The organism is Bradyrhizobium archetypum, assembly GCF_013114835.1.
GTDB lineage: Bacteria > Pseudomonadota > Alphaproteobacteria > Rhizobiales > Xanthobacteraceae > Bradyrhizobium > Bradyrhizobium archetypum.
On record NZ_JAAVLW010000003.1, the window covers coordinates 451,753 to 566,423 of the forward strand.

105 protein-coding genes and 1 pseudogene (1 of these 106 running past the window's edge) are annotated in these 114,671 nt (G+C 63.0%); 62 read left to right on the forward strand and 44 right to left on the reverse strand.

The features are described from left to right. Positions 1–74: 74 nt before the first annotated feature. The 8 genes from HCN50_RS10750 to HCN50_RS10785 all read left to right on the forward strand — a co-directional run bounded on the left by HCN50_RS10750 (position 75) and on the right by HCN50_RS10785 (position 8,031). Positions 75–584 (forward strand): TRAP transporter small permease, encoded by a 510-nt coding sequence (locus HCN50_RS10750; protein WP_171581029.1) that lies wholly within the window; start codon positions 75–77, stop codon positions 582–584. Positions 585–589: 5 nt separating this feature from the next. Further along, positions 590–1,906, forward strand: a complete 1,317-nt coding sequence (locus HCN50_RS10755) for a TRAP transporter large permease (RefSeq protein ID WP_171709614.1) — start codon at positions 590–592, stop codon at positions 1,904–1,906. A gap of 10 nt (positions 1,907–1,916) precedes the next feature. Then, a complete protein-coding gene (locus tag HCN50_RS10760) occupies positions 1,917–2,378 on the forward strand; it encodes a DUF3237 domain-containing protein (protein ID WP_171709615.1) in 462 nt (153 codons plus the stop codon). A 493-nt stretch (positions 2,379–2,871) separates the two neighbouring features. Next, positions 2,872–3,672: a crotonase/enoyl-CoA hydratase family protein gene (locus tag HCN50_RS10765; RefSeq protein ID WP_171709616.1), complete on the forward strand. Its 801-nt coding sequence runs from the start codon at positions 2,872–2,874 to the stop codon at positions 3,670–3,672. 1 nt (position 3,673) lies between these two features. Then, positions 3,674–5,560 (forward strand): feruloyl-CoA synthase, encoded by a 1,887-nt coding sequence (locus tag HCN50_RS10770; RefSeq protein WP_171709617.1) that lies wholly within the window; start codon positions 3,674–3,676, stop codon positions 5,558–5,560. A gap of 36 nt (positions 5,561–5,596) precedes the next feature. After that, complete coding sequence (locus tag HCN50_RS10775) at positions 5,597–6,358, forward strand: SDR family NAD(P)-dependent oxidoreductase (protein ID WP_171709618.1); 762 nt, start codon at positions 5,597–5,599, stop codon at positions 6,356–6,358. 13 nt (positions 6,359–6,371) lie between these two features. Further along, positions 6,372–6,791, forward strand: a complete 420-nt coding sequence (locus HCN50_RS10780; RefSeq protein WP_171709619.1) for an acyl-CoA thioesterase — start codon at positions 6,372–6,374, stop codon at positions 6,789–6,791. A gap of 88 nt (positions 6,792–6,879) precedes the next feature. Beyond that, positions 6,880–8,031, forward strand: a complete 1,152-nt coding sequence (locus HCN50_RS10785; protein ID WP_171709620.1) for an ABC transporter substrate-binding protein — start codon at positions 6,880–6,882, stop codon at positions 8,029–8,031. A gap of 107 nt (positions 8,032–8,138) precedes the next feature. Here the strand turns inward: HCN50_RS10785 and HCN50_RS10790 are convergent, their stop codons facing one another. From HCN50_RS10790 to HCN50_RS10800, 3 genes are read right to left on the reverse strand one after another with little or no spacing between them, the layout of a single operon-like run. Then, positions 8,139–8,870: an ABC transporter ATP-binding protein gene (locus HCN50_RS10790; protein ID WP_171709621.1), complete on the reverse strand. Its 732-nt coding sequence runs from the start codon at positions 8,868–8,870 to the stop codon at positions 8,139–8,141. Next, complete coding sequence (locus HCN50_RS10795; RefSeq protein WP_171709622.1) at positions 8,867–10,636, reverse strand: branched-chain amino acid ABC transporter ATP-binding protein/permease; 1,770 nt, start codon at positions 10,634–10,636, stop codon at positions 8,867–8,869. Before HCN50_RS10795 ends, HCN50_RS10790 begins: the two co-directional genes overlap by 4 nt. Before the next feature lie 4 nt (positions 10,637–10,640). Continuing rightward, entirely contained in the window at positions 10,641–11,681 is a 1,041-nt protein-coding gene (locus tag HCN50_RS10800; protein ID WP_171709623.1) for a branched-chain amino acid ABC transporter permease, read from the reverse strand. Between the two features lie 173 nt (positions 11,682–11,854). On the opposite strand from HCN50_RS10800, the gene HCN50_RS10805 reads away from it, so the two are divergent. Further along, positions 11,855–12,373, forward strand: a complete 519-nt coding sequence (locus tag HCN50_RS10805) for a MarR family winged helix-turn-helix transcriptional regulator (protein ID WP_171709624.1) — start codon at positions 11,855–11,857, stop codon at positions 12,371–12,373. Between the two features lie 121 nt (positions 12,374–12,494). On the opposite strand, the gene HCN50_RS10810 is transcribed toward HCN50_RS10805, so the two are convergent. The 9 genes from HCN50_RS10810 to HCN50_RS10850 form a co-directional block, all read right to left on the reverse strand. Then, on the reverse strand, positions 12,495–14,642 hold the full coding sequence (locus HCN50_RS10810) for a sensor domain-containing protein (protein WP_171709625.1): 2,148 nt from the start codon (positions 14,640–14,642) through the stop codon (positions 12,495–12,497). Positions 14,643–14,823: 181 nt separating this feature from the next. Next, positions 14,824–16,113, reverse strand: coding sequence for a glycerate kinase type-2 family protein (locus HCN50_RS10815; protein ID WP_171709626.1), 1,290 nt, complete (start codon positions 16,111–16,113; stop codon positions 14,824–14,826). A gap of 131 nt (positions 16,114–16,244) precedes the next feature. Continuing rightward, entirely contained in the window at positions 16,245–17,471 is a 1,227-nt protein-coding gene (locus HCN50_RS10820) for an ABC transporter substrate-binding protein (RefSeq protein WP_171709627.1), read from the reverse strand. 158 nt (positions 17,472–17,629) lie between these two features. Next, positions 17,630–18,859: an ABC transporter substrate-binding protein gene (locus tag HCN50_RS10825; RefSeq protein WP_171709628.1), complete on the reverse strand. Its 1,230-nt coding sequence runs from the start codon at positions 18,857–18,859 to the stop codon at positions 17,630–17,632. Between the two features lie 226 nt (positions 18,860–19,085). Next, positions 19,086–20,102, reverse strand: a complete 1,017-nt coding sequence (locus HCN50_RS10830; protein ID WP_171709629.1) for a branched-chain amino acid ABC transporter permease — start codon at positions 20,100–20,102, stop codon at positions 19,086–19,088. A 2-nt stretch (positions 20,103–20,104) separates the two neighbouring features. Continuing rightward, entirely contained in the window at positions 20,105–20,983 is an 879-nt protein-coding gene (locus HCN50_RS10835; RefSeq protein ID WP_171709630.1) for a branched-chain amino acid ABC transporter permease, read from the reverse strand. 11 nt (positions 20,984–20,994) lie between these two features. Further along, a complete protein-coding gene (locus HCN50_RS10840) occupies positions 20,995–21,708 on the reverse strand; it encodes an ABC transporter ATP-binding protein (RefSeq protein ID WP_171709631.1) in 714 nt (237 codons plus the stop codon). Next, positions 21,705–22,502, reverse strand: coding sequence for an ABC transporter ATP-binding protein (locus HCN50_RS10845; RefSeq protein ID WP_171709632.1), 798 nt, complete (start codon positions 22,500–22,502; stop codon positions 21,705–21,707). The genes HCN50_RS10840 and HCN50_RS10845 overlap by 4 nt, the downstream gene beginning before the upstream one ends. A gap of 69 nt (positions 22,503–22,571) precedes the next feature. Further along, a complete protein-coding gene (locus HCN50_RS10850) occupies positions 22,572–23,435 on the reverse strand; it encodes an IclR family transcriptional regulator (RefSeq protein ID WP_171709633.1) in 864 nt (287 codons plus the stop codon). 159 nt (positions 23,436–23,594) lie between these two features. Here HCN50_RS10850 and HCN50_RS10855 point away from each other — a divergent pair, with 159 nt between their 5' ends. The 8 genes from HCN50_RS10855 to HCN50_RS10890 all read left to right on the forward strand — a co-directional run bounded on the left by HCN50_RS10855 (position 23,595) and on the right by HCN50_RS10890 (position 34,213). After that, a complete protein-coding gene (locus HCN50_RS10855; RefSeq protein WP_171709634.1) occupies positions 23,595–25,691 on the forward strand; it encodes a 3-hydroxyacyl-CoA dehydrogenase NAD-binding domain-containing protein in 2,097 nt (698 codons plus the stop codon). 128 nt (positions 25,692–25,819) lie between these two features. Further along, on the forward strand, positions 25,820–27,493 hold the full coding sequence (gene pimA / locus HCN50_RS10860; RefSeq protein ID WP_171709635.1) for a dicarboxylate--CoA ligase PimA: 1,674 nt from the start codon (positions 25,820–25,822) through the stop codon (positions 27,491–27,493). A gap of 31 nt (positions 27,494–27,524) precedes the next feature. Further along, positions 27,525–28,715 carry a pimeloyl-CoA dehydrogenase large subunit gene (gene pimC / locus HCN50_RS10865; protein WP_171709636.1) on the forward strand — a complete coding sequence of 397 codons (1,191 nt, stop codon included), beginning with the start codon at positions 27,525–27,527 and terminating at the stop codon, positions 28,713–28,715. Between the two features lie 146 nt (positions 28,716–28,861). After that, entirely contained in the window at positions 28,862–30,001 is a 1,140-nt protein-coding gene (gene pimD / locus HCN50_RS10870; protein ID WP_171709637.1) for a pimeloyl-CoA dehydrogenase small subunit, read from the forward strand. Between the two features lie 147 nt (positions 30,002–30,148). Continuing rightward, positions 30,149–30,922 carry an SDR family NAD(P)-dependent oxidoreductase gene (locus tag HCN50_RS10875; RefSeq protein ID WP_171709638.1) on the forward strand — a complete coding sequence of 258 codons (774 nt, stop codon included), beginning with the start codon at positions 30,149–30,151 and terminating at the stop codon, positions 30,920–30,922. A gap of 261 nt (positions 30,923–31,183) precedes the next feature. Next, the gene (glpK, locus tag HCN50_RS10880) at positions 31,184–32,686 is read left to right on the forward strand and encodes a glycerol kinase GlpK (protein WP_171709639.1); all 1,503 of its coding nucleotides are present in this window, start codon (positions 31,184–31,186) and stop codon (positions 32,684–32,686) included. A gap of 6 nt (positions 32,687–32,692) precedes the next feature. Beyond that, entirely contained in the window at positions 32,693–33,289 is a 597-nt protein-coding gene (locus HCN50_RS10885; protein ID WP_171709640.1) for a GNAT family N-acetyltransferase, read from the forward strand. Positions 33,290–33,580: 291 nt separating this feature from the next. After that, a complete protein-coding gene (locus HCN50_RS10890; RefSeq protein ID WP_171709641.1) occupies positions 33,581–34,213 on the forward strand; it encodes a glutathione S-transferase family protein in 633 nt (210 codons plus the stop codon). Positions 34,214–34,397: 184 nt separating this feature from the next. Here HCN50_RS10890 and maiA read toward each other — a convergent pair whose 3' ends face one another. The 3 genes from maiA to metF all read right to left on the reverse strand — a co-directional run bounded on the left by maiA (position 34,398) and on the right by metF (position 39,979). Further along, positions 34,398–35,060: a maleylacetoacetate isomerase gene (maiA, locus tag HCN50_RS10895; protein ID WP_171709642.1), complete on the reverse strand. Its 663-nt coding sequence runs from the start codon at positions 35,058–35,060 to the stop codon at positions 34,398–34,400. Between the two features lie 145 nt (positions 35,061–35,205). After that, positions 35,206–39,060 carry a methionine synthase gene (gene metH / locus HCN50_RS10900; RefSeq protein ID WP_171709643.1) on the reverse strand — a complete coding sequence of 1,285 codons (3,855 nt, stop codon included), beginning with the start codon at positions 39,058–39,060 and terminating at the stop codon, positions 35,206–35,208. Between the two features lie 4 nt (positions 39,061–39,064). Further along, positions 39,065–39,979, reverse strand: coding sequence for a methylenetetrahydrofolate reductase [NAD(P)H] (gene metF, locus HCN50_RS10905; protein ID WP_171709644.1), 915 nt, complete (start codon positions 39,977–39,979; stop codon positions 39,065–39,067). 381 nt (positions 39,980–40,360) lie between these two features. On the opposite strand from metF, the gene HCN50_RS10910 reads away from it, so the two are divergent. Beyond that, positions 40,361–41,380, forward strand: coding sequence for an LLM class flavin-dependent oxidoreductase (locus HCN50_RS10910; protein ID WP_171709645.1), 1,020 nt, complete (start codon positions 40,361–40,363; stop codon positions 41,378–41,380). A gap of 104 nt (positions 41,381–41,484) precedes the next feature. On the opposite strand, the gene HCN50_RS10915 is transcribed toward HCN50_RS10910, so the two are convergent. Beyond that, positions 41,485–42,345 carry a prephenate dehydratase gene (locus tag HCN50_RS10915; RefSeq protein WP_171709646.1) on the reverse strand — a complete coding sequence of 287 codons (861 nt, stop codon included), beginning with the start codon at positions 42,343–42,345 and terminating at the stop codon, positions 41,485–41,487. 21 nt (positions 42,346–42,366) lie between these two features. After that, the gene (locus HCN50_RS10920; RefSeq protein WP_171709647.1) at positions 42,367–43,107 is read right to left on the reverse strand and encodes a 3-deoxy-manno-octulosonate cytidylyltransferase; all 741 of its coding nucleotides are present in this window, start codon (positions 43,105–43,107) and stop codon (positions 42,367–42,369) included. Between the two features lie 199 nt (positions 43,108–43,306). Here HCN50_RS10920 and HCN50_RS10925 point away from each other — a divergent pair, with 199 nt between their 5' ends. From HCN50_RS10925 to HCN50_RS10950, 6 genes are all read left to right on the forward strand, one after another. Beyond that, positions 43,307–43,855: a c-type cytochrome gene (locus HCN50_RS10925; protein ID WP_171709648.1), complete on the forward strand. Its 549-nt coding sequence runs from the start codon at positions 43,307–43,309 to the stop codon at positions 43,853–43,855. 328 nt (positions 43,856–44,183) lie between these two features. Then, positions 44,184–46,034, forward strand: coding sequence for an extracellular solute-binding protein (locus tag HCN50_RS10930; protein WP_171709649.1), 1,851 nt, complete (start codon positions 44,184–44,186; stop codon positions 46,032–46,034). Between the two features lie 14 nt (positions 46,035–46,048). Continuing rightward, the gene (locus tag HCN50_RS10935) at positions 46,049–47,932 is read left to right on the forward strand and encodes an extracellular solute-binding protein (RefSeq protein ID WP_171709650.1); all 1,884 of its coding nucleotides are present in this window, start codon (positions 46,049–46,051) and stop codon (positions 47,930–47,932) included. Then, positions 47,932–49,041: a microcin C ABC transporter permease YejB gene (locus HCN50_RS10940; RefSeq protein WP_171709651.1), complete on the forward strand. Its 1,110-nt coding sequence runs from the start codon at positions 47,932–47,934 to the stop codon at positions 49,039–49,041. Before HCN50_RS10935 ends, HCN50_RS10940 begins: the two co-directional genes overlap by 1 nt. Further along, positions 49,041–50,219 (forward strand): ABC transporter permease, encoded by a 1,179-nt coding sequence (locus HCN50_RS10945; protein WP_171709652.1) that lies wholly within the window; start codon positions 49,041–49,043, stop codon positions 50,217–50,219. Before HCN50_RS10940 ends, HCN50_RS10945 begins: the two co-directional genes overlap by 1 nt. 13 nt (positions 50,220–50,232) lie before the next feature. After that, positions 50,233–51,858 (forward strand): ABC transporter ATP-binding protein, encoded by a 1,626-nt coding sequence (locus HCN50_RS10950; RefSeq protein ID WP_171709653.1) that lies wholly within the window; start codon positions 50,233–50,235, stop codon positions 51,856–51,858. Positions 51,859–51,964: 106 nt separating this feature from the next. Here the strand turns inward: HCN50_RS10950 and HCN50_RS10955 are convergent, their stop codons facing one another. Both HCN50_RS10955 and HCN50_RS10960 read right to left on the reverse strand, forming a co-directional pair. Beyond that, positions 51,965–52,807, reverse strand: a complete 843-nt coding sequence (locus HCN50_RS10955; protein WP_171709654.1) for a C40 family peptidase — start codon at positions 52,805–52,807, stop codon at positions 51,965–51,967. Further along, positions 52,800–54,182, reverse strand: a complete 1,383-nt coding sequence (locus HCN50_RS10960; protein ID WP_171709655.1) for a leucyl aminopeptidase family protein — start codon at positions 54,180–54,182, stop codon at positions 52,800–52,802. Before HCN50_RS10960 ends, HCN50_RS10955 begins: the two co-directional genes overlap by 8 nt. Positions 54,183–54,321: 139 nt before the next feature. Between HCN50_RS10960 and HCN50_RS10965 the strand changes: the two genes are divergently transcribed. Next, on the forward strand, positions 54,322–55,164 hold the full coding sequence (locus tag HCN50_RS10965) for a tetratricopeptide repeat protein (protein ID WP_171709656.1): 843 nt from the start codon (positions 54,322–54,324) through the stop codon (positions 55,162–55,164). Between the two features lie 145 nt (positions 55,165–55,309). Here the strand turns inward: HCN50_RS10965 and HCN50_RS10970 are convergent, their stop codons facing one another. The 10 genes from HCN50_RS10970 to HCN50_RS11015 all read right to left on the reverse strand — a co-directional run bounded on the left by HCN50_RS10970 (position 55,310) and on the right by HCN50_RS11015 (position 65,982). Continuing rightward, a complete protein-coding gene (locus HCN50_RS10970) occupies positions 55,310–56,284 on the reverse strand; it encodes a type II secretion system F family protein (RefSeq protein WP_171709657.1) in 975 nt (324 codons plus the stop codon). Positions 56,285–56,294: 10 nt separating this feature from the next. Continuing rightward, positions 56,295–57,266, reverse strand: coding sequence for a type II secretion system F family protein (locus tag HCN50_RS10975; RefSeq protein ID WP_171709658.1), 972 nt, complete (start codon positions 57,264–57,266; stop codon positions 56,295–56,297). 14 nt (positions 57,267–57,280) lie between these two features. After that, positions 57,281–58,750, reverse strand: a complete 1,470-nt coding sequence (locus HCN50_RS10980; RefSeq protein ID WP_171709659.1) for a TadA family conjugal transfer-associated ATPase — start codon at positions 58,748–58,750, stop codon at positions 57,281–57,283. A 22-nt stretch (positions 58,751–58,772) separates the two neighbouring features. Beyond that, entirely contained in the window at positions 58,773–60,044 is a 1,272-nt protein-coding gene (locus tag HCN50_RS10985; protein ID WP_171709660.1) for a CpaE/TadZ family protein, read from the reverse strand. Continuing rightward, positions 60,041–60,793, reverse strand: coding sequence for a CpaD family pilus assembly protein (locus HCN50_RS10990; RefSeq protein WP_171709661.1), 753 nt, complete (start codon positions 60,791–60,793; stop codon positions 60,041–60,043). The genes HCN50_RS10985 and HCN50_RS10990 overlap by 4 nt, the downstream gene beginning before the upstream one ends. Before the next feature lie 9 nt (positions 60,794–60,802). Continuing rightward, entirely contained in the window at positions 60,803–62,278 is a 1,476-nt protein-coding gene (locus HCN50_RS10995; protein ID WP_171709662.1) for a type II and III secretion system protein family protein, read from the reverse strand. A gap of 17 nt (positions 62,279–62,295) precedes the next feature. After that, entirely contained in the window at positions 62,296–63,087 is a 792-nt protein-coding gene (gene cpaB / locus HCN50_RS11000; protein ID WP_171709663.1) for a Flp pilus assembly protein CpaB, read from the reverse strand. Positions 63,088–63,213: 126 nt separating this feature from the next. Next, positions 63,214–63,738, reverse strand: a complete 525-nt coding sequence (locus HCN50_RS11005; protein ID WP_171709982.1) for an A24 family peptidase — start codon at positions 63,736–63,738, stop codon at positions 63,214–63,216. A 93-nt stretch (positions 63,739–63,831) separates the two neighbouring features. Then, positions 63,832–65,595 (reverse strand): GtrA family protein, encoded by a 1,764-nt coding sequence (locus HCN50_RS11010; RefSeq protein WP_235976887.1) that lies wholly within the window; start codon positions 65,593–65,595, stop codon positions 63,832–63,834. Positions 65,596–65,817: 222 nt separating this feature from the next. After that, positions 65,818–65,982 carry a Flp family type IVb pilin gene (locus tag HCN50_RS11015; RefSeq protein WP_171709665.1) on the reverse strand — a complete coding sequence of 55 codons (165 nt, stop codon included), beginning with the start codon at positions 65,980–65,982 and terminating at the stop codon, positions 65,818–65,820. A gap of 304 nt (positions 65,983–66,286) precedes the next feature. Here HCN50_RS11015 and HCN50_RS11020 point away from each other — a divergent pair, with 304 nt between their 5' ends. From HCN50_RS11020 to HCN50_RS11045, 6 genes are all read left to right on the forward strand, one after another. Beyond that, entirely contained in the window at positions 66,287–67,114 is an 828-nt protein-coding gene (locus HCN50_RS11020; protein WP_171709666.1) for a sterol desaturase family protein, read from the forward strand. A gap of 17 nt (positions 67,115–67,131) precedes the next feature. After that, positions 67,132–68,583 carry a hypothetical protein gene (locus HCN50_RS11025; protein ID WP_171709667.1) on the forward strand — a complete coding sequence of 484 codons (1,452 nt, stop codon included), beginning with the start codon at positions 67,132–67,134 and terminating at the stop codon, positions 68,581–68,583. A gap of 61 nt (positions 68,584–68,644) precedes the next feature. Further along, positions 68,645–69,472 carry a sterol desaturase family protein gene (locus HCN50_RS11030; protein WP_171709668.1) on the forward strand — a complete coding sequence of 276 codons (828 nt, stop codon included), beginning with the start codon at positions 68,645–68,647 and terminating at the stop codon, positions 69,470–69,472. Between the two features lie 136 nt (positions 69,473–69,608). Further along, positions 69,609–70,091 (forward strand): pilus assembly protein N-terminal domain-containing protein, encoded by a 483-nt coding sequence (locus HCN50_RS11035; RefSeq protein WP_171709669.1) that lies wholly within the window; start codon positions 69,609–69,611, stop codon positions 70,089–70,091. Between the two features lie 152 nt (positions 70,092–70,243). Then, entirely contained in the window at positions 70,244–70,780 is a 537-nt protein-coding gene (locus tag HCN50_RS11040) for a TadE/TadG family type IV pilus assembly protein (protein ID WP_171709670.1), read from the forward strand. Between the two features lie 24 nt (positions 70,781–70,804). Continuing rightward, positions 70,805–71,398: a TadE/TadG family type IV pilus assembly protein gene (locus HCN50_RS11045; RefSeq protein WP_235976888.1), complete on the forward strand. Its 594-nt coding sequence runs from the start codon at positions 70,805–70,807 to the stop codon at positions 71,396–71,398. Between the two features lie 189 nt (positions 71,399–71,587). On the opposite strand, the gene HCN50_RS11050 is transcribed toward HCN50_RS11045, so the two are convergent. The 3 genes from HCN50_RS11050 to HCN50_RS11060 all read right to left on the reverse strand — a co-directional run bounded on the left by HCN50_RS11050 (position 71,588) and on the right by HCN50_RS11060 (position 73,839). Further along, positions 71,588–71,800, reverse strand: a complete 213-nt coding sequence (locus tag HCN50_RS11050; protein WP_002714433.1) for a cold-shock protein — start codon at positions 71,798–71,800, stop codon at positions 71,588–71,590. Between the two features lie 270 nt (positions 71,801–72,070). Further along, on the reverse strand, positions 72,071–72,358 hold the full coding sequence (infA, locus tag HCN50_RS11055) for a translation initiation factor IF-1 (protein ID WP_171709672.1): 288 nt from the start codon (positions 72,356–72,358) through the stop codon (positions 72,071–72,073). Positions 72,359–72,381: 23 nt separating this feature from the next. Beyond that, a complete protein-coding gene (locus HCN50_RS11060; RefSeq protein ID WP_171709673.1) occupies positions 72,382–73,839 on the reverse strand; it encodes a DEAD/DEAH box helicase in 1,458 nt (485 codons plus the stop codon). 555 nt (positions 73,840–74,394) lie between these two features. Between HCN50_RS11060 and urtA the strand changes: the two genes are divergently transcribed. The 14 genes from urtA to HCN50_RS11130 all read left to right on the forward strand — a co-directional run bounded on the left by urtA (position 74,395) and on the right by HCN50_RS11130 (position 88,328). After that, entirely contained in the window at positions 74,395–75,714 is a 1,320-nt protein-coding gene (gene urtA, locus HCN50_RS11065; RefSeq protein ID WP_171709674.1) for an urea ABC transporter substrate-binding protein, read from the forward strand. Positions 75,715–75,826: 112 nt separating this feature from the next. Further along, the gene (gene urtB / locus HCN50_RS11070; protein WP_171709675.1) at positions 75,827–77,440 is read left to right on the forward strand and encodes an urea ABC transporter permease subunit UrtB; all 1,614 of its coding nucleotides are present in this window, start codon (positions 75,827–75,829) and stop codon (positions 77,438–77,440) included. A 175-nt stretch (positions 77,441–77,615) separates the two neighbouring features. Continuing rightward, positions 77,616–78,782 carry an urea ABC transporter permease subunit UrtC gene (gene urtC / locus HCN50_RS11075; protein ID WP_171709676.1) on the forward strand — a complete coding sequence of 389 codons (1,167 nt, stop codon included), beginning with the start codon at positions 77,616–77,618 and terminating at the stop codon, positions 78,780–78,782. A gap of 4 nt (positions 78,783–78,786) precedes the next feature. After that, entirely contained in the window at positions 78,787–79,548 is a 762-nt protein-coding gene (urtD, locus tag HCN50_RS11080) for an urea ABC transporter ATP-binding protein UrtD (protein ID WP_171709677.1), read from the forward strand. 63 nt (positions 79,549–79,611) lie between these two features. Beyond that, positions 79,612–80,307, forward strand: a complete 696-nt coding sequence (gene urtE / locus HCN50_RS11085) for an urea ABC transporter ATP-binding subunit UrtE (protein WP_171709678.1) — start codon at positions 79,612–79,614, stop codon at positions 80,305–80,307. Between the two features lie 30 nt (positions 80,308–80,337). Continuing rightward, a complete protein-coding gene (locus HCN50_RS11090; protein ID WP_171709679.1) occupies positions 80,338–81,174 on the forward strand; it encodes an urease accessory protein UreD in 837 nt (278 codons plus the stop codon). 22 nt (positions 81,175–81,196) lie between these two features. Then, the gene (locus HCN50_RS11095; protein WP_171709680.1) at positions 81,197–81,499 is read left to right on the forward strand and encodes an urease subunit gamma; all 303 of its coding nucleotides are present in this window, start codon (positions 81,197–81,199) and stop codon (positions 81,497–81,499) included. A gap of 137 nt (positions 81,500–81,636) precedes the next feature. Next, positions 81,637–81,942, forward strand: coding sequence for an urease subunit beta (locus HCN50_RS11100; protein WP_171709681.1), 306 nt, complete (start codon positions 81,637–81,639; stop codon positions 81,940–81,942). 171 nt (positions 81,943–82,113) lie between these two features. Continuing rightward, on the forward strand, positions 82,114–83,829 hold the full coding sequence (gene ureC / locus HCN50_RS11105; protein ID WP_171709682.1) for an urease subunit alpha: 1,716 nt from the start codon (positions 82,114–82,116) through the stop codon (positions 83,827–83,829). A gap of 102 nt (positions 83,830–83,931) precedes the next feature. Beyond that, on the forward strand, positions 83,932–84,231 hold the full coding sequence (locus tag HCN50_RS11110) for a putative quinol monooxygenase (protein WP_171709683.1): 300 nt from the start codon (positions 83,932–83,934) through the stop codon (positions 84,229–84,231). 17 nt (positions 84,232–84,248) lie between these two features. Continuing rightward, positions 84,249–84,809: an urease accessory protein UreE gene (locus HCN50_RS11115; protein ID WP_171709684.1), complete on the forward strand. Its 561-nt coding sequence runs from the start codon at positions 84,249–84,251 to the stop codon at positions 84,807–84,809. Further along, entirely contained in the window at positions 84,790–85,527 is a 738-nt protein-coding gene (locus HCN50_RS11120; RefSeq protein ID WP_171709983.1) for an urease accessory protein UreF, read from the forward strand. The genes HCN50_RS11115 and HCN50_RS11120 overlap by 20 nt, the downstream gene beginning before the upstream one ends. A 153-nt stretch (positions 85,528–85,680) precedes the next feature. Next, a complete protein-coding gene (ureG, locus tag HCN50_RS11125; protein WP_171709685.1) occupies positions 85,681–86,313 on the forward strand; it encodes an urease accessory protein UreG in 633 nt (210 codons plus the stop codon). 359 nt (positions 86,314–86,672) lie between these two features. Then, a complete protein-coding gene (locus tag HCN50_RS11130) occupies positions 86,673–88,328 on the forward strand; it encodes a CHASE domain-containing protein (RefSeq protein ID WP_171709686.1) in 1,656 nt (551 codons plus the stop codon). Between the two features lie 169 nt (positions 88,329–88,497). Here HCN50_RS11130 and HCN50_RS11135 read toward each other — a convergent pair whose 3' ends face one another. Beyond that, entirely contained in the window at positions 88,498–89,046 is a 549-nt protein-coding gene (locus HCN50_RS11135; RefSeq protein ID WP_171709687.1) for a sigma-70 family RNA polymerase sigma factor, read from the reverse strand. After that, positions 89,046–89,234 carry a NepR family anti-sigma factor gene (locus tag HCN50_RS11140; RefSeq protein ID WP_171709688.1) on the reverse strand — a complete coding sequence of 63 codons (189 nt, stop codon included), beginning with the start codon at positions 89,232–89,234 and terminating at the stop codon, positions 89,046–89,048. The genes HCN50_RS11135 and HCN50_RS11140 overlap by 1 nt, the downstream gene beginning before the upstream one ends. 301 nt (positions 89,235–89,535) lie before the next feature. On the opposite strand from HCN50_RS11140, the gene HCN50_RS11145 reads away from it, so the two are divergent. Together HCN50_RS11145 and HCN50_RS11150 are read left to right on the forward strand one after the other, a co-directional pair. Next, complete coding sequence (locus HCN50_RS11145; RefSeq protein WP_171709689.1) at positions 89,536–90,342, forward strand: response regulator; 807 nt, start codon at positions 89,536–89,538, stop codon at positions 90,340–90,342. A gap of 427 nt (positions 90,343–90,769) precedes the next feature. Beyond that, complete coding sequence (locus HCN50_RS11150; RefSeq protein ID WP_171709690.1) at positions 90,770–91,378, forward strand: LabA-like NYN domain-containing protein; 609 nt, start codon at positions 90,770–90,772, stop codon at positions 91,376–91,378. A gap of 217 nt (positions 91,379–91,595) precedes the next feature. On the opposite strand, the gene HCN50_RS11155 is transcribed toward HCN50_RS11150, so the two are convergent. Next, positions 91,596–91,886 carry a hypothetical protein gene (locus HCN50_RS11155; protein WP_171709691.1) on the reverse strand — a complete coding sequence of 97 codons (291 nt, stop codon included), beginning with the start codon at positions 91,884–91,886 and terminating at the stop codon, positions 91,596–91,598. A gap of 283 nt (positions 91,887–92,169) precedes the next feature. On the opposite strand from HCN50_RS11155, the gene HCN50_RS11160 reads away from it, so the two are divergent. Beyond that, positions 92,170–92,571 carry a hypothetical protein gene (locus HCN50_RS11160; RefSeq protein WP_171709692.1) on the forward strand — a complete coding sequence of 134 codons (402 nt, stop codon included), beginning with the start codon at positions 92,170–92,172 and terminating at the stop codon, positions 92,569–92,571. Positions 92,572–93,383: 812 nt separating this feature from the next. On the opposite strand, the gene HCN50_RS11165 is transcribed toward HCN50_RS11160, so the two are convergent. The 3 genes from HCN50_RS11165 to HCN50_RS11175 all read right to left on the reverse strand — a co-directional run bounded on the left by HCN50_RS11165 (position 93,384) and on the right by HCN50_RS11175 (position 95,511). After that, complete coding sequence (locus HCN50_RS11165) at positions 93,384–93,830, reverse strand: hypothetical protein (protein ID WP_171709693.1); 447 nt, start codon at positions 93,828–93,830, stop codon at positions 93,384–93,386. Positions 93,831–93,981: 151 nt separating this feature from the next. Beyond that, positions 93,982–94,341, reverse strand: coding sequence for an ElaB/YgaM/YqjD family protein (locus HCN50_RS11170; protein ID WP_171709694.1), 360 nt, complete (start codon positions 94,339–94,341; stop codon positions 93,982–93,984). 66 nt (positions 94,342–94,407) lie between these two features. Further along, a complete protein-coding gene (locus HCN50_RS11175; protein WP_235976932.1) occupies positions 94,408–95,511 on the reverse strand; it encodes an AI-2E family transporter in 1,104 nt (367 codons plus the stop codon). A gap of 272 nt (positions 95,512–95,783) precedes the next feature. Here HCN50_RS11175 and HCN50_RS11180 point away from each other — a divergent pair, with 272 nt between their 5' ends. Next, complete coding sequence (locus tag HCN50_RS11180; protein WP_171709696.1) at positions 95,784–96,545, forward strand: L,D-transpeptidase; 762 nt, start codon at positions 95,784–95,786, stop codon at positions 96,543–96,545. 30 nt (positions 96,546–96,575) lie between these two features. Next, a complete protein-coding gene (locus HCN50_RS11185; protein WP_171709697.1) occupies positions 96,576–97,223 on the forward strand; it encodes a DUF2865 domain-containing protein in 648 nt (215 codons plus the stop codon). Between the two features lie 33 nt (positions 97,224–97,256). Here the strand turns inward: HCN50_RS11185 and HCN50_RS34755 are convergent. After that, positions 97,257–97,869 (reverse strand): annotated as a pseudogene (locus HCN50_RS34755) (HAMP domain-containing protein); the annotation flags it as partial. Positions 97,870–98,003: 134 nt separating this feature from the next. Further along, a complete protein-coding gene (locus HCN50_RS34760) occupies positions 98,004–98,147 on the reverse strand; it encodes a hypothetical protein (protein WP_376700276.1) in 144 nt (47 codons plus the stop codon). Between the two features lie 275 nt (positions 98,148–98,422). On the opposite strand from HCN50_RS34760, the gene HCN50_RS11195 reads away from it, so the two are divergent. Beyond that, positions 98,423–98,578, forward strand: a complete 156-nt coding sequence (locus HCN50_RS11195) for a Thivi_2564 family membrane protein (protein ID WP_171709698.1) — start codon at positions 98,423–98,425, stop codon at positions 98,576–98,578. A 66-nt stretch (positions 98,579–98,644) separates the two neighbouring features. Here the strand turns inward: HCN50_RS11195 and HCN50_RS11200 are convergent, their stop codons facing one another. From HCN50_RS11200 to cysD, 4 genes are all read right to left on the reverse strand, one after another. Beyond that, positions 98,645–98,845: a CsbD family protein gene (locus HCN50_RS11200; RefSeq protein ID WP_171709699.1), complete on the reverse strand. Its 201-nt coding sequence runs from the start codon at positions 98,843–98,845 to the stop codon at positions 98,645–98,647. 85 nt (positions 98,846–98,930) lie between these two features. Continuing rightward, a complete protein-coding gene (locus tag HCN50_RS11205) occupies positions 98,931–101,093 on the reverse strand; it encodes a malate synthase G (protein WP_171709700.1) in 2,163 nt (720 codons plus the stop codon). 132 nt (positions 101,094–101,225) lie between these two features. Then, positions 101,226–103,142 (reverse strand): adenylyl-sulfate kinase, encoded by a 1,917-nt coding sequence (cysC, locus tag HCN50_RS11210; protein ID WP_171709701.1) that lies wholly within the window; start codon positions 103,140–103,142, stop codon positions 101,226–101,228. A gap of 24 nt (positions 103,143–103,166) precedes the next feature. Beyond that, positions 103,167–103,961, reverse strand: a complete 795-nt coding sequence (cysD, locus tag HCN50_RS11215) for a sulfate adenylyltransferase subunit CysD (RefSeq protein ID WP_171709984.1) — start codon at positions 103,959–103,961, stop codon at positions 103,167–103,169. Positions 103,962–104,216: 255 nt separating this feature from the next. Here cysD and cysG point away from each other — a divergent pair, with 255 nt between their 5' ends. The 11 genes from cysG to HCN50_RS11270 form a co-directional block, all read left to right on the forward strand. Next, positions 104,217–105,653: a siroheme synthase CysG gene (cysG, locus tag HCN50_RS11220; RefSeq protein WP_171709702.1), complete on the forward strand. Its 1,437-nt coding sequence runs from the start codon at positions 104,217–104,219 to the stop codon at positions 105,651–105,653. Next, complete coding sequence (locus HCN50_RS11225) at positions 105,650–105,961, forward strand: DUF2849 domain-containing protein (RefSeq protein ID WP_171709703.1); 312 nt, start codon at positions 105,650–105,652, stop codon at positions 105,959–105,961. Before cysG ends, HCN50_RS11225 begins: the two co-directional genes overlap by 4 nt. Positions 105,962–105,974: 13 nt before the next feature. After that, entirely contained in the window at positions 105,975–107,630 is a 1,656-nt protein-coding gene (locus HCN50_RS11230; RefSeq protein WP_171709704.1) for a nitrite/sulfite reductase, read from the forward strand. Further along, positions 107,617–108,132, forward strand: coding sequence for a DUF934 domain-containing protein (locus tag HCN50_RS11235; RefSeq protein ID WP_171709705.1), 516 nt, complete (start codon positions 107,617–107,619; stop codon positions 108,130–108,132). Before HCN50_RS11230 ends, HCN50_RS11235 begins: the two co-directional genes overlap by 14 nt. 5 nt (positions 108,133–108,137) lie before the next feature. After that, complete coding sequence (locus HCN50_RS11240; RefSeq protein ID WP_311968038.1) at positions 108,138–108,860, forward strand: phosphoadenylyl-sulfate reductase; 723 nt, start codon at positions 108,138–108,140, stop codon at positions 108,858–108,860. Positions 108,861–108,998: 138 nt separating this feature from the next. After that, positions 108,999–109,988 (forward strand): sulfate ABC transporter substrate-binding protein, encoded by a 990-nt coding sequence (locus HCN50_RS11245; protein WP_171709707.1) that lies wholly within the window; start codon positions 108,999–109,001, stop codon positions 109,986–109,988. Positions 109,989–110,054: 66 nt separating this feature from the next. Continuing rightward, complete coding sequence (gene cysT, locus HCN50_RS11250) at positions 110,055–110,861, forward strand: sulfate ABC transporter permease subunit CysT (RefSeq protein ID WP_171709985.1); 807 nt, start codon at positions 110,055–110,057, stop codon at positions 110,859–110,861. 11 nt (positions 110,862–110,872) lie between these two features. Continuing rightward, the gene (gene cysW / locus HCN50_RS11255) at positions 110,873–111,841 is read left to right on the forward strand and encodes a sulfate ABC transporter permease subunit CysW (RefSeq protein ID WP_171709708.1); all 969 of its coding nucleotides are present in this window, start codon (positions 110,873–110,875) and stop codon (positions 111,839–111,841) included. Further along, entirely contained in the window at positions 111,838–112,887 is a 1,050-nt protein-coding gene (locus HCN50_RS11260) for a sulfate/molybdate ABC transporter ATP-binding protein (RefSeq protein ID WP_171709709.1), read from the forward strand. Before cysW ends, HCN50_RS11260 begins: the two co-directional genes overlap by 4 nt. Positions 112,888–112,995: 108 nt before the next feature. Then, positions 112,996–113,532 (forward strand): CAP domain-containing protein, encoded by a 537-nt coding sequence (locus tag HCN50_RS11265; protein WP_171709986.1) that lies wholly within the window; start codon positions 112,996–112,998, stop codon positions 113,530–113,532. Between the two features lie 138 nt (positions 113,533–113,670). Next, positions 113,671–114,671, forward strand: partial view of a DUF3734 domain-containing protein gene (locus tag HCN50_RS11270; protein WP_171709710.1) — the 5' portion only. The gene runs 175 nt beyond the window's last position; only the first 1,001 of its 1,176 coding nucleotides appear in the window; the start codon lies at positions 113,671–113,673; its stop codon lies off the right edge, out of view.

A 114,671-nucleotide genomic window follows, 5' to 3' on the forward strand; every position in this document is an offset into this window, starting at 1 on the left:
AGCGGGAGAGGTTAAGTGAGTTCGCGACCGGACCTATTCAGTCAACTGGCATCAGTCGGCGAGGAGTTCCCCACATGAATCGCGCGTGGATGGATCGTTTCATCGACACCATCGAATGGATCGCCGCCGGCTTCGTCGGCATCGTGGCGCTCAACATCTTCATCGGCGTTCTGTTACGCAATACGCTCAACTATGCGATCCCCGACTCCTTTGACATCGGGCGCATGCTGCTCGGCATCCTGATCTTCTGGGGCATCGCCGCCACCAGCTATCGCGGCGGCCACATCACCGTCGATCTGGTCTGGGCCAATGTCGGCCCGAAATACCAGCGCATGATCGACGTGTTCGCGACGCTGGTGCTGCTGTTCGTCGTGACGGTGCAGACCTATACCTTGTTCGACAAGGTGCGCGGCACCTATAACGACAACGTGCTCACCTTCGACATGCACATGCCGACCTGGCCGTTCTTCGCCATCGCCTGGGCCGGCGACGGCGCCGCCGTGCTCCTGATCGCAATCCGCACCTACCGGCTGATTTTCCATCCCGAGGACATCCATGACGCCAAGGTCAAGACGGTAGAGTAGGTCGCATGAGTACAGATGCCGTCGCCGTCATCGGATTCGTTGCGCTGTTTGCGCTGATGCTGTTGCGTGTGCCGGTCGGCATGGCGATGGGCCTCGTCGGCGTCTGCGGCTTTGGTCATCTGGTCGGCTTCACGCCGGCGCTGAAGCTGGTCGGCCAGACCTCGATGCGCACGGTGACCGACTACACCTTCGGCGTGATCCCGATGTTCCTGTTGATGGGAACGTTCGTCAGCAATTCCGGCATGAGCCGCGAACTGTTCCGCGCCGCCAACGGTTTTGTCGGCCATCTCCGCGGCGGGCTCGGCATCGCAACGGTAGCGGCCTGCGGCGGCTTTGCCGCGATCTGCGGCTCGTCGGTGGCAACCGCTGCGACCTTCTCGGCGGTCGCCTATCCGGAAATGCGCCGCTTCGGCTATCCGCAATCCTTTGCTACCGGCGTGATCGCGGCGGGCGGTACGCTCGGCGCCATGCTGCCCCCGTCCACCGTGCTGGCGGTCTATGGCATCATCACCGAGCAGGACATCGGCAAGCTCTTTATTGCCGGCATCATTCCCGGCCTGCTGGCGATGACCATGTACATGCTTACCATCGCGCTGATCGGCTGGTTCCGTCCGGACTTCCTGCCGAAGGGTAAGCCGACCACATGGCGTGAGCGCTTTGCCGGCTTGAAGAGCATCTGGGCGCCGGTGCTGCTGTTCATTTTCGTGATCGGCGGGCTCTACGGTTTGCCGTTCCTGCCGCGCTTCACGCCGACCGAGGCGGGCGGCGTCGGCGCCACCGGCGCCTTCCTGATCGGCGTGCTCACCGGGCGGCTCGACAAGGAGAAAATCCTGAACTCACTGCTGCAGGCGACCCGCACCGCCGCCGCGGTGTTCACGGTGCTGATCGGCGCGCTGATCTTCGGCTATTTCCTCACCGTGACGCAGACCCCGCAGAAGGTGACGGAGCTGCTCACTGGCCTCGGTCTCGGCCCCTATGGCATCCTCGCGCTGATCATGATCATGTATCTGGTGCTGGGCTGCCTGATGGATGCGATGGCCATGATCATCCTCACGGTGCCGATCATCTTCCCGGTCATCATGCATCTCGGCTTCGATCCGATCTGGTTCGGCGTGATCATCGTCATGACCGTCGAACTTGGCCTGATTCATCCGCCGGTCGGCATGAACGTGTTCGTCATCAAGAGCGTGGTGAAGGACGTCTCCTTCTCGACGATTTTTCGTGGCGTGCTGCCGTTCGTGGCGACCGATTTGATCCGGCTGGTGATCCTGATCGCGTTTCCGATCCTGGCGTTGTGGCTGCCGCAACGGATGGCCGGATAGGGTTACGACGATGACCCCGCAGCTTTCCACCAAATATGTCTTCACCATCACCGCGCGGATCGGCGCAGTGACGTCAGCGGGTGAAATCGGTACCGGCGTGCGGCGGATCATTCCGATCATCGGCGGCGAGGTGAAGGGCGAAGAGGTCAACGGCAAGGTTCTTCCCTGCGGCGCCGACTTCCAGATCATCCGCCCGAACGAATTGATCGAACTGGAAGCCAAATACGCCTTCGAAACCGACGATGGCGCGATCGTCTATATCGAGAACAAGGGCCTGCGTTTTGGTCCCGTCGACCTGCTGCAGAAGCTCAAGCGCGGCGAGCCGGTCGACCCCAGGCTGATCTATTTCCGCACCGTGCCGAAATTCGAGACCGGTGCGCCAAAATATCGCTGGCTGATGGAAAACTTCTTCATCGGCTCCGCGGCCCGCCACGCCAATCACGTCGTCATCGACGTGCATCAGGTGTTGTAGCTGCGGTCCCGGAATCGTGCTTTTCGCGGATACCTGCACACGAGATTGCGGGTGCGGCGCGCACCCGGTCTTCCCTGCGCCTCCACTTGGTGAGGGCGAGAAAGCTTCAGGCAAACCTCGGCCAGATGTGTCCCGAGATCGCGAAGTCATATTCCGCTGTCGTCACCCGCCAACGGGTCGCGCGAATGCGCGCCCGATGACAGGCTCCGGTGGGTGACCCAGTATTCCAGAGAAAGCAGTGACTAAGCCGATAAGCCGCGGCGTACTGGATCCCCGCCTTCGCGCGGATGACAGTTGAGTGTGTGTGGCGCTGTCTTCGCGTGTGTGTGGCGGAGGGCCGCGGCGTTGCAGATGCTTGCCAGAGTCCGGATAATTGGTTGCGCCGTACCCCTTATCCGCAATGCCGGCCGGAGACCCCATAACCCACCTTGACTCCCCCGTCCCAAAATCGTTATAAAACATAACTATTTTGGACAGGAAGCAATATAAGCCCATGGGAAACGCCTCCACCGTCTCAGCGGGTCAGTCCGACCTGCTCAAGATCGAGCAGAAGGGCGCGGTGCTGACCGTGGGCCTCAACCGTCCGGTCAAGCGCAACGCGCTGAATGACGGCATCATCCTTGCGATCCAGGATTGCTTCACGAGCCTGCCGGAAGGGATCGGCGCCGTGGTCATCCACGGCGTTGGCGATCATTTCTCCTCCGGCCTCGATCTATCCGAACTCACCGAGCACGACGCCACCGAGGGCCTGCGCCACTCTCAGATGTGGCACCGGGTGTTCGACCGTATCCAATATAGCCGCGTGCCCGTGATCGCGGCGCTGAAGGGAGCGGTGATCGGCGGCGGCCTGGAGCTGGCCTGTGCGGCGCATATCCGCGTCGCCGAGCCGTCAGCCTATTTCGCGCTGCCCGAAGGCCAGCGCGGCATCTTCGTCGGCGGCGGCGGATCGGTGCGGCTGCCGCGCCTGATCGGCGTGGCGCGGATGATCGACATGATGCTCACCGGGCGGGTCTATTCGGCCACCGAGGGTTCATCCTATGGCTTCTCGCAATACCTCACCGAAGCCGGCGGCGCGCTGCCTAAAGCGCTGGAGCTCGCCGAGCGCGTCGCCGCCAACGCGCCGCTGACCAATTTTGCCGTACTGCAGGCACTCCCGATGATCGCCGAGGCCAACCCACAGACGGGACTTTTGATGGAATCCCTGATGGCGACCGTGGCGCAGAGCGACAAGGAAGCAAAACGCCGCATTCGCGCATTTCTCGAGCACAAAACCGCAAAGGTGAAGCCGACCTGACATGAGCGCCACGCCCGGCATGTCCGCCTCGACCGATTCAGCCGCGCGCGCGGATCATCCGCTGCGTCCGATCTCGTTCGGCACGCCCGCGGTGCATGTTGAGCACCGCGACGACGGCACCATCTATTTGCGCCCGAAAGCGCAACTCCGCGACTATCCCGCCCGCATCACCGACCGTCTGCACCACTGGGCCGCAGCGGCGCCCGACCGGGTGTTCATGGCGGAGCGCAACGCCGCGCGGGGCTGGCGGCAGATCAGCTATGCCGAGCTGCTTGCCTCCTCGCGGCATATCGCGTCCGCGCTGCTGGCACGCGGCCTTTCGGCGGACAAGCCGGTCGTCATCCTGTCCGGCAACTCGATCGATCATGCGCTGATCGCGTTCGGCGCCTTCTATGCCGGCATTCCCTTCTGTCCGGTGTCGCCGGCCTATTCGCTGGTGTCGCGGGACTACGGCAAGCTCGGCTATTTGATTAAGCTGTTGACGCCGGGCCTTGTCTTCGTCGACGACGCGACGAAATTCGCCGATGCGCTGGCCGCCAATGTGCCGCCCGGAACCGAGATCGCCGCTTCCCGAGGCGTGCTGCCCGGCCGCGACATCACGACGCTTGCGGATCTGCTGGCGACCCCACTGCATCCGCGCCTTGATGCGGTGCACGAGGCGATCGGGCCGGATACGATTGCAAAATTCCTGCTCACATCGGGCTCGACCGGCAACCCCAAGGCCGTCATCAACACCCAGCGCATGATCTGCGCCAACCAGGTGATGCTGCGCGAGACGCTCGCCTTCCTGAAGGACGAGCCGCCGGTCATCGTCGACTGGCTGCCGTGGAATCACACCTTCGGCGGCAACCACAATATCGGGCTGACGCTCTACAATGGCGGCTCGATGTATCTCGACGAGGGCAAGCCGATGCCCGGCGGCATTGAGGAGACCGTGCGCAATCTGCAGGAGATTTCGCCGACGGTCTATTTCAACGTGCCCAAGGGCTATGAATCGCTATTGCCCTATCTGCGCAACGATGCCGCGCTGCGCAAAAAGTTCTTTGCCCGCTTGCACGCGATGTTCTTCTCGGGTGCGGCGCTGTCGGCCTTCGTCTGGAACAGCCTCGACGAGCTTTCGGTTCGCGAAACCGGCTATCGCGTGCCGATGCTGACCGGCCTTGGCGCCACCGAAACCGCGCCGTTCTTCATGTCGGTCAATCCGCACACCAGCCGTTCCGGCCATGTCGGGCTGCCGGTGCTGGGCAATGACGCCAAGCTCGTGCCCAACAATGGCAAGCTGGAGGTTCGCGCCAAGGGGCCGAACGTGATGCCGGGCTATTGGCGTCAGCCTGATATCACGGCGAAATGTTTCGACGAGGAAGGCTTCTACAGGATGGGCGACGCGCTCAAGCCTGCCGATCCCGACAACTTCGACGCCGGCTTCGATTTCGATGGCCGCATCGGCGAAGACTTCAAGCTCGCCAGCGGCACCTGGGTCAGCGTCGGCCCGTTGCGGGCGCGCTTCGTCGCGGCTTGTGCGCCGCTGGTGCGCGACGTCGTGATTGCCGGCATCAACCGCGACGAAATATCGGCGCTGGTGGTGCTCGATCTTGACGGCTGCCGCCTGATCAATCCGACGCTTCCGCTCGATGACCTCGCGGCCGTGGCTTCCGACCCGTTGATCGTTGCAGCCTTCCGCGAACGCTTCCAAAAATTCTTCGCCGACGCCACGGGCTCCTCGACCCGGATCACGCGCGCCGTATTGCTCGATGCGCCGCTGTCGATCGATCGCGGCGAGGTCACGGACAAGGGCTCGATCAATCAGCGCGCGGTGCTTGAGAACCGCAGCGCGCTGATCGAGGAAATCTATTCGCCTGTGCCATCGGCGCAAGTGATTACGCTGTAGCCGAATTCGTAACGAGAGCTTGTCAGGGAGAGCACCATGCAGTTGAAGGATCAGGCCGCCATCGTCACCGGCGGCGCATCGGGTTTGGGCGCGGCGACCGCGCGCCGGCTCGCCGCCCAGGGCGCCAAGGTTGCCATCTGCGATCTCAACGAAAAGCTCGCCGAATCTGTCGCAGCCGAGATCGGCGGCGTCGCCGTCACTTGCGACGTTTCAGATGCAGCCTCGGCGGAAGCCGCGATCGCGAAAGCCGCGGCGGCGCATGGTCCGGCGCGTGTGCTGGTGAATTGCGCCGGCATCGGCGTCGCCAAGCGCGTGATCGGCAAGGACGGGCCGATGGCGCTTTCGGATTTCGACAAGGTGATCAAGGTTAACCTGATCGGCTCCTTCAACATGCTGCGGCTGGCCACGGCCCCGATGTCGAAGCTGGAGCCGCTGGCGACCGGCGAACGCGGCATGGTGATCTCGACCGCCTCGGTCGCCGCCTACGACGGCCAGATCGGTCAATCGGCCTATTCGGCCTCAAAGGGCGGCATCGTCGCCATGACGCTGCCGATCGCGCGCGAGCTGGCGCAGTTTGGCATCCGCGTGCTGACGATCGCGCCGGGCCTGTTCCTCACCCCGCTGCTCGCCAATCTGCCGCAGGAAGCGCAGGACTCGCTCGCCGCCTCGATCCCGTTCCCGCGCCGGCTCGGCCAGGCCGACGAGTTTGCCTCGCTGGCGCTGCACATGATCGACAATCCATATCTCAATGGCGAGGTGGTGCGGCTCGACGCCGCGCTTCGCATGGCGCCGCGCTAGGATATTGCGATCCATGTTCATCAACCGGCGCGACGTCCAGATCCAGTGGGGCGACTGCGATCCCGCCAACATCGTCTACTACCCGCGATACTTCGCGATGTTCGACGATTCGACCTCGATCATGTTCGAAGCCGCCGGGTTTTCGAAACAGGACATCATCCGCAAATATGGCCTGGTCGGCATACCCATGGTGGATACGCGGGCGAAATTCTACATTCCCTCGACCCATGGCGAGTGGATCAGGATCGAGAGCCGGATCGACAGTTTCAAGCGATCGAGCTTCGAGGTGGTCCACAACGTGTTCAAGGCTGACGCCCTGGCGATCGAAGCGTTCGAGACCCGCGTGCTGGTCGGCCGTCACCCGGACGATCCCGAGAAGCTGAAATCGGCACCGATGCCGCCGGAGATCATCGAGCGATTCATGCGGGGCTGACGCAAGCTCCCGCATGACCTAAAGGAGGGGCTGAATTGAACGTGGCTTTTTGCTTTACACGATAAAGAGAAATTCAAGGGAGGAATGAATGAAGAAGGCTCTTCTGTCCGTTGCGGCTGTCATGGCGGCGCTGGCTCTGCCGGGCTCGCCGGCGGTTGCACAGACCAACGAAGTCACCATCGGCATCACTGTCACCACGACGGGACCTGCGGCGGCGCTCGGCATTCCCGAACGCAACGCGCTCGACTTCGTGCCGAAGGAAATCGGCGGCGTGCCGATCAAGATCATCGTGCTCGACGACGGCGGCGACCCGACCACAGCGACCACCAATGCGCGGCGGTTCGTGACCGAATCGAAGGCCGACATCATCATGGGCTCCTCGACGACGCCGCCGACGGTTGCCGTCTCCACGGTCGCGAACGAGGCGGGTATCCCGCATTTCGCCCTCGCGCCACTGCCGATCAACGAAGCCCGCATGAAGTGGTCGGTCGCGATGCCGCAGCCGATCCCGATCATGGGCAAGGTGCTGTACGAGCACATGAAGGCGCACGGCATCAAGACTGTCGGCTATATCGGCTACTCCGATTCCTACGGCGATCTCTGGGTCAACGACTTCAAGACCCAGGCCGTCCCGATGGGCCTGACCATGGTGACCGAAGAGCGCTACGCCCGTCCCGACACATCGGTCGCGGGCCAGGTTCTGAAGCTGGTCGCCGCCAATCCCGACGCCATCCTGGTCGGCGCTTCCGGCACCGCCGCGGCGCTGCCGCAAAGCACGCTGCGCGAGCGCGGCTACAAGGGCCTGATCTACCAGACCCACGGCGCCGCCAGCATGGACTTCATCCGCATCGCAGGTCCGGCGGCGGAAGGCGTGATCATGGCCTCAGGCCCGGTGATGTCGCCGGAAACGCAGCCCGACAGCGCACTGACCAAGAAGCCGGGGCTCGCGCTCAACACCGCCTACGAAGCCAAGTATGGCGCCAACAGCCGCAGCCAGTTCGCCGGCCACTCCTATGACGCGTTCGAAGTGCTCAAGCGCGTGATCCCGGTGGCGCTGAAGACAGCCAAGCCCGGAACGCCGGAATTCCGCGAGGCGATCCGTCTGGCGCTGATGTCGGAAAAGGAAATCGCCGCCAGCCAGGGCGTCTACAATTTCACCGAAAAGGATCGCTACGGCCTCGACGACCGTTCGCGCATCATCCTGACGGTGAAGGACGGAAAGTACGTTCCGGCGAAGTAGGGGGTCTGTATGGTGGGCACAGCGTTAGCGTGCCCACCATGGACCTGCGAACAGGAGAGATGGCCGCCACGGCGCTCGCGCGCCTTTGCCAGCCTACGGAGCCGAGCCTAAATCCCGCTCGCGCCTTCGTGCTGGAAGCCGAGATAGCTCGCCGCGACGCGCTGGTTGGCGGCGATGTCCTTGGCCGATCCGGACAGGATGAACTCGCCGAGCTCCATGACATAGGCGCGGTCGGCGATTTGCAGGGCGGCTTGGGCGTTCTGCTCGACCAGCAGCACCGAGACGCCAGCGGCCCGCAACTCACCGATAGTGCGGAAGATATCGGCCACGATGATCGGCGCGAGCCCCAGGCTCGGTTCGTCCAGCATCAACAGTTTTGGCGTACCCATCAGCGCACGGCCCATCGCCAGCATCTGCTGCTCGCCGCCCGAAAGCGTACCGGCGAGCTGCTTGCGCCGCTCCTTCAGCCGCGGAAACAGCGCATAGACGCGCTCGAACGATTTTGCGGCCGTGGCCTTCGGAATCCGGAATGCGCCGAGTTGCAGATTGTCCTCGACATTCATGGTGCCGAACAATTCGCGGTGCTCGGGGACGAGAGAGAGGCCCGCCGCAACGCGATCCTCGATATCGAGCGGGGTCATGTCGGCGCCGGCAAAGGCAGTGGCGCCCTTGAGCGGCAGGACGCCCATGATGGCGTTCAGCAGGGTAGTCTTGCCGGCGCCGTTGGCCCCGATGATGGTGACGATCTCATCGTCGGCGACCTCGAGCGAGACCGAGCGCACGGCTTCGACTTTTCCGTAGGAAACGTGGGCGTCGGACACCGATAACAGTGCGCTCATGCGGCAGCTCCGAGATAGGCCTTGATGACATCGGGGTTGGTCTTGATCTCAGCCGGCGTGCCCTCGGCGATCTTGGTGCCGAAATCGAGCACCACGATGCGGTCGGCGAGATCCATGACGAATCCCATGTCATGTTCGACCAGCAGCACCGACATGCCGCCGTCACGCAACTGGCGGAGCAACGCAGCGAGCCGTTGCTTCTCCATGTGGCGCAGTCCCGCGGCCGGCTCGTCGAGCAGCAGCAGCAGGGGATCGACGCACAGCGCACGCGCAATCTCGACGATGCGCTGTTGGCCGAGCGACAGGCTTCCTGCCAACTGGTCCATTTGGTCGGCGAGTCCGACGCGCTCAATCTGGCGCGCGGCTTCCGCCAGGAGTTTCGCCTCGTCGGCGCGGTCGAGCCGGAACATGCTGGAGATCGCGCCGGCGGACCCGCGCAGATGCGCGCCGATCGCGACGTTCTCCAGCACGGTCATGTCGGGGACGAGCTTGACGTGCTGGAAAGTGCGCGCGACGCCGAGCTTGACGACCTCCTGCGGCGGCGCATTGTCGACCTTGTGGCCGAGCACCGAGATGGTGCCGCCGGTCGTCGTCAGCACGCCCGTGACCAGGTTGAACGTCGTGCTCTTGCCGGCGCCGTTGGGACCGATCAGGGCGACGATCTCGCGGGCCTTAACGTCGAACGAGACGTCGTTGACGGCAATCACGCCGCCGAACTGCTTGCGCGCCTTCTCGATCTGCAGCAGCACGGCTGACGAAGCCTGCCCGCGCACAGGGGTGGCAAGTGGAAGCGAAGCATCGGGCGTCCTGCGGTTCGGCTTGATCGGCAGTCGGGACATCAGCCAGGGCCAGACGCCCGTCGGCGCCAGTTGCAAGAGCACGACCAGCAGAATGCCGAACACGATCGTTTCGAGCTGGCTCTGGCCGCCGAAGATATAGGGCAAATAGCTCTGCAGAATCTCCTTGAGGATCACGACGATCCCGGCGCCGAGCACCGCGCCCCAGACATAGCCGGCGCCGCCGACCACGGCGATGAAGAGATATTCGATGCCGGCATGCGCACCGAACGGCGTCGGATTGGCCGCGCGCTGGAAATGCGCATAGAGCCAGCCTGAGAGGCCGGCGAGCACGGCTGCATAGACGAACACCAGCAGTTTGGCGCGCGGCGTCTGCACGCCGAACGCTTCGCCGGCGATATGCCCGCGCCGCAACGCACGGATCGCGCGGCCGGTGCGGGAGTCCAAGAGGTTCATGGTCAAGAGTGCCGAGACCAGCACCGCGATCCAGATCGCGAAATAGATCGAACCGGGATCGAGCATCCGCAAGCTCCCGATCGAGAGCGGCGGGATGCCCGAGATGCCGTCGTTGCGGCCGAGGAACTCCAGCTTGCTGAACAGATAGAACAGGCCGATGCCCCAGGCGATGGTGCCGAGCGGCAGATAATGGCCTGATAGCCGCACGGTAATGATGCCGAGCAGAACCGCGGCAATGCCGCTGACCAGCAGCGAGAGCGGCAGCGTCAGCCACGGCGAGACGCCATAGGCCGTGGTCAATACCGCCGTGGTATAGGCGCCGAAGCCGCAGAAAGCGGCTTGGCCGAATGAGGTGAGGCCGCCGACGCCGGTCAGCAGCACCAGCCCCATCGCCACCAGCGCGGCGAGGCCGATATTGTTGAGCAGCACGATCCAGAACGGCGGGATCCCCGGAATGAAGGGAATCGCCGCCATGAGCGCTGCGAAGATGATGAGAGGCGTTCGCTGATTCATCGCGTCAGTCCTTCTCTTCCTCGACTTCCGGTGCTGCGAGCGACCGCAGCACCAGCACGGGAAGGATCAGCGTAAAGACGATGACCTCCTTGAAATTGCTGGCGTAGAACGAGGAGAACGCCTCGACGCTGCCGACCAGCAGTGCTGCGACCGCGGTCAGCGGATAGCTCACCAGTCCGCCGATGATTGCGGCAATGAAACCCTTGAGGCCGATCAGGAAGCCGGTGTCGTAGTAAAGCGTGGTGATCGGTACGATCAGAATGCCGGAGATCGCGCCGATCAGGGACGCCAGCAGGAAAGCGATCTGTCCCGACAATGTCGTGCGGATGCCGACGAGGCGGGCGCCGAGCCGGTTGACGGCGGTGGCGCGCAGCGCCTTGCCCGTCAGTGTGAAGCCGAAGAACAGCCACAGCGCGACGATGAAGGCGATGGTCAGCCCGTAGACCGCAAGGCTCTGGCCGGTGAAGCGCAGCGGGCCGATGGTGAGTGCTGTGTTCGAGAGTGCCGGTCCGCGCAGGCCTTCAGCCCCGAAGAACACCAGGCCGAGCCCCTGCAGCGCGAGATGGCAGCCGACAGACGCGATCAGCAACACCAGCACCGACGTATGCGCCAGCGGCTGAAACGCGATGCGGTAGAGGAACAGCCCGATCGCCGCGACGATCAGGAGCGATAACACGATGTTGACGGCGACGGAGGTCGTGGGGCCGGCAAGCCCGTAGGTCAGCGCCAGGATCGCGACGGGAAGAATGATGTTCACGGCAACCGCGCGCAAGATCCCTTTCAGCCGCAGCGATCGCCGCGCGTCGAACAGATCGAGGCCAAAGGCGACCACGCCCATGGCGACCGCCAGCTTCGCGGTGCCCGGCACCTGACCCGTTGCCAGCATGGCGTAACTCAGCGCGCCGAAGGTGACGAATTCGCCCTGCGGGATCAGGATGACGCGGGTGACAGCGAAGACCAGTACCAGCGCAAGCCCGAGCAGCGCATAGATTGCGCCATTGGTGATGCCGTCCTGCAAAAGGAACAGCATGATCGTCGTGTTCAAGACTGGCGCTCCCCCTGAAAGCGTCGCCGGTCCTGACCTCGTGCGGTCGGCCGGCCGGCCCATATCTCGGCAGTTGAAAGGAGCCGAAATTTGATATATCCAATAACAATTATCAAATATAACATCAAGGCCTCGGCCATCGGCCAGGGCTTTTCTCGGGTGCGAGCCTCTCCATGACAGTTTCCAAGGCAGCGACCGATGTCGTCAAGTCGTCGCGCAGCAATGGCAAGGAAATTGCCGACGGCGCCGCGGACATTGCCGGGCTGCAACTGGGGGAGCTAGCCGACCTGCTCGGCTATTCGCTCAAGCGTGCACAGCTTAAGGTGTTCGAGGACTTCCTGCGTTGCGTCGCGCCGCTGCAACTGACGCCGGCGCAATTCTCGGTATTGCTGTTGCTCGACCGTAATCCCGGACGCAACCAGACCGAAATCGCCAATACGCTCGGCATCCTCAGGCCTAATTTCGTCTCGATGCTGGATGCGCTGGAGAGCCGCGGCCTCTGTGCCCGGATGCGCTCGACCAACGACCGCCGCTCGCACATCCTGGTTCTGACCGACAAGGGAAGGGCGGTGCTGGCACGCGCCAAGAAGCTGGTTGCCTCTAAGCACGAGGCGCGCCTCAATGAATTGCTGGGTCCTGCGAACCGCATCGCGCTGCTCGAAATGCTGTCGAAGATCGCGGCGGAGTTTTGAGTGATGTTGTCATTCCGGGATGGTCCGAAGGACCAGGCCCGGAATCTCGAGATTCTCAGGTGCGCAATTGCGCACCGTAGTTCGTCGCTTCCGCTCCGCCCCGGAATGACAGTGTCTGGTATCACGCCGCGACGATGCGGCCCTGAATCTCGTGCGGCCCGCGCCCCGACAGGAATTGCCGCTCGATCTCGCCGGCGGGTAGCGGCTTGCTGAACAGGAAGCCCTGCATCTCCGTACAACCCTCGGAAACGATGCTGTGGAGCTGCTCCGCGGTTTCCACGCCCTCGGCGGTGGCCGTCATGCCCATGCCGTTGGCGAGCGCGGCAACCGCCCGCACGATGTTAAGCGAGCTCGAATTCTCGGTGATGTTCTTGACGAACGAGCGGTCGATCTTGATCTTGTCGAACGGGAAGCTCTGCAGATAGGTCAGCGACGAATATCCGGTGCCGAAATCGTCCATGGCGATCCGGATTCCGAGCCCACGCAACTGATGCAGCAGCGCGAGAGTAGCTTCCTTGTTGTGCAGCAGCACGCTCTCGGTGATTTCGATCTCCAGCCGCGTTGGGTCTAGACCGGAGGCGCCAAGGGCGCCTACGATCACCTGCATCAGACCGGGGCTGCGAAACTGCATCGCCGAAATATTGACGGCGACGTGAAGCTTGTCGGGCCACTGCGCGGCGGTGGCGCAGGCCTGCCTGATCACCCACTCGCCCATCGAGATGATGAAGCCGATCTCCTCGGCCAACGGAATGAAACTTGCCGGCGAGATCATTCCCTTGGTCGGATGATTCCAGCGTATCAGCGCTTCGAAGCCGCTGATTTCCTTGCTCGCCAGGTTGACGACCGGCTGGTAATGCAGCTCGAACTCGCCGCCCGGCAGCGCCCGGCGCAGGTCCCGCTCCATGATGCGGCGGGTCTGCATCTGCAGGTCCATTGCGGGCTCGAAGAAGCGGAACGTGCCGCGGCCGTCGCTCTTGGCACGATAGAGCGCGAGGTCGGCATTGCGCAGCAGCTTGTCGGGCTTCGATCCGTCGCCGGGGCCGACCGAAATGCCGATGCTGACGCCGATCACGGCCTGCTGGTCGTCGATGTCGTAGGGCTCGCTCAGCGCATCGATAACACGTTGCGCCAGCGAAGTAGCCTCGGCGGGGTCCGCGATCGCGGCCTGCACGATCACGAATTCGTCGCCGCCCATCCGCGCGATCGTGTCGGCTTCGGCAACGAGGGAGCGCAGCCGCTCGGCAACGGTCCGGAGCAACCTGTCGCCGGAGGGATGCCCGAACGTATCGTTCACCGCCTTGAACTGATCGAGATCGAGATGATGCACGGCGACCATTTCGTCGTCGTGAACCCGCCCGAGCGCCTGTTCGAGCCGGTCGTTCAACAGCACCCTGTTAGCAAGATCGGTCAGCGCATCGTGGTGCGCCATGTATTCGATCTTGACCTCGGACTGGCGCTGCTCGGTGATATCCTCATGGGTGGCGACCCAGCCGCCGCCCGGCATCGGCCGGTGCCGGATCTTGAAGGTGCGGCCGTTCATCAGCTCGACAATGCTATCCTTCGCTACATTGGAGACCGCCACATTGGTGCGCCATTGCAGATATTCGTCGCGCGTCATGGCCGGGAAGCTGCCCGCTTCGAAGCGCAGGTCGACGATCTCGATCAACGACATGCCGGGGCTGACGCGCTCAGGCGCGATATCGTACATCGTGACAAAGCGATCGTTGCAGACGATCAGGCGATGATCGGAATCGAAGAAGCAAAGCCCCTGCGACATGTTGTTGATCGCCGTGTCGAACTGAAAGTTCTTGCTGCGCAGCGCTTCTTCCTGTTCCCGGCCGAGTTCGTATTGTCTCTTCAGCCGCGCATTGAGCTCTTCACGCTCGGTAATATCCTCATGGGTCGCCATGCCGCCGCCGCCCGGCATCGGGTAGACGGTGTAGGCGATGATCCGGCCGTCGACGAACTCCTGCACCGTGGTGTCGAGCGCGATGTCGCGGCCGACGCGTTCGCGGATGTAGTCATCGGGCGCGCCTTGCACCTTCAGGCCAAGGTCGAGCCGGTGGCGGATCAGCTCGTGGGTCGGCGTGCCGGGCTTCACCCGTTCAGGCGAGAGCCCGTACATTTCCCGGTAACGCTCGTTGCAGAAAACGACCTCGCGCTTCTCGTCGAAGATGACGATGCCGAGCGACAAATGGTTGATCGCCTCCTCGAGGCGCGCACTCAACTGCGCTGGACGCGCGTCGGTGATCTGGCGGTGATCCGTCATACAGCGTTTCCCCAGCCGCAAACGGCGGCCCCTCCTCGTCCAGGAGAGCGGCCATTAGAAGCGGAAGCTGGTGAATCGCACCTTCGGACCTGGCCAACGCGCGCGGGTTCCTCGCAACTTGCTCAAGAAGGCATTAACGCCATCGCGGAACCTACAGGATGCCGGTTGTCGCCCGTAAAACCTAGGCGGGGTCTACCAGGATCACTCTGACGTCATTGACGTTGGTGAGCGTCGGACCCGTCAGCAGGAGATCGTCGGTGGCTGAGAAGAATGCGGTGGCATCGTTATTGGCGAGATAGGCCGCGGGATCGAGACCGAGCGACTTCATCTTGGCAAACGTCGTCTGATCGATCACGGCGCCGGCCGGGTCGGTCGCGCTGCCGGCGCCGCCGTCGGCGCCGTCGGTGTCTGCGGCGAGGGCCACGATGCCGGCCGTGTCCTTCAGGAGGTCCGCCAACGCCAGCGCATATTCCTGGTTGGGCCCGCCACGGCCATTGCCGCGCACGGTGACCGTCAGTTCGCCGCCCGACAGGATCGCGGTGCGTCTGCCCTCGCTGCGGGCCTTCAGCGCCAGTCGTGCGTGGTCGGCCGCAATATCGCGCGCCTCGCCTTCGAGATCCGCGCCGAGACCTATGACCTCGTAGCCCGCGTCCCTGGCGACCTTGATCGCTGCGTCGAGCGAAGCCTTCGGCTTCGCAATCATCTCGAATTGCGCGCGGGCAAAGGCGGGATCGCCGGGCTTGCAGCTCTCGTTCCCGGGATCGTCGAGTGCGTGCCTGACGGCATCGTCGACCGTGAGATTGTACTTTGCGACCAGGGCGCGGGCGTCCGCCAGCGTGGAGGAATCCGGCACCGTCGGTCCCGACGCAATCGCGGAAGGATCGTCGTGCGGCACATCGGAGATCGCAAGCGTCACGATCTCGGCGGCGCGTTGGCCAGCGCGCGCCAGCCGGCCGCCCTTTATCCGCGACAGATGCTTGCGCACGATGTTCATCTCGCCGATCGGCGCGCCCGACCGCAGCAGCGCGCGGTTTACCTGCTGCTTTTGTGCGAACGAAACGCCGTTGGCCGGCGCGATCCAGTTTGCCGAGCCGCCGCCGGACAGCAGCACCAGCAATAGATCATCCGCGGTTGCTTCAGAGGCGAGACGCAGCGTTTCGTCGGCGGCTTGCAGCCCGGCTTCGTCGGGCACGGGGTGGCCCGCTTCGATAATCCTGATCCGCCGCGTCGGCACGCCGTGGCCATGGCGCGTCGTGGCAAGGCCGGTCAGTCGTGACGGATCGAGCCTCAGCGTATCGAGGTAGTGCCGCTCGGCTGCGGCGGCCATCGCTGCCGCACCCTTGCCGGCGGCGAGGCAGATCACCTTGCCTTTGGGGACGGGACGCAAATGCGCTGACAGCACGACGTCGGGATGCGCAGCCGCAACGGCCGCGTCAAAGATCGCACGCAAAAGGGAACGCTGGTCGGTCATGGTTTGCAACGAGGCTGGCAACGGGACGGGAGGTCTCGTTATCCATCCAATCGCTGCAAAAGAAAACCCCCGCAGGATGCCTGCGGGGGCGCTTCGGCCCGCAAAAATGGGCCGATCGGGATTCGAAATGACTAGCCGCCGGCCTCGCCGGAGAGGATTTCGCCGAAGCGCTCCCAGGTTTCACCCTTGAATCTCACCAGTTGTAGCTGGGAGATGGGCGCAAAGTCGGTTGCTGACGTATTGATCTTGATGCCAGGCAACAGTCCCCCAAGTTCGAGGTCCTTGATGCTTGCGGCCTGTTTCATCACATTTTCTCGGGTCAGGTTGTCGCCGCAAGACTTCAACACATGTTCCAGCGTTTGTGCCACCGTGTAACCATACATCACGAATGCATCGACGCGGTTGGCCTCGGGATAATACTTGTCCAGGAATTCGTTCCAGGCCTTCATGCCAGCATCATTCTTCCACTCCGGATCGACGGGATCCTTGAGGTACTGCGAAGAGATAATCTCTTGCGCATTCTCAAAGCCGGCCGGTTTTATGACACTGCCGATCGAGGCGGAGACGCTGTTGAGGAAGTGGAGGGGCTTCCAGCCGAGCTCGGCGTTCTTCTTGATCGCCTGCGCCGCGAATTTCGGTGTAGTGATGTTGACGAACACGTCGGCGCCGGTGGCCTTCAGCTTGACGATATGGGAATCGATGGTCGGTTCGGAGACCTCGTAGCTTTCCTCCAGGACGATCATCGATGCAGCCTTGGCGCCGAGCCCATCCTTGAAGCCCTTCAGATAGTCCTTACCGTAGTCGTCGTTCTGGTAGAGAATCCCGATCTTGGCGTTCGGCTTCTCCTTCAGAATGTATTTGGCATAAATCTGCGTTTCGCTCTGGTAGTTGGGCTGCCAGCCCATCGTCCACGGAAAATTCTTCGGATCGTTCCACTTGGTGGCGCCGGTGGCAACGAACAGTTGCGGCACCTTCTTGCTGTTCAGGTACTTCTGGATCGCGGTGTTCGGCGGAGTACCGAGCGGGTTGAAGACGACCAGGACTTCATCGCTTTCGACCAGCTTGCGTGCCTGCTCCACCGTCTTCGGCGGGCTGTAGGCGTCGTCGTAGCTGATGAAGTTGATCTTGCGGCCGTTGATGCCGCCTTCAGCGTTGACCTTGCGGAAATAGGCTTCTTCGGTCTTTGCGATTACGCCATAAGCGGAAGCAGGTCCGCTGTAAGGCATGATGTTGCCGATCTTGATCTCGGTATCGCTCGCGCCCGGATCGTATTTCTTCTGCGCGAGAACGCCGCTCGATGATGCGGCGAGCAATCCGAGCGCGGCTGAAAGGACTGCCAGTTTTTTTGTTGCGGACATTTCTGTCTCTCCCTTTTCATTTACTAACATAACTGTCGGGCCTCTTGCCGAAGCTCTTTTTGACAGCTTCGTGATTACCACCTTGTCATAAGTCTCACAACAAAAAGCCCCTGCGGCAAGGCGCAGGGGCTGTTGCTTTGGCAAACGAGCTCAGCGCGCTAGCCGCCGACATCATCCGATAGAATTTCGCCGAAGCGTTCCCAGGTCTCGCCCTTTAGCCTCATCAGTTGAACCTGCGAGATAGGAGCAAAGTCGGTCGCCGACGTGTTGACCTTGATGCCCGGCAGCAAGCCGCCGAGTTCGAGGTCTTTGATGCTGGCGGCCTGCTTCATGACGTTGGCGCGCGTAAGATTGTCCCCGCTCGCTCTCAACACATGCTCGAGGCCCTGTGCCACGGTATAGCCATACATCACGAAGATGTCGGCACGGTTGGCTTCCGGGTAATATTTGTCCAGGAATTCGTTCCAGGCCTTCATGCCGGCATCGTTCTTCCACTCGATGTCCGTCGGATCCTTCAGGTAATTTGAAGAGATGATGCCTTGCGAATTTTCAAACCCCGCAGGCTTGATCACGCTGCCGATCGAGGAGGAGACGCCGTTGAGGAAGTGCAGCGGCTTCCAGCCGATCTCCTGATTCTTCTTGATCGCCTGTGCTGCGAATTTCGGCGTGGTGATGTTGAAGAAGACGTCGGCGCCGGTCGCCTTCATCTTCACGATGTGAGAATCGATGGTCGGCTCGGAAACTTCATAGCTTTCTTCGATCACGATCATCGAGGCGGCCTTGTCGCCGAGGCCATCCTTGAACCCTTTCAGATAGTCCTTGCCGTAGTCGTCGTTCTGATAGAGTACCGCGATCTTGGCATCCGGCTTGTTCTTCAAGATGTACTTGGCATAGATCCGGGATTCGCTCTGGTAGTTGGGCTGCCATCCCATCGTCCAGGGAAAGTCCTTCGGATCATTCCACTTGGTGGCGCCGGTCGCGACGAACAGTTGCGGGACCTTCTTGCTATTGAGGTATTTCTGAATCGCGGTGTTCGGTGGCGTACCCAGCGGATTGAAGATGAGTAGAACTTCGTCGCTCTCCACCAACTTGCGTGCCTGCTCGACGGTCTTCGGCGGGCTATAGGTGTCGTCATAGCTGATGAAGTTGATCTTGCGACCGTTGATGCCGCCCTCGGCGTTGATCTTCCTGAAATAGGCTTCTTCGGTCTTGCCGATCACGCCGTAGGCGGAAGCCGGTCCGCTGTAGGGCATGATGTTACCGATCTTGATCTCGGTATCGGTGGCGCCGGTGTCGTATTTCTTTTGTGCAAATGCGCCGCTGCTGGTCGCGGCCAGTAATGCGAGGGCAGCCGCAAAGGCTCCCAAACGCAAGTTGATGGCGAGCATTTTTTGATCTCCCTGGGATCGATGACTGTGTCATTGTTTTTGATTGGAGCGCTTGGCGGCTCTTGACTGCATTGAATACCTTTCGGCTCCGTCCAGCAACAAAAAGCCCTCCGCGACGGTGTCGCGGAGGGTGGTATTTGGTCGGAGGGCGGGACGAACTGCCCGTCCGGCGGAATATTAACGAGTGGCTCGGCTCGACGCTTCCTGGCTTCTTCTCTTGCGGTTCCTAATGCTTCTTGAGTTTGCCGAGCATCTGCTGCGCAACAATCGCGACCTGCCTTGCGCCATGCGGCACCAGGAAGATGACGAGGAACAGGAGCACGCCAAATACCGCGCCGGAGAGGCCTTTGGAGATACTTTCGGCAATGTTTGGCACGAAGATGATGAACGCCGAGCCGACGATCGATCCCGGCAGCCAGCCGACACCGCCGACGACCATGCCGAGGAACAGCGAGATCGCGAGCGTGATGGTATAGCCGTCAGGCGCCACGAACTGTACCGCGATGGCGCCAAGCCCCCCGGCGACGCCGGTGATGCCGGCCGAGACGCCAAATGCCAGCGTCTTGTAGAGCGCAACGTCGACTCCCATGGCGGACGCTGCGATCTCGTTGTCGCGGATCGCCATGAAGGCTCGGCCCGAGCGCGAACGCAGCAGATTGACCGAGGCGACATAGATCCCGATCGTGATCACGAGCGTGAAGTAATACAGCCACATGTCCTGGCCCATCGGCAGGCCGAACGGCGCATCGGGTTTGGTTACGACCAGTCCCTGTACGCCGCCGGTCCAGTGCTCGAAATAGCCTAGCTTCAAGAGCTGCGGCATTGCGGTGGCGAGCGCGAACGTAGCTAGCGCCAGATAGACGCCGGACAGCCGCAACGCCGGCTGGCCGAACAGGAAGCCGAAGCCGAAACAGATGATGCCGGCGATCGGCAGCGTAAGGGCATAGTTCATGCCCACATGCTCCATCAGGATTGCCGAGGTGTAGGCACCTACCGCGTAGAACGCGCTCTGGCCTAGCGAAAATTGTCCGCTTCCGCCGGTCAGGATGTTCAGCGCGAGAACCGCAAGCCCGTAGATCAAGAGCATCGTCATCTGGAATATGATGAAGTTCTTGACGAACAGCGGCGCGATGACCAGTGCGGCCAGCACCACCAGCGAAGTGCCTACGCCGAGCGTCATGGCCCGTTTCGGAACGGCCTCGACGGCCGGCGCTTCTGTGACGACTTCTTCAGCGGCGCTCATGATCAAACTCGCTTCACGATGGGCCGGCCGAACAGGCCCGCCGGTTTGACGACCAATACGGTGATAATCAGCGCAAGCGCGATCGGAAGCTTGAGCTCGTTGCCGACGCCGGGGATGTAGGTCCCGACCAGATTCTCGAAGATGCCGACCAGGAAGCCGCCCATCACCGCGCCGAACGGACTGGTCAGGCCGCCGAGCACGGCGGCGGCAAATCCATAGATCAGCACGCCCAGCATCATGTTCGGTTCCAGAAACACCACCGGGGCGATCATCATGCCGGCGACCGATCCGATTGCGGCGGCCATGCCCCAACCCAGCGCGATCATCCATGACGTATTGATGCCGACCAGCCGCGCCGATTCAGGCAACGATGCGGCCGCGCGCATCGCCAGGCCGACCCGGGTGAAGCGAAAGAAAACGAACAGCAGAATCAGCATCAAGAGCGTGATGCCGATCATGCCGGCCTGATGGGTCGAGATGAGCTGGCTGCCGAGGAACGGCGAGGAGCCGAAGGGCGTCGGATATTGCTTGATGGTGAAGTCCCAGATCAGGCCGGCGACCGAGTTGACGATCGCGTACAGCGCGATGAAGCCGGCGACGTTGGTCAGCACCGGGGCTTTCGCGAGCGGCTTGAACAGCAACCGCTCGATGATAATGCCTCCGGCAAAGGACAGCGCCAGCGTGAGTATGAAGGCGCCCCAATAGGGCACGCCCCACTGCATCATCTGCCAGGACATGAAGGTCGAGAACATCGCCATTTCGCCCTGGGCGAAATTGAGATGGTCGATCGCCTGATAGATCATCACGACCGCGAGCGCCATGCAGGCGTAAATTGCGCCCGTGGCGATGCCGGCCAGGACCTGGTTGGTAAAAAGCTCCATCGTCCTGCTCCTCAGTAGCCGAGATAGGATTTGCGGACGTCTTCGTTGTTCGCGATGTCCTTGGCGCTGCCCGACATCACGATCCGTCCGGTTTCGATCACGTAGGCCTGGTCGGCGAGCTCGAGCGCCAGTTGCGCGTTCTGCTCGACCACCAGGATGGTGACCTTGTCCTCACGGTTGATCTTGCCGAGAATCTTGAACAGCTCGCGCACGATCAGCGGCGCCAGTCCGAACGACGGCTCGTCCAGCAGCATCAGCCGCGGACGCAGCATCAGCGCGCGCGCCACCGCGAGCATCTGCTGCTCGCCGCCCGACAGCGTACCGGCCTGCTGGGTATGCCGCTCCTTGAGCACCGGGAAGTGCTCGTACATGCGTTCGATATCGGCGACGATGTTTTTCTTGTCGGTGCGGGTGATGGCCCCGAGCTGCAGGTTTTCCTCTACCGTCATGGTGGTGAAGGTGCCGCGGCCCTGCGGCACATGCGCAATGCCGAGACGGACGACGTTCTCGGTCGATTTGCCGGAGAGCGGCTTGCCCTCGAACTCGATCGCGCCGGTTGAGCGCACCATGTTGCAGATTGCGCGCAAGGTGGTGGTCTTGCCGGCGCCGTTGGCGCCGAGCAGGGTGGTCAGCGAGCCCTCGTTGAGCGCGAAGGAAAGACCGTGAAGCGCCTGGACCTGCCCGTAGTAAGCGCGGAGGTCCTTGACGTTGAGCATCGTGGTCATTGGTCTTTGCTCCCCAGATAAGCCTTGATGACATCCGGGTCGGCCTGGACCTGGCCAGGGGTTCCCTCGGCGAGCTTGCGGCCGAAGTTGAGCGCGACGACGTGATCGGCGATCGACATCACCAGACCCATGTGATGCTCGACCAGCAGCACGGTGAGATGGCGCTCGTCGCGAAGCTTGCGGATCAGATCGCCGAGTACGTAGACTTCCTCGTGATTGAGGCCGCCGGCGGGCTCGTCGAGCAGCAGGATCTTCGGATCGGCGGCAAGCGCGCGCGCCAGCTCGACGCGCTTCTGGGTGCCGAAAGGCAGGCCCGAGACGGTGGTATGGGCGACGTCCTCGAGATCGAGATAGGCGAGGATCTCATGGACTTTCTGGTTGACGTCTGCCTCGCTGCGGCGAACCCAAGCGAGCTTTAAGGAGTCCGAGATAATGTCGCTCGAGGTGCGCGAATGGCAGCCAACGCGGACGTTATCGAGCACCGAAAGGTTGGGAAACAGCGCCACGTTCTGGAAGGTGCGGCCGATGCCGATCTCGGCGATCTTGTGCGCCGGGCGCGTCAGGATGCTCACGCCTTCCATCAGAATATCGCCGGAAGACGGCTGATAGAGCCGGGAGAGACAGTTGAATAGCGTCGTCTTGCCGGCGCCGTTCGGTCCGATCAGGCCGAGGATGTTGCCCTTATGCATGTCAAAGGACACACCGTTGAGAGCAATGATGCCGCCGAACACGACGCTGACGTCGCGAACCGCGAGCAGGGGAGAATTTCCCTGCGCGAGCTGTGCCTGCGTCATCGCGTCCCGCCCGCCCTGATCACGGAGCGGGAACGACCGCACGAATGCTTTCGCGGGTCGTTGTGACGGCTATCTGATCCCCTCGGCCAAACGAGCAACTTTCCCTCCTGCTTTCAACTTCTTGTTCTCTGATTTTTTTGATTGCGGTGCTGCGCTGCCCAGCGCCGTCTCGATGTTCCTTACCATCGTGACAAGGCGAGGTCCAATGTCGTTGATCAAGCGATCTTCCGTGAAACGGAAAGCGGGCGCGCCGCAGTTGAAGGCATACGGTCCGGTTCCGTCGCTAAGCTTCAGCGGCACGCCAACCGCGTGCACGTCCTCCTGCCATTCGCCCGCGGAGATCGTGAATCCGTGACGCGCGAGCATTTCGCCGGCGCGCTCGATGCCGTCGCGCATTTTGGACCAGCGACTGCCGTAATGATCGCGTAATTCGCGCAGTAGCGCAGCGCGTTCGTCGTCGGGCAGTGCCCAGATGTAGGCGCGTCCCATCGCCGTGGTCGCGATCGGCACGCGTGAGCCGACGTCAAGCTGCACACCGAGCAGCCCGGTGCGGCTCTGCCCGAAATAGATCATGCTGTGACGGTCGCGCCCGCCGACCGCAACGGCGCCGCCGGTCTCGCGCATCAGCGCTTCGCGATAGGGCTCGGACAAATGCCGAACACTGAGATTGGCGAGCGCGGCATACCCCAGCGCCATGGCTGATGGCGCGAGCTGATACTTCTCGAAGCGCGGAACAGGTGTAAGATAACCGAGCTTGGTCAGGGTATAGGTCAGCCGGGAAATGGTTGGCTTCGGCAATTTGGTGCGGGCGGCGAGTTCTTGATTGCCAAGAAGCCCGTCATTGGGTTGGAATGCGCGCAACACATCCAGTCCGCGGGAGAGTGCGACGACGAAGCTGCGGTCGGTCGCCGCTTTTTTCCCTGGACGTTTCATTACCCGCTACTGCTGCTGATGAGCTCGTTGACAAGGGACGTGCTTCAAAATAACCCTCCCTGTCAAGATGTGGAATTAAATTTCGCAGTGCGAAATTGACCGTAGTCACTCAACGCAAGTTGGGCGGCATCCAAGAACAAGCGATCCAGGGAGAGTGCCGTGAGCGAAGTGGTAAAACTCGAGCGTCAAGATGTCATCGCCATCGTCACGGTCAACAGTCCTCCCGTCAACGCGCTGAGCGCCGCGGTGCGCGGCGGCATCTTCGAATGCATGAAGCGTGCGATCGCGGACGCGGAAGTGAAGGCGATCGTGCTGACCTGTGCCGGCCGCACCTTCATCGCCGGCGCCGACATCACCGAATTCGGCAAGCCGCCGAAGCCCCCGGGTCTCGCCGAAGTGCTGGACCTCATGGAGAACTCGCCGAAGCCGATCATTGCCGCCATTCACGGCACCGCGCTCGGTGGCGGCCTCGAAGTGGCGCTGGCATGCCACTATCGCGTTGCGACCAAGGACGCCAGGCTCGGCCTGCCCGAAGTCAAGCTCGGACTTTTGCCCGGCGCCGGCGGCACGCAGCGCCTGCCGCGCGCGGTCGGGCCCGAACTCGCGGTCAAGATGATCGTCGGTGGTGACCCGATCAGCGCGGCCGACGCGCTCAAGCACGGCCTGATCGAGGAAATCGTCGAGGGACCGGCGTCGGGCGGTGAAACCTTCGCGCGCAAGGTGCTGGCGGAGAAGCGTCCGCTGCGCAAGCTGCGCGACGACGACAGCAAGCTCGCTGCCGCCAAGGCCGACATCTCGATCTTCACCAACGCCGTCGCCGCATTGACCAAGAAGGCGCGGGGGCTGGAAGCGCCATTTGCCGCCGCCGATGCGGTGCGTGCCGCCATCGAGTTGCCCTTCGATGAAGGGCTGAAGAAGGAGCGCGAAGGTTTTCTCAAACTGGTCGCCAGCGACCAGTCGAAAGCGCAGCGCTATGCATTCTTCGCGGAGCGCGAGGCCGCCAAGATTGCCGGCCTGCCCGAAGGAACAAAACCGCGCAACGTCGCGCGCGTCGCGATCATCGGCGCCGGCACCATGGGCGGTGGTATCGCGATGTCGTTCGCCAATGCCGGTATTCCGGTGACGCTGATCGAGACCGGCGAAGAGCAGCTCAAGCGCGGCATGGGCGTGATGCAGAAGAACTGGGAAGCCACCGCCGCGCGTGGCGGCATCCCGGCAGACGCGCCCGCCAAGCGCATGGCGCTGATCGACGGCAAGGTTGGCCTCGAGAACGTCAAGGATGCTGACCTGGTGATCGAAGCCGTGTTCGAAACCATGGCGGTCAAGAAGGAAGTGTTCGAGGCGCTCGACAAATACGCCAAGCCGGGCGCGGTGCTGGCCAGCAACACGTCGTACCTCAACATCGACGAGATCGCGAAGGTGACGAAGCGTCCGCAGGACATCCTCGGCATGCATTTCTTCTCGCCGGCCAACGTCATGAAGCTGTGCGAGATCGTCCGCGCCGACAAGACCGCGCCGGACGCGCTTACCACCGCGGTGTCGATCGCGCGCAAGATTGCAAAGGTGCCGGCCGTGGTCGGCGTCTGCGACGGCTTCGTCGGTAACCGCATGCTGGCTCAGCGCGGCAAGCAGTCGGAAAAGCTCTTGTTCGAAGGCGCGTTGCCGCAGCAGGTCGATGCGGTGGTGACAAAGTTCGGCATGCCGATGGGCCCGTTCGCCATGAGCGACCTTGCCGGCCTCGATATCGGCTGGCGGTCCCGCAAGGACCGCGGCATCAAGTCGGAAATTGCCGACGCGCTGTGCGAGGCCGGGCGCTTCGGCCAGAAGACCGGCAAGGGCTACTACAAGTATGAAGGTGGCTCGCGCGCGCCGCTGCCCGACCCGGACGTCGAGAAGCTGATCGACGAAACGCTGCAGCGCTTGGGGCGCAAGAAGCGCGTCGTCAGCGACGAGGAGATCCTCGAGCGCATGATGTACCCGATGATCAACGAGGGTGCGCGCATCCTCGAAGAGGGCATCGCGGCGCGGCCGAGCGACATCGACGTGATCTGGCTCTACGGCTATGGTTGGCCGATCTATCGCGGCGGCCCGATGTACTATGCCGACCAGGTCGGCCTCAAGCATATCGCCGATCGCCTGTCCTATTATGCCAAGGAGACCAACGATCCCTCGCTCGAGCCGGCGCCGCTGCTCAAGCGGCTCGCCGCGGAAGGCAAGACCTTTGCGTCGCTGGCGCAGCAGTCGAAAGCGGCTTGATGGGTTGCCACCCTCCCTCCACGTCGTTCCGGGGCGTGCGTAGCACGAGCCCGGAACCTCGAGATTCCGGGTTCGATGCTGCGGCATCGTCCCGGAATGACGACCTCTAGAATCCTGCGAGCGGCGGCATGACCCACCCTGGCGAGCAGTTCTATCCGCAAGGCGTCCGCTGGGACGAGCCAATCGCACGCGGCACGCTGCCGAATCTGTTATCGACCGCCGCCGCCGAATTTGGTTCGCGCCCGGCGATCGAATTTCGCGAACGGCCGATCAGCTATGCCGAACTCGAGGACAAGGTTGAGGTTGCCGCGAGCGCCTTCCTGCGCGCGGGCTATGGCCGCGATAAATCCGTGGCTCTCTTCCTTGGCAACACACCGGATCATCCCGTCAATTTCTTCGGCGCCTTGAAGGCGGGCGCGCGCCTCGTGCATCTGTCGCCGCTCGACGGCGAGATCGCGCTGTCGCACAAGCTCAGCGACTCCGGTGCCCGCGTCATCGTCACCAGCAATCTGTCGGCGCTGCTGCCGACCGCGCTGAAACTCCTCGACAAGGGCCTGGTCGACAGGCTGATCGTCTGCGAAGACGACGACTGGGGCAGGATCGGCACGCCGCAGACGCCGCTGCCGAGCAATCCAGCCATCATCACCTACCGGCAGTTCGTGGACGGGGTCAGCAAGCCGGACGCTTGGCCTGCCATCGACGTGGATGACGTTGCCCTGCTGCAATACACCGGCGGTACCACAGGCTTGCCGAAGGGCGCCATGCTCAGCCACGGCAATCTCACAGCGGCAGTCTCGATCTACGACATCTGGGGCAGGCCGGAGCGGCTCAAGCGCAATGCTATCGAACGCGTGATCTGCGTGCTGCCCCTGTTCCACATCTTTGCGCTCACGGTGGTGATGCTCTCCTCGCTTCGCCACGGCAATCTGGTCTCGCTGCACCAGCGTTTCGATGTCGAGGCCGTGATGCGCGATATCGAAGTCAAGCGCGCCACCATTTTTCCCGGTGTGCCCACGATGTGGATCGCCATCGCGGCGCTGCCCGATCTCAACAAGCGCGATTTCTCGTCGCTGCGCACCGCCGGCTCGGGCGGCGCGCCGCTGCCGATGGAAGTCGCAAGGATTTTTGAGCGCAAGGTCGGCATGAAGCTGCGAAGCGGCTGGGGCATGACCGAGACATCCCCGGCGGGCACGGCACATCCGGAAGACGGACCGGACAAGCCGGGTTCGGTTGGGGTGATGCTGCCCGGCATTGAGATCGACGTGGTGTCGCTTGAAGACCCGACGAAGGTGCTGCCCGTCGGCGAGACCGGCGAAATCCGCATCAGGGGGCCGAACGTCACCAAGGGCTACTGGAATTTGCCGAAGGCAACCGCCGAGGCTTTCGTTGGCGATCGCTTCCTTACCGGCGATATCGGCTACATGGACGCCGACGGCTATTTCTACCTGGTCGACCGCAAGAAGGACATGATCATCTCCGGCGGGTTCAACGTCTATCCGCAGATGATCGAGCAGGCCATCTACACCCACCCGTCGGTGCAGGAAGTCATCGTGATCGGCATCCCCGACGATTACCGCGGCAAGTCGGCGAAAGCCTTCATCACGCTGCGCGCGGGTGCCCAGCCGTTCACCATCGATGAACTGCGCAGCTTCCTCGCGGGCAAGCTCGGCAAACACGAACTGCCGACCGCCGTCGAGTTCGCTGCGGAATTGCCGCGCACGCCGGTCGGCAAGCTGTCGCGCCACGAATTGCGCCAGCAGCAGAAGGCGCTTCAAGCAGCCCACGGAAAGAACGTCGCTTAGCCGGATTGTAATTCGCTCACAGGAGGATCCGATGGATCTCGCTTTCAGCAAGGAAGAAATCGCGTTTCGTGAAGAAGTCAGGGCCTTCTTCCGGGACAACGTGCCGCCGGAGACGCGGCGCAAGATGGTCGAGGGCCGTCATCTCTCCAAGGAGGAGATGATCACCTGGTGGCGCATCCTCAACAAGAAGGGCTGGGGCGTCTCGCACTGGCCGAAGGAATATGGCGGCACGGTGTGGAGCTCGGTGCAGCACTATATCTTCAACGAAGAGCTGCAGATGCATCCGGCGCCGGCGCCGCTCGCCTTCGGCGTCAGCATGGTTGGCCCGGTCATCTATACCTTCGGCAACGAAGCGCAGAAGAAATATTATCTGCCGCGCATCGCCAATGTCGACGACTGGTGGTGCCAGGGCTTTTCCGAGCCGGGCTCGGGATCGGACCTCGCCTCGCTGAAGACGAAAGCCGAGCGCAAGGGCGATAAATACATCATCAACGGCCAGAAGACCTGGACCACACTGGCCCAGCACGCCGACATGATCTTCTGCCTCTGCCGCACCGACACCACTGCGAAGAAGCAGATGGGCATCTCCTTCATCGTCTTCAGCATGAAGTCGAAAGGCGTCACCGTGCGCCCGATCGAGACCATCGACGGCGGCCATGAGGTCAACGAAGTGTTCTTCGACGACGTCGAGGTGCCGGTCGAAAACCTGATCGGCGAGGAGAACAAGGGCTGGGACTACGCAAAATTCCTGCTCGGCAATGAGCGTACCGGCATCGCCCGCGTCGGCGTCTCCAAGGAACGGCTGCGTCGGATCAAGGAGCTCGCCTCCAAGGTCGAACAGAACGGCAAGCCGGTGATCGAGGACCAGGGTTTCCGCGAGAAGCTCGCGGCCTGCGAGATCGAGCTGAAGGCGCTCGAACTCACCCAGCTCCGCGTCGTCGCCGACGAGGGCAAGCACGGCAAGGGCAAGCCCAATCCGGCGTCATCGGTGCTGAAGATCAAGGGCTCGGAAATCCAGCAGACCACCACCGAGCTTCTGATGGAAGTGATCGGCCCGTTCGCGGCTCCTTACGACGAGCACGGCGACGATGGCTCCAACGAGGCCATGGACTGGACCGCCCAGATCGCGCCGAGCTACTTCAACAACCGCAAGGTTTCGATCTACGGCGGCTCCAACGAGATCCAGCGCAACATCATCACCAAGGCGGTGCTGGGGCTTTGATGTGACGTCGTTCCGGGGCGCGCGCCAGCGCGAACCCGGAACCTCGAGATTCTGGAAACAGAGATTCCGGGTCCACGCGCAAGAGCGCGTGCCCGGAATGACGAACGGATAGACGCGTGTAAAGCGTCTCAAGGCAGGAAAAGAACATGGATTTTGATTTGTCCGAGGAGCAGCGCCTTCTCAAGGAAAGCATCGACGGTCTGTTGACCGACTCCTACGATTTCGAGGCGCGCAAGAAGTACCAGAAAGAAAAGGGCGGGTGGAGCAAGGCCGTCTGGGGCAAGCTGGCCGAGCAGGGCTTGCTGGGCCTGCCGTTCGCGGAAGCCGATGGCGGCTTCGGCGCCGGCGCGGTCGAGACCATGATCGTGATGGAAGCGCTCGGCAAGGCGCTGGTGCTGGAGCCGTATTTGGCAACCGTGGTGATCGGCGGCGGCTTCCTGCGCCATGGTGGCTCGACCGAACAGAAGGCCGCGCACATCCCCGGCATCATCGACGGCAGCAAGACCTTTGCCTTTGCGCAGCTCGAGAAGAACTCGCGCTACGATCTCGCCGACGTCTCGACCACGGCCAAGAAGAAGGGATCGGGGTGGGTCATCGATGGCGAAAAATTCGTCGTGCTCAACGGTGAAAACGCCGACACCTTGATCGTGACCGCGCGCACGAAAGGTGGCCGGCGTGACAGGGCCGGCATCGGCGCGTTCATCGTGCCGGCGGATGCCAAGGGCGTCACCCGCAAGGGCTATCCGACCCAGGACGGGCTGCATGCCGCCGACATCACCTTCACCGGCGTCGAAGTCGGTAGCGACGCCGCAATCGGCGATCCCGAGAACGGCCTGCCGCTGATCGAGCGCGTGGTGGACGAGGCCCGCACCGCGATGTGCGCGGAAGCGGTCGGCGCGATGGATGAATCGCTGAAGACCACGGTGGAATATCTCAAGACACGCAAGCAGTTCGGCGTGCCGATCGGTAGCTTCCAGACCCTGCAGCACCGCGCCGCGGACATGTTCGTGGCGCTGGAGCAGGCCCGCAGCATGTCGATGTTCGCGACCATGGCGGCCGATTTCGACGATGCGAAAGAGCGCGCGACCGCGGTCGCGGCTGCCAAGGTGCAGATCGGCAAGTCCGGCAAGTTCATCGGGCAGCAATCGATCCAGCTTCACGGCGGCATTGGCATGACCCAGGAAGCCAAGATCGGCCACTATTTCAAGCGGCTGACCATGATCGAAAACACGTTCGGCGATACCGACTACCACCTCCGCCGCGTCGCGGAAGGCGGGTTGGTCTGAGCCACATCGTCATTGCGGGGCACGATGTTGCCCCGTCATTGCGAGCGTAGCGAAGCAATCCATAGCGCCGCGCAGGTGACAGATGGATCGCTTCGTCGCTTGCGCTCCTCGCAATGACGGGGAGCGAGTCAGGGAGAGAAAACAACAATGAAAAACACCCCATTCGATCTCACCGGGAAAGTCGCCGTCATCACCGGCTCCAGCCGCGGCATCGGCCGCTCCTCAGCGGAATTGCTCGCCAAGCTCGGCGCCAAGGTCGTGATCTCCAGCCGCAAGGCGGACGCCTGCCACGAGGTCGCCGAAGGCATCAAGAAGGCTGGCGGCGACGCCCATGTCATCCCCTGCAACATCTCGCGCCGCGAGGAAGTCGAGGCGCTGATCGCAGGGACGACAAAGCACTACGGCAAGGTCGACATCCTCGTCTGCAACGCCGGGGTGAATCCGTATTACGGCCCGCTGCTCGATATTAAGGACGAGGCCTTCGACAAGATCATGGGCAGTAATGTCAAGAGCAACATCTGGCTCTGCGCGCTGGCGATCCCGCAGATGGCCGAGCGCGGCAACGGCTCGGTCGTGATCATCTCCTCGATCGGCGGGCTGCGCGGCTCGACTGTGATCGGCGCCTACGGCATCTCGAAGGCGGCGGATTTTGCGCTCTGCCGCAGCCTCGCCGGCGAATGGGGCCCGAGAGGCGTCCGCGTCAATTGCGTCGCGCCGGGCCTCGTCAAAACCGATTTCGCCCGCGCGCTGTGGGAAGACGCCGAAAACCTCAAGCGCCGCACCGCCACCACGCCGCTGCGCCGGATCGGCGAGCCCGACGAGATCGCCGGTGCGGTGGCTTACCTGGCTTCCGACGCCTCCACCTTCATGACGGGACAGACGATCGTGGTCGATGGTGGCGTAACGACCGCGGCCACGTGATCTTACCCTCCCCTGGAGGGGGAGGGTCGACTCATATTGAGCGCAGCGAAAATATGAGACAGGGTGGGGTGATCTCTCCACTCGGGCACTGTCGGATGTGGAGAGACCGTCACCCCACCCCGCCGCTCATTTCATGAGCGTCGACCCTCCCCCTCCAGGGGAGGGTGAACATGCGGCCACAGTTCCACCCATATTGACCTTCGCCGCCCAATCGGATTGCCTCTCCGGTAGCCAACGAAACTTCCCGGGGAAGCAAACGTCATGTCCTTTGTGCTGGCCATCGATCAGGGCACCACGTCCTCGCGCGCCATCGTGTTCCGCAGCGACATTTCCATCGCGGCCACCGCGCAGCAGGAATTCCCGCAGCACTTTCCGGCCTCCGGCTGGGTCGAGCACGAGCCGGAGGACATCTGGACCTCGACAGTAGCGGTCTGCCGCGCCGCGCTGGAGAAGGCCGGCCTCAAGGCCAAGGACATCGCCGCGATCGGCATCACCAACCAGCGCGAGACCACGGTGGTTTGGGACCGCGCCACCGGGCAGGCCGTGCACCGCGCCATCGTTTGGCAGGACCGCCGCACCGCCGACATCTGCGCCAAGCTCAAGGCCGAGGGCCACGAGCCCGCGATCTCGGCCAAGACCGGGTTGATCATCGATCCCTATTTCTCCGGAACGAAGGTCGCCTGGATCCTCGACCATGTGCCGGGCGCGCGCGAGCGCGCTGGCCGCGGCGAACTGATGTTCGGCACCGTTGATTGCTATCTGCTGTGGCGGCTGACCGCCGGCAAGGTGCACGCCACCGACGCCACCAACGCTTCCCGCACGCTGCTGTTCAACATCCATACCGGCGAGTGGGATGAAGATCTTTTAGAACTGCTCCGCGTGCCGCGCTCGATGTTGCCGGAAGTGAAAGACTCCTCCGCCAAATTCGGCGACAGCGTGGCTGATCTGTTCGGCGGCTCGATCCCGATTGCCGGTATCGCCGGCGACCAGCAGGCCGCGACCATCGGCCAGGCCTGCTTCACGCCCGGCATGATCAAGTCGACCTACGGCACCGGCTGCTTTGCGCTGCTCAATACCGGCACGACGCCGGTTGCGTCGAAGAACAAGCTGCTCACCACCATCGCCTATCAACTGAACGGCAAACGCACTTACGCCCTCGAAGGCTCGATCTTCGTCGCCGGAAGCGCGGTGCAATGGCTCCGCGACGGGCTTGGCGTCATCAAGCAGGCGTCCGAAACCGGCCCGCTTGCCGACAAATCCGATTCCATGCAGAGCGTCTATCTGGTGCCGGCTTTCGTCGGCCTCGGTGCACCCTACTGGAATCCGCGGGTGCGCGGCGCGCTGTTCGGCCTGACCCGCAACACCGGCCCCGCTGAACTTGCTCATGCGGCGCTGGAAAGCGTCTGCTACCAGACCTTCGACCTCTGGGCCGCGATGCGCGCCGACTGGCCGGACGCGACCGCCGCCAACATCGTGCTTCGCGTCGACGGCGGCATGACCGCCTCCGACTGGACCATGCAACGGCTCGCCGATCTGCTCGACGCTCCCGTCGATCGCCCGATGATTCAGGAGACGACGGCGCTCGGCGCCGCCTATCTCGCGGGGCTATTTGCCGACGTCTATCCCGAGCCCGCGAAATTCGCCGACAATTGGCGGCTGGAACACCGCTTCAAGCCGAATATGAGCAAGGCAACGCGTGAGCGCAAGCTCGCGGGCTGGGCGAGGGCGGTGAAGGGCGTGCTGGCGAGCGATGAGGGGGAGTAGCGTCGGATGATCCTGCCCGACGGTTGTTCCGACATTCCCGCCGGCAAGGTCGTCGCCATCGTCACGCATCTGGAGATGACCGCACGCCCCGCGCCGCGTCCCGATCCGCCCGGCGGCTGGTCGCTGCGCCGGGTGGAGATGCCGCCGCTCGACTGGTTTCGCGATCTCTATCGCCGAGTCGGCGAGGAATGGCTGTGGGTTTCACGGATCAGGATGGCGAATGCCGAACTTGCGTCTCACCTGCATTCACCGCGGCTCGAAGTCTATGCGCTGGTTGATGCTGGCGGCGAGGAGGAGGGCCTGCTTGAACTCGATTTCCGCGAGCCCGGCCAATGCGAAATCGTCATGTTCGGCATCACGGCAAAACTGGTCGGCACCGGCGCCGGCCGCTGGTTGATGAACCGCGCGCTGGAGATCGCCTGGGCGCGCCCGATCGAGCGCCTCTGGCTGCACACATGCACCTTCGACCACCCCGCCGCGCTCGCGTTCTATCAGCGCTCCGGCTTTCGCGCCTGCCGTCGGCAGATCGAGGTGACAGACGATCCGCGGCTCGACGGCACCGTGCCGCGCGATGTGGCGAAGCATGTGCCGCTGATTGAGTGAGGCGCGAGAGCATCGTTACCATCAGGTCGTCACTCCCGCGAAAGCGGGAGCCAGTAATCCGGAGCAGTTGAGCCGGGGGATGCCACGCATGATGATGTGACTCCTGAGTTGCAATGCGCGCCAACGTACTTAGGATGAGGCATAGCGCAACCCCGACCCCGCATGTCATGCCCGGACTTGATCCGGGCATCCATCAATCTTCGAAAGAGTCTTTCGAAGAGGATGGATTGCCGGGTCCTCTAACGTGCAGACGCGCTTCGCGCTTTTGCCCGGCAATGACGAGTAAGCAATATGATCCTGATCGGCCAATACGACTCCCCCTTCGTCCGCCGTGTCGCTATCGCGATGCGGCTCTACGGCATCGATTTCGAGCACAGGCCGTGGTCGACCTTCGGCGATGCCGACAACATCGCGGCATATAATCCGCTGCGACGGGTGCCGACGCTGGTGGTGGATAGCGGCGAAGCGCTGATCGAGAGCGCGATGATCCTGGACTATCTCGACGACCGTGTCGGCCCGGAGAAGGCGATGATCGCGCGCGGCGGCGAGACGCGCTGGAAGCATCAGCGGATTTGCGCGCTGGCGATGGGACTTGGCGACAAGGGCGTCAGCCTCCTCTACGAGCGGGTGCTGCGCAAGGACAAGCAGCTCGATCTCTGGGTCGAGCGCTGCAAGGCGCAGATCGCGGGCGTGCTGGAGGTGCTGGAGAAGGAGCGTGCGGCGGTCAGTACGCCGTACTGGTTCGGCGAGCGCGCCGGCCACGCCGATATCGCGGTCGGCTGCGTGCTGCGCTTCATCGGCGAGGCGCATCCGGAGCTGTTCGACGCCAGCTATCGGGCGCTGAAGGCGCATTCCGCCACCTGCGAGGCGCTGCCGCCGTTTCAGGAAATCGTGCAACCGCTGGCGCCGCCGAGCGGCGATTGAGCTCGCCGACGTCGGACCCAGGCCACGACCGCGGAGCGTTCTCGTCTTGCCGCGGTCGCTGCGCTCGAACGAGCGGGAGTCCCAGGACAGATCCTACTGTGCATGGGGTTGTTTTCGCGATTTTTGTCAGGACGGGTGCGGAGCGTCCGGGGGAAGGCGCGCCGCCGGGCGGCCAGCCTCGCTTTCAGGCCTTCACCCGCATCGCCGCCGGCGTATCCGGCTGCGCCAGCGGATGTGCCTTTTCAAATTCCGGCAGCGCCATCGCGGTCTCGAAAATGCGCTTGACGGTTGGATAGGTCGTCAGATTGACCTGCTGGTTCAATGCGACCGTGACATGCCCGACCATGCAGATGTCGGCCATGGTCGGCGCGTCCCCATGACCGAATCGGGCGGTGTCCTTGTGGCCGGCGAGATGTCCCTCGAGCGCGGCCAGTGTCTCCACGATCCAGTGCCGTCGCCATGCCGCCTGCTGCGTGTCGCGCAGATTGAGTTCGTGATCGAGATAGCGCCGCACCCGCGGCGTCAACAGCGGATGGCCCTCGCATGCGACCATTAGCGCCAGCGCGCGCACGCGGGCGCGGCCGTTGATATCGGCGGGCAGCAGCGGCGGAGACGGATATTTCTCGTCGAGATATTCGAGGATGGCGAGCGACTGAAACAGCGTGGTGCCGTCGTCCTCCACCAGCGCGGGCAGCGCCATTTGCGGATTGATCTTCTTGTATTCGGGATCGCGATGGGCATTGGCATCGATGTCGACGAAGATCACCTCGGCCGGCACGTTTTTCAGATTGAGCGCGATGCGGACGCGAAAGCTTGCCAGCGATCGCCAGAACGAGAAGAATTTCATAGGACATTCTCCGGCGTCATGCCCGGACGCGATCCGGGCATCCATCACCTCGCAAGAGTCTTGTGAAGATGGATCACCGGGTCAAGCCCGGTGTGACGAGGTTGGTGCGGCGGCGGTTGAGTACCCTCCAGGAGAGGGTAACCGGTCAGCCCGCGCCTACCGCCTTCTTGCGCCACGCCAGATGCACGGCGCAGGTGCAGCCGGGTGGGTGTGAAGTGACGTCGTTGGCGGGGACGATCTCCGCTGCCGGGGCGGGCGTCGGCGCCGCCCGTTCCTGCGACGGAATATAATTCAGCACCGGCGCCAGCCAGCGCTCGGTCTCGGCGACGCTCATGCCCTTGCGCGCGGCATAGTCTTCGACCTGGTCGCGCTCGATCCTGCCGACGCCGAAATAGAAGCTCTCGGGATGGGAGAAATAAAGCCCAGACACCGACGAGCCCGGCCACATCGCAAAGCTCTCGGTCAGCTTCACGCCCGCGGTCCTCTCCGCGTCCAGTAGGCGGAACAGCGTCGCCTTCTCGGTATGATCGGGTTGCGCGGGATAGCCGGGCGCAGGCCGAATGCCGGCATATTGCTCCAGGATCAACTGATCCGAGGTCAGCGCCTCGTCCGGCGCGTAGCCCCAGAACTCCTTGCGCACGCGCTGATGCATCCGCTCGGCAAAGGCTTCCGCAAGCCGGTCGGCCAGCGCCTTGCACAGGATCGAGGAGTAATCGTCATTGGCGTTCTTGAAGCGATCGGCAACCGCGTCCTCGCCGATACCGGCGGTGACGACGAAGCCGCCGATATAGTCTGCTACGCCGGAGGATTTGGGTGCGATGAAATCCGAAAGCGCGGCATTGAAGCGGCCTTCGCGCTTCTCCAGCTGCTGGCGCAGCGTGTGGAAGGTCGCGATCTTCCTTGCCCGCGTATCGTCGGCATAGACAGAGATATCGTCGCCCTCCGCATCGGCGGGCCAGAAGCCGATCGTGGCGCGCGCGGTGAACCATTTCTCCTTGATGATGCGCTCCAGCATCTTGCGCGCGTCGTCATAGAGCGAGCGCGCGACCTCGCCGATCTTGGGATCATCGAGAATCGCCGGGAAACGCCCGGTCAATTCCCAGGTCTGGAAGAACGGCGTCCAGTCGATATATTCGGCGAGCTCCGCCAGGTCGTAGGCTTCAAAGCTCTTCAGTCCGAGGAACGAAGGCTTCTTCGGCGGCGATTTGGCGAAATCGAGCGGGACCGCATTGGCGCGTGCGTCCGCCAGCTTCAGCCGCTTCTTGTCGGCCTGCGCGCGCAGATGCGCAGCCGATATCTTGGCGTATTCGGCGCGGATCTCGGCGGCATAGGCCTCGCGCCTGTCGGGCGAGAGCAAGGAGGACGCCACGCCGACCGCGCGGCTGGCGTCATTGACATGCACTACCGGCCCGCCCGGATAGTTCGGATCGATCTTGACCGCGGTATGGACGCGGCTTGTGGTGGCGCCGCCGATCAACAGCGGCATCTTCATGCCCTGCCGCTCCATCTCGCCGGCCAGAAAGCTCATCTCGTCAAGCGATGGCGTGATCAGGCCCGATAGCCCGATGATGTCGGCGCCTTCGGCCTTGGCGGTCTCGATGATCTTGTTGGCGGGGACCATGACGCCGAGGTCGATCACCTCGAAATTGTTACATTGCAGCACGATGCCGACGATGTTCTTGCCGATGTCGTGGACGTCGCCCTTCACCGTGGCGAGCACGATCTTGCCGGCGGCGTTGCGGCCATCGCCGGTCACGCCGTTCGCAAGGTTGCGCGCCTTCTCCTCTTCCATGAACGGCATCAGGTAGGCGACCGCCTGCTTCATCACGCGGGCGGACTTCACCACCTGCGGCAGGAACATCTTGCCGTCGCCGAACAGGTCGCCGACGATGTTCATGCCGGCCATCAGTGGGCCTTCAATGACGTTCAGCGGACGCTCCACCAAACGCCGCGCGGCCTCGGTGTCCTCCTCGATGAACTCGGTGATGCCGTGCACCAGCGCATGGGAGAGCCGCTTCTCCACCGGCCATTCGCGCCAGGCGAGATCCTGCTCCTTGGTCTGCTTCTCCTTGCCGCGGAATTTTTCCGCCAGCGCCAAGAGCCGCTCGGCCGCGCCGGGATCGCGGTTGAGGATGACGTCCTCGCAGACCTGGCGCAGCTCGGGATCGATATCGTCATAGACGATCATCTGTCCGGCATTGACGATGCCCATGTCCATGCCGGCATGAATGGCGTGATACAGGAACACCGAATGCATCGCCTCGCGCACCGGCTCGTTGCCGCGGAACGAGAACGAGAGATTGGACACACCGCCGGAGACATGCGCGCCCGGCAGGTTTTGGCGGATCCAGCGCGTCGCCTCGATGAAATCCACACCGTAATTGTTGTGCTCTTCCAGCCCCGTCGCGATCGCAAATATATTGGGGTCGAAGATGATGTCCTCAGGCGGAAAGCCGACGTCGTTGACGAGGATGTCGTAGGCGCGCTTGCAGATCTCGGTCTTGCGGGCGAATGTGTCGGCTTGGCCGATTTCGTCGAACGCCATCACCACGACGGCCGCACCATGGCGGCGCGCGATGCGGGCTTCGTGGATGAATTTCTCGACGCCTTCCTTCATCGAGATCGAGTTCACGATCGGCTTGCCCTGAACGCATTTCAGGCCGGCCTCGATCACCTTGAATTTCGAGGAATCGACCATCACCGGGACGCGCGCGATGTCGGGCTCGGCGGCGACGAGGTTGAGGAAGGTCACCATCGCGGCTTCCGAATCCAGCAGACCCTCGTCCATGTTGACGTCGATGATCTGCGCGCCGTTCTCGACCTGGTCGCGCGCCACCTGCAGCGCCGCCGTGTAATCGCCTGCGGTGATCAGCTTGCGGAATCTCGCTGAGCCCGTGACATTGGTGCGCTCGCCGACGTTGACGAACGGAATCGCCGGCGTCAGTTCGAACGGCTCGAGGCCGGAGAGCCGCAGCCGCGGCTCGATCGCGGGCACGATGCGCGGCTTGTGCGGAGCAACCGCGGCAGCGATCGCGGCGATATGGTCCGGCGTGGTGCCGCAGCAGCCGCCGACGACGTTGACGAGGCCGGCCTCGGCGAATTCGCCGATCAGCCGCGCCATGTACTCCGGCGTCTCGTCATACTGGCCGAACTCGTTGGGCAGACCGGCGTTCGGATAGGCGCAGATCAGCGTGTCGGCGACGCGGCCGATATCGGCGATATGGGCGCGCAAGTCTTCGGCGCCAAGCGCGCAGTTGAAGCCGACGGTGATCGGCTTGGCATGACGGATCGAATTCCAGAACGCCTCCGGCAACTGGCCCGACAGCAGACGGCCGGATTTGTCGGTGATGGTGCCGGAGATCATCACGGGCACGTCGATGCCGCGTTCTTCCGTGATCTCCGAGATCGCGTAGAGCGCCGCCTTGGCGTTGAGCGTGTCAAAGATGGTTTCGACCAGCAGCAGATCGGCGCCGCCGTCCAGGAGGCCGTTGACCTGCTCGCCGTAAGCCTTGCGCAGATCGTCGAATGTGACGGCGCGGTAGCCGGGGTTGGCCACATCAGGCGAGATCGAGGCGGTGCGGTTGGTCGGGCCCAACGCGCCGGCCACGAAGCGCGGCTTGCCGTCCTCGGCCGAGACACGCTCGGCGGCGGCGCGGGCGAGTTTCGCGCCGTCACGGTTCAGCTCATAGGCAAGGTCCGACATGTCGTAGTCGGCCTGCGCGATCGAGGTCGAGGAGAACGTGTTGGTGGCGACGATGTCGGCGCCGGCGCGCAAATATGCGGCGTGGATATCCTCGATCGCCTTGGGCTGGGTCAGGATCAACAGGTCGTTGTTGCCCCTGACGTCGCGATGGAAATCCTTGAAGCGCTCGCCGCGAAACGCGGTTTCATCGAACTGCAGGCCCTGGATCATCGTGCCCATGGCGCCGTCGAGCACCAGGATACGCTCGCGCGCGGCGGCGAGCAGGGCGGTTCGCTTCGGTGAAATCGAAACAGTCATTGGATCAGGCGGCTTTCTGTGCGCCATTGGGGCGGATGCCCAGCAGATGGCTGATCGCGAACACGAGGTCCGCGCGGTTCATGGTGTAGAAGTGGAAGGTGTCGACGCCGTGCTTGGCGAGCTTTTGCACTTGCCCCGCCGCAACGGTGGCGGCAACGAGCTTACGCGTCTCGGCATCGTCGTCGAGGCCTTCGAACTTGTCGGCGAGCCAGCCCGGTACCGTGGTGCCGGCGCGAGTCACGAAGCCGCGCGCCTGCTTGAAATTGTGCATCGGCATGATGCCGGGCACGATTGGGATGTCGATGCCGCGAGCGCGGACGCGGTCGAGGTAGCGGAAGTAGAGATCGTTGTCGAAGAAGACTTGCGTGATGGCGCGTGCCGCGCCGGCATCCACCTTGGCCTTCAGCGTATCGATATCGGCATCGATCGTCGGGCTCTCCGGATGCTTCTCCGGATAGGCGGATACCGAGATTTCGATGTCGGGATAGTGCTTCTTGATGCCCTCGATCAGGTCGGGCGAGCTCTGATAGCCCTCAGGATGGGCATGATAGGCAGTGCCTATGCCGGTGGTCGGATCGCCGCGCAGCGCCACGATATGACGGACGCCGATCTCGTGATAGCGCGCCACCACCTCGTCGATCTCGCCTTTCGGCGCGCCGACGCAAGTCAGATGCGCCGCCGGGACCAGACTGGTCTCCTTGAGGATGCGAGCGATGGTCGAATGGGTCCGCTCGCGGGTCGATCCGCCGGCGCCATAGGTCACCGAGACGAAATTGGGGGCGAGCGGCGCCAGCCGGTTGATGGTCTCCCACAGGCTCCGCTCCATCTCTTCCGTCTTGGGCGGAAAGAACTCGAAGGAGATTTTTGGCGAATGCAGCGTGCGATGGCCGCCAAAAGCGGGGGGCGTAACCTCGGTCATGGCACTTCACAAAGCTCCGAAACGTTGAACGGACGCCGGCCGTAGCGGCGATGAGCTAAAATAAGCCAAGGAGGGCGGGCCAAACAGCCCATTGACGATGGGAAATAGCCCAATTTCTATAGGAAATTCGAAATTTTGTCCTAGATGGAAGAGTGAATGGGCTTGGCGCTTAACCTATTTACATAGCATTTACAATTGATTACGAAAAATCAGCGCTGAACGCGGATATATTTCGGCGGTGGGCAACGGCGTTGGTGCCGAATCTGTTAGATTTCGTCCCACTGGCGTATTGCAATGCACCGCGCCTCGCCCCACAAGCGCGGGCCTGATCTGCGCCGGCCAGGCCTTTGTCGCCTCCCGTTGCGGCACTAGTTTAGCGCCATGATCCCGCTCTCCGTCCTCGACCTCTCCGTCGTCACCACAGGCACCCGTCCGGCCCACGCGCTGCGCAACAGCATCGACCTGGCGCGCCATGTCGATGCGCTCGGCTATGTCAGGTATTGGCTCGCCGAGCATCACAATCTGGCCTCGGTGGCGAGCCCGGCGCCGGATCTGATGATCGGGCAGATCGCGGCGGTCACGAGCAACATTCGCGTCGGCTCCGGCGGCGTGATGCTGCCGAACCACGCGCCGTTGGTGGTGGCCGAGCGCTTCAAGATGCTGGAGGCGCTGTTTCCCGGCCGCATCGATCTCGGCCTCGGCCGTGCGCCCGGCACCGATGGCGCCACCGCGCATGCGCTGCGCAGCCGGCTCGATCGCCGCGAGGGCGACGATTTTCTCGAACGGTTGAGTGAACTCGTGTTGTGGGAAACCCGCGGTTTCCCACCCGGCCACCCCTACAACAACGTAGTGGCGATGCCGGACGACACGCCGCTGCCGCCGATCTGGCTGCTCGGCTCGTCCGACTACAGTTCGGAATTGGCCGCGCAGGTCGGCATGGGTTTTGCGTTCGCCCATCATTTCGCGACCTATGACGCGATCGCGGCGATGACGAACTACCGCGACCACTTCAAGCCCTCGGGCTGGCGCCCCACGCCGCACGGCATACTCGCGGTCGCCGTGGTCGCCGCCGAAACCGATGCGGAAGCGGAAAAGCTCGCGACCTCGATGGACCTCAACCGCCTGCGCCGCGACCGCGGAGAATATCTGCCGCTGCCGAGCGTCGAGGAAGCGCTCGCCTATCCGTATTCGGACGCCGAGCGCGCCTCGATCGCCCGCAACCGCTCGCGGCTGTTCGTCGGCAGCCCCGCGACCGTCATGGCGAAGCTGCAGCCGATGATCACAGCCAGCCAGCCGGATGAACTGATGATCATCACCGCGGTCTACGACCACGATGCACGCAAGAAGTCGTATAGCCTGCTGGCGGATGCTTTTGGTTTGGCGAAGAAGGCGGCGGCTTAGGCTCCGTCATTCCGGGGCGATGCGAAGCATCGAACTACGATGTGCAAGTGCACATCGGATAATCTCGAGATTCCGGGTTCGCTTCGCGCCCCGGAATGACAACCTCAATCCAGCTTCTCACTGAACGTCGCGCGGAACGGATGGGCCGGGTAGACGCCGACGATGCGGAATTCGCGCGAGAAGAATTTCAGTTCCTCCAGCGCAAAGGCGAGGCCCTTGTCGTCGGGATGGCCGTCGACGTCGGCATAGAATTGCGTGGCGAAGAAATTGCCGTCGACCATGTAGCTTTCCAGCTTGGTCATGTTGACGCCGTTGGTGGCGAAGCCGCCGAGCGCCTTGTAGAGCGCAGCCGGCAAATTGCGCACCCGGAAAACAAAAGTCGTCACCAGCGGCCCGGAGCCTTGCTTGGCCCAATCCGCCTCGCGCGCCAGCACCACAAACCGCGTGGTGTTGTGGGCTTCGTCCTCAACGTCTTCGGCCAGGATGTCGAGGCCGTAGATCTGCGCCGCCAGCCGCGACGCAATCGCGGCCACGCTCTTGTCCTTGCGCTCGGAGACGTCGCGTGCGCTGCCGGCGGTATCGGCTGCGACGATCGGCTTGATGCCGAGCTTGCGGATGATGAGTCGGCACTGGCCGAGCGCGTGGACGTGGCTCTCCACCGTCTTGATATCCGCGAGCTTGGTCCCCTTCGGCGCCATCAATTGATGGCGGATCGGCAAAAACCATTCGCCGACGATGAAGAGGCCGGATGCCGGCAGCAAGTGATGGATGTCGGCGACGCGCCCGGCGACGGAATTCTCGATCGGGATCATGCCGAGATCGGCCTCGCCCGAGGCGATCGCCGACAGCGCGTCCTCGAAGGTCGCGCACGGCATCGGCTCGGCGTCGGGATAGGCCTCGACGATGGCGATGTGGGAATTGGCGCCAGGCTCGCCCTGGAATGCGATTTTGAGCTTTTTGGTCATGCGGGGCCTTTTAGCAGCGGCTCAGGCTTTTGCCAGTATCCGCCGGGCAGTTTCGAGGTCGGCCGGAGTGTCGACGCCGCGGGGGACGCTGTCGACGATAGTGATGTCGATCCGCATCCCGGCCTCCAGCGCGCGAAGCTGTTCGAGCTTTTCCTGCTGCTCCAGCGGAGAGGGGGGCAGCGCCACGAATCGTTCCAGCGCGGCGCGGCGGTAGGCATAGAGGCCAATGTGGTGATAGCGCGGCCCGTCGCCATAAGGCGCCGTGGCGCGGGTGAAATAGAGCGCGCGCAGCCGGTTTGCTCCGATCGGCGAGCCGACCGCCTTCACAACATTGGGGGCCTGGTTCTCCTCCTCGGTATGGATCTGCGAGGCCAGGGTTGCGATGTCGACAGCGGGATCGTCGAGCGGTGGCAGTGCGGCGCGGATAGTGTCCGGCACGATCGTTGGGAAATCGCCCTGCAGGTTGACCACGATCTCGGCCTGGCCGGCCGGGTCGAGGGTCTTCATGGCCTCGTGGATCCGGTCGGAGCCGGACGGATGGGAGGCCTGGGTCATCACCGCCTCGCCGCCGGCGGCCCTCACGGCAGCAGCGATCTCCGGCGTGTCAGTGGCGACCGCCACCCGGCCGATTTTGGCCTCCTCGGCCCGCCGCAGCACGTGCACGATCATCGGCAGGCCGGCGATGTCGAGGAGCGGCTTGCCCGGTAGCCGGGTCGCCGCCATCCGGGCGGGAATCAGCACCAAAATACGGGGATCGGTCATCGTCTGAAGGCCTGGCCGGACTAGGGGATTTGGTGGGGATGAGGCGAAATTCGGCGCGTTTATACGGGTTGCCAGAGCCCGGGCAAACCGATATCTCAACCCTGCTGAGGGTGCGGCGCGAAAGGCTGATTCCTCACGCCCACCCGCGGCCGCCTCACCGGCCTTCAGTCGAACTTTCCGGCCTGGAGCCTGATCCGTTATGGACTCCTTCGAACTCAACAAGATTCTCGGTGCCATTCTCGGCACCTGCATTCTCGTTCTGGTGACGAGCTTTGCCGCTCATGCGATTTTCGCGCCCGTGAAGCCGGAAAAGCCGGGCTTCGAGATCGCTGTGAAGGAAGACACTTCTCACGGCGCCAAGGAAGCCGCCGCTCCGTCCGAGCCGATCGAGAAGCTGCTGCAGACCGCCTCCGTCGAGAAGGGCGCCGCCGCCGCCAAGAAGTGCGCTGCCTGCCATACCTTCGAGAAGGGCGGTCCGAACCGCGTCGGTCCGAACCTCTATGGCGTCGTCAACGAGCCGAAGGGCCAGGGCCACGGCGGGTTCAATTTCTCGGCCGCGATGAAGAGCAAGGGCGGTAACTGGACCTTCGACGACCTCAACAAGTTCCTGGCCAATCCGAAGGCATTCGTTCCCGGCACGGCGATGGGCTTTGCCGGCATCCCGAAGGACAGCGAGCGCGCCGACGTCATCGCCTATCTGAACTCGCTTTCGGAACATCCGGCGCCGATGCCGACTGCGGCGAAGTAATATTCGCCAGTCCGCTCATGGACTTGCAGCTTACGCGGCCAGGCATTGCCTGGCCGTTTGCATATGGGGATCGCGGTGTTGTTATCGGGACGTTTCGCCGCAGCGTAAATGTTCCGGTGTTGTTATCATGAGGAAAAAGCAACGTAATTGGTCGAACCCTTGCCTTATATTGGGTCCTCACTAGCTCCGCCTCGTCGTTTGCCTTGGTCGGGTCGGGGACCGCGGGCAGATCACCGGCTTGGAAGGCACGGATACTGGGTCAGCAACAGGAATTCTGCATTTGGCAATTACCAGACGACACCTTCTTCAAGGCAGCGCCGCAGCTGCGATGGCGCCCGCGCTCGGGCTAGCGGCGAACCTCCCGGCGATAGAAGCCGCTCGCGCCCAATCCGCATCGGACGAATTGCAGTGGCGGCACGCGCTGTCGCTGTTCGGTGACATCAAGTATCCTGCTGATTTCAAGCACTATGATTACGTCAATCCCAATGCGCCGAAGGGCGGCATCGCGCGCATGATTTCGATTGGCACGTTCGACAACTTCAATATCGCCGTTGCCGGCGTCAAAGGTTCGCTCGCGCCGGCTGCTACCGTGATCTACGAGACGCTGATGACCAAGTCGCAAGACGAGGTCGTTACCGAATACGGCCTGCTGGCGGAAGCCGCGGCTCATCCTGACGACTTCTCCTGGGTCGTCTATCGTCTACGCAAGGAGGCGCGCTGGCACGACGGCAAACCGGTCACGCCCGAGGACGTGATTTTCTCGATCAATACCCTGAAGCAGTACAGCCCGATGTACGCTTCCTACTACAGGCACGTCGTCAAGGCCGAGAAGTCCGGCGAGCGCGACATCAAGTTCACCTTCGACGGCCCGGGAAATCGCGAATTGCCGACCATCGTCGGTGAACTGCTGGTCCTGCCCAAGCATTACTGGGAAGGCACCGACAGCCAGGGCCGCAAGCGCGACATCTCCGCAACGACGCTGGAGCCGCCGCTGGGCTCCGGGCCCTACCGGATCAAGGAATTTGTGGCAGGCCGCACCGTCACGCTCGAACGGGTGAAGGATTATTGGGGCGCGAAGGTTCCGGCACAGGTCGGAACGAACAATTTCGACGAGCTGCGCTTCGAGTTCTTTCGCGACAATCTGGTCGCACTGGAAGCGTTCAAGGCGGATCAGGCCGACTGGATCGCCGAGAACTCGGCCAAGCAATGGGCGACCGCCTATGATTTTCCGGCCGTCGCCGACAAGCGCGTCGTCAAGGAAGAATTCAAGATCAACGACTCCGGCCGGATGCAGGCTTTCGTCCTCAATCTGCGCCGGGAGCAGTTCAAGGATGCGCGGCTGCGGCGGGCGTTCAACTACGCCTTCGATTTCGAGGAAATGAACAAGCAGCTCTTCTATAGCCAGTACAAGCGCATCAATAGCTACTTCGAGGGGACGGAGCTCGCCTGCTCCGGATTGCCGGAAGGGCGCGAACTGCAAATTCTCGAGGCTGTGCGCGACAAGGTGCCGGCCGAAGTATTCACAAAGCCCTATGTCAATCCGGTGGGTGGCAATCCAGAAGCCGTGCGCGCCAATTTACGGGAAGGTGCGAGACTTCTGAAGGAAGCCGGATTCCAGGTGCGCGACCAGAAGCTGGTCGATCCCGGCGGCAAGCCGGTCACCGTCGAAATCCTGGTGCAGGATCCGTCCGCCGAGCGCATCGCGTTGTTCTTCAAGCCGTCGCTTGAACGCATCGGCGTCACGACCTCGATCCGCGTCGCCGACGATGCGCAATATCAGAACCGCATTCGCAGTTTCGATTTCGACATGATCATTGACCAGTGGGGACAGTCACTGTCGCCGGGTAACGAGCAGCGGGAGTTCTGGGGTTCGCAGTCCGCGGACCAGCCAGGCTCGCGGAACACGATCGGCATCAAGAATCCCGCCGTCGATGCTTTGATCGAGCAGGTGATTTTCGCCAAGGATCGCGAAAGCCTGGTCGCGGCGACGAGGGCATTGGACCGTGTGCTGCTCTGGAACTTCTACGTCGTGCCGCAATTCACCTACGGTTTCTCGCGCTATGCCCGGTGGGATCGTTTCAGCCACGCGGAGCCGTTGCCGAAATACGGCCGCTCGGGACTCCCCTCGCTGTGGTGGTACGACGCCGAAAAGGCCGCTCGCATCGGCAAGCGCTCTTGAAGGATATTTCGCGCATGGCGCAATTTTCCCGCCGGCACGTCCTCGGCCTTGGTGCAGGCGCGCTGAGCGTGCTGCGGCTTGGCCCGGTCCGCGCTACAGAGGAAAACGGCGCTGAGATGCACGGCATTTCGGCGTTCGGCGATCTGAAATATCCGGCCGACTTCAAGAATTTCGACTATGTGAATGTTGCGGCCCCCAAGGGCGGCACGTTCTCGACCATTCCCTCGACACGCTCTTACAATCAGTCCTACCAGACGTTTAATTCGCTCAACGCCTACATCCTCAAGGGCGAGGGCGCGCAGGGCATGGATCTTACCTTCTCAGCGCTGATGGTGCGCGCCGGCGACGAGCCGGATGCGATGTACGGACTCGTCGCAAAATCGGTGCGGATTTCGTCGGACAAACTGATCTACCGCTTCACGCTGCGCCCGGAGGCCAGGTTTCACGATGGCTCGAAGATATCAGCGCATGACGTCGCCTGGTCGATCAATACCCTAAAGGCCAAAGGCCATCCCCTGATCCAGGTACAGATGCGCGATGTGAAAGGCGCCGAGGCGGTGGACGATGCGACTGTTGTCGTCACCTTCGCCGAAAAGCGCGCCCGGGACGTGCCACTTTATGTCGCCAGCTTGCCGATCTTCTCGAAGAAATATTACGAGGCCCGGGCCTTCGATGAATCGACGCTCGATACGCCGCTGGGATCCGGGCCGTACAAGGTCGGCCGGTTCGAGGTCAATCGCTTCATCGAGTACGAACGTGTCAAGGACTGGTGGGGCGCGAACCTTCCGGTCTCCCGAGGCCACTACAACTACGACGTGATCCGCTACGAATTCTATCGCGACCGGGACGTCGCCTTCGAGGGATTTACCGGCAAGAACTATCTGTTCCGCGAAGAGTTCACCGCGCGCATTTGGGCGACGCGTTACGATTTTCCCGCGATCAAGGACGGCCGCGTCAGGCGCGAGCAGGTGCCGGACGAAAGGCCGTCCGGCGCTCAAGGCTGGTTCATCAACACGCGCCGCGACAAGTTCAAAGATCCGCGCGTGCGCGAGGCGCTGATCAACGCCTTCGATTTCGAGTGGACCAACAAGACCATCATGTATGACGCCTATGCGCGGACGCACTCGCCGTTCCAGAATTCGGACATGATGGCGAAGGGGCCGCCCTCGCCGGACGAGCTGAAGCTGCTCGAGCCATTCCGCGGCCAGGTGCCCGACGAAGTGTTCGGCCAGCCCTATGTGCCCCCGGTTTCGGACGGCTCGGGCCAGGACCGCAACTTGCTGCGCAAGGCGCAGCAACTGCTTAACGAAGCCGGTTTCGTCATCAAGGACGGCAAGCGGATGACGCCGAGCGGCGAAGTGTTCCGCATCGAATTCCTCTACGAGGAGCCCTCGTTGAATCCGCATCACGCGCCCTACATCAAGAACTTGGGCACGCTCGGCATCGAGGCAAGTCCGCGTCTGGTCGACGCAGTGCAGTACCGCACGCGGGTCGAGGATTTCGATTTCGACATGACGATCACGCGCTTTTCGATGTCGACGACACCCGGCGATTCAATGCGCGCCTTCTTCTCCTCGCACGCCGCCAAGACCAAAGGCTCCTATAACCTGGCCGGTATCGAGAATCCCGCCATCGACGCACTGATCGAAAAGATCATTGCCGCCGAAACCCGCGCCGAGCTGACGGTCGCCTGCCACGCCTTCGACCGCGTTTTTCGCGCCGGGCGCTACTGGGTGCCACAGTGGTACAATAAGACCCACCGGCTGGCCTATTGGGACGTGTTCGATCGGCCGAAGAACTTGCCGCGTTATCAGATCGATGCATCGGGGTCTGGCGAGCGCGTTATCTGGTGGTATGACGCCGCCAAGGCCGGCAAACTCGAGCAGGCGAAGCAATAATGACCGCCTATATCGCCCGCCGCATCCTCTTGATGGTGCCGACCCTGCTCGGCATCCTGTTCGTATCTTTCGTAGTCGTGCAGTTTGCACCCGGCGGTCCCGTCGAGCGCGTGCTGGCGCAGCTATCCGGCGCCGACACCGGCGGCTCCTCCCGCGTGTCTGGCAGCAGCGGCGGCGATCTTGGCGCGCGGCCCCAGGTCGGCGCATCCGCGGATGCCGTCAATTCGAAATACCGGGGCGCTCAGGGCCTGGACCCGGATTTCATCAAGAAGCTGGAAGCGCAGTTCGGGTTCGACAAGCCGGCGCCTGAACGCTTCGTCCTGATGGTGTGGAATTTCGCGCGCTTCGATTTCGGCAAGAGCTATTTCCGGGACGTCAGCGTAATCCAGCTGGTCAAGGAAAAGCTGCCGGTCTCGATGTCGCTCGGGATCTGGATGACGCTCCTGACCTATCTGATCTCGATCCCGCTCGGCATCCGCAAGGCCGTTCAGGACGGCTCGAAGTTCGATACATGGACATCGGCGGTGATCATCGTCGGGTTTGCGATCCCCGGATTCCTGTTCGCGATCCTGCTCATCATCCTGTTTGCGGGTGGCTCGTTCTTCAACATCTTCCCGTTGCGCGGCCTGACGTCGGACGGCTGGGCGCAGTTTCCCTGGTACTGGAAGATCATCGACTATTTCTGGCATATCACGCTGCCGCTGATTTCGATGGCGCTCGGGGCGTTCGCCACCATGACGCTGCTGACCAAGAACTCGTTCCTTGACGAGATCCGCAAGCAGTATGTGATGACCGCGCGCGCCAAGGGCTGCGGCGAGCGGCAGGTGCTGTACGGTCATGTCTTTCGCAATGCGATGCTGATCGTGATCGCGGGCTTCCCGAGCGCGTTCATTCACGCCTTCTTCTCCGGCTCGCTTCTGATTGAGACCATCTTCTCGCTCGATGGCCTTGGCCTGCTCGGATTCGAGAGCGTGCTGAATCGCGACTATCCCGTGGTGTTCGGCACGCTGTTTATCTTTTCGCTGGTCGGTCTGCTGATCAATCTGATCTCCGATCTCACTTACATGTGGATCGACCCGCGGATCGATTTCGAGGCGCGCGAGGTCTGATGACGATCACCGCACGCCAGCCGGTTGAGACCTCGACGCAGTCGCCGCTCGGCGCGGCGGTCCCGGTCGTGAGTCACGTTTTTGCGCCTTCGCCCCTCAACCGCCGCCGCTGGCAGAACTTCAAGGCCAACCGTCGCGGCTATTGGTCGTTCTGGATCTTTACGACCCTGTTTGTGGTTTCGCTGTTCGCCGAACTGATCGCCAACGACCGGCCGTTCCTGATCAAGTATGACGGCCATCTTTACTGGCCGGCCTTCGTCAGCTATTCCGAAACCACCTTTGGCGGCGACTTCGAGACCGCCGCGGACTATCGCGATCCCTACTTGCAGAAGCAGATTGCGGACAAGGGCGGCACCATCGTCTGGCCGCTGATCCGCTATTCCTACGCCACCCATAATCTCGACCTGCCGACGCCGGCGCCGTCCCCGCCAACCTGGATGTTGACGGAAGCGCAATGCAAGGAGGTCGTGCAGAAGAAGGGTCTCAAGGGCTGCAGCGACCTCGAATACAACTGGCTCGGCACCGATGATCAGGGCCGAGACGTGGTCGCCCGCCTGATCTACGGTTTTCGCATCTCGGTGCTGTTTGGTCTGACGCTCACCATCATCTCCTCGATTATCGGCATCGCCGCCGGCGGTGTGCAGGGCTATTTCGGCGGCTGGATCGATCTCACCTTCCAGCGGTTCATCGAGATCTGGACCGCTATCCCCTCGCTCTATCTGCTCCTGATCATCTCAGCGGTGCTGCCGCCGGGCTTCTTCGTCCTGCTCGGCATTCTCCTGCTGTTCTCCTGGGTGTCGCTGGTCGGGCTGGTGCGCGCCGAATTCCTGCGCGGGAGGAATTTTGAATATATCCAGGCGGCGCGGGCGCTCGGCGTCTCCAATGCCGTCATCATGTTCCGCCATCTCTTGCCCAACGCGATGGTGGCGACCATGACGTTCCTGCCGTTCATCGTGTCGTCCTCGGTGATGACGCTGACGGCGCTGGATTTCCTCGGCTTCGGATTGCCGCCCGGTTCGCCGTCGCTCGGCGAATTGCTGGCGCAGGGCAAGGCCAATGTGCAGGCGCCCTGGCTCGGTTTCACCGGCTTCTTCTCGGTCGCGATCATGCTGTCGCTTTTGATCTTCATCGGCGAAGCCGCGCGCGATGCCTTCGATCCGCGCAAGACGTTCCGGTAGAGGAGGGCCCGCGGTGGACGCCATCAACCAGCCCCTACTCGATATTCGCGACCTCTCGGTGGCGTTCGGCGATACGCTCGCGGTGGATCGCGTCTCGTTCTCCATCAAGCGCGGCGAGTGCGTCGCGCTGGTCGGCGAGTCCGGCTCCGGAAAATCCGTCAGTGCCTTGTCGATACTAAGGCTGCTGCCCTATCCCAGTGCCTCGCATCCTTCCGGCCACATCCGTTTCCGCGGCCGCGATCTGTTGACCGCGTCGGAGAACGAGATGCGTGAGCTCAGGGGCAACGACATTTCGATCATTTTCCAGGAGCCGATGACCTCGCTCAATCCGCTGCACACGATCGAGGCGCAGATCGGCGAGATTCTTTCCCTGCATCGCGGCATCGGCGGCCAGATGGCGCGGACGCGCACGCTGGAGCTCCTGACGCAGGTCGGCATTCCCGACCCGGAAACCCGGCTGAAGAGTTATCCCCATCAATTGTCCGGCGGCCAGCGCCAGCGCGTCATGATCGCGATGGCGCTCGCCAACGAGCCCGACCTGTTGATCGCGGACGAGCCGACCACCGCGCTCGACGTCACCGTGCAGGCGCAGATCCTGGCGCTGCTCGCCGAGATCAGGTCCCGGCTCGGCATGAGCATGCTGTTCATCACCCATGACCTCGGCATCGTCCGCCGCATCGCCGACGTGGTCTGCGTGATGAATTCGGGCAAGATTGTCGAGCAGGGACCGGTCGAACAGGTCTTCACCGCGCCGAAGCACGCCTATACGCGCGCGCTGCTCGCGGCCGAGCCGAAGCCCGATCCGGCGCCGCCGCGGCCGAACGAGCCGGTGGTGATGTCGGCCGACAATCTCAAGGTCTGGTTTCCGATCAAGCGCGGGCTGTTGCGCTCGATCGTCGGCCACATCAAGGCGGTGGATGGCGTCAGCATCGCGGTGCGCAGGGGCGAGACACTCGGCGTCGTCGGCGAATCCGGCTCGGGCAAGACCACGCTGGGGCTGGCGCTGCTCCGGCTGATTTCCTCGGATGGCCCCATCGTGTTCCTCGGCAACGACATTCAGGGTCTGCGCTTCAAGGCCATGCTGCCGTTCCGGCGCGACATGCAGATCGTGTTTCAGGACCCGTTCGGCTCGCTGAGCCCGCGCATGTCGGTTGGCGATATCGTCGCTGAAGGCTTGAGCGTGCACCAGAAGTCGCTGTCGCGTGAAGAGCGCGAGGCGCGCGTCGTCAAGGCGCTCCGGGATGTCGGCCTCGACCCCGAGACGCGATTCCGCTATCCGCACGAATTCTCCGGCGGTCAGCGCCAGCGCATTTCGATCGCGCGCGCGGTCGTGCTGGAACCGAACTTCGTCGTGCTCGACGAGCCGACCAGCGCCCTCGACATGCTGTTCCAGGCACAGATGGTGGATCTGTTGCGCGAACTGCAGCGCAAGCGCGACCTGACCTACATGTTCATCTCGCACGATCTGCGCGTCGTGGCCTCGCTCGCCAGCCATCTGATCGTGATGCGCCACGGCAAGGTGGTGGAGGAGGGGCCTGCCGCCGAGCTGTTCAAGAATCCGAAGAGCGACTACACCCGCGCGCTGTTTGCAGCCGCGTTCCGCATCGAGGCGGTGCCCGGCGACGCGGCTGCTACATGAACGTCATTCCGGGGCGCGCGAAGCGCGAACCCGGAATCCAGAGGTAACTTGAACGAGAATTCCGGGTTCACGCGCTATCGCGCGTGCCCCGGAATGACGAGCAAGGTTACAGCCGCTTGACCGCCGTCACCTCACATCCCGTCGCCTTGATCCGCACAACCGCCTCGCGCGTGTTCTCGATCACCGTCGCCATGTGATGCGCATTGGCGTGCACGATGGTGTCGGCGTCGCGGACGATCGCGACGTGGCCTTTCCAGAAGATCAGATCGCCGCGCTGCAGCTTCGTCATCTCGGCAACACTCAATGCCCGGCCGAGGCTCGCCGCCTGCATGTCGCTGTCACGTGGGCAGCCGGTGCCGGACGACGTCAGCGACACCTGCACCAGGCCGGAGCAGTCGATGCCGAAGGCGCTCTTGCCGCCCCAGAGATAGGGCGTGCCGACGAAACGCTCGGCGACCGCGACGAAGTCCGGCGCCGTCGTTCCGAGCGGCCCGACATGCTGTCGCGGCAGGAAACGGCCGTCGGCGGTGACGGCGAACGTGCCCTCGTCACGGGCGACCGCGATCGCCGCCCCCATCGGAAGCGCGATGGCCGGCGGCAGCTTGATCGACGGTCCGGGAAACGCAAAGGTCCAGAGGGCGGTGACTTTGTGGGTCGGTGGCGCTATTGGTCTTGTCAGCGTGCTCTCCGGCAACCAGCCGACATAGCCGTCGCTGCCGAGCTGGCCCCAGGCCCAGCCTTCGCCGTTGCGATCATAGATGGTGACGCGCTCGCCCTTCAGTGCTTGCGTCATCAACTCGGCATCGGGCGCAGGCAGCCTGCGCAACGGCGCGATCGGCTCCGCCACCTCGAACATTTCGCCGTCGACGAAGCGCGCGGCCTTTACCTTGCCCTCGAGATATTTCGCGGCGACCTCAGGACTTGCCGGTGTCAGGCGGGGATCATCCATAGCTTTCGCTCAGCAGTTTGTAGATCGCACGCGCGGCCTGGCATTCGCCGCCTTCGGGGCGCGCGGGTTTTGCGGAAGGCGTCCAGCCGTAGATATCGACATGCAGCCAGCTCTTGGCGTCGGTGACGAAGCGCTGCAGGAACAAGGCGCAGGTGATCGAGCCGGCAAAGCCGCCCGAGGGCGCGTTGTTGATGTCGGCGACCTTCGAATCCAGCCAGGAATCATAAGGCGGCCACAGCGGCATTCGCCATAGCGGATCGTTCTCCCGTTTCGCATGCGTGGCGACGCTTTCGGCGAGCCTCTCATCATGGGTGTAAAAGGGCGGTAAATCCGGCCCCAGCGCCACCCGCGCCGCCCCCGTCAGGGTGCCGAGGTCAACGAGCAGATCCGGCTTCTCTTCGTCCGCCAGCGCCAGTGCATCCGCCAGCACCAGCCGTCCCTCGGCGTCGGTGTTGCCGATCTCCACGTTAAGCCCCTTGCGCGACCTGAAGATGTCGAGCGGCCGGAAGGCGTTGCCGGCCACTGCGTTCTCGACAGCGGGAATCAGGACGCGCAGCCGCACTTTCAGCTTCGCATCCATCACCATCTGCGCCAGCGCCAGCACGTTGGCGGCGCCGCCCATGTCCTTTTTCATGATCAGCATGCCGCTGGATGGCTTCAGGTCGAGCCCTCCGGTGTCGAAGCAGACCCCCTTGCCGACCAGCGTCACTTTGGGGTGGGCGGGGTCGCCCCAGCTCAGCTCGATCAGGCGCGGCGCGCGCGTCGAGGCCATGCCGACCGCATGGATCAGGGGAAAATTCTGCTTCAGGAGCTCGTCGCCTGTGATGCAATTGAAGCTGGCGCCGAGGCGCGACGCCATCGCCTGGGCGGCTTCCGCCAGTTGCTCCGGTCCCATGTCGTTCGACGGCGTATTGATCAGGTCCCGCGCCAGTGCCGCGGCTTCCGCCATCCGGGCAATGTCGGCGACATCGACGCCCTCGGGCGGTACCAGCCGGACCTCGGGCTGCTCCGCCTTGCGGTAGCGGCCGAAGCGGTAACTCCCCAGCGCAAAGGCGAGCGTCGCCAGCCGCACGTCATGTGGCGCGTTGGCGAACCGATAGACGCCGGGCGGCAACAGCCCGGGCAGCGCGCCGGGCCGGAAGAGGTCGCGCGATTTGGCGGTTTCATCCTCCAGCCCGAATACGACATGCCCTATTTGCCCATCGGCTGCCGGCAGCGTCAGGCACTTGCCGGGCTTGGCAGTGAAATCATTGGCGGACGCAAACCGCCGGGCCTGCTCGGGAAGATCCCGGGCGATCGCATCCCAGGTCGTCTTGGTGGCGAAGGTAATCGGAATGGCAGGAGCGGTGGGCGCGGTCTCGAACGGGAATGGCATGTTTGTCTCGCGAAGGGGACGGGGAGGGGGCGGGGATGACGCTGGCATAGCACGGCCAATTAACCGGCCGTTAGGGTTAACAGCCTATTGCTGGCCCGTACGGTTCCATTCGTCCGCCATTCCCGTGAGTTGAAGTGCCATGCGTCGACAGTCCAGCCATGCCGCGTCTCTTGCCCGGTTGTTCGCCTCCGCGGCCGTAACGACGATTCTGGCCGCGGGTCTTGGCGGTTGCCAGACCATGTCCGACATCACGGGATCGCTGAGTTCGTCGACATCGACGTCAAGAGCACAGGCTGCCCCGGAAGATCCGCGCCGCGCGGCTGAGGTCTATGGCGAACGGTATCGCGCCAACCCCAAGGACGCCGAAGCGGCACTGGGTTACGGCCAAGCGCTCCGCGCCACCGGCCAGCGGGCGCAGGCCGCCGCCGTGCTTGAACAGGCCACCATTGCTCATCCCGGCAACAAGGCGCTACTGGCCGCTTACGGTCGCGCGCTCGCCGACAACGGCAACTCGCAGGCCGCCTTCGACGTGCTGAGCCGCGCCCATTCGCCCGCCAACCCCGACTGGCGCATTCTTTCGGTGCAGGGCACCACGCTCGACAAGATGGGCAAGCATGAGGAGGCCCGCCGCTACTACGCGAGCGCGCTGAAGATTGCGCCGGAAGAGCCGTCGGTATTGTCCAATCTCGGCCTGTCGTACATGCTGACGCGAGAATTGCCGCAGGCCGAGGAGGCGCTGCGGCGCGCCTATTCCAATCCCCGCGCCGACGCAAGGGTGCGGCAGAATCTGGCGCTCGTGGTCGGCCTGCAGGGCCGCTTCCAGGAAGCCGAGACCATTGCCAAGGGCGATCTTCCCGCCGACGAGGCGGCCGCCAACGTGGCCTATTTGCGGGAAATGCTGAGCCGCAAGGACAAGGACAACTCGCGTCCTCCCGGCAACAAGGCGATCGTTCCGGTCGCAGCGCTCAACCAGCCCGACTGAACAACGCAAGCCGCCGTCAGCCGCATAGGGCCCCGGCCCTGCAGCGCACTGCTGTGCGCTGCGCCGCGTCGGGAGAACGGAGTGCTCCTGGTCTCAAAGCGCCCGGTGTCCCAGGCGCGCCGCGCTCTCGAGCTGCGGCGATCGCTTACGGCATCATCTGAATCTTGATGTAGGTCGGTCCGAGAATGACGATGAACAGGCACGGCAGGAAGAACAGGATCATCGGCACGGTCAGTTTTGGCGGCAGCGCGGCCGCCTTCTTCTCGGCCTCGTTCATCCGCATGTCGCGGTTTTCCTGCGCCATCACGCGCAGGCTCTGGCCGAGCGGGGTGCCGTAGCGTTCCGACTGCATCAGGGCCAGACAGACCGATTTCACGCCTTCGAGGCCGGTGCGCTTGGCGAGATTCTCGTAGGCGACCTTGCGGTCCTGCAGGTAGGACAATTCCGCCGTGGTCAGTGCGAATTCCTCCGATAGCGCGATCGATTGCTTCGCGATCTCGGTGGAGACCTTGCGGAAGGCGACTTCCACCGACATGCCGGACTCGATGCAGATCAGCAGCAGGTCGAGCGCGTCGGGGAACGCGCGCCGGATCGAGAGCTGGCGCTTGCTGATGGCGTTCTTCAGGAACAGCATCGGCGCCTGCAGCCCAAGGTAGGCGGCGCCGATGCAGATGCCGAGCTTCATCGTCAGCGGCTTGTCCAACTGCGTGATAACGAACACGTAGAGGGCTGCGCCGAGAAACAGCACGATCGGCGTCACCGCGCGGGCGAACAGGAACGTGATGTAGGGCGCGTTGCCGCGATAGCCGGCCATGATCAGCTTGTCGCGCGCGGCTTCCTGTGCCAGCCATTTGGTCAGGTTGAGGTCTTCCACCACCTTTGAGACGAGCTGTTTCGGCGTTTGCCGCAGCGATACCTTCTCCGCCTTGTTCAGGCGGTCGCGCTCGCGCTGGCGAAGCCGTTCGCGCTCGTTGGCTACCGCCTTCATGCGCTTGGCCAGGCCCTCGCCGGCAAACAGCGGCATGATCAGCGTGTAGGCGGTCGCGCTCGCCGCGATGGCGGCAAGCAGCATGGTCATGAACCGCGCGTCGTGCATCTTGGTGATCATAAACTCAATCATGGCCGCACCGTCAGAAGTCGAAGTTGATCATTTTCTTCATCACCATGATGCCGATCGACATCCAGGCGACGCAGGCCACCAGCATGAATTGGCCGATATGATGGGTCCAAAGCAGCGAGATGTAGTCGGGCGTCGACATCCACACCAGCAACATCACGATCGGCGGCAGCGAACCGATGATACCAGCGGAAGCCTTGGCTTCCGTCGACATCGCCTGAATCTTCTCGCCCATCTTCTTGCGGTCGCGCAGCACCTTGGAGAGATTGCCGAGTGCTTCCGACAGGTTGCCGCCGGACTTCTGCTGGATCGCGATCACGATGCCGAAGAAGTTCGCCTCCGGCACCGGCATCCGCTCATACAGCCGCGCGCAGGCCTCGCCGAGCGGCATGCCGATGGTTTGGGTTTCGATGATGGCGCTGAACTCGCTCCTGAGCGGCTCCGGCGAGTCGGCTGCCACCACCTTGATCGATTCGAACAGCGGCAGACCGGCCTTGATGCCGCGCACGATGACGTCGACGGCGTCGGGCAGTGCCTTAAGGAACGCCTTCTCCCGGCGCGTCTTGAGATAGCTCAATAGCCAGCGCGGCAGGCCGAGGCCTGCGGCGAAAGCCATCGCGGCGGCGGCCAGCAGGTTGCCGCCCACGACATATGCAAGCACGAAGCCCACCATGGCGAAGACGCCGGAAACGACCCAGAATTTCTGCGTCGTCCATGATCCCAACCCGGCCTGGGCGAGGCGGATGGAGAGGGGAACGGACTTATCCTTCTTGCGGCGGGCGTCGAGCTCCTTCAGCGATCCCTCGACCTGCTCGCGGCGCGAACGCTGGGTTTTTTCGGCTTGCCGCGCCGGTGCGTCGGTGCGCGCGATCGAGGCGCGGCGGGATTCCGCCTTCCGTTCGCCCGACAGCATCGGATAGATGAACACCCATGCCAGACCGCCGATGGCGGTAGCGGCAAGGAAGGCCAGTGCGAGTGTCTGCATGCTTGTCGCGTCCCTCAAGCCTTGTCGGAGACTTCGGCGGCGTCGAGCGCGGCCGCAAGCCGCTTCTCTTCGTTGTAGTATCGCGCGCGTTCCCAGAACCTCGGGCGGCCGATGCCGGTCGAGCGGTGCCGTCCGATGATCTTGCCGTTGGCGTCTTCGCCCATCATGTCGTACAGGAACAGATCCTGGGTGATGATGGTGTCGCCTTCCATGCCCATCACCTCGGTGATGTGGGTGATGCGGCGCGAGCCGTCGCGCAAGCGTGCCGCCTGCACGATGACGTCGATCGAGGCGCAGATCATCTCGCGGATGGTGCGCGAGGGCAGCGAAAAGCCGCCCATGGTGATCATGGATTCGCAGCGCGACAGGGCTTCGCGCGGGTTGTTGGCGTGCAGCGTTCCCATCGAGCCGTCGTGGCCGGTGTTCATGGCCTGCAGCAGGTCGAACGCCTCGGGTCCGCGGACTTCGCCGACGATGATGCGCTCGGGGCGCATACGCAGGCAGTTGCGGACCAGTTCGCGCATCGTGACCTGGCCTTCGCCTTCGATGTTGGGCGGGCGGGTTTCCAGCCGCACCACGTGAGGCTGCTGGAGCTGAAGTTCGGCAGCGTCCTCGCAGGTGATGATGCGCTCGTCATGCTCGATATAATTGGTCAGGCAGTTCAGCAGCGTGGTCTTGCCGGAGCCGGTACCACCGGAGATCAAGACGTTGCAGCGGACGCGGCCGATGATCTGCAGGATCTGCGCGCCTTCCGGCGAGATCGCGCCGAATTTGACGAGCTGGTCGAGCGTCAGCTTGTCCTTCTTGAACTTACGAATGGTGAGTGCGGGCCCGTCGATCGCCAGCGGCGGAACGATGGCGTTGACGCGGCTGCCGTCGGCGAGGCGGGCGTCGCAGATCGGCGAGGATTCGTCGACGCGTCGGCCCACCTGGCTGACAATGCGCTGGCAGATGTTGAGGAGCTGCTGGTTGTCGCGAAAGCGGATGCCGGTTTTCTGGATCTTGCCGCCGACTTCGATGAACACCGTGCCCGCGCCGTTGACCATGATGTCGGCGATGTCATCACGTGACAACAGCGGCTCCAGCGGGCCGTAGCCAAGCACGTCGTTGCAGATATCATCGAGCAGTTCTTCCTGCTCGGCGATCGACATCACAATGTTCTTGATCGCGATGATCTCATTGACGATGTCGCGGATTTCCTCGCGCGCGGACTCGCCGTCGAGCTTGGCGAGCTGGGCGAGGTCGATCGCCTCGATCAGCGCGCCGAAGATGGTCGCCTTGACAGAATAGTAATTGTCGGATCGCCGCGCCTCCATGGCGGGCGCGGGCTGCTGCTGCTTTGCGGGGGCAATCGGCGGCGAAGGCACGACCGGCGCAGCGACCTCGCGCGGTGCGGCTGCGGCGCTGGAGACCGGCTCCGGCGCCTGGAAGGCGGGCTTGAGCGCCCGAATATCGCTATCATTTCCGCTACGCTTACCGAACACGATGGCACTCCACGCGGGCTGTCTACTTCTTGGCCCGCAACTTCTCGATCAAAGGCGACAGCAACGAACTCTTTGGCTTCTTGGTCTCGCCGCGGCCGGTGAGCCGCTGCGCAACCTGCAGGAATATCTCGGTGGTACGATGGGTTGCCGAGATTTCCGCGATCATCTGGCCGTTGTTGGCCGCCGAACCGAAGATTTGCGGCTCGAACGGGATCGTGGCGATCGGGTGGTGTTCGATCGCCTTGGCGAACTCGGCGGCCGGGATCTCCGGACGCTTGGGAATGCCGACTTGATTCAGGCAATAGAGCGGCGCGCGATCATTCGGCCGCGATGCCTTCAGCAGGTCGAAGATATTCTTGGCGTTGCGCAGATTGGCGAGATCGGGCGCAGCGACGATCAGAATGTCGTCAGCAGCGATCAAGGCGCGCTTGGTCCATCCCGACCATTGATGGGGAACGTCGAGCACGATGCAGGGCATCGTGGTGCGAAGCGTGTCGAAGATCGAATCGAAGGCCTCGGCGCCGAAATCATAGACCCGGTCGAGCGTGGCGGGTGCGGCCAGCAGGCTGAGATGGTCGGTGCATTTCGACAGCAGGCGGTCGAGGAACGCGGTATCGATCCGGTCGGGCGAGAACACCGCATCCGCGATGCCCTGCGGCGGGTCCTGATTGTAGTCGAGGCCGGCGGTGCCGAAAGCGAGGTCGAGATCGGCGACCACGGAATCCAGCGCCAGATCGCGCGCGATCGCCCAGGCAACGTTATGGGCGACAGTGGAGGCGCCGACGCCGCCCTTGGCGCCGACGATGGCAATGATACGGCCGACGGCCTTGGCTTCCGGCGACGAGAACAGGTTGCAGATCGAGCGCACGACATCGATGGCGCTGACCGGGGCGATGACGTAGTCGCTGACGCCGCGGCGGACCAGTTCGCGATAGAGCATCACGTCGTTAATGCGTCCAATCACGATCACGCGGGTGCCGGCATCGCAGACGGTGGCGAGCTGATCAAGACCGGCGAGAATGTCGTTGCGGCCTTCGGTCTCCAGGATGATGACGTTCGGGGTCGGGGCCGAGCGGTAGGCCTCGATGGCTGCGGCCATGCCGCCCATCTGGATCTTGAGATGCGCCTTGCCAAGGCGGCGGTCTTCGCCCGCCGACTGCACGGCGGCCGCGGTTTCCACCGTCTCGCAAAAAGCCTGCACCGACACCCGCGGCGCCGGCGCGATGTGATCCTCGGTGGACGACGCCGGTATGTCCGGCTGTTGTTCTGAATTCTGACGCTCGTATGTGATCATTTGCCGGTATCGCTGAGTTTGGCCTTGTCGGCTTCGGGATAGGTGGTCGCGGTTGATGTGCCTTTGCGATATTTCTCGAAGGCAATGCTACGGCGCGGCATATAGGCTGGAGTTTCGGGGCGCGGCTGCTCGAAGTCGGACGGATTGTCGACCATTGCCGCCATGTTACGCTGATAGGAGCAGCCGAAATTGTGGTAGGGCTTGTTGTCGAAATAGCCCTTGTTGTTGATTGATGGCCCGACATCTTCCGGCCACAGCCCGCATGGTCCGGCCACCGCCGAAATCTTCGGATAATTGAGACGGATCGCGGCCATGTGCCGGGGATCTTCGGGACGATACTGGCGGACATTGACCGCACGCGGCGGCACGCCGGCGGCGGAGAAGGTCGCCTGGATCTCGCGCAACGAATCCTCGGCCGCCCGTGCGTTCGGGGTATTGACCGGCACGTCGATGCTGATGGCGCCGGTACCTTCGCGAAGCCAGGCCTGGGCCAGTCCCATCACGTCGGCGCGCTGGGAGGCGGAAAGGCCGCCGCGTCCGCGGCCGACGAAAACGACGATCGAGCGGTCGGCTTCCTGGACTGCGATCGGATGACGCTGACGATAGTCGTCAGGCACGCTCGCCGTCGTCACGACGTCGGTCGAGTGCTTGCAGGCGCCGAGCGCCACGGAAAGACCGATCAAGGCTCCGGTCAGGCGCAGCGCGCGCGTGCGATCGGCGGGTCTTGTGGATGTGCTCTGTGATGTCATTGCCCCGCCTCAGTCCGTAATAAAGCCGTAGGTGCCACGATAATTCCGCGCCTTCTCGACGCGGCCGGGAACGCCGTAGATCCGATTGATGCTGCCGAGCAGGTCGGCCTGCGGGTCCGAGGCGCTGGCAAAGCCATCGTCGGGGCGCGACAGGTCCTTTTGCGCGACCGCGCGAACCACATAGGGCGTGACCAGAACCATCAGCTCGGTCTGGTTATTGACGTAGTCGCGGCTGCGGAACAGCGAGCCGAGAACCGGCAATTGCGACAGACCCGGGAGGCCGTTGATCGCCTGCTTGGTTTGTTCCTGGATCAGACCGGCCATGGCCATCGCGCCGCCCGACGGAATTTCCAATGTGGTCTCCGCGCGGCGGGTCCTGAGTGAGGGAACGGTCAGGGAATTCGACGTGTTGCCGCTGACGGACTGCGTCAGCGTGATCGAATTTTCGTTCGACAGTTCCGATACTTCCGTCATGACGCGAAGGCTGATCCGCCCTTCGGTCATCACCACCGGCGTGAAGTTGAGCGAAATGCCGAACTTCTTGAATGAGATCTGGGTCGTACAGACGCGCGTGACCGGATCGCAGGAATAGCCACCGGGAACGGGAAATTCGCCGCCGGCAATGAAGGTCGCGGATTCGCCCGAGATCGCAGTCAGATTGGGCTCGGCCAACGTGCGCACGACGCCGGCGCTCTCCATCGCGCGGAGTGTAGCCGTCACTGACGACGAAGCGCCTCCGAACGTTCCCTGCGTTCCGTTGCCCGAGACCAGCGAACGGCCGAGGGCGGTGAACGGATTGGCATTGTTGAAATTCACGACCGTGGTGCCGTAGTTGAAGTTGGCCGAGAGATCGATGCCGAGCTGCTTGATGATGTTGCGGGAGACTTCGGCGACCGTCACCTTCAGCATCACCTGGTCGCGGCCGCGGACGGCGATCGAGTTGACGACCCTCTCAGTCCCACCTACCAGGCGGGCAGCGATATCGGTGGCCTGTTGCGCTTCGATCGGGCTTGCTGCGGTGCCGCTCAGCACCACACCATCGCCGACGCCTTCGATCAGGATGTCGGAATTCGGCAGCGACTGCTTCAACGCGGCGCGAATGCCGTTGAGGTCGCGCTTGACGGCGATGTCATAGGCCGCGATCTGCGCACCGGTGGAATCGAAGAAGATGATGTTGGTCTGGCCGACCGCGGCACCGATAATATAGGCGCGCTGGGTCGAACGCACGACCGCGTTGGCGATCTTCGGATCGGCGACCAGCACGTCCTTGATTTCCCGCGGCAGGTCGATCACGATCGACTTGCCGATCCCGAGCGAAACGAACCGCGCGTTCATTTGACCGTCGGCGGCGACCGGCGCGACACGGTAGTCGCTCGCCGCCACCGGCGTCAGCGCCGGATTGAGGGTGAGAGCAGCCACGGCCGAAAACGACAGGGCGCGGACGATGAACGTTCGCATCATCGGCTGGATTTCCCTGCACTTCATATCGCGCGTCCTTTCGGTCACTTCTGCATCATCTGCTGGCTGGCAACGCCGTAACGGATGACGTTGAGATTTTCGCCGCGCTTGTTGAGTTGATCGTCCGACTTCTCGGGCGCGTTGACGTCGGCGATGCTGCGCAGCGCCAGCGTCAGCGAGCCGCTCTGGCGCGAGCGCGCCAGCGTCTCGGCCTGCTCGGGCTTCAGCTCGAGCGTTACCGTCCTGCCGACCAGCGAGCTGGCGCCTTCTTTTTCCTTCGGCGCCTGATCGATCGCGAGCACGCGGATATTGGTGAGAATGATCTCCGAACTGGAGACGTCCGGGCCCTTGCTGTCAGGATTGTTGTTGCGCTTGGTAAGAATCACGTCAACGCGGTCGTTCGGCAGGATGAAGCCGCCGGCGCCGGTTTCCGGTGAAATTTCCGTGGAAATGGCCCGGTAGCCCGCGGGCAGGATCGCCGCCATGAAGCCGGAGCCATCGGCCCTCACCAGCTTTTGCTCGCGGATCGGCTCGCCCGCGATGAACGGGGCGCGCGCGATCGAGCCGGTGATATCCTTGATGGCCTCGGCCTTGCTGGCGCGGTTGATGAAGTTGTTGCTGGCGGTCGTGGCCGGCCACGCCTGCCATTGCAGATCGTCCGGCTTGACCGACTGGCCGAGGCCGATATCCGATTTCGCGACGAGAATATCGACGGTCTGCATCTGCACGACCTGTGGGGCCGGTGCAGGCTTGTTGTCGGACCCGCTGGCGAGATATGCGGCAATGCCGCCGGCGCCGATGGCGATCGCCAGGACCACGATGCGTGGCTTATTCATACGCTTCACTTTCCACATAACGCCGCGACGCTTCCGTCGCCGTGATGGGAGTTGACCAGCTATTCGTCAAAGCATGGTTAATGAGGCGTGTGTAAATTGCCTTAACGGAAAGTTAGCGACGCTGGATCAGCGCATGGCGAGATGCGCGAGGTCGACCGCCTTGATCCATTCGGTTTCCGGATAGACGATCAGCGCACCGAGCGCGAGCGCGATGCCGTAGGGAATTCCGCTCTGCTTGTCGTGCAGGCGGTTCAGCCAGGCCTGTCCCGTGAGCAGGGCAGGCAGCGGCCATTGCCGGAACTGGATCAGCAGGACCGTCAGCGCCCCGCCGAGCAGCGACACATAGACCAGATAATTGAGCAGATGGTCGAAGCCGAACCAGAGCGCCACGCTGGCCGCGACCTTGGCGTCGCCGCCGCCGACCCATCCCATCGCGAAGCAGGCAAAAGCAACCACCAGAACGACGGCGCCGGCGCTGAAATGCATGAGGATGTCGTGCAGGCCCATGCCGCCGAGCACTGCAAGCACCACAAAGCCCGCGATCAGCGCCAGCGACACCCGGTTCGAAATCGTCATCGTGAAAAGGTCGCTCGCGGCCGCGAAGGCCATCAGCGCCGGAAACAGCAGGAGGCGGGCGGTATCGAGGATCATGATGTAACGGCCCATTGGGTTGGAAATGCGCCTTGCGCGTCGGCGCAGCCTATTGACGATAGGTAAACGTTCGGGAAATGGCGTTGGCCGTCATCAGAGCTGCGGCCGGACGCGATAGATTTCGAGCGGTTCGCTGGCGGCCTGCGGCAACTTCTCGAGCCAGTCCGGCGACTCACCGCGGGTCAGCGCGGCGAGGAAGCCGGCCGGCGCCGCTGCGGTCAATAGCGCGGTCTCGGCGTTGCCGCGGCATAGCGCGACAAGCCCAATCCGGTTGCTCTCGATCGTGGTCCGTGCCTGTGCCGCCGTGCCCATAAAGGCGTCGAGCGCGAGCAAGTTGCCGGTGACGTTGCGGTGATAGGGGCCGGCCAGCACGCGGTGAGGCGAGCGCGCGAGGATCGGCGCCCCGAGGTTGGAGATTGCAAGCACGGTGGTCGGCGACTGCGCAGCGAGGCGCGCGTAATCGGCAGCCCGCTCGCAACTGCTGCTCTGCAGGACGGCGGGCGCCGCCTCTCCCCAGGCAGCCGACGCTGCATGGGCAGCCACGCTCCAGGTGACGTTCAGAGAGACCAGCCAGACCAAGGCCATCCGCGGCAGAGAGTACCGGTCTGACGTCAACGCTGTGCGGTGTCGCCAGTCCCCGACCCAGACCGCGAGCGCGATGGCTGCGAGCGGCAGCGAGAAAGTGACCCCGCGCACCTGCCAAAGGCTGACGGCGAAGGCTGCGGTCAGAAATGCCAACAGTATCCATCCAGCCGCGTTGCTACGGCGGCGCAGCCGCTGACCGAGCACGATCAGCGCGAGCACCGGTGTGACGTAAAAGCCTGCGGCTTTGACCCAGTTGTCGGAGAGCACGCGCCAGAACGGCTGCGCCTCGGTTACCAGATTCAGCCAGAACTGCTGCAGCCTCGGATCAAGCCCGGCATAGGGGGCGGCGAGGCATTGCGGAAAGGCTGCCACCGCGAACGCGGCAACCGCGACAGCAAGCGCAAGCAGCGTGGTAAGCCTGCTGGCGAAGCTGCGACCGAGCGCGGGAAAGGCCGTTGCCGCCGCCAGACCTATTCCGGATATCGCCGCAACCGAGAATTGCGGGATCGAGTAGGCGTCGCAATGCGGCGAGAGCCAGTCACTGGCCGGCACGGTTGCAACGAACACGGCAAGGCCTGCGCCAGCGAGGCCGATCCCGAAACCAGCCGCCTTTGCAGATCCCTTGACAGGTCCTTTGGCGACTTCCGGCCGATCGCCCAGCAGATAGGCTACCGCGGCGGTCAGCCCGGCAACGGCGACATAAGGTAGCGTTTCCATGCCGACGGCCAGCATCGTTGCGCAGGCGACGCCTGCGGCGATCCCGGCCAGATAACTGCGTCCAATGACCAGAGCGGTGATGGCGGCGAGGCAGAGCGTGAGCTGGACATTGTGGTGGTCGATATCGCCGGGGGCAAAAACGCCGCTGAAATGGAGTGCGGCGGCGCAGATGATGAACGCCGGCATGACCGCCCAATCGTCGCCGACACCGCGCGCGATCCGCAGCAACAAAGTCAGCGCCGCTGCCATCAATGGAGTCGTCCAGGCGAACAGCGCCACCGCTTCGCCCGTCGCCAGCTTTCCGGTAATAGTGGATGCGACCAGGATGATCGCCGCGATCGGTGCATCGACGAGGCGTGACCAGTGCATCACAAAGCCGCCTGGCGGGCCCATGCGGTACTGATGCAGATCGAACCACGCCTGCCCGCCGATGAGATCGCGGATCTCGACCACGCGAAGCAGGCTGTCATTGTCCCCGTTGGCAGCGGCGAGCGTCGGAAAACCGGCCAGCGCATGCAGGCCAAGCGCCAGCAGCGCGCCCGCCAATCCAAGCATGGCATCGTCGCGCCATGTAATCGGTCGGACAGCGCTTTGGGGCGTCATGCTTTCGTCATTCGAAATTGGAGCGGGGAAAGAAGGCAATCTAAAAGGCCCGCTTTCAACAAAGCGTAAAGCATATTCCGTCTCCGCCTCTCTCGTCCGGCAATCAGCCAAATGCCATCAACGATAAAGGCCCCGGCATGCCGGGGCCTTCAAAACAACGACCTGACGCTTCGCTTACTTCAGCGAGCTCGAAATCGTGTTGAAATTGGTCGACAGCTTGCTGCCGACGCCGTTGACGGCGGTGATGATCGCGATCGCGATACCGGCGGCAATCAGACCGTATTCGATGGCGGTGGCGCCGGATTCATCCTTCACGAAACGCGAAACGAGATTCTTCATGATAACTCCTGTGTACACGTGGCTGGTCGAACTTAAGTTTGGTCTCGCCGGCGTTCTCAGCACCGTGACCATGGCGTCACCCTAGGGTGCGACAATTTCGACGCAGTTAATTCGACCATGCAAAAATGCCTGGAACTTGCTGTTCTTGCGCACAGTAAACGCCGCCTTAAGGCATTCGACAAAATGCGAGCGCGGCTTCAACTCACGTTCGTTGCTGTCGCGCGGTATCTGTCGGCTCCTTTGATTCACGGCTCCTTAAGCGCGAGCGAATACCCGTAGCGTTCTCAGATCGTACGAGGCCGTCATGTCCAGTCTGCCAATGGAAGTCATCGAAGTCATAGGCCAGACGCTGGCCAAGGTCGTTCCGGTCACGATCGCGCTGGCCCTTGTGTTCACGGTACTCTCGCATTTCTGGGCCTGCAATCCGGGCAAACCCTGGTGGCGCAAGCGCGAGCTCATCACCGACATCTGCTACTGGTTCTTCGTTCCGGTGTTCGCGCGTATCTTCCGCGTCGGGCTATTGGTGCTCGGCGCCGCGGTCGTCTTCAACATTCACGAGGTCGACGAACTGATCGCATTCTACGACAACGGCCACGGACCGCTGTCGCAGCTTCCGCTCTGGGCGCAGGCGATACTGTTCCTCGTCGCGTCCGATTTCATGCTGTACTGGCTGCACCGCATGTTTCACGGCGGCGGGTTCTGGAAATATCACGCCATCCATCATTCCTCTGAAGATCTCGAGTGGATCTCGGCGGCACGGTTTCACCCCGTCAACCTGTTCATCGGAACGATCCTGGTGGACGTCATCTTGCTGATGGCGGGCATCTCTCCCAACATCATGCTGTGGGTGGGGCCGTTCACGACCTTCCACTCCGCGTTTGTTCACGCCAACCTGAACTGGACGCTCGGACCGTTCAAATATGTCCTTGCCACGCCGGTCTTCCATCGCTGGCATCACACGTCGCTGGAAGAGGGCGGCAATACCAATTTCGCCGGCACCTTTCCGCTCTGGGACATTCTGTTCGGAACGTTTCGGATGCCGGAGAATCGGCTGCCCGAAGGCTACGGCGTCGATGATCAGGAAGTGCCTAACGAGATCGGCGGACAACTGGCCTATCCGTTTCGTCACTAGCGCCGCGGCGGCTTCGCATGAGCATTGACGTCGGGACGATCCACCGCGGGAAAGCCTTCAGCCTCAGTCACGTTCCGGCATGGCTGTGGCTCGGAATCGGCGTCTACGCGCTGGCGCTGATTAACGGCCGCACGCTTCTGGGCGATTCCGATACCTACTGGCAGATCGCAGTGGGCCAGTGGATACTCGACCACAACGCTTTTCCGCGCGTCGATTTCTATTCCTTCACCAAGGCGGGCGAGCCGTGGATTTCGTCGTCCTGGTTGTCGCAGGTATTGCTTGCCGCGAGCTATAATCTGGCCGGCTGGGCCGGGCCGATTGCGCTTGCCGCAGCCTGTATCGCCGTAACTTTTGCGATGCTGACCCGGATCCTTGGTCAGCGCATTCCGGCATTTCTCGCCATCGCCGTCACGTTGGCGGCGCTGCTGCTTTCGTTACACCATTTGCTGGCGCGCCCCCATGTGCTCGTCCTGCCGGTGATGCTGGCCTGGGCCTATGGGCTGCTGTCGGCAAGCGAGCGCGGCAGCGCGCCGTCACTCTGGTTGCTGCCGCTGATTGCGCTGTGGGCAAACCTGCATGGCGGATTTGTCTTCGGCCTCATCCTGGTCGGCGCGTGTGCGCTCGATGCGCTGTGGAATGCCGATCGGGCCCGGCACAAGACCCCGGTGCTGCGCTGGGCAGCGTTCGGCTTCGCCGCGCTGGCGGCGTGCTGCGTCACGCCCTATGGATGGGGATCGATCCTCGCGGCGCGCAAGATTCTCGATCTCGGGGAGCTGTTGCATCTCATCTACGAATGGATGCCGGCGGACTTCAGCAAATTCGGCATGTTCGAGATGTCGATCCTTGGCCTGATCGCCGGCGCGCTTTACGGCGGCGTCAAGCTGTCGCCGCCGCGGATCGCGCTGGTGCTTGGCCTGCTGCACATGGCGCTTGCCCATATCCGGAACATCGAGATCTTCGCGCTGCTGCTGCCGATCGTGGTGCTTGCGCCGGTGGCGTCGCAGTTCGCGTTGCGGCCGGCCTGGGGAGCCCGCAGCGCTGCCCCGGCGGGCGTGATGGCGGCAGTGATGCTTCTGCTCGGCGGCTGGACATGGCTGCTCGCGGCCAACACCACCTTTGCTCCGTCCGAAGGCCATTCGCCGGCCGCGGCCGTCGAGGCGCTGAAGGCGCATCATCCCAAGCGGGTTCTCAATGATCTCCCGTTCGGCGGCTACCTGATCTGGCGGCAGATCCCCGTTTTCGTCGACGGCCGCGCCGAGCTTTACGGCGAAGCGTTCGACATGGCGTACTACCGGGCCCTCCAGCTCAAGGACGTCAACCAGTTTGTCGACATTCTCAAGACCTGGGACATCGACGCCGTGCTCTTGACGCCGCGCACCCCGGCGGTCGGCCTGCTCGACAATATCGGCGGCTGGCGGCGCGCCTATGCCGACGAGACCGCGGTGCTGCACGTTCGCACCGCCAACTGACCCGGCCGATCTTTCGGATGCAAACTGGCGGCGAGGCAGGGATTCTGGTACGTCGGTCGAAATGAACCTGCCGATCGAAGTCGTCGAGATGCTGGGCCAGACGCTGGCCAAGGTGGTGCCGGTCACGATCACGCTGGCGCTATTGTTCTCGCTGCTTTCGCATTTCTGGGCCTGCAATCCGGGCCGGCCTTGGTGGCGCAAGCGCGAGCTCGTCACCGACATCTGCTACTGGTTTCTGGTGCCGCTGTTCGCGCGCGTGTTTCGCATCGGGCTACTGGTGCTCGGCGCGGCGCTGCTGTTTGGAATTCGCGACGCCGACGGGCTGATCGCCTTCTACGACAACGGCCATGGCCCGTTGTCGCAACTGCCGTTGTGGCTGCAGGCGATCCTGTTTCTCGTTGCAGCCGATTTCATGATGTACTGGCTGCACCGCATGTTCCATGGCGGCGGCTTCTGGAAATACCACGCCATCCACCACTCATCGGAAGATGTGGACTGGATATCGGCCGCGCGCTTTCACCCCGTCAACCTGCTGCTCGGTACCATCGGGGTCGACGTCGCGCTGCTGATCGCCGGCATTTCGCCGGGCGTGATGCTGTGGCTTGGGCCGTTCAACATCTTCCATTCGGCGTTCGTTCACGCCAATCTTAATTGGACGCTTGGGCCGCTGAGATACGTGGTGGCGACGCCGGTGTTCCACCGCTGGCACCACACCGCCCGCGAGGAGGGCGGCGACAGCAATTTCGCGGGCACCTTTCCGCTCTGGGATATCCTGTTCGGGACCTTCCGGATGCCGCAAGACCGCCTGCCGGATCAGTACGGCGTGGATGATCAGGTTTCGTTTCCCCGCGAAATCATTGGGCAACTGGCCTATCCGTTCCGCAAATAGCCGGTGGCGGATTTCTTGCCAGCATCGCCGCGCCTATTTGCCCTTTGTTCATGAATTGTCGTCAGATTCACCTTTGTCGGGCGCCGGTTCCGCTGCGTATCGCCATTGCCGGCTTGTTGATGCCCCGGGGTATAGTATGTCGTTCAAGTTCCAGCGTATTGGATTGCGTTCCCTCGCTGCAGGAATCCTGCTGTGGCCGGCCGTCTGCCTGGCCGCGCCCGATCCGGACCGCATCGCCGTCTATGTCGATCAGGCAAAGCTCGTGAAGCTTCCCGCGAAGGTCTCCACCATCGTGGTCGGAAATCCGCTGATCGCAGACGTGACGCTGCAGAGCGGCGGCATCGTCGTCGTCACAGGCAAGGGCTACGGCGCGACCAATTTCATCGCCATGGACCGCAACGGCGAAGTGCTGGTGGACCGCCAGATTCAGGTTGAAGGCCCGACCGATCAACTCGTCACCGTCTACCGCGGCGTCGAACGGGAATCCTATAGCTGCATGCCGATCTGCCAGCGCCGCGTCACGCTCGGCGACGGCGATGGCTACTTCAAGTCCGCAATCGATCAGGCCGGCTCACTCTCCAGCCAGGCTGCGGGCTCCGCGGCAGGTGGCAGCAAGTAGACCCGATTGCGCAGAACCCACGGGCGTTGCGCGGCAGGGTTAAGATCCGGCTAACGGAACGGGTCGGTCCGGCGGGATCGGCCGAAACAATTCAACAATCAGTTTCCGATAGGCTTTCGCGGCAATTCCCCTCGCGTTCTGAGGTTCGTTCGATGCCGCCCTCCACCGTTTCCAAGACAAACATCCTGCGCCGGTTTCGCCGTAACCGAAGGGGCTCGGCTGCCGTCGAATTCGCGCTGGTTGCGCCGCTATTCTTCGGCGTTCTGTTCGCGATCATCGAATTGGCGCTGGTGTTCTTTGCCAGCCAGATCCTCGAATCCGTGACGCAGGATACGGCGCGCTTGATCATGACCGGCCAGGCGCAGAACGCCTCCTACACCCAGGCGCAGTTCAAGAACGCCGTTTGCGCCAAGCTCATCGTGATGTTCGATTGCGTGAACGGCATTTCGATCGACGTGAAGAACTACCCGTCGTTCGCCACCGTCGACGTCGCCGATCCGATCGATGCAGAAAAAAAATTCGTTCCTCCCAACAACTATCTCCCCGGCGGCCCCGGCGACATCGTCGTTGTGCGGCTGTTCTACAAATGGCCGCTGTTCGTCACCGGGTTCGGCTTCAACATCGCCAATATCGGTACCAACGAGCGGCTGTTGACTGCGACTGCCGCGTTCCAGAATGAACCTTACTAGGGCAGGTCAAAGGCAATGAAACCGATGAAGGCAATCTGGCTTCGTGTGCGCGGCCGGCCGTTTGAACTGCTTTCCAACAACAGCGGCCTCGCTGCGGTCGAGTTCGCCATGATCATCCCGATCATGGCAATGCTGCTGATCGGAACCTACGAAATGTCGACCGGCGTCGCGATCGACCGCAAGGTGACGATCATGACGCGCACGTTGTCGGACCTGACGTCACAGAACGCCGCGGTCACCGATACGCAATTGACCAACTTTTTCAGCGCCAGCAAGGCGATCATGACGCCCTACTCGTCGGCCGAGGTGCAGGGCACGATCACGGAACTCTGGATAGATCCGAGCACGCTGAAGGCGCGGGTGCAGTGGAGCAAGGGCACCGAATTGCATAACAAGGGCGACATCATCGAAGTCCCGCAAGCGCTCAAGATCGCCGGTACCTACCTGATCTTCAGCGAGGTCAAGTACGTCTACAAACCGAGCGTTGCCTGGTTCATCAACAAGGAGACCGGCATCACGCTGAGCGACATCTCTTACACGCGTCCGCGCCAGAGCCTTTGCGTGGTCTATCCGGCGCCCGCGCCAGGCGCGACTATGCCCCCCTGTCCAAAGGAGTAACGCCAAGCATCGCATGAAGGATCGCATCAAGCATGGCATGGCGATCGCCGCTGCAGGCGGTTGGATCGTTTAGTATTCGCATAGTTCAAATAGAAAGGCCGCGCCATCGGCGCGGCCTTTTGCTTTATTAAGCTGATTTGTTCAGCGGCGATCTCCGGGACGCAAGTCGCATACGCCCCGAAAAACCGCTTATCCGGCGGCGCGCAGATTGTCGGCCGAAGATTTGCCAGAGCGGCGATCTGCCACGATTTCGTAGGAGATCTTCTGGCCTTCACGCAGCGTTCCGAGGCCGGCACGCTCGACCGCGCTGATGTGCACGAACACGTCATTGCCGCCGTCATCCGGCTGGATGAAGCCATAGCCCTTAGTTGCGTTAAACCACTTCACGGTTCCCATGCTCACTGGGGTAGTCCCTTCTCAGATATACAAGTCGTAGCCCACCTCTCGACGGGCTGGTGAGATCGAATTTTTGGAAGGGTCGTCAGCGTCTAAACCGGCTATACCGGTGGATAGCTAATGTCGTCCGGCCGAAAATCGATGCTTAATATTATTCGATTGCATCGTTCAAAACAATCCTGACGTGCACAAATTTTGATTCGGCGGGCCAGCCGCCCGCATTCGCGCACGATAGCAGCGTATCGGGCGCGTTTTCGCTTATCGTTAAGGGTTCATTTACCGACGGCGGAACTGTCCGCCGCGCGGCGGCGCGCCTCGCGGCGCGCCGGATGATGGTGGACGCTCGTCCTTGTGACGGAAGATCAGGCGTCCTTTCTCCAGATCGTAAGGTGACATTTCAATCGTTACCCGATCGCCTGCGAGCGTCTTGATCCGGTTCTTCTTCATCTTGCCTGCGGTATAGGCAACAATCTCGTGTCCGGCATCGAGCTGCACACGATAGCGTGCGTCGGGGAGGATTTCGGTCACCAGTCCTTCGAACTGGATCAGCTCTTCTTTAGCCATGGTGGTCTCCAGGTCGATCGAGGCTAGCGCTGCGGTCGGTGGCTGCGGTTCGGTTGATTATTCGGACGGCTCTCGCGATGCAAGAAGGCGACGCCTTGAATGCCTTCGCTATGGCCGGCCTGGCCCTTGCCGCCCTGCTGCGCCGAACGCGGCTGCTCATGCCGGCTCGGCTGCGACGGCGCATTATTACCACCACCGCGGCGACGTCGGCGAGGGCCTTTTCCGGCTTGCGCCGGTTCATTGGAACGGCCGCCATGGGCGCGAGGCGCGGACCGCCCGTTCCGGTGCTGAGCAGAGTGATGCGGGGCTGCCGGCGCGGCGTCGCGGCTCCCCGGCGTGCGCCGGTCTTCCCGCGGCAGTGCGATGCGGATCAGCCGCTCGATGTCGCGCAGATATCCCATTTCCTCGGCACCCGCGATCAGCGAGATGGCAACGCCCTCGGCGCCGGCGCGGGCGGTGCGGCCGATCCGGTGGACATAGGTTTCAGGCACGTTGGGCAGATCGAAATTCACGACATGGCTGATGCCGTCAACGTCGATGCCGCGGGCGGCGATGTCGGTGGCGACCAGGGTGCGGATCTCGCCGGAGCGGAACGCTGCCAGCACGCGTTCCCGGTGGTTCTGCGACTTGTTGCCGTGGATGGCATTGGCTTCGATGCCGGCCTTGGCCAGCACCTTCACCACCTTGTCGGCGCCGTGCTTGGTGCGGGTGAACACCAGCGCGCGGTCGACCGCCTCCTGCTTCAGAAGCTGGGCCAGCACGGCCGGCTTGGCCGCGAAATCGACCTGGATGATGCGCTGGGCGATTCGGTCGGCGGTCGAGGCCACCGGCGTCACCGCCACGCGGGCGGGGTCGCGCAGCATCGATTCGGCGAGTTCCGCGATGTCCTTCGGCATGGTGGCCGAGAAGAACAGCGTCTGCCGCTTGATCGGGAGTTTCGCGACAACTTTGCGGATGTCGTTGATGAAGCCCATGTCGAGCATGCGGTCGGCTTCATCGAGCACGAGGAACTCGACCTGGTTGAGCTTCAACCCGTTGCTCTGGACAAGATCGAGCAGCCGGCCGGGGGTTGCCACCATCACCTCGACGCCCTGCATCACCGAGCGGACCTGGCGGCCCATCGGCACGCCACCGATTGCCAGCGCCGAGGTCAGGCGGATGTGGCGGCCATAGGCGTTGAAACTGTCGAGGATCTGGCCGGACAACTCGCGGGTCGGCGACAGCACCAGCACACGGCAACTCTTCGGCTGCGGCCGGATGCGGTTCTCCAGAATCCGGTGCAGGATCGGCAGCGCAAATGCCGCGGTCTTGCCGGTGCCGGTCTGGGCGATGCCGACGACGTCACGGCCGGTCAATGCGATGGGGATGGTCTGAGCCTGGATGGGCGTGGGCGTGTGGTAGTTCTCTTCCTTGAGCGCACGCGAGATGGGATCGGCAAGGCCGAAATCCTGAAATGAGGTCAAAAGAGGGGTTCTTTCCATTAAAAAAGGCAGGCGCCCGGCTTCCATGGCCAGGAGCGCGCGAGGGTGTCTGAGACACCCGCGTGTTTGGGGCGTCGGTTTTGCTAGCTGAAGGGGGCAAGCCAGAAACCGCAAAACGGGATCAGAACACGCGGCTCGCAGGAACCTGATGATTCTCTAGGTCACGTGGATCATATGGAGCAGTCCCGCCGCGCTTTCAAGGTAAAATCCTGCATACATCTCCGGCGCGGTTAAGAAATGACGGAATATCCGTGACTTATGGGCCGCATTGATGCTCGCTTGCGCATTTCGGCGACCAATTTTCGTGCAAGAAAATTAGACAAATTGCCTCTTTTGCCTAACAAAAGGACAGTCTGCCCGTATAGCATACATTTTTTCGGTCTAAATAATAGGCAGTTCTCTTGTCTCGGGCCAGCGGTTCGAGCGATTTCTCTAGCGATTCGATTGGCTTAACTCGTTTGCGGACCGTGGCATGGTTCTTGCGATTCCGTTAACCGCAGGCGGCCGTGGGGCCGTTCGCAGCGTTTCACGCCTGCGTCAGGGAGATGACATTTCATGCTTACAAAATTGACTCGCGATATAGCGACGCTGAGCCGCCGCCGCTGGCTGGCGGCCACCGCCGGCCTGGTTTTGGGTCTGGCTGCGTTCTCGAACGCCAAAGCAGCGGACGACACCATCAAGGTCGGCGTACTGCATTCGCTCTCCGGCACCATGGCCATCAGCGAAACTACGCTGAAGGACACGATTCTCTTCCTGATCGACGAGCAGAACAAGAAGGGCGGCGTGCTCGGTAAGAAGCTCGAAGCCGTCGTGGTCGACCCCGCCTCGAACTGGCCGCTGTTTGCCGAAAAGGCCCGCGAACTGATCACCAAGGACAAGGTTTCGGTGGTGTTCGGCTGCTGGACCTCGGTGTCGCGCAAGTCGGTGCTCCCGGTGTTCAAGGAGCTGAACTCGATCCTGTTCTATCCCGTGCAATACGAGGGTGAGGAGAGCGAGCGCAACGTGTTCTACACCGGTGCTGCGCCGAACCAGCAGGCGATTCCCGCCGTCGACTATTTGATGAAGGACGAGAAGGTGAAGCGCTGGGTGCTGGCCGGCACCGACTATGTCTATCCGCGCACCACCAACAAGATCCTCGAAGCCTACTTGAAGTCGAAGGGCGTCAAGCAGGAAGATATCATGATCAACTATACGCCGTTCGGTCATTCCGACTGGCAGACGATCGTGGCCGACATCAAGAAGTTCGGCTCGGCCGGTAAGAAGACCGCGGTGGTCTCCACCATCAACGGCGATGCCAACGTTCCCTTCTACAAGGAACTGGGCAACCAGGGCATCAAGGCGACCGACATTCCGGTTGTCGCGTTCTCGGTCGGCGAAGAAGAGCTCGCCGGTATCGATACCAAGCCGCTGCTCGGCCATCTCGCCGCCTGGAACTACTTCCAGTCGATCAAGACGCCCGAGAACGACAAGTTCATCAAGGCCTGGCAGGCCTACACCAAGAATCCGAAGCGCGTGACCAACGACCCGATGGAGGCACACGTCATCGGTTTCGAAATGTGGGTCAAGGCGGTCGAGAAGGTGAAGTCGACCGATGCGGACAAGGTGATTGACGCTCTCCCGGGCATCGAAGCCAAGAACCTGACCGGCGGCACCTCCAAGATGCTTCCGAACCATCACATCACCAAGCCGGTGTTCATTGGCGAAATCAAAGCCAACGGCCAATTCGACGTGGTGTGGAAGACCCCGGGCCTTGTCGCGGGCGACGCCTGGTCGAAGGAGCTCGAGGGCTCCAAGGACCTGATCGGCGACTGGGTCGGCAAGAAGTGCGGCAACTACAACACCAAGACCAACAAGTGCGGCGGCCAGGGATCCTGATCCCTGTCTGACCTGCAACGATAACTTCCAAGAGCTCTAACAAGAGAACTACAAGATCGGAGAAGGCGGCGCTGCCGCCGCCTTCTCCCCACACTCCTGCCGGGGTCGTATCGTGTTTGCCACTTTACTTGATCGTCTTCGCGCGCTCCTGCTCGCGATCCTGTTGGCTGCGGCCTTCGCGCTGCCGGCGTTGGCCGAACCGTTCGAGGACGCGGTCGCCAAATTCGCCAATGACGATTTTTCCGATACCGATGAGGCGATCGGCGCGGTCGCGACCTCGGGCAATCCGCTGGCATTTCCCATCATCAGCGCGCTGCAGGACGGTCGGCTGTCGGCCGATCCCGATACCAAGAAGGTTTTCGTCACCGGTGCCGACGGCAAGATCATCGATGCCGCAACCGGCGAGGCCGTCGACAAGCTGCCCGATAATGCCGCCGCCGTCCGCCTCAACAATCGCCTGCGCCGTGCCGTCGAGGCTGCGCTCGGCGGCCTGACGCTGTTATCGCCGGATCCGGCCAAGCGGATCGCGGCGGCGCAATCGGTCTTCAGGAGCCACGACGAGAGTGCGCTCGCTACGATCGACGGCGCGCTGGCCAAGGAGACCAACAAGGCGGTCAAGACGGCGTTCACTGAAGCCCGCGCCGCCATCCTGCTGTACAAGGCTGACGCCGCCGAAGTCGAAAAGCTCGAATCCGTCGCCATCGTCAAGGCGCGCGGCGACCAGGAGGCGATGGCCTTGCTCACGGGCCTGGGCAGCGACCTGCCGCCCAATGTCGCGCGCGCTGTGACAAGCGCGATGGCCTCGATTCAGAGCAATCTTGCGATGTGGTCGATGGTGCAGAACGCCTGGTACGGCCTGTCGCTGGGCTCGGTGCTGCTGCTTGCCGCAATCGGCCTTGCCATCACCTTCGGCGTGATGGGCGTCATCAACATGGCCCATGGCGAAATGGTGATGTTGGGCGCCTACACCACCTTTGTGGTGCAGGAAGTCATTCGCAGCCGCTATCCCGGCCTGTTCGACTATTCGTTGCTGATCGCGGTGCCGCTGGCATTCCTCGTTGCCGGCGCTGTCGGCGTCGCCATCGAGCGCGGCATCATCCGCTTTCTCTACGGCCGCCCGCTGGAAACACTGCTTGCGACCTGGGGCCTGTCGCTGGTGCTGCAGCAGGCCGTACGCACCATGTTCGGCCCGACCAACCGCGAGGTCGGCAACCCCGCCTGGATGAGCGGCGCGTTCGAGCTCGGGCAGATCACCATCACCTACAATCGGCTCTGGATCCTCTGCTTCACGCTGGCCGTTTTCGTCATCCTGCTCGCCATGCTGCGCTACACCGCACTTGGGCTCGAGATGCGCGCAGTGACGCAGAACCGCCGGATGGCGGCATCGATGGGTATCGCCACCTCGCGCGTCGATGCGCTGACCTTCGGCCTCGGCTCCGGCATTGCCGGCATCGCAGGCGTGGCGCTGTCGCAGATCGACAATGTCAGCCCCAATCTCGGCCAGAGCTACATCATCGACAGCTTCATGGTGGTCGTGTTCGGCGGCGTCGGTAATCTCTGGGGCACGCTGGTCGGCGCCTTCACGCTCGGCATTGCCAACAAGTTCCTGGAGCCGGTCGCCGGCGCCGTCCTCGGCAAGATCGCCATTCTGGTGCTGATCATCCTCTTCATACAGAAGCGTCCGCGCGGCCTGTTCGCGCTGAAGGGCCGGGCGGTGGAAGCATGATGGCGGTATCAGCAACAAGCGCGTGTCGAGGCTCCCTTACCTCTCCCGCTTGCGGGGGAGCTCGCAGCGCATCGAAGATGCGATGCGGGTGGGAGCTCTCTCCACACGAGCAGCGTCATTCGTGGCGACGCCCCCACCCCGGCCCTCCCCCGCAAGCGGGAGAGGGAGTACGCCGATGACACCGCACGTGCTGACGCGCTCGCTCGATCGCAGCGCTTCCATCTTCATCCTGGTCGTCGCCGGCCTCGGCGTGCTGATCCCGCTGTCCAATCTGCTGCTGCCGGCGGGTTCGGCGCTGCAGGTGCCGACCTATCTGGTCGCGCTGTTCGGCAAGTACGCCTGCTACGCTATTCTGGCGCTCTCGATCGACCTGATCTGGGGCTATTGCGGCATTCTCTCGCTCGGCCATGGCGCGTTCTTCGCGCTCGGCGGCTACGCGATGGGCATGTATCTGATGCGCCAGATCGGCAGCCGCGGCGTCTACGGCAACCCGATCCTGCCTGACTTCATGGTGTTCCTGAACTATCCGAAACTGCCGTGGTACTGGCACGGCTTCGACATGTTCTGGTTCGCAGCGCTGATGGTCATTGTTGTTCCCGGCCTGCTGGCATTCTGCTTCGGCTGGCTGGCGTTCCGCTCCCGCGTCACCGGCGTCTATCTGTCGATCATCACGCAGGCGATGACCTATGCGCTGCTGCTGGCATTCTTCCGCAACGATTTCGGCTTCGGCGGCAACAACGGCCTGACCGATTTCAAGGACATCCTCGGCTTCAATGTGCAGGCTGACGGCACCCGGGCCGCCCTGTTCGCGCTGAGTTGCCTCGCCTTGATTCTCGCGTTCCTGATCTGCCGGGCGGTGGTCACGTCAAAACTCGGCAAGGTATTGGTCGCGATCCGCGATGCCGAATCGCGCACGCGCTTCCTCGGCTATCGCGTCGAATCCTACAAGCTGTTCGTGTTCACGCTGTCGGCCTGCATGGCCGGCGTTGCCGGTGCGCTCTACGTGCCGCAGGTAGGCATCATCAATCCGAGCGAATTCGCACCGGGCAATTCGATCGAGGCGGTGATCTGGGTCGCCGTCGGCGGCCGCGGCACGCTGGTTGGCGCTGCGCTCGGCGCTGTCGTCGTCAACTACGCCAAGACTTACTTCACCTCGGGCCCGCTGGCGCCGTACTGGCTGTTCATGCTTGGCGCGCTGTTCATCCTGGTGACGCTATTGCTGCCGAAGGGCATCGTCGGCACCTTCAATGCCTGGCGGGAGTCGCAGAAGGAAACCCAGGTGGCCAATGCCGAAAGTGCCGCGCTCGAAGACGGCGTCGGCGAACCGAAGCCCGCGGAGTGAGTCCATGAGTGTGATGGAGGGAAGAACCACTTCGGCGCTGCTCTATCTCGACGGCGTGCACGTCTCGTTCGACGGCTTTCACGCCATCAACAATTTGTCGCTGACCCTTGAGGCCGGCGAGATGCGCGCCGTCATCGGCCCGAACGGCGCCGGCAAGACCACGATGATGGACATCATCACCGGCAAGACCAAGCCCGACGAGGGCACGGTGCTGTTCGACGGCATGACCGATCTGACGCGGCTGGATGAGACCCATATCGCCGAACTCGGCATCGGCCGCAAATTCCAGAAGCCGACGGTGTTCGAGAGCCAGACCATCGAGGACAATCTGTTGCTGGCCCTCAACGTCGATCACAGCGTCAAGGGCACACTGTTCTGGCGCGGCAACAGGGATGAATCCGAGCGAATCGATCGCGTGCTCGAAACCATCCGGCTAACCGATGCACGCAACCGGCTCGCCGGAAGCCTGTCGCACGGCCAGAAGCAGTGGCTGGAGATCGGCATGCTGCTGGCACAGGACCCAAAACTGCTGCTGGTCGACGAACCGGTCGCCGGCATGACCGACGTCGAGACCCATCAGACCGCGGAGCTCCTGAAGGCGATCAACAAGGAAAAGACGGTTATGGTCGTCGAGCACGACATGACCTTCGTGCGCGAGCTCGGTGTCAAGGTAACCTGCCTGCATGAAGGCACCGTGCTGGCGGAGGGGACTATCGATCAGGTCTCGTCTAATGAACGGGTGATCGAGGTTTATCTGGGAAGATAGGCGAATGGCGAGTAGCGAATGGAAAATCTCTTCAAGCTATTCGCTACTCGCGAAAGGCTAGCGATGCTGGACGTAAAGAACATCAGCCTCTACTACGGCGCAGCGCAAGCGCTGCGCGGCGTCTCGCTGTCGGCGGAGCCGGGAAAGGTGACCTGCGTGCTCGGCCGTAACGGCGTCGGCAAGACTTCGCTGCTGCGCGCGCTCGTCGGCCAGTATCCGATCGCGGATGGCTCGATCACGCTCGACGGCAACGACATCACCGGCCTCAAGCCGTATGAGCGCGCGCGACGCGGCATCGGTTTCGTGCCGCAGGGCCGCGAGATCTTTCCGCTGCTCACGGTGGAGGAAAATCTCAAGACCGGCTTCGGGCCGCTCAAGCGCGACGACCGCTATATCCCCGACGACGTGTTCTCGCTGTTTCCGGTGCTGAACACGATGCTCGGCCGGCGCGGCGGCGACCTCTCCGGCGGGCAACAACAGCAATTGGCGATCGGCCGGGCGCTGGTGATGCGGCCGAAATTATTGCTGTTGGATGAGCCGACCGAGGGCATCCAGCCCTCGATCATCAAGGATATCGGCCGCGCGATCTCCTACCTGCGCAGCCTCGGCAATATCGCAATCGTGCTGGTCGAACAATATCTCGACTTTGCCTGCGAGCTCGGCGACAATTTCGCGGTGATGGACCGCGGCGCGGTGAAATACGCCTGCGACCGCGCCAACCTCGATCCCGCCGAGATCAGCCGCCAGATGGCGCTGTAAGGCGGCGTCGAGCGTTGCGCTGGGGGACGGATGCGGACCGATAGCACGCGCACGGCGTCAGCTACCTTCGCGGCCAACCGCGCCCAAGGCACGGTGAAGTTCGACGTGCACCTGCAGGATGGCGTCACGCGGCGCGGAAGCCTGCATGAGTCCGGCTCGTTGCGCGTGCGTTTTCCCTCGCCTGAGGGCGAAGGTCTGTCCGGCGTTTTCGTCAACACCGCAGGCGGCATTGCCGGCGGCGACCGTTTTGACATCGGCATCAGGGCAGGCGAGGACGCGCGGCTGACGCTGACGACAGCGGCCGCGGAAAAGGTCTATCGCGCGTCTGGTCCCGCGGCTGAACTCACTATTGCGCTGAAAGCGGAAGCTGGCGCGCATCTCGCCTGGCTGCCGCAGGAGACCATCCTGTTCGACCGGGCACGAATATCTCGCCGCATCGATATCGACCTGGCCGAGGACGCCTCGCTTCTGCTCTGCGAAATCGTCGTGTTCGGTCGCGCGGCGATGGGTGAAAAAATGCTGTACGGCGAGTTCGTCGATCGCTGGCGCCTGCGCCGCGGCGGCAGGCTGGTCTTTGCGGAGACCATCCGCCTCGATGGCGAGATCGGCGCAAAATTGGCGCGGCGCGCGATCGCTGCGGGCGGTGCCGCGATCGGCACCGCGCTAGTCCTCCCCGGCGACGAGGCGGTGGTCGAACGGATGCGCGCAGCGTCGGAGGCGTTCGGCGGCGAGGTCGGCATTTCCTCTTGGAATGGATTTGCAATGGCGCGCTTCTGTGCCCAAGATGCCGCCCGGCTGCGCGCCGACATGATGACGGTGCTCGGCCGCGCCAGCGGCGTATCGCTTCCAAGGCTGTGGCTCAACTAGATACAATCACCAGAGTGCTCGCATGAATCTTTCTCCCCGCGAAAAGGACAAGCTGTTGATCTCGATGGCGGCCATGGTGGCGCGCCGGCGGTTGGAGCGCGGCGTCAAGCTCAACCACCCCGAGGCGGTCGCCATCATCTCCGATTTCATCGTCGAGGGCGCGCGCGACGGCCGCACCGTCGCCGAACTGATGCAGGCCGGCGCGCAGGTGCTGACCCGCGCGCAGGTGATGGAGGGCATCCCCGAGATGATTCACGACATCCAGGTCGAAGCGACATTTCCCGACGGCACCAAGCTCGTCACCGTGCACGAGCCAATCCGGTGAAGCGCACACGAACCATCAACACCGTCATGCCCAGGCTTGTCCCGGGCATCCACGTCTTTCTTTTCTGAGGCCGCAAAGACGTGGATGGCCGGGCCAAGCCCGGCCATGACGGAGCAGGTAATACGAGGTACCCAGACATGATCCCCGGCGAACTCTTCATCAAGGACGGCGAGATCGAGCTCAATGCCGGCCGCAAGACCGTGACGCTCACCGTCGCCAACGCCGGCGACCGTCCGATCCAGGTCGGCTCGCACTACCATTTCTTCGAAACCAACCCCGCATTGAAATTCGACCGCAAAAAATCCCGCGGCATGCGCCTCGACATTGCCGCCGGCACCGCCGTCCGCTTCGAGCCGGGCCAGATCCGCGACGTACAACTCGTCGCGCTGGCGGGCAAGCGCACCATCTACGGCTTCCGCGGCGACGTGATGGGCAAGCTGTGATTTACAGGAACGCACAGTGATCTGCGGTGAGGTGAGCGCGCTGCCAGGGCTCCTTCTCCTTGCGGGCTAGGGTTGGGGAGAGGGGTATCCGCGAGTCATGATCTATCGATTTCCGATTTCTCTATCGATTTCCGATTTCGCCAACAACGAGCGACAAGGCTGGAGCCTGATATGTCCGTGAAAATCAAACGTTCGGTCTATGCCGACATGTTCGGCCCGACCACCGGCGACAAGGTGCGGCTGGCCGACACCGATCTCATCATCGAGGTGGAAAAGGATTTCACCGTCTATGGCGAGGAGGTGAAGTTCGGTGGCGGCAAGGTGATCCGCGACGGCATGGGGCAGTCGCAGGCGACCAACCGACAAGGCGCGGCCGATACCGTCATCACCAACGCGCTGATCGTCGATCACTGGGGCATCGTCAAGGCCGACGTCGCGATCAAGGAAGGTATGATCGCCGCGATCGGCAAGGCCGGCAATCCCGATATCCAGCCCGGCGTCACCATCGTGATCGGCCCCGGCACCGACGTGATCGCGGGCGAGGGCAAAATCCTCACCGCCGGCGGATTCGACAGCCACATCCATTTCATCTGCCCGCAGCAGATCGAGCACGCGCTGATGTCCGGCGTCACCTCGATGTTAGGGGGCGGCACCGGGCCGTCGCACGGCACCTTTGCCACCACCTGCACGCCAGGCCCGTGGCACATGGGCCGGATGATCCAGTCGTTCGACGCCTTTCCGGTCAATCTCGGCATTTCAGGCAAGGGCAACGCCGCGCGGCCAGCTGCGCTGGTCGAGATGATCAAGGCTGGCGCCTGTGCACTGAAGCTGCACGAGGACTGGGGCACCACGCCCGCCGCGATCGACAACTGCCTTGCGGTGGCCGACGATTACGACATCCAGGTGATGCTGCATTCCGACACGCTGAATGAATCCGGCTTCGTCGAGGACACGGTAAAGGCCTTCAAGGGTCGCACCATCCATGCCTTCCACACCGAGGGCGCCGGCGGTGGCCATGCGCCCGACATCATCAAGATTGCGGGCCTGAAGAACGTGCTGCCGTCCTCGACCAACCCGACGCGCCCGTTCACGCGCAATACCATCGACGAGCATCTCGACATGCTGATGGTGTGCCACCATCTCGACCCCTCGATCGCGGAGGATCTGGCGTTCGCCGAGAGTCGCATCCGCAAAGAAACCATCGCGGCGGAAGACATTCTGCACGATCTCGGCGCGCTCTCGATGATGTCGTCGGATTCGCAGGCGATGGGCCGGTTAGGCGAAGTCATCATCCGCACCTGGCAGACCGCCGACAAGATGAAGAAGCAACGTGGCGCACTGCCCGAGGACAAGGGCAGCGACAACGACAATTTCCGCGTCAAGCGCTACATCGCCAAATACACCATCAACCCCGCGATCGCGCATGGCGTGTCGAAGCTGATTGGATCAATCGAGAAAGGCAAGCTCGCCGACCTCGTGCTGTGGTCGCCGGTGTTCTTCGGCGTCAAGCCGGACTGCATCATCAAGGGCGGCTCGATCGTGGCGGCGCCGATGGGCGATCCCAACGCCTCGATCCCGACGCCGCAGCCGGTGCATTACCAGCCGATGTTCGCCGCCTTCGGCAGGTCGCTGACCGCCTCCTCGGTGGTGTTCACGTCAAAGGCCGCGATTACCGGCGGCCTGGCGCGCAAGCTCGGCATCAGCAAGCAGCTCTACCCGGTGAAAAACACCCGCGGCGGCATTTCCAAGAAGAGCATGATCCATAACGGCGCCACTCCGAAAATCGAGGTCGATGCCGAGACCTATGAGGTGCGCGCAGACGGCGAGCTTCTGACATGCGCGCCGGCCGAGGTCCTGCCCATGGCGCAGCGGTATTTCATGTTCTAAAGCGCGATCAGCAAAAGTGGATTCCGGTTTTGCGTCCGATCGCGCTTCTGAGCTAAGGTCGATCCCGGAACTTTGGCCAGAACAAGACTCCGGGAGGATCTAGTGATTTACGTCGTTGCCACGCTGACCGTGAAGCCCGAAACGCGCGCCGAATTCATCGCGGCCGCCACCGCCTGCATCAAGGAAACCCGCAAAGAGCCGGGCAACATCGCCTATGACCTGCACGAAAGCGTCACCGATCCGTCCAAGATGGTGTTCGTCGAGCAGTGGGAAAACATGGAAGCGCTGGGGCCGCACCGGACTGCCGAGCACATGAAGGCCTTCGGCCGTGTCGCCGTCAAATGCATGACGGCGCCGCCGAAGATCGAATACATCACGCCTGCGAAGGTCGAAACCCGCTAACGACAAGTTATGAACTCATGATCCGCGCGACCAAAGTCCTCGGTCAGCATCGCTGGATGCAATCCGCCGCCGATACCGTCGTGCTCGATTTCGACGACCGGCACCGGCGGCGAATGGCGATGACGGGGACGCGCGGGCTCGAATTCCTGCTCGATCTGGAAAACGCCGTTGCGCTGCGCGGCGGTGACGCGCTGGTGCTGGAGGACGGCCGGCTGATCGAGGTGGTCGCGGCCGCCGAGTCCCTGATCGAGATCCGCGGCGCCGATCCGCTGCATCTGGTTCGCATCGCCTGGCATCTCGGCAACCGTCACCTGCCGACCCAGATCATGCCGAAGGGCCTGCGCATCCGCCGCGACCACGTCATCGAGGCGATGGTGAAGGGGCTCGGCGCGCGCATCCTCGAGATCGAGGCGCCGTTCGATCCCGAGGGCGGGGCGTATGCGCAGGCTTCGCATGACCATGCCGCGCACGAACACGGGCATCATCACTATCACGGCGATGACCACCATCATCACGACGAGCATTGCGACCACGATCACCATCACCACGATCATTCCCATGCTCATGACCACAAGTGAGCCGGTTGCAGACGACGCGCATGGCGGGATGACCGCGCAGGAATCCGCTGCGCTCTACCGGCTGATGACCTGGCTGTCGCCGTCCTTTCCGGTCGGCGCATTTTCCTATTCCAGCGGCATCGAATGGGCGGTGGAGGCGGGCGATATCACGGACGCCGCGTCGCTGCGCGACTGGCTCGCCGCGATGCTCGGCGACGGCTCAGGCTTCTGCGATGCCGTGTTCCTGGCGCAGGCGCACCGCGCCGCATCCGCGCAGGACACCATCGTCCTGCGCGAGATTGCCGAACTCGCGGCCGCCTTCGTGGCTTCGCGCGAGCGTCAGCTCGAGACCGCGATGCAGGGCCGCGCTTTCATCGAGATCGCACGCGCGGCCTGGGGCTGCGACGGGCTCGACAACCTGGTGACCGCCTGCGGCGGCGATACGGTCTATCCGGTCGCGGTCGGCGTCGTAAGCGCCGCCCACGCCGTGCCGCTGGCGCCGGCGCTGCATGCCTTCCTGCACGCCGTCGTGTCGAACTGGATTTCCGCTGGCGCCCGCCTCGTGCCGCTCGGACAGACCGACAGCCAGCGCATTCTTGCTGGCCTGGAGGCCGACGTCGCCGCTACCGCGGCGCGCGCGCGCGCATCGTCCCTCGACGATCTCGGCAGCGCCACATTCCGCGCTGATCTCGCCGGCCTCCGCCACGAGACGCAATACACGCGGCTGTTCAGGTCATGATGCGGCACACTCTCCCGTCATCCCTGCGAACGCAGGGACCCATAACCACAAATGTTCGTGGTTATGCCGGGCTGGAGATTGCTACAACAATTGAATTCGGTGGTTATCGATCCCTCAGGTCGCAGGGACGACAGAACGGAAAGAGTGCGTAACATGGCAACCTCTCACGGCCCTCTCCGCATCGGCGTCGGCGGCCCCGTCGGCTCCGGCAAGACCGCGCTGATGGACCTGCTCTGCAAGTCGATGCGCGAGCGCTACGACATCGCCGCGATCACCAACGACATCTATACCAAGTGGGATGCAGAGTTTCTGGTGCGCTCGGGCTCACTGACGCCGGATCGCATCGCCGGCGTCGAGACCGGCGGCTGTCCGCACACCGCGATCCGCGAGGACGCTTCGATGAACCTGGCGGCGGTCGCCGACATGCGCGCGAAGTTTCCCGATCTCGATCTGGTGCTGATCGAGTCCGGCGGCGACAATCTCGCCGCGACGTTTTCGCCCGAACTCGCCGATCTCACGATCTACGTGATCGACGTCGCCGCCGGCGACAAGATCCCCTCCAAGGGCGGGCCGGGAATCACCCGCTCGGACCTGCTCGTGATCAACAAGATCGACCTCGCGCCTTACGTCGGCGCGTCCCTGGAGAAGATGGAAACCGACGCGAAAAGGATGCGCGGCGAGCGGCCGTTCGTGATGACCAATTTGAAGAAGAGCGAGGGGCTCGACCGCATCATCGGCTTCATCGAGACTAAGGGCGGCCTGCGTCCGGCGGCGAAGGCCCGGTAGGCTGAGGCTCCCTCGCCCCGTAAATGAGGAGGAGCGGAAGACCGCCAGCGCCGGGCAGCCGGAACGACCATGGGGCCGGTGAGCGGCGCGTTAACATTAATATCGGGCCCGCCGCGCGGGAACCAAATCGGCGCTCTCAGCTTATCATCTTCTGGCCCCGCCAACTCAGCGTTAGCGGCGGCCTGCGTTGTTGCCCGCTGCCAACCTCTCGGTTGCGTGCTGATGATCGCTCCGTCATATTCGCTGCGGTTGGCCGTCGCGTCATTGCCAATGTATCTCTGCCAACGTGTCTTTGCTCCGGCAGGCCGAAAAGATGCTTCCAATACGTCTTCGCCAACACGTCATTTCTGAGTAAGCGAGTGGTTCGGCTGGGCTTCATTATCGGCTTTATCGCGCTGATCGGAGTTCTGCTCTCCGGTCTTGCGGCCTATCGCGTCCACGACCAGGAACTGGCGCTTGACGGTATCGCGCTCGCCCGCGCCATCGATGTTCACGCGAGCCTCGTGCAGGATCGGTTGACTGAGCGCGAATTGCTCGCACGCGTTGCATCCGGCTTGTTTCGGGCACCCTCGGTGGTGAAGGCCAATATGCTGCAGCCGCTGCGCTCGGCGATCTACGCGTTCAAGACCGATTTCGTGGTCGCATCCTGGATCGCGCGGCTCAAGCCGGGCGATCTGGCCGCAGCGCAGGCGGAGCTGAAGAGCGCCGGCTTCACCAATCCGACCATTCGCGACTTCAACGACAAGCCGCTCGACATCAAGACGATCGACAAGCCGCTCGACGTTCTGATGGATCTCGAACCGCGCACTGCCGATACGCTGGGTTTTCCGGGCCGCGCCTATGACCGTCATTCGGTGATCGGGCCGATGCTGGCGCAGGCGGTGGCCGGCAAGCCGGTGGCGTCGGACCCGATTCCGCTTCTGCAGTTGAACGGGCCTATCGGCATCGTGCTGGCGTCCGCCATTTTGAAGGAGGGCAGCGCGGAGCCGGTCGGCTTTGTCACCTTTTCCTACGAGCTGGCGCCCTTGATGCTGACCAATGACGACCGCTCGCTGTTTTCGGTGGTGCTAAAGGACCCCGATGACGCCAGCGACGAATACGTCGCCAACGAGCAGGGTGTCGTCACCTTGCGGGAGGTGAAGCAAGGCGATCCGTTGCCGTCGGTAGTGCGCACGGTGACGTTCGGCGGCCGCGACTGGTCGCTGGGCTACTATGCCAAGAACAACGCCGCCCAGCGCGCGCAGCAGACGGCAATCGTGGTCGCGGCCATCGGGCTCGCGCTCACCGGCATCATTTGCGGCCTGTTTGGCTATGTCGCCTACAACAATCTGCGGCTCAGCCGCGAGATTCAGGTCCGCATCGGGTTCGAGCGGCGGCTGACCGCCGTCATCGACGAGCTCAACCACCGGGTCAAGAACATTCTCGCCGTGATCCAGTCGATCGTCACGCGCACACTGCGCCACGGCTCCGACATGGATGTGTCGCGCGATCTCCTGATCGGCCGAATCCATGCGATGTCGAACGTGGTGACGCTGCTCAGCGAAAGCCAGTGGCAGGGCGTCAAGCTAAGGGGCCTGTTCGAATCGCGCGCGATCCCGCATGCCGACCGCATCGTGGTGAACGGCCCGGATATCGCGGTAAGCGCGCGCGCCGCGCAATCGCTGTCGCTGTTGTTCTTCGAGCTGGCCTCGCATTCCGACGAGGGCCTGTCGCTGGTCGGCAAGCATCCGCACATCGTTGCGAACTGGGAAGTCACTGGCGAGGAGCCGGACACAATCTTTCATTTCCGCTGGGAGGAGTTCAACACCAGTTCTGCGACGCGGCGGGAGGACAGTGATTTCGGCCTCATCCTGCTCGACCGCGTCGCGCCGGAAGCGCTCGGTGGCACTGCGAAGCGCTACTTCACCGACGTCAGCTACGTCTACGAGCTCACCGCGCCGATGGCCACCGTCGTCGACATGACCGAGCGCGATCGCACCGGCGAGATTTCCGCGCCGGTGCGACCGGTGCGGTGACGCTTCTTCAAGCTCTCCCGCTTGCGGGTAATGGACGGGGAGAGGGAGAGGACATGCCGGAACGCCGCCACCTCGCCAGCATTTAATCTCCATCAAGCCCGCTACGAACAACCAAAACAAAAAGGCGGCCGCTGTGGCCGCCTTTTCCGTATCACGTCGATCGCCGCATTCACCCGCCATTGCCGCCGATCACGGCGCGCACGGTCTCGTCTGGTCCGAAATCCTCGGCGCCTTCGACATAGAGCAGCGCGGAGAGTTTCGAGCGCGCGCGGTTGACGCGGCTCTTGATGGTGCCGACCGCGCAGCCGCAGATGGCGGCGGCGTCCTCATAGGAGAAGCCGGAGGCGCCGACCAGGATCAACGCTTCGCGCTGGTCCTGCGGCAGCTTGTCGAGCGCTGCGCGAAATTCCTCGAATTCCAGATGCGCGCCCTGCGCCGGCTGGGTCTTCAGGGTTTTCGCATAATTGCCCTCGGCATCCTCCACCTCGCGCCGCCGCTTCCGGTAGTCCGAGCGAAACAGGTTGCGCAGAATCGTGAACAACCAGGCCGGCAGGTTCGAGCCGGGCTGGAACGAGTCGATGTTGGCTATGGCGCGCAGCAACGTTTCCTGGACCAGGTCGTCCGCACGATCACCATTGCCGGAGAGCGAAATCGCGAACGCGCGCAGGCTAGGTACCGACGCCAAAATGTCGTCGCGAAGAGAGTCTGTGAGAGGCATTAGTCCCTCCCGTCTTTGTCGTCGATTTGGGCCGCCGCCGCCTCCGGCCCGTCGAGCTTTCGGATCAACTCCGCAAAGCGGTCCGGCACGCCCTGTCGGACCACGTCATCGTACATGGCACGGAGCTGGTGGCCGATTCTGGATTGAATCTCGGCGTTGAGCCCGCCCTGCTTTTTTACTTCCTTCATGGTCTGATCCACGCTTCCCCGAGAGTTAATTCTCTGTGTTTTCAAGAGGTTACCTCGAAATTGGGCATTGGCCGCCGGTTTTATTGGTCAAAGGCTAATGCGAATATGTGCGGAAGGTTCCGAATTCTGGGAACTTTTTCAGGAACTTTTTTGCCCCCCGGGAGTAGTCGAGGGCACAGGGGAACCGGGGTCCCCCCGCCGACCTAAAATTGGCGCCCGACGCGGCGCTTCTGGTTACGCCCGCCCGGCTGAGACCCTACGTATGGCCAAGAATACGGCCCAAGATAAGGATGGTATGGGGATGTCCCGATCACAGCTCGTTGCTGAACATCTGCCGCTGTTGCGGCGCTATGCCCGTGCGCTGACCGGAAACCAGGCCTCGGGCGATGCCTATGTCGCCGCCATGCTGGAGGCGCTGCTCCAAGATGCCTCGCTGCTGGATGAGCGCTACGGCCCGCGCGCCGGGCTGTTCAAGCTGTTCACCCAGATATGGAATTCGGTCTCGCTCAACGACAATCCCGACATCGCGACGCTGGCGCTGCCGCCGGAGCGCCGGCTGTCGAACATCACGCCGCTGCCGCGACAGGCGTTCCTGCTGCTGTCGCTCGAAGGCTTCTCTGAAGAGGAGGTAGCGTTCATTCTCAATACCGATATCGCCGAGACCCGGCAGTTGACGGATGCCGCCGGCCGCGAGATGGCGGCGGAAATCGCCACCGACGTGCTGATCATCGAGGACGAGACCTTCATTGCGATGGACCTTGAGAGCCTTGTGAAGAACCTCGGCCATAACGTGATCGGCGTCGCGCGCACCCATGCCGATGCGGTGGCGTTGGCGAAAAACAAGAAGCCCGGCCTGATCCTCGCCGACATCCAGCTCGCCGACGGCTCGTCGGGCCTGGATGCGGTCAACGAATTGCTGCGCGTGTTCGAGGTGCCCGTGGTGTTCATCACCGCTTACCCAGAACGCTTCCTGACCGGCGAGCGCCCGGAGCCCGCGTTCCTGATCTCCAAGCCGTTCCAGCCCGCGATGGTTTCGGCGGTGGCGAGCCAGGCGCTGTTCTTCCAGCGCAACTCGCGCAACCGCGCGCCGCGGGCCGCCACGGGCTGATCAAGGTGGCGTAGCGTAGAGTTGAATGGTCCGGCGCGTCCCACGCCACGCGCCGGATTTTCGCGGCATCAAACCGCAAGCGAATCGATGGCGCGGGTTGGAAATGAAGCGAATTTTCTCGAATCGAGCGGATCTGGCGCGGCCGCGCAGAACCTGCTCATAAACCTTGGTATAGCCGCTCCATCCGTTTCGATGTGAGCCATTAACCTCAGTACAATTGAGCGTGGCGCGGAGGGACCCTAAGGTCGGCGTGTCGAGGCAGGATGCGCATTTATCGAATTGCTCGGCGCATCGTCATTCTCCTCCCGGTCGCCGGCGCCGCCTGCCTCGGCTCCTCGGTCAATGTCGGCACCGCACCCGCGCGGGCAAAGCCTGAGCGTATACTTCTCGTGACCTGCGTATCGTTTGAATAAGAGGTCAGTGTCTGATGTCACCGCCTGCGAGAATTGCGCTCTTTATTGATGGCGCCAACCTGTACTCGACCGCCAGGGCGCTTGGTTTCGACGTCGACTACCGGCGTCTGCTCAAGGAATTCCAGGACCGCGGCGCGCTGCTGCGCGCTTTCTATTACACGACCATCATCGAGGATCAGGAATATACATCGATCCGCCCACTGATCGATTGGCTCGACTATAACGGCTACACCGTCGTCACCAAGCTCACCAAGGAATTCATCGACTCCAGCGGGCGCCGCAAGGTGAAGGGCAGCATGAATATCGAGCTTGCTGTCAATGCGATGGAGCTCGCCGATCATATCGATGCCATGTTTCTCTTCTCGGGCGACGGGGATTTCCGCCCGCTCCTGGAAGCGGTGCAGCGCCGCGGCGTGCACGTCACCGTGGTCTCCACGCTGGTCAGCCAGCCGCCGATGGTGGCTGACGAACTGCGCCGGCAAGCCGACACCTTCCTCGATCTCGCCGATTTGAAATCAAAGCTCGGGCGCGATCCGTCCGAGCGGCCGCCGGCACGCGATGTCCGCCAGCAATCGCCGCAATTCTTGCGTGCCACGGTCAATGGAAATGGCCTGGTGAAATGATTTCCGATTGACCTTGATCTCCAGGCGCGCGGCGAACTTGCTCGCAGCGCCGTGTGAACCAGTTCACGTCGTCGTTGCCGAGCTTGCGGTATCATCGTCATGACACGGAGACGACGCCGCCAGACGGGCGGCACAAGTTCGCGGCCAGGCACCTCCCCCTGGCTCGGGCCACCAGCTTCGATTGGTAAGCTGGTCGGACTGATCCGGCGCGTCCCACCTAGCGCGCCGGATTTTTTTTGGAAGCATTGCGCAAGACAATGAGCGCATTGCTTGTTGAACTGTGTTCCGCGCCCGCTGTTTCATATCCGCCGGTCTGGCTGCCCGTCGGCGTCATCATCGCGATGGGCTTCTTCTCCGCCTCCAGCACCATGGTGAAGACGCACGGCGCGGCATCGCGGTGATGCTCAGCGTTGCCTGCATGCAGACGCTCCCCGGCATCATCGTCGGTGCGTTCGAGCCGCTCGCGAGCGGCGCGCGGAAGACGCCTATGCGCGCTGTTCGGCACCACGCTGACGTCAAGTGAGGAGATGAAGGCGGCTGGGCGGTCGCGACTAGGCTGACTCGACAAAAAAGCAGGGCGCGACCGGCATCACCACGGTCGCGCCCTACGTCGCCGGTCAATGGGGCAGGGGGAATAACCGGCTGCCGGGATGACTCCGAGCCCCCCGGAGTCGTTCCATGGTGCCGCAAATATTTTTGGTACACGGTTAAGTGATCGATAAGCGTCGGACCTACGGCTACTTGCTTCGGGTTGTGTCCGTGATCGCCATGGGGCGAGGGACAAAACCGTCATGTCACAGATTTTCAAAGCAATTTTAGCCGTTCTCGCCGTTTTCGCGACATTTGGCGCGGTCCAGCTCGCCTCCGGTCATGATCTCACCAGCCGGCTGCAACTCGCCGCGGCCCCGCTGGCAACGGATGTGAACCGCGGCTCCAAGGCCGACCGTGCAGCGCTGCGAGCCGCGCCGGGCGAGACCGAGACGATTACGATCCGGGCCGTTGGCCTTGAGGACACGTCGGTGGTCGTTCGTGTGCCCGTCGTCAAAGAGGAGGCGCGGAACCGCCCCGCACCGCCGCCAGCGGCGCCGGCGGCCAAGCCCGACAAATCGAAGACCGCGATCGCCTGCGAGCCGCCGGTCAGCATGTTGACCGAAGTAGCCAAACTGCTTCAGCCCGGCCGCTGCGTGACCTGATCCGCGCGCGAGCCATCCTATCCGCCTATCCGCCGAGCGATATCTGGCGAGTGGGCAAAGGTCCAATAGCGTCGTGCCTATCATCTCTCATCGAGCGTGTTTTGCGATGGTGGATACGCTGTCGCTTTGCCAACCCTGCAAATTACTTCTGATTTTCAGAAATCGTGTCAAGCCCGCAAATCAAAAATATTCCGCTTTCGTTCGCACCCAAATCAGTCGCATAACTCCGCCGGTCTCACCGCAGATGAGGGGCGCTCGCGAACGTCACGAACGCGCGGTGAGATGCGATGGACGCGGATGGCGCGAGAGACGTTGCGCGCGGTAAGCGTACGGCGAAGTCGTGTGGTTCGGACGCCGCGGTGCTGGCGTTAAGTTGCGTGGAACTATTCACGCAGCGACGGAGGCAAAAGAGCCGTTCTCCGGGGAGAGCACGAAGTAAGCCGTAAAGCCATTGCGCAGGGAAGGCCGGGATGCTCCCGCTGTACCTGTATGCTCGTGTGCGTTCTTTTTATGCGCAATTGCACACGAGACCGCGGGTGCGGCGCGCACCCGGTCTTCCCTGCGCCCTCTGATTTTTCACGGGGGCGGTGAATGAAGCAAATCCTCGGGCGCAACGGCGTTGCGGGAGGATTTCGGCCGTTTGAAATTTGAAGCGAGCGCGCGGCAGATTCGCCTTCGCCCTGCGAACGCAGGGACCCATACGCCGCGGGCTGGCGTAAGCGGCACGCGGGGAGACGGCTTTGCTTCAACGGATTCGAGCGGTGGTTATGGGTCCCTGCGTTCGCAGGGACGACGAGTGGACGGGGTTCGCCCTACTCCGCCGGCGCCTCGCCGCTGCTTGCGTTGGCGCGGCTCGCGAGAAATCCCAGCGCCAGCCCGCCGACTGCGAGAATCGGGATCAATCGCTTGACGCCGATGGCGCGGATCACCTGGATGCCGGTCGCAACCAGCATCGGATCGGACAGCACGGTCTGCGCGGCAGACTTTGCCGCCTTCGCCGCCTGTGCAGCGCGCGCCTCCATCTGCCTCTTGCGCGCCATGTAGCTGCCGGCTGCGATCAAGGTGACGACGAAGAAGATGGCCGCCCCGGTCAGGCAAGCCTGCACAGGGCCGTACCTCTCCAGCACGAACACGAAGGCCGCCGCGCACAGAAACGCCGCCGTGACCAACAACGCAATGGCAGCCGCCGCCGCCAGCGAGGTCAGCCGCAGCGTATTGCCGGTCGATTCTTTGAAATCATCGATCAATCGCTGAAACATGGCCACGCCTCGATCTGAAAACAGCGTCAACGAAACAAACCGCGACGCGCCACGTTGCGCCACCGCCTGGCGCGCCGCCACGCGCCATTGCTGCCCCCGCCATGCGCCGCCTGCGCCAAATCTGCCTGCGCCAAGTCTACCTGCGGCAAGTCTACCTGCGCCAAGTCACGCCGATCAAAAAGCCGATCCCCAGCGCCAGGGCCACCGTTGCCAGCGGCCGCTGCGTGATGGCGTCCTCCAGGGTCTCCTCGATCGAGGTGGCCGCGTCATGGGCGGCCTCCATCATGGCGCCGCCGCGCTCCGACATGTCATCGACCGCCTGTTCGGCATTGGCGCGCGCCTGCCTATAGCCGCGCCGCGCCTGCTTCGTGGCGGTGCCGGCAAAACTGTTCAGCGCGTCGGTGATCTGCTCGGTCAGGGCTGCAATATCGTTTTTCACGGCGGTTACATCCTTTTGCAGGCGTTCGTAGGTCGCTTTGTCCGTCAGATTTTTTGTTGCGGCATCAGACATCGAAAGCTCCCGGGTACCGAATTTATCTGCGGAACAAACGCTTCGTGGAATGGGAAGTTCCCCGGCCTAGTCCTCCGGCAGTTGCGGCGAATCCGGCGGCGCCAGATGCTCCTTGACGATCAGTGCGACAATCAGCAGCGGCGAGGACAGGAATGCGCCCATCGGGCCCCACAACCAGGTCCAGAACGCCAGCGCCAAGAAAACCGCGAGCGCGTTCAGCGCCAGCCGGTGCCCGACGATCGTCGGCGTCAGGAAATGGCCTTCCAGGAAGGTCATCACGCCAAACATCGCGGATGCGAGCAGGCCGGCGCCAAGCGTCGGAAACGTGACGATGCCGACGATGACCAGGACCGCGAACATGGCCACCGGGCCGATGATCGGAATGAAATTGAGGATCGCGGCCAGCGCGCCAAGGCTGGCCGGGTTCGGCATGCCGGTGACCGCGCAGATCAGGCCGGTGGCGATGCCGACGCCGACGTTGATCGTGGTCACCATCAACAGGTAACCGCCGAGATGCTCCTCGATCTCGTTGAGAATTCGCAGCGTCCGCAGCCGCCATTCGCGCTCGCCGAAATTCAGGATAAGGGCGCGGCGCAGGTCGCGCCAGCTCGCGATGAACAGGATCAGGGTGGCGATGAACAGCAGGAATTCGGCAAAGGTCGGCGACAGGAATTCCAGCGTCGGTTGCACCCAGCCGATCTTGGGCAGATGCAATGTCGTCAGCGTGCCCGGCCCGCCGAGCGTGCTCTGCAGCTCCTGCCAGAGCGCGAGCGGCCGGTCGAACACGTGCAGCTTCTCACGCAAGATCGTCCCCAGCTCCGGAAGCTTGCCGCTCCATTCGATCGCGGGCGAGGCGATCAGGCCGACCATGAAAGCGGCGGCGGCGCTGGCGGCAGCCACGATCAGCACGGCGGCAACCGGCCGCGGAATCCGCCAGCGTTCGAGGAAGCTAGCCGCCGGCGACAGCATGGTGCCGATGATGAAGGCCATCGTGACCGGGAGAAAGAACGCCTTGGCGAGATAGAGAGCGGCGATGATGCAGATAATCAGCAAGCCGATGAGGGCGATGGCCACCACTTCAGTGCGGCGGATGACCGGCGGCAATTCGAGTTTGCTGTCGGCGACCGGCGTGCCTTCCCGCTCATGGGCAAGCTGACGTTCACTGGGCAAATGTTTTGTCGGCGGCGGCTTGGCGGGCAAAGGCTTGCTGGGAATGACGCTCACAATGATTTTCCCTCGCCCGAAGCGGCGATGACACGGCAATGGCGACGTCGCAAAGCGGACTGCAATCATAACGTGGCGCGCAGTTTCGGGTTCCAATTGCGCAAGGCGTGCGCCTGTCGTGCGTGGTGCAATGCGTCGGCTGTGGGAACTTTCGGACGTGCAGCCGCGTTTGTCGAAGCAGAGCATCCTGCGATGCACATTTCCCACGGGGCAGTCCCATGACACAGTCCTCCGATCGCCGGCCTTCGTCGCGCGCGGCAAGCGCGCTCGTTCTGATCAGCGCGGTCTTGCTGGCGCCGGCAATGCTTGCGAGCGCTGCGAATGCGCAGACGCAGCGCTATGCTTCCATCCAGCCGAGTGCGTATCCCGCCGATGAGGTGATCGGCTCCGACGAGGGTGCGACGCCTGAGCGGCTTCGCCGCGCTGTCGTCGCCTTTGGCACAGCCGAGGCGCCGGGCACCATCATCATCGATACCGGCAACACCACGCTGTATTACGTGCTCGGCCAGGGGCGGGCGATCAGGTACGGCGTCGGCGTCGGCCGCGAAGGCTTTACCTGGTCCGGGGTGCCAACCATCAGCCGCAAGGCGGAATGGCCGGACTGGTATCCACCCAGCCAGATGATCGCGCGTCAGCCCTATCTGCCGCGCTTCATGGCCGGCGGGCCCGGCAATCCGCTCGGCGCGCGGGCGATGTATCTCGGCACCAGCCAGTACCGCATCCACGGCACCAACGATCCCTCGACGATCGGAAAATTCGTCTCGTCGGGCTGCATCCGCCTGACCAATGAGGACGTTATCGACCTGTTCAACCGGGTCGATGTCGGCACCAAGGTGGTGGTGCTGCCGAAGAATGCGCCGGTCATGGCGCGCGGCGGGGATGGCAGGACGGCTCGTCCGGTCGGTACGGCGCCTCGCCCGGCCATTGTCGCGCCGTCGGGCCGCCAAGCGATGAACCTTATTGCGCCGCAAGTGAATTGAGCGATGCGTTGCGTGGGAAGGAGACGCTCGATGGGGTTGGGAAAACTGGCTGCATGCGGGGCAGTCGCACTGATGTGCGCCTCATTGCTGGCATCGGCCGCGCAGGCGCAGGACTTTTTCTCGCAACTGTTCGGCGGCTTCGCCCGTCCGCGCCATCAGCCCTATATCCAGATGCCGTTCGCGGGCGACGATGGCCGGGTGTACACGCCGCGCGGCGAGGGCCGCGCACGTTATTCCGGCGGAGGCGGCGGCCAAGCGTATTGCGTGCGGACCTGCGATGGACGCTATTTCCCGGTCACGGCCTCGGACAATGCGAGCCGCGTCGCCTCCTGCAACAAGCTCTGCCCTGCAAGCGAGACGAAGGTGTTCTCCGGCAGCAATATCGACGACGCGACCGCCGACAATGGCAAATCCTATTCGGACCTGCCGAACGCGTTCAAATACCGCAACGAACTCGTCAGCGGCTGCACCTGCAACGGCAAGGACCCGGTCGGGCTGGCACAGGTCAAGATCGAGAACGACCCGACCTTGCGCAAGGGCGACATTGTCGCCGGCGAAAATGGGCTGTTGGTCGCCGGCCGCAGCGGCGACAAGCGCGGCGCCGAAGTGAATTTCTCGCCGGCGTCAGACAAGGTCCGCGCCAAATATGGCCGCGTGCCTGTTGTGGCGAGGGAGTGATCGCAGGTCGTCAAGCCCGGGCATGACGAGCGGTTATGCCGCGCGGATTTTGCCGAGGAACGTGGTTGCCTGATTGCCCAGTTGCTGGCTCTGCGTTTCCAGCGTCTGCGAAGCCTGCTTCACATCCTCGGCGGCGGCTGCCGCCGTGTCTGCATCGGCTTTCACGCCGGTGATGTTGTCGGACACGTTCTTGGTGCCCTGCGCCGCAAATTGCGTCGAGCGCGTGATCTCCTGCGTGGCGGCACCTTGCTGATGCACTGCGGCGGCAATCGCGGTCGCGACCTCGCACCATGCCTTCGAACTCGCCGACATAGCTTTCGATCGCCTGCTGCCGCGCCATCGCGCCGGCGTTGCGTTCGCGCTCCTGCGCCTCGATCCGGGCTTTGTCGGCGGCCTGCTGCTTGAAGGTCTCGATCGCGCCGGCCAGCGCGCCGATTTCATCATGGCGCGCGGCGTGGCCGGTATCGACCTGGAGGTCGCCAGCCGCGACCTTCAGCATCGCATCGCGCATGGTGTGCAGCGGTTTGATGGCACGCCGGGTGACGATCACCATCGCGCCGAACGCAAGCTCCAGCGCGCCGGTCAGCAATACGCGTTGCATCACGAGCGACGTCCGCGCGGTGGAGTACAGGTGCGCGGCATGCTCAGGAACGAGCGTCTGCTGCTGCGTGAATTCAATGCCGCCCAGCAGACCGAGCGCGTTGCCCATCGCCGGCATTTCGGTGTCACGGATGTTGCGCAGATACTTTTCGATGTCGGCGTCCATCGGCGCATCGGAATTCAGCAGCCGGTTGGTCGGCGGTCGGTGCGCAGGTTGTGCATCGCCTTGAAGATGTTCGCGGAGGCATCGGCAATGACCGCAATGCGGCTCGCCGCCTGCAGGCGGCCCCAGGAATCCCAGGCGTTGAGCGAGAATCCGATCACCACGCAGAACGAGGTGACGAGGATGACGATTTTCGGCAGCGCGGGATACGGTCAAACGGTTGAACATAATGCTCCCCCGAGGCGTCGCGGCCATTTGGAGGGAAACCGGCAATACTTAGTTCAGCGAGAACCGCGTGGTAATACGAGGATTCATTGAAATGACTGCGATTTTCCGAGCGGCCCCTTTGGTTCCTCGCCGCGGAACCCGGGGGGCCTGTTCACGTTAACCAAGCACTACCGATGCATTTTTCCCGCCAATGCCGAGGGGGCTCCGCATGCTCGTCAGCGTACTCATCACGTTTCTGGTCGTTATCCTCGTCCTCTATCTCATCAATCTGCTGCCGCTCGATAGTCGCGCCAAGCAGATCGCCCGCGTCGTCGTGATCATCCTCGGCGTGATCTCGCTGTTGAGATACATCGCGGTGATTTAGCTGCGGTCAGCACGAAAAAGCCCCGGCGCAGCCGGGGCTTCTCTTGCTCGCAATGCACGGTGCGAGCTATTTCAAGGTATTGAACCAGTCGTCCACGTCCTTGCGGACTTGGTCCTTGGCAAAGCCGTAGCGCTGCTGCAGCTTGCCTTCGAGCTGTTCGCGGCGGCCCTCGATGACGTTGAGGTCGTCGTCCGTCAGCTTGCCCCACTTCTCCTTGGCGGAACCCTTGAACTGCTTCCAGTTGCCTTCAACCCTGTTCCAATCCATCGCCATCTCCTCCTGTTGTTGAGATGACGATCAACAACGATCCGCGCCGGTCGTTCCCAAGGGAACCGCGGCATCATGCCATGGCTCAGCCGGCCGCCTTCGCCTCGCGGCGGCGCGCGGTGAGGATGTATTCGGTGTAACCGTTCGGCTGCTCGCGGCCCTTGAAGATCAAGTCGCAGGCGGCCTGGAACGCAACGCCGTCGAACGAAGGCGCCATCGGCTTGTAGAGCGGGTCGCCGGCATTCTGCTTGTCGACGACGACCGCCATGCGCTTCAGCGATTCCATCACCTGTTCTCTGGTGACGACGCCATGTGCGAGCCAGTTCGCCAGATGCTGGCTGGAGATGCGCAAGGTGGCGCGGTCTTCCATCAGGCCGACATCGTGGATGTCAGGCACCTTGGAGCAGCCGACGCCCTGGTCGATCCAGCGCACGACGTAGCCGAGGATGCCCTGGCAATTGTTGTCGATCTCCTGTTTCACGTCGTCAGGCGCCCAGTTCGACTGCGACACTGGAATGGTGAGGATGTCGGAAAGCTTTGCGCGCTGGCCGCCCTTGGCGAGCTCCTGCTGGCGCGCGATCACGTTGACCTGGTGATAGTGCAGCGCATGCAGCGTGGCGGCGGTCGGCGAGGGCACCCAGGCGGTGGTAGCACCGGCCTGCGGATGACCGAGCTTCTGGGTCAGCATGTCAGCCATCTTGTCGGGCGCCGCCCACATGCCCTTGCCGATCTGGGCATGGCCGGGCAGGCCGTCGATCAGGCCCATGTCGACGTTCCAGTCTTCATAGGCCTTGATCCAGGGCTGCGCCTTCATGTCGTTCTTGCGGATCATCGGACCCGCTTCCATCGAGGTGTGGATCTCGTCGCCGGTGCGGTCGAGGAAGCCGGTGTTGATGAAGCAGATGCGCTTGGACGCATTCTGGATGCAGGCCTTGAGGTTGACCGTGGTGCGGCGCTCCTCGTCCATGATGCCGACCTTCATGGTGTTCGCGGGCAGGCCGAGCAGCTTCTCCACTTCGCTAAACAGTTCGCAGGTCAGCGCGACCTCGTCGGGACCGTGCATCTTCGGCTTGACGATATAGACCGAGCCGGTGCGGCTATTCCTGACCTTCGAATTGCCCTTGAGGTCGTGGATCGCGAGCAGGCCGGCGACGGCGGCGTCGAGCAGGCCTTCCGGAATCTCCTCGCCGTTTTCGTCGAGCACCGCGTCGGTGAACATGTGATGGCCGACGTTGCGCATCAAGAGCAGGCTGCGCCCGTGCAGGGTAAGGTCCTTGCCGTCCGGCGTCTTGTAGACGCGATCGGGGTTAAGCGAACGCTTAACCGTCTTGCCGCCCTTTTCGAAATCGGCCGAGAGCGTGCCGTTCATCAGGCCGAGCGTGTTGCGATAGACCAATACCTTGTCTTCGGCATCGACGGCGGCAACCGAGTCCTCCATGTCGAGAATGGTCGAGACCGCCGCTTCCAGGATCATGTCGGCAACGCCCGCCGGATCGTCCTTGCCGATCGGATGGTTACGGTCGATCTTGACCTCGACATGCATACCGTTGTTGACGAGCAGGACCGCGGAAGGCTGAGCGGCATCGCCCTGGAAGCCGGCGAACTGCGCGGCTGATTTCAGCGCGGTGGCATTGCCGCTCTTGAGCTTCACCGCGAGTTGGCCGGCGATCACGCTGTAGGACGTCACGTCGGTATGGCTGCCGGTCGCGAGCGGTACGGCGGCGTCGAGGAAGGCCTTGGCTTTGGCGATGACCTTGTCGCCGCGCGCCTTGTTGTAGCCCCGGCCAGTCTCGCTCGCATCATGCGGAATCGCATCGGTGCCGTAGAAGGCATCGTAGAGCGAGCCCCAGCGCGCATTCGCCGCGTTCAGCGCGTAGCGGGCATTGGTCAGGGGAACGACGAGCTGCGGACCGCAGATCTTGCCGATCTCCTCGTCGACATTCGATGTCTCGACCTTCTGCGTGGCCGGTTCGGGGAGGAGATAGCCGATCTCCCTGAGGAAGGCCGTATAGGCATTCACGTCGAACGCCTTGCCCTTGTTGGTGCGGTGCCAGTCGTCGATCTTGGCCTGCAGCGCGTCGCGAAAGGCAAGCAGCTCGCGATTCTTCGGTCCAAGCTTTTTGACGATGGCCGCAAGGCCGGCCCAGAATGCATCGGGCGCAATCCCGGTTTTGGGGGTCGCCTCTTTGGCGATGAAATCGAACAGGACAGGAGCGATCTTCAATCCGTGGGCGTCGACACGATTCATGATGGGCTTTCTCAAGAGAAATGGCGTTTGCGGGCTGTTTTCCGGTGAAAAGCAGCAGAAAACGCCCCAAAGGGGCGGCATTGGCCGCCCTTTTAGCCCTAAAGCCGGGTCGATGAGAAGGCCCCAAAAAGCCTAGATGTTGGCCGCCAGATCGGCGACTTCGTCGAACAGGATGCCGGTCTCGGCCAGCATTCGCTCGATCTCGTCGGTCGCGTCCGACACCGTGCGTGCAGAGGTATCGATGCGCAGCTCGGCCTGCGCCGGAGGCTGGTAGTCGTTGCCGATTCCGGTGAATGCCTGCAGCGTGCCGGCGCGCGCCTTGGCGTAGTGGCCCTTGGGATCGCGGCTCTCGCAGACTTCGGCCGGCGTCGCGACATAGATCTCACGGAAGGATGTGTCGGCGATACGGCGCGCCGCCGCGCGATCGTCCGCCGAGGGCGAGACCGCGGCGACGACGGCGATGTGTCCGTTGCGCGCCAGATGAGTTGCAACTTCCGCCAGCCGGCGGATGTTTTCCGTGCGGTCCTGCGCGGAGAAACCAAGATCACCATTGAGACCGGCGCGCAGTGTGTCGCCGTCGAGCAGGATCGGCGAGCCGCCGCGGGAGAACAGCCGCCGTTCCAGTGCGCGCGCGAGTGTTGATTTGCCCGAACCCGGCAGGCCGGTCAGCCAGATTACCGCGCCGTTATGGCGATAGCGCGCAGAACGCTCTTCAGGCCGCAATGCGGATTCGACCGGTACGATGTCGATCGGGACGGCGCGTGCGCCGGCGTCGACCGACAGCACAAGGCCGCCACCGGCGATGCGGCCGTTGACCTCGATCACCAGCCGCCCGGTGCGCGGATTGTCCTGATAGGGATCGGCCGCAATCGGCTGTGCCAGCGAGATGTCGATTTCGCCAACATGATTGCGCGCGATCGCCTTGGTCTCCTCGTTGGAGAGTTCGCCGGGGTCGACCGCCTTTTCGATCGCGACCACGCTGGCGCGGGTTTCCCGCGTGCCGAGGCGGATCAGGATCTGATCGCCCTTCGACAGCGGCTTTTCATGCAGCCAGAAGATCCGCGCGCGAACGCGCCGCGTGTCGCGCGGAGTGGCGCCGGCATGGGCAATGACATCGCCGCGTTCAATGAACAATTCGCGGTCGAGCGTGATGCCGACCGAACGGCCGGCACCGTGGCTGCCGTTGAGCGGCGTCACCGGCCAGCTCTCGACGCTCTTGATCTTCGCGATCTTGCCGGCGGGCATGATAACGATCTCGTCGCCGGCTGCGAGATGACCGGACTCGATGCGGCCGGCCACGATGCGGCGGTCGTCGAATTTATAGATCGCCTGCACCGGCAGGCGCAGCGCCAATTGCTCCAGCGGTCGTGCCGGTTCGAGCGCGTCGAGCGCCTCGACGACGGTCGGCCCCTGATACCAGCCGATGCGCGGCGTGTGTTCGGCAACACCGTCGCCGTCGCGTGCGGAAATCGGGATTACGGCTGACGGCGTCACGCCGAGGCCGGTCAGATGCGCCGAGATCTCCTCGCTGATCTCTTTGAAGCGCTCGGCGCTGAAATCGACGCGGTCCATCTTATTGACGACGATGGCGACCTGCTTGATGCCCAGTAGGTGCAGCAGATAGCCGTGCCGCCGGGTCTGATCGCGCACGCCTTCCAGCGCGTCGATGATCAGCACCGCGCCATCGGCCTGCGAGGCGCCAGTGATCATGTTGCGCAGGAACTCGGCATGGCCGGGCGCGTCGATCAGCACGACGTCGCGCGAGCGGGTGCGAAAGCGGATTTGCGTGGTGTCGATGGTGATACCCTGGTCGCGTTCGGTCTGCAGCGCATCGAGCAGGAACGACCATTCGAACGGCATGCCGCGCCGCGCGCTGACCGCCTTGAGCATCTCCAGCTTGCCCTCGGGCAGGCTGCCGGTCTCGTGCAGCAGGCGGCCGACGAGCGTGGACTTGCCATGGTCGACATGGCCGACGATGACGATGCGGACCTGCGGGCGGGTGGTGCCGTTCGGCGTTGCCGAAACGCTGGCGGGAAGGATCATGTTCATAGCGACGCTCACACCAAATGTTCGTCAGAGATAGCCGGCGACGCGCAGCCGCTCGAAAGCGTCTTCGGTCTCGTGATCCAGCGCGCGGCCGGCGCGCTCCGGCACCTTGGTGCCGTCGAGTTCGGTCAGGATCTCATCGATGCTGGAGGCGGTGGAGGCGACCGGGAAGGTGATGTCGGCATCGCCGAGCGAACGATAACGCTTGCCATCCTTCGAAAGATACAGCGGGATGATCGGAATATTCTCGCGCTTGGTGTAGGCCCAGATGTCTGCCTCGGTCCAATGCAGGATCGGATGGATGCGCAAGTGCGCGCCCGGCGGCACTGACGCGTTGAACTGATCCCAGAATTCAGGCGGCTGATCGCGCACGTCCCAGCCGCCTTCGAGGCCGCGCGGCGAGAATACGCGCTCCTTGGCACGCGTGGCTTCCTCGTCGCGGCGAATGCCGGCGATCAATCCGTCGAAGCCGTATTTGTTAAGCGCCCACTTGAGTCCCTCGGTCTTGCGCGCAGCCGAGCGTGCGGCCGGCGGCAAGGTCGGATCGACGGCGTCGATCGGTGGGCAGGGCTCGACCTTGAGATCGAGCTCCCATTCCTTTCCGTAGTGATCGCGAAACGCGTACATCTCGGGAAATTTTTTGCCGGTGTCGACGTGCAACGCCGGAAACGGCACGCGGCCGAAGAAGGCCTTGCGCGCCAGCCAGATCATCACGTTGGAGTCCTTGCCCAGCGACCACAGCAGCGCGAGCTTTTTCAGCCGTGCGAACGCCTCGCGCAGAATGTAGATGCTCTGCGCCTCGAGTTCGTCGAGATGGTCCATCGAGGGCGGCGGCAGGGGGTGGCCGTTAAAAATGTTCGGCACAGATGATGCTTGGTGCAGGGCTGCGGGCCGTGATCTCTGTCCGCTGGATTCATGATCGAGAAGATGCATCTCTGGGCCTTGGACTTGAGAGTGGAAAAATTCTAGAGTTGCGCTGCAATAGAGAAGAAATAATTTTCTCTTTGCGGCTCTTGATCGAGAGATAAATAGAAAATAATTTCCGTCAACCCCTTTGTTGGGGAAAGCGAGTGTCTGATGCGCTATCTGCCTGTGTTCTTGGATCTGCAAAGCGGCAAGGTGCTGCTCGTTGGAGCGGGTGAACTCGCACGCGCGAAACTGCGGCTGCTGGCGGCGGCCGGCGCACAGGTCCGCTGGTATGCGACCGACGGCGACCATGACCTCGCAGGCCTTGCCTCTGTCGACGCGGCACGGATCGAGCTTGCCGAGGGCGATCCGCTGTCGGCCGATCTCTCCGGCATCATCGCAATCCTCTGCGCCGGCGCAGGCGATATCGGCGTTGCGATGTCGGGGCGCGCGAAGGCGGTCGGGCTGCCCGTCAATGTGATGGACGACCTCGCCCATTCCACTTTCATCTTTCCTGCGATCGTCGATCGCGGCGACGTCGTCGTTGCCGTGGGCACCGGCGGCACATCGCCGGTGGTTGCGCGCCGCATCCGCGAACGCATCGAAGCGGTGCTGCCTGCGCGCATCGGTGATCTCGCCACGTTCATCGGCAGCTTTCGCAAAGCTATCCATGCGCGCATTCCCGAGTTCGCGTTGCGCCGCCGTTTCTGGGAGCGTGTGATCGACGGACCGATCGGTGCGCTGGTGCTGGCCGGGCGCAAGGGTGAAGCAGAAAAGGCGCTGAACGAAATCACAGATCCTTCCGCCTTCGCCGGCGCGAGCAAGGACGGCAAGGCCGAGGGCAGGGTGACGCTGGTCGGTGCCGGCCCGGGCGATCCGGATCTGCTCACCATCAAGGCGCTGCGCGCGTTGCAGGATGCCGACATCGTCTTCTATGACGAACTGGTCTCGCCGGAAATTCTCGATCGCGCGCGCCGTGACGCCTCGCGCGTGCCGGTCGGCCGCCGCGTCGGCAAGCCCGGCATTGGCCAGGATGCGATAAACAGATTGCTGATCGAGGCCGCGAAGGCCGGACAGCGCGCGGTGCGGCTGAAGGGCGGCGATCCCTTCATCTTCGGCCGCGGCGGCGAGGAGATCGAAGTGCTGCGCGCCGCCGGCGTCGCCTATTCGGTGGTGCCCGGCATTACCGCAGGCCTTGGCGCTGCCGCGCAGTTCGAGGCGCCGCTGACCTTCAGGCACGAAGCGCTGCGCATCACTTTCCTGACCGCGCACAAGGCGAAGGATGCCGAGGCCGTCGACTGGTCGGTGCTGACCGACAGGAAAATGACCATCGTGATCTACATGGGCATGACCGCTGCGCCGTCGGTCCGCGCCGGCCTGCTGGCCGCGGGCCGCCTGCCGCAAACGCCGGTTGGCGTGTTCGCACGCGTGACGCGGCCGGATGCAAAGGCTGTGGTCGGGACGCTGCAAAATCTTCCTGCGCTTGTCGAAAAAATCGATGGCGGTCCCGCCATCCTCATCATCGGCGACGTCGTCGCGCACTCCGCGCCGTGGCGTCAGTCGAACCTTAATCAAGTCATCTCCAAAGTGCTGGATGCTGCCGAATGACCTCTCCGCTCGAACAAAAGAAAATCAGAATCGCAGGGCCTTCGGTGGTGACTGCCAACCGTACCTGGGACGGCGTCGTGGTCTACCGGACCGCTCAACAGGGCTGGTCGACCGTCCTGTCCGATGCGGCGATCGTGAGCACTTCCGATGACGCGCGTGCGTTGCTCGCCGAAAGCGTGGCCGATGACGTCGGCGCGGTTGGTGCCTATATCGCGCCGGTCGAGCTCAACGGCGGCGTGATCAAGCCCGGCAATCTGCGCGAACACATCCGGTCGAAGGGCGTCACCATCGACCTTCTCCCGGCCTGAAGGCTAATCCATCATGTACGCATATGACGAACTCGACCGCACGCTCATCAACGAGCGTGTTTCGGAATTCCGCGATCAGGTGAAGCGCCGCCTTTCCGGCGAGCTGACTGAGGACGAATTCAAGATACTGCGTCTGCAGAACGGCGTGTACCTGCAACTGCACGCCTACATGTTCCGCGTCGCGATCCCCTATGGCACGCTGTCGTCGAAGCAGTTGCGCCGGCTCGCGCATATCGCCCGCCGCTACGACCGTGGCTATGGCCATTTCACCACGCGACAGAACATCCAGTTCAACTGGATCAAGCTGGCCGAGCTGCCCGATGCGCTGGCCGAACTCGCCGAGGTCGGTATCCACGCGATGCAGACCTCCGGCAACAACATGCGCAACGTTACCTCGGACCAATGGGCCGGCGTCGCCCCCGGCGAGGTCGAGGATCCGCGGATCTGGTCGGAGATCCTGCGCCAGCACACCACGCTGCATCCGGAATTCTCGTTCCTGCCGCGCAAGTTCAAGATCGCGATCACCGCATCCGAGCACGACCGCGCCGCGATCAAGATTCACGATATCGGCTTGCGCCTGCACAAGAATGCGGACGGCGAGACCGGTTTCGAGGTGCTGGTCGGCGGCGGTCTTGGCCGCACGCCGTTCATCGCCAAGACCATCAAGCCGTTCGTCCACGGCCGCGACATCCTGAGCTATGTCGAGGCGATCTTGCGCGTCTACAACCAGTACGGCCGCCGCGACAACATCTACAAGGCCCGCATCAAGATCCTGGTGCATGAGCTCGGCATCGAGAAGTTCGCGCGCGAGGTCGATGAGGAATGGAGGCAGATGGGCCACAGCGCACTGACGCTCGATCATTCCGCCATCGAGGAAGTGCGTTCGCGCTTCTCCTATCCGCCGTACGAAAAGCTGCCGCATATGCCGGACGAGCTGAAAGAGGCCGCGCATGATCCGTTGTTCGAGCGCTGGCGCAAGAACTCGGTCGCGCCGCACAAGGTGCAGGGCTATTCGATCGTGACGCTGTCGCTGAAGCCGGTGGGCGGCCCGCCCGGCGATGCCAGCGCCGACCAGATGGATGCCCTGGCCGATCTCGCCGACAGATATTCATTCGGCGAAATCCGCGTCGGCCACGAGCAGAACCTGGCGCTGCCCCATGTCGCCAAGCGCGACCTGCCGCAGCTCTGGAAGGCGCTCGACCGCCTTGGGCTTGCGACGCCCAATGTCAACCTGGTCACCGATATCATCGCCTGCCCGGGCCTGGATTATTGCTCGCTGGCCAATGCGCGCTCGATTCCGATCGCGCAGGAATTGACCCGGCGTTTCGCCAATCACGACACGGCCGACATGATCGGCCGGCTGCACATCAACATCTCCGGCTGCATCAACGCGTGTGGCCATCACCATGTTGGCCATATCGGCATTCTCGGCGTCGAGAAGAACGGCGAAGAATTCTACCAGATCACGATCGGCGGCCGCGCCGACGAAAACGCGCAGATGGGCGTGCTGATCGGTCCGGCCGTTCCCTACGCCGAAGTTGCCGACGTGATCGAAGATATCGTCGAAGCCTATCTCGCGCTGCGCGACCGTCCCGAGGAATTGTTCGTCGACACGGTGAAGCGCCTGGGCGTCGAGCCTTTCAAGGAGAGGGTCTATGCCACTCGTTAAGAACGGAAGAATCACCACCGACCTGTTTGTCCATGTTGCCGACGGCGCCGAATTGCCGGGCGACGGAGCAGTGTTCATTCCGGCGGCGCGGTTCCTGGAAGATCCGGAGCCGATTCTCAAGCGCGCCGGCAAGACCGGCGTGATCTGGCCGAACAATCGCGCCGTCGACGATCTCGTTCCCTATCTCGGTCGCCTGGCCGCGGTCGCATTGGTGTTTCCGACCTTCCGTGATGGTCGCGCCTATAGCCAGGCGCGTCTGCTGCGCGAGCGGCATGGTTATGATGGCGAGCTGCGCGCCACCGGCCAGGTGCTGCGCGACCAGTTCGTGTTCATGTCACGCGCCGGCTTCGACGCGTTCGAGGTGAAGAAGGATGCCGATGCCGATGCCTTCGCCGAGACCATGAAGCGCTATTCCGTGTTCTACCAGCCGACCGGCGACGGCCGCGTCACCGCGCTCAATCGGCGGATGCAGTTGCGTCATTCAGAGAGTGCTGGCCAGTGACCGCGATCCCACAGCACGCGCTCGCCGCCGAAACGGCGATCCTTCCTTTGGCGCAGACGCTCGACCACGCCCTGCGTGACGCTTCGCCGGCGCATGTCATTGAGACTGCGCTGAAGACCGTCGGCCGCGAACAGCTAGCGCTGGTGTCGTCATTCGGCACCGAATCGGCGGCGCTGCTCAAGGTGATGGCGGACGTCGATCCTGCGATCCCGGTGATCTTCCTCGATACCGGATGGCTGTTCGACGAGACCCTTGCCTATCGCGACACGCTGATCGGCGTGCTCGGCCTTCGCGACGTCCGCTCGATCAAGCCATCGGAGGAGGCGCTTTCACGCCAGGATCCCGACCGCGAATTGTGGTTTTCCGATCCCGACGCCTGCTGCCGCATCCGTAAAGTCGAACCGCTGGCACGGGCGCTCAAGCCGTTCTCGGCCTGGATCAACGGACGCAAGCGCTTTCAGGGCGGCGCGCGTGCCGAGCTTGCCGTCGTCGAAGAGGATGGCGAGAGGCTGAAATTCAATCCGTTCGCGAACGTCTCGCGCGAAGAGATCGAGGCAATCTACAAGCTTGCCAAATTGCCGCCACATCCGCTGGTCGCCTCGGGCTATTTGTCGGTTGGGTGCATGCCGTGTTCGAGCCGCACCGCGCCGGACGAGGATGCCCGGGCCGGCCGCTGGCGCGGCAGGTCCAAGACCGAATGCGGCATTCACACCACGAAAACGTCGTAGGGTGCGGGCTTGATAGGACAATGAAGCTGCGGAACCGAAAACTATGAAACGCGGTTTCATTGACTAAGCGACCTTTCGTCGCGACTTATGCGCTTCCGCTTTGATGATATGCTGCATCAAGCCGAATGGAGATCAACGATGATCCGTCGCATTCTGCCGCTCGTTGCTGGGTTGCTCTGGGCGAGTTCGGCTTTCGCTGCCGACTACACCTTGCTCAACGTATCCTACGATCCCACGCGCGAGCTCTACGCCGATTTCAACAAGGCGTTCGCCGCGGCCTTCCAGAAAGAGACCGGCAAGACCGTCGAGATCAAGCAGTCGCATGGCGGCTCTGGATCGCAGGCGCGCGGCGTGATTGACGGCCTGCAGGCGGATGTCGTGACGCTGGCGCTGGCTTATGACATCGATGCCATCGCCGCCAAAGGTCTGGTGGCAGCCGACTGGCAGAAGCGACTGTCGCTCAATGCATCGCCCTATACATCGACCATTGTGTTTCTGGTGCGTAAGGGCAATCCCAAGGCCATCAAGGACTGGGACGATCTGATCAAGCCCGGCGTGCAGGTGATCACGCCGAACCCCAAGACCTCCGGCGGCGCGCGCTGGAATTACCTTGCGGCGTGGGGATTTGCCGAAAAGACATTCGGCTCGGCCGACAAAGCGAAGAAGTTCGTGGCCGACCTCTTCAAGAACGTTCCGGTGCTCGACACCGGCGCACGCGGCTCGACGGTAACGTTCGTCGAGCGCGGCGTTGGCGATGTACTGCTGGCGTGGGAGAATGAGGCATTCCTGGCGCAGCGCGAGTTCGGCAAGGACAAGTTCGAGATCGTGGCGCCACCATTGTCAATTCTCGCCGAGCCGCCGGTAGCGGTCGTCGACAAGGTTGCCGATAAAAAGGGCACCCGCGCGGTCGCCGAGGCCTATCTGAAGTATTGGTATACCAAGGAAGGTCAGGAAATTGCCGCGCGCAATTCCTACCGTCCGCGGGATTCGGAGATTGCGAAGGAGTACGAAAAATCGTTCGCCAAGGTCGAACTTTTCACCATCGACGACGTTTTCGGTGGTTGGACCAGGGCGCAGAAAGATCACTTCGGCGAAGGCGGCATTTTCGACCAGATTTACAAGAATTGATCTGGCCAACGGCCAGCCGTAGCGGAAGGGGGATTTGTGAGCACAGCGGTCGCACGGCGCACGAGCTTGCCCGGGTTCGGTCTGACCATGGGCCTGACGCTGACGTGGCTTTCCGTCATTATCCTGATCCCGCTCGCCGGCCTGTTTCTCAAGACGCTCGAGCTTTCGCCCGGACAGTTCTGGGAAATTCTCACGAGCCGCCGCACCTTGAATGCGCTGAAGATTTCGTTCGGCCTTTCGTTTGCCGCGGCCTGCGTCAATCTGGTGATGGGCACGATCATCGTGTGGGCGCTGGTGCGTTATCGCTTTCCGGGCCGGCGGCTGTTTGACGCGATCGTCGACATTCCCTTTGCGCTGCCGACGGCTGTCGCGGGCGTCGCGCTGACGCAATTGTTTGCCCAGAAGGGCTGGCTTGGTGCGCCGCTCGCCGAGCTCGGCATCAAGGTGGCGTTCACGCCGATCGGAATTTTCCTGGCGATGGTCTTCATCGGGATCCCGTTCGTAGTGCGGACGGTGCAACCGGTATTGATTGATCTCGATCCGGAAATCGAGGAGGCGGCCGCGAGCCTCGGCGCCAACCGCTGGCACACGGTGTTTCGGGTGATCCTGCCGAGCCTGATCCCGGCGCTATTGACCGGCTTTGCGCTGGCATTCGCGCGCGCGGTCGGTGAGTACGGCTCGGTGATCTTCATCGCCGGCAACCTGCCGAACGTCTCGGAGATCGCGCCGCTTCTGATCGTGATCCGCCTCTCGGAATTTCGCTACGCCGATGCGACGGCTATTGCCGTTGTCATGCTGCTGGCCGCATTCGTGATCATCTTCGCCGTCAATCGTCTGCAACGCTGGGCGCAAACCCGCATTCCCGCGCATTGAGGGCCCGGTCGATGTCGACGCAAACGAGCTTTGTTACTCCGGCAACGCCGCTAAGGACCTACGCGTCAACGGCGGACCTCGCAATCTCCTCGCCGTCCGCCCGCAGGGCGAGCGACCGGGCACGGGCGGTTGCGGTCTCCAAGGATCTCCGCAGCGAGCCCGGGCCGATCCGGTTCATCATCATTGCGCTTGCGATTTCCTTCCTCACCATCTTTGTCGTGCTGCCACTGGTCGTGGTGTTCGCTTCGGCCTTTTCGAAAGGCATCAGCGCCTATTTCGCCGCGCTGGCCGAGCCTGAGGCGCTGTCGGCGATCAGGCTCACTTTGCTGGTGGCGGCGATCTCGGTCGGCCTCAATCTGCTGTTCGGGGTGATCGCGGCCTGGGCAATCGCGAAATTCGACTTCCGCGGCAAGACCTTCCTGATCACGCTGATCGACCTGCCGTTCTCGGTGAGCCCTGTCATCTCGGGCCTCGTCTTCGTGCTCCTGTTTGGCGCCCAGGGCTATTGGGGCACATGGCTGCAGGCCCATAACATCCACATCCTGTTCGCGCTGCCGGGCATTGCGCTCGCAACCATCTTCGTGACGTTTCCGTTCGTCGCCCGTTCGCTGATTCCCTTGATGCAGGAGCAGGGCACGCAGGAGGAGGAGGCGGCAATCTCGCTGGGCGCGTCAGGCCTGCAGACCTTTTTCCGTGTTACGCTGCCCAATATCAAATGGGGCCTGTTGTATGGCGTACTGCTGTGCAACGCGCGCGCCATGGGCGAGTTCGGCGCGGTGTCGGTGGTGTCGGGCCATATCCGCGGCGAAACCAACACCATGCCGCTATTGGTCGAGATCCTGTATAATGAATATCAATTCGTGGCGTCGTTTGCGATTGCCTCGCTGCTGGCGATGCTGGCCCTGATCACGCTGGTCGTGAAGACCGTTCTCGAACAGCGACTAGACGAAGGACAAATGCCAAGGGACGAGTCCAAGTGACCATTGAAGTCAAAAACATCGTCAAGAAATTCGGCGCGTTCGCAGCCCTCGACAATGTCGATCTGAAGGTCGGCAAGGGTGAATTGCTGGCGTTGCTCGGCCCGTCGGGTTCGGGCAAGACGACGCTGCTGCGGATCATTGCCGGGCTCGACTGGCCCGACGCCGGCGAGGTGCGGATCGACGGCGAGGATGCGCTGGGACACGGCGCGAGCGAACGCCATGTCGGCTTCGTGTTCCAGCACTATGCGCTATTCCGCCACATGACGGTATTCGAGAATGTCGCCTTCGGCCTGCGCGTGCAGCCGCGCGCGGTCCGCAAGGACGAGGCCACGATCCGTGCCCGGGTCAAGGAATTGCTCGATCTCGTGCAACTGGACTGGCTGGCGAATCGCTATCCCAGCCAGTTGTCCGGCGGCCAGCGGCAGCGCATTGCGCTGGCGCGGGCGCTTGCGATCGAGCCGCGCATCCTCCTGTTAGACGAGCCCTTCGGCGCGCTGGACGCCAAGGTGCGAAAAGAGCTGCGGCAATGGCTGCGCTCGCTGCATTCCGAAATCCACGTCACGTCGATCTTCGTCACCCATGACCAGGAGGAGGCGCTGGAAGTTGCCAACCAGGTCGTGGTGATGGACAAGGGCCGTATCGAGCAGATCGGCACGCCCGGCGATGTCTATGACAATCCGGCGACCGCTTTCGTCCACGGCTTTATCGGTGAATCCATCGTACTGCCGGTGGAGGTTGCCGGCGGCTCAGTGCGACTCGGCGATCGGCCGCTTAATATCGCCGCCGATGGCGCGGCCTCCGGCGCCTCCAAACTGTTCGTCCGCCGCCACGACATGCAAATCGGCCCCGCAGGAACCGGCTCGCTGGAGGGCGCGGTACGCCATGTCCGCTCCTTCGGCCCGATCCAGCGGGCGGAGGTCGCGCTCTCGGGCGGCGAGGGCAAAATGGTGATCGAGATCGACGCCCCCCGGGACCGGGAGCTCCAGGCCGGGGAGATAATCAGCCTGCAACCCCGCCGCTACCGGATTTTCGCCGCTCAGGATTGATGTCCCTGTCATTCTGGGGCGCAAGGGCGCCCCATGGTTCGATGCTGCGCATCGCCCCGGAATGACGGTCAAATTAAGCCCCCCGTTCACCATTCAGCCACGGTTGGTATGCAACAACGGCCGTCCAACCTTGGGGGATTTCTTCCTGTGAAACGGGCGACCATCGCCATTATCGGGCTTATGCTGCTTGCCGGCTGCGCGGCAGACGTCAAAATCCCGGACCAGCCGGCCATGTATGTCGACATGGCCCAACCCGGCGCCACACTCGATCCGGCCGCCGCGGCGACCATGATCTCGCAATACCGCCAGAACAACGGCCTGGGCGCCGTCATGATCGACGCCGAGCTGATCAGGCTTGCCGAGCAGCAGTCGCAGGCGATGGCGGCCCGCAACAAGATGGACCACAATGTGAAGGGTCCGCTGGAGAAGCGCCTGGGGGCCTCCGGCTATCCGGCAACGGTCGCAGTGGAGAATATCTCGGCCGGATACCATACGCTGGCGGAGGCCTTCTCAGGCTGGCGCGACTCGCCGCCGCACAAGGCGAATATGCTCAAGAACGGTGTCACAAAATTGGGCATCGCGGCGACATATGCCCCAAACACCAAATACAAGGTGTTCTGGACACTCATTCTTGCATCAACCTGAAACAGCTCCGGATACGGGCTTTAGCGCCTCGCGCGGCGATAAACTCGGCGTGATCTTTGCTTCCGATCTCGTCAATTGACGCCGTCGCGAACTGCCGCCACGGTGCCGGCCTCACTGCCCTCGGATTGACAGCCCCCAATGGATCATTCCACCACATTGCCAGCCACCACGCCCGCCAAGGCGCAGCGCGTGCTGGTCCTGCAAGGCGGCGGCGCGCTCGGCTCCTACCAGGCGGGCGCTTTTCAGGCGCTGTGCCGCTCGGGTTTCGAGCCGGAATGGATTGCAGGCATTTCGATCGGCGCCGTCAATGCCGCGATCATCGCCGGCAACGGCCCTGAAACGCGTGTCGATCGCCTCAAGGAATTCTGGGAGATGGTGTCGTCTCCGGTGCCGTGGAATCCGATCTCAAGCGGCGATCGCGCGCGCTCGCTGTTCAACGAGACCAGCGCGGCGCTGATCGCGACGTTCGGCGTGCCCGGCTTCTTCACGCCGCGCATTCCGCCGGCACCGTTGTGGCCGCCCGGCAGCCCGCAATCGCGGAGCTATTACGACACCGCACCGCTGAGGAAGACGCTGGAGCGGCTGGTCGACTTCGATCGCATCAACGACCTGAAGACGCGGCTCAGCGTCGGCGCGGTCGGCGTGACCTCGGGCAATCTGAAGTATTTCGACAATTTCGAGTTCAGGAGACGCGGCAAGAAGATCGGGCCGGAGCACATCATGGCCTCCGGCGCGCTGCCGCCGGGTTTTCCTTCCATCGAGGTCGAGGGTGAGCATTATTGGGACGGCGGCATCGCCTCCAACACGCCGCTCGATTACGTGCTGGGCGAGGAAAACAACCGCGATCTCCTGATCTTCCAGGTCGACCTGTTCAGCGCGCGCGGCGAATTGCCGACGTCGCTGCTCGAGGCCGCGGAGCGGGAAAAAGACATCCGCTATTCCAGCCGTACCCGCATGACGACCGACAAGAACAAGCAGTTGCACAACGCGCGGAAGGCATTGCGCGAGTTGCTTGGAAAGCTGCCCGATCACCTCAAGAACGATCCCTCGGTGGAAGTGCTTTGCAACGCGGCCAGGGAAAACACCGTTACCGTCGTGCATCTGATCTACAAGAGCAAGAACTACGAGACATCATCCAA

Excerpts from the sequence above, each read along its gene's own strand:
- HCN50_RS11010 (WP_235976887.1), bottom strand. The coding sequence starts at position 65,595 with ATGCTTGGATTGGCGGGCGCGCTGCTGGCGCTTGGCCTGCATGCGCTG.
- urtD (WP_171709677.1), top strand. The coding sequence starts at position 78,787 with ATGAGTGTGATGGAGGGAAGAACCACTTCGGCGCTGCTCTATCTCGAC.
- urtC (WP_171709676.1), top strand. The coding sequence starts at position 77,616 with ATGACACCGCACGTGCTGACGCGCTCGCTCGATCGCAGCGCTTCCATC.
- HCN50_RS11265 (WP_171709986.1), top strand. The coding sequence starts at position 112,996 with ATGCAACAACGGCCGTCCAACCTTGGGGGATTTCTTCCTGTGAAACGG.
- HCN50_RS10890 (WP_171709641.1), top strand. The coding sequence starts at position 33,581 with ATGATCCTGATCGGCCAATACGACTCCCCCTTCGTCCGCCGTGTCGCT.
- HCN50_RS11015 (WP_171709665.1), bottom strand. The coding sequence starts at position 65,982 with ATGAAGAATCTCGTTTCGCGTTTCGTGAAGGATGAATCCGGCGCCACC.
- HCN50_RS10815 (WP_171709626.1), bottom strand. The coding sequence starts at position 16,113 with ATGACCGACCAGCGTTCCCTTTTGCGTGCGATCTTTGACGCGGCCGTT.
- HCN50_RS11225 (WP_171709703.1), top strand. The coding sequence starts at position 105,650 with ATGACCTCTCCGCTCGAACAAAAGAAAATCAGAATCGCAGGGCCTTCG.
- HCN50_RS10955 (WP_171709654.1), bottom strand. The coding sequence starts at position 52,807 with ATGGATGATCCCCGCCTGACACCGGCAAGTCCTGAGGTCGCCGCGAAA.
- HCN50_RS10785 (WP_171709620.1), top strand. The coding sequence starts at position 6,880 with ATGAAGAAGGCTCTTCTGTCCGTTGCGGCTGTCATGGCGGCGCTGGCT.
- HCN50_RS11205 (WP_171709700.1), bottom strand. The coding sequence starts at position 101,093 with ATGAATCGTGTCGACGCCCACGGATTGAAGATCGCTCCTGTCCTGTTC.
- HCN50_RS10990 (WP_171709661.1), bottom strand. The coding sequence starts at position 60,793 with ATGACATCACAGAGCACATCCACAAGACCCGCCGATCGCACGCGCGCG.
- HCN50_RS11235 (WP_171709705.1), top strand. The coding sequence starts at position 107,617 with ATGCCACTCGTTAAGAACGGAAGAATCACCACCGACCTGTTTGTCCAT.
- HCN50_RS11100 (WP_171709681.1), top strand. The coding sequence starts at position 81,637 with ATGATCCCCGGCGAACTCTTCATCAAGGACGGCGAGATCGAGCTCAAT.
- cysD (WP_171709984.1), bottom strand. The coding sequence starts at position 103,961 with ATGGACCATCTCGACGAACTCGAGGCGCAGAGCATCTACATTCTGCGC.
- HCN50_RS11170 (WP_171709694.1), bottom strand. The coding sequence starts at position 94,341 with ATGTCTGATGCCGCAACAAAAAATCTGACGGACAAAGCGACCTACGAA.
- HCN50_RS10780 (WP_171709619.1), top strand. The coding sequence starts at position 6,372 with ATGTTCATCAACCGGCGCGACGTCCAGATCCAGTGGGGCGACTGCGAT.
- HCN50_RS11115 (WP_171709684.1), top strand. The coding sequence starts at position 84,249 with ATGATCCGCGCGACCAAAGTCCTCGGTCAGCATCGCTGGATGCAATCC.
- HCN50_RS10875 (WP_171709638.1), top strand. The coding sequence starts at position 30,149 with ATGAAAAACACCCCATTCGATCTCACCGGGAAAGTCGCCGTCATCACC.
- HCN50_RS11095 (WP_171709680.1), top strand. The coding sequence starts at position 81,197 with ATGAATCTTTCTCCCCGCGAAAAGGACAAGCTGTTGATCTCGATGGCG.
- HCN50_RS10970 (WP_171709657.1), bottom strand. The coding sequence starts at position 56,284 with ATGATTGAGTTTATGATCACCAAGATGCACGACGCGCGGTTCATGACC.
- HCN50_RS10820 (WP_171709627.1), bottom strand. The coding sequence starts at position 17,471 with ATGTCCGCAACAAAAAAACTGGCAGTCCTTTCAGCCGCGCTCGGATTG.
- HCN50_RS10755 (WP_171709614.1), top strand. The coding sequence starts at position 590 with ATGAGTACAGATGCCGTCGCCGTCATCGGATTCGTTGCGCTGTTTGCG.
- HCN50_RS10925 (WP_171709648.1), top strand. The coding sequence starts at position 43,307 with ATGGACTCCTTCGAACTCAACAAGATTCTCGGTGCCATTCTCGGCACC.
- cysC (WP_171709701.1), bottom strand. The coding sequence starts at position 103,142 with ATGAACATGATCCTTCCCGCCAGCGTTTCGGCAACGCCGAACGGCACC.
- HCN50_RS10995 (WP_171709662.1), bottom strand. The coding sequence starts at position 62,278 with ATGAAGTGCAGGGAAATCCAGCCGATGATGCGAACGTTCATCGTCCGC.
- ureG (WP_171709685.1), top strand. The coding sequence starts at position 85,681 with ATGGCAACCTCTCACGGCCCTCTCCGCATCGGCGTCGGCGGCCCCGTC.
- HCN50_RS11150 (WP_171709690.1), top strand. The coding sequence starts at position 90,770 with ATGTCACCGCCTGCGAGAATTGCGCTCTTTATTGATGGCGCCAACCTG.
- urtA (WP_171709674.1), top strand. The coding sequence starts at position 74,395 with ATGCTTACAAAATTGACTCGCGATATAGCGACGCTGAGCCGCCGCCGC.
- HCN50_RS11020 (WP_171709666.1), top strand. The coding sequence starts at position 66,287 with ATGTCCAGTCTGCCAATGGAAGTCATCGAAGTCATAGGCCAGACGCTG.
- HCN50_RS10835 (WP_171709630.1), bottom strand. The coding sequence starts at position 20,983 with ATGGAGCTTTTTACCAACCAGGTCCTGGCCGGCATCGCCACGGGCGCA.
- HCN50_RS11030 (WP_171709668.1), top strand. The coding sequence starts at position 68,645 with ATGAACCTGCCGATCGAAGTCGTCGAGATGCTGGGCCAGACGCTGGCC.
- HCN50_RS11025 (WP_171709667.1), top strand. The coding sequence starts at position 67,132 with ATGAGCATTGACGTCGGGACGATCCACCGCGGGAAAGCCTTCAGCCTC.
- glpK (WP_171709639.1), top strand. The coding sequence starts at position 31,184 with ATGTCCTTTGTGCTGGCCATCGATCAGGGCACCACGTCCTCGCGCGCC.
- HCN50_RS10775 (WP_171709618.1), top strand. The coding sequence starts at position 5,597 with ATGCAGTTGAAGGATCAGGCCGCCATCGTCACCGGCGGCGCATCGGGT.
- cysW (WP_171709708.1), top strand. The coding sequence starts at position 110,873 with ATGTCGACGCAAACGAGCTTTGTTACTCCGGCAACGCCGCTAAGGACC.
- HCN50_RS11230 (WP_171709704.1), top strand. The coding sequence starts at position 105,975 with ATGTACGCATATGACGAACTCGACCGCACGCTCATCAACGAGCGTGTT.
- HCN50_RS11135 (WP_171709687.1), bottom strand. The coding sequence starts at position 89,046 with ATGCCTCTCACAGACTCTCTTCGCGACGACATTTTGGCGTCGGTACCT.
- HCN50_RS10760 (WP_171709615.1), top strand. The coding sequence starts at position 1,917 with ATGACCCCGCAGCTTTCCACCAAATATGTCTTCACCATCACCGCGCGG.
- infA (WP_171709672.1), bottom strand. The coding sequence starts at position 72,358 with ATGGCTAAAGAAGAGCTGATCCAGTTCGAAGGACTGGTGACCGAAATC.
- HCN50_RS10915 (WP_171709646.1), bottom strand. The coding sequence starts at position 42,345 with ATGACCAAAAAGCTCAAAATCGCATTCCAGGGCGAGCCTGGCGCCAAT.
- HCN50_RS10930 (WP_171709649.1), top strand. The coding sequence starts at position 44,184 with ATGGCGCCCGCGCTCGGGCTAGCGGCGAACCTCCCGGCGATAGAAGCC.
- metH (WP_171709643.1), bottom strand. The coding sequence starts at position 39,060 with ATGACTGTTTCGATTTCACCGAAGCGAACCGCCCTGCTCGCCGCCGCG.
- HCN50_RS11045 (WP_235976888.1), top strand. The coding sequence starts at position 70,805 with ATGAAGGCAATCTGGCTTCGTGTGCGCGGCCGGCCGTTTGAACTGCTT.
- HCN50_RS11180 (WP_171709696.1), top strand. The coding sequence starts at position 95,784 with ATGACACAGTCCTCCGATCGCCGGCCTTCGTCGCGCGCGGCAAGCGCG.
- cysG (WP_171709702.1), top strand. The coding sequence starts at position 104,217 with ATGCGCTATCTGCCTGTGTTCTTGGATCTGCAAAGCGGCAAGGTGCTG.
- HCN50_RS11060 (WP_171709673.1), bottom strand. The coding sequence starts at position 73,839 with ATGGAAAGAACCCCTCTTTTGACCTCATTTCAGGATTTCGGCCTTGCC.
- HCN50_RS11040 (WP_171709670.1), top strand. The coding sequence starts at position 70,244 with ATGCCGCCCTCCACCGTTTCCAAGACAAACATCCTGCGCCGGTTTCGC.
- HCN50_RS11165 (WP_171709693.1), bottom strand. The coding sequence starts at position 93,830 with ATGTTTCAGCGATTGATCGATGATTTCAAAGAATCGACCGGCAATACG.
- HCN50_RS11195 (WP_171709698.1), top strand. The coding sequence starts at position 98,423 with ATGCTCGTCAGCGTACTCATCACGTTTCTGGTCGTTATCCTCGTCCTC.
- HCN50_RS10795 (WP_171709622.1), bottom strand. The coding sequence starts at position 10,636 with ATGAATCAGCGAACGCCTCTCATCATCTTCGCAGCGCTCATGGCGGCG.
- HCN50_RS10750 (WP_171581029.1), top strand. The coding sequence starts at position 75 with ATGAATCGCGCGTGGATGGATCGTTTCATCGACACCATCGAATGGATC.
- cpaB (WP_171709663.1), bottom strand. The coding sequence starts at position 63,087 with ATGAATAAGCCACGCATCGTGGTCCTGGCGATCGCCATCGGCGCCGGC.
- HCN50_RS10985 (WP_171709660.1), bottom strand. The coding sequence starts at position 60,044 with ATGATCACATACGAGCGTCAGAATTCAGAACAACAGCCGGACATACCG.
- urtE (WP_171709678.1), top strand. The coding sequence starts at position 79,612 with ATGCTGGACGTAAAGAACATCAGCCTCTACTACGGCGCAGCGCAAGCG.
- maiA (WP_171709642.1), bottom strand. The coding sequence starts at position 35,060 with ATGAAATTCTTCTCGTTCTGGCGATCGCTGGCAAGCTTTCGCGTCCGC.
- HCN50_RS10910 (WP_171709645.1), top strand. The coding sequence starts at position 40,361 with ATGATCCCGCTCTCCGTCCTCGACCTCTCCGTCGTCACCACAGGCACC.
- HCN50_RS11035 (WP_171709669.1), top strand. The coding sequence starts at position 69,609 with ATGTCGTTCAAGTTCCAGCGTATTGGATTGCGTTCCCTCGCTGCAGGA.
- pimC (WP_171709636.1), top strand. The coding sequence starts at position 27,525 with ATGGATCTCGCTTTCAGCAAGGAAGAAATCGCGTTTCGTGAAGAAGTC.
- HCN50_RS11005 (WP_171709982.1), bottom strand. The coding sequence starts at position 63,738 with ATGATCCTCGATACCGCCCGCCTCCTGCTGTTTCCGGCGCTGATGGCC.
- HCN50_RS10965 (WP_171709656.1), top strand. The coding sequence starts at position 54,322 with ATGCGTCGACAGTCCAGCCATGCCGCGTCTCTTGCCCGGTTGTTCGCC.
- HCN50_RS11120 (WP_171709983.1), top strand. The coding sequence starts at position 84,790 with ATGCTCATGACCACAAGTGAGCCGGTTGCAGACGACGCGCATGGCGGG.
- HCN50_RS10960 (WP_171709655.1), bottom strand. The coding sequence starts at position 54,182 with ATGCCATTCCCGTTCGAGACCGCGCCCACCGCTCCTGCCATTCCGATT.
- HCN50_RS11140 (WP_171709688.1), bottom strand. The coding sequence starts at position 89,234 with ATGAAGGAAGTAAAAAAGCAGGGCGGGCTCAACGCCGAGATTCAATCC.
- HCN50_RS10765 (WP_171709616.1), top strand. The coding sequence starts at position 2,872 with ATGGGAAACGCCTCCACCGTCTCAGCGGGTCAGTCCGACCTGCTCAAG.
- HCN50_RS10940 (WP_171709651.1), top strand. The coding sequence starts at position 47,932 with ATGACCGCCTATATCGCCCGCCGCATCCTCTTGATGGTGCCGACCCTG.
- HCN50_RS10770 (WP_171709617.1), top strand. The coding sequence starts at position 3,674 with ATGAGCGCCACGCCCGGCATGTCCGCCTCGACCGATTCAGCCGCGCGC.
- HCN50_RS11200 (WP_171709699.1), bottom strand. The coding sequence starts at position 98,845 with ATGGATTGGAACAGGGTTGAAGGCAACTGGAAGCAGTTCAAGGGTTCC.
- HCN50_RS10935 (WP_171709650.1), top strand. The coding sequence starts at position 46,049 with ATGGCGCAATTTTCCCGCCGGCACGTCCTCGGCCTTGGTGCAGGCGCG.
- ureC (WP_171709682.1), top strand. The coding sequence starts at position 82,114 with ATGTCCGTGAAAATCAAACGTTCGGTCTATGCCGACATGTTCGGCCCG.
- HCN50_RS10885 (WP_171709640.1), top strand. The coding sequence starts at position 32,693 with ATGATCCTGCCCGACGGTTGTTCCGACATTCCCGCCGGCAAGGTCGTC.
- HCN50_RS11090 (WP_171709679.1), top strand. The coding sequence starts at position 80,338 with ATGCGGACCGATAGCACGCGCACGGCGTCAGCTACCTTCGCGGCCAAC.
- HCN50_RS11145 (WP_171709689.1), top strand. The coding sequence starts at position 89,536 with ATGTCCCGATCACAGCTCGTTGCTGAACATCTGCCGCTGTTGCGGCGC.
- HCN50_RS10825 (WP_171709628.1), bottom strand. The coding sequence starts at position 18,859 with ATGCTCGCCATCAACTTGCGTTTGGGAGCCTTTGCGGCTGCCCTCGCA.
- HCN50_RS10850 (WP_171709633.1), bottom strand. The coding sequence starts at position 23,435 with ATGAAACGTCCAGGGAAAAAAGCGGCGACCGACCGCAGCTTCGTCGTC.
- HCN50_RS10845 (WP_171709632.1), bottom strand. The coding sequence starts at position 22,502 with ATGACGCAGGCACAGCTCGCGCAGGGAAATTCTCCCCTGCTCGCGGTT.
- HCN50_RS11245 (WP_171709707.1), top strand. The coding sequence starts at position 108,999 with ATGATCCGTCGCATTCTGCCGCTCGTTGCTGGGTTGCTCTGGGCGAGT.
- pimD (WP_171709637.1), top strand. The coding sequence starts at position 28,862 with ATGGATTTTGATTTGTCCGAGGAGCAGCGCCTTCTCAAGGAAAGCATC.
- HCN50_RS11160 (WP_171709692.1), top strand. The coding sequence starts at position 92,170 with ATGTCACAGATTTTCAAAGCAATTTTAGCCGTTCTCGCCGTTTTCGCG.
- HCN50_RS11185 (WP_171709697.1), top strand. The coding sequence starts at position 96,576 with ATGGGGTTGGGAAAACTGGCTGCATGCGGGGCAGTCGCACTGATGTGC.
- HCN50_RS10790 (WP_171709621.1), bottom strand. The coding sequence starts at position 8,870 with ATGAGCGCACTGTTATCGGTGTCCGACGCCCACGTTTCCTACGGAAAA.
- HCN50_RS10945 (WP_171709652.1), top strand. The coding sequence starts at position 49,041 with ATGACGATCACCGCACGCCAGCCGGTTGAGACCTCGACGCAGTCGCCG.
- HCN50_RS10805 (WP_171709624.1), top strand. The coding sequence starts at position 11,855 with ATGACAGTTTCCAAGGCAGCGACCGATGTCGTCAAGTCGTCGCGCAGC.
- HCN50_RS10840 (WP_171709631.1), bottom strand. The coding sequence starts at position 21,708 with ATGACCACGATGCTCAACGTCAAGGACCTCCGCGCTTACTACGGGCAG.
- HCN50_RS10830 (WP_171709629.1), bottom strand. The coding sequence starts at position 20,102 with ATGAGCGCCGCTGAAGAAGTCGTCACAGAAGCGCCGGCCGTCGAGGCC.
- HCN50_RS10920 (WP_171709647.1), bottom strand. The coding sequence starts at position 43,107 with ATGACCGATCCCCGTATTTTGGTGCTGATTCCCGCCCGGATGGCGGCG.
- HCN50_RS10810 (WP_171709625.1), bottom strand. The coding sequence starts at position 14,642 with ATGACGGATCACCGCCAGATCACCGACGCGCGTCCAGCGCAGTTGAGT.
- metF (WP_171709644.1), bottom strand. The coding sequence starts at position 39,979 with ATGACCGAGGTTACGCCCCCCGCTTTTGGCGGCCATCGCACGCTGCAT.
- HCN50_RS10975 (WP_171709658.1), bottom strand. The coding sequence starts at position 57,266 with ATGCAGACACTCGCACTGGCCTTCCTTGCCGCTACCGCCATCGGCGGT.
- pimA (WP_171709635.1), top strand. The coding sequence starts at position 25,820 with ATGACCCACCCTGGCGAGCAGTTCTATCCGCAAGGCGTCCGCTGGGAC.